Source organism: Kitasatospora phosalacinea (assembly GCF_030268885.1).
Taxonomy (GTDB): Bacteria; Actinomycetota; Actinomycetes; order Streptomycetales; family Streptomycetaceae; genus Kitasatospora; species Kitasatospora phosalacinea_C.
This window is the reverse complement of the sequence record NZ_BSSA01000031.1, coordinates 1-102,056: the sequence shown is the minus strand read 5'-3', so window position 1 is coordinate 102,056 and position 102,056 is coordinate 1. Positions and strand designations below refer to the sequence as shown.

General features: G+C 75.4%; 98 protein-coding genes. 49 read left to right on the top strand and 49 right to left on the bottom strand.

Annotated elements, in window-relative coordinates:
- Positions 1-119: 119 nt before the first annotated feature.
- Together QSK52_RS32110 and QSK52_RS32105 are read right to left on the bottom strand one after the other, a co-directional pair.
- Positions 120-941: a PhzF family phenazine biosynthesis protein gene (locus QSK52_RS32110; RefSeq protein ID WP_285739752.1), complete on the bottom strand. Its 822-nt coding sequence runs from the start codon at positions 939-941 to the stop codon at positions 120-122.
- A gap of 144 nt (positions 942-1,085) precedes the next feature.
- Positions 1,086-2,051: an acetylxylan esterase gene (locus QSK52_RS32105; RefSeq protein ID WP_285739751.1), complete on the bottom strand. Its 966-nt coding sequence runs from the start codon at positions 2,049-2,051 to the stop codon at positions 1,086-1,088.
- Positions 2,052-2,280: 229 nt separating this feature from the next.
- Between QSK52_RS32105 and QSK52_RS32100 the strand changes: the two genes are divergently transcribed.
- The 4 genes from QSK52_RS32100 (at position 2,281) to QSK52_RS32085 (ending at position 6,742) form a co-directional block, all read left to right on the top strand.
- Positions 2,281-3,300, top strand: a complete 1,020-nt coding sequence (locus tag QSK52_RS32100) for a LacI family DNA-binding transcriptional regulator (RefSeq protein ID WP_285739750.1) — start codon at positions 2,281-2,283, stop codon at positions 3,298-3,300.
- A 210-nt stretch (positions 3,301-3,510) separates the two neighbouring features.
- Complete coding sequence (locus QSK52_RS32095; protein ID WP_285739749.1) at positions 3,511-5,106, top strand: cellulase family glycosylhydrolase; 1,596 nt, start codon at positions 3,511-3,513, stop codon at positions 5,104-5,106.
- 150 nt (positions 5,107-5,256) lie between these two features.
- Positions 5,257-5,949: a lysophospholipid acyltransferase family protein gene (locus tag QSK52_RS32090; protein ID WP_285739748.1), complete on the top strand. Its 693-nt coding sequence runs from the start codon at positions 5,257-5,259 to the stop codon at positions 5,947-5,949.
- Positions 5,950-5,998: 49 nt separating this feature from the next.
- Positions 5,999-6,742, top strand: coding sequence for a DUF6585 family protein (locus tag QSK52_RS32085; protein ID WP_285739747.1), 744 nt, complete (start codon positions 5,999-6,001; stop codon positions 6,740-6,742).
- 25 nt (positions 6,743-6,767) lie between these two features.
- Here the strand turns inward: QSK52_RS32085 and QSK52_RS32080 are convergent, their stop codons facing one another.
- Positions 6,768-7,538, bottom strand: a complete 771-nt coding sequence (locus QSK52_RS32080; protein WP_285739746.1) for a polysaccharide deacetylase family protein — start codon at positions 7,536-7,538, stop codon at positions 6,768-6,770.
- 33 nt (positions 7,539-7,571) lie between these two features.
- Positions 7,572-7,937, bottom strand: a complete 366-nt coding sequence (locus QSK52_RS32075; RefSeq protein ID WP_285739745.1) for a hypothetical protein — start codon at positions 7,935-7,937, stop codon at positions 7,572-7,574.
- A 132-nt stretch (positions 7,938-8,069) separates the two neighbouring features.
- Between QSK52_RS32075 and QSK52_RS32070 the strand changes: the two genes are divergently transcribed.
- A complete protein-coding gene (locus tag QSK52_RS32070; protein ID WP_285739744.1) occupies positions 8,070-9,008 on the top strand; it encodes a DUF389 domain-containing protein in 939 nt (312 codons plus the stop codon).
- Positions 9,009-9,280: 272 nt separating this feature from the next.
- Here the strand turns inward: QSK52_RS32070 and QSK52_RS32065 are convergent, their stop codons facing one another.
- The 5 genes from QSK52_RS32065 to QSK52_RS32045 all read right to left on the bottom strand — a co-directional run bounded on the left by QSK52_RS32065 (position 9,281) and on the right by QSK52_RS32045 (position 16,150).
- Positions 9,281-10,387 carry a PucR family transcriptional regulator gene (locus tag QSK52_RS32065; RefSeq protein WP_285739743.1) on the bottom strand — a complete coding sequence of 369 codons (1,107 nt, stop codon included), beginning with the start codon at positions 10,385-10,387 and terminating at the stop codon, positions 9,281-9,283.
- 68 nt (positions 10,388-10,455) lie between these two features.
- The gene (locus QSK52_RS32060; protein ID WP_285739742.1) at positions 10,456-12,153 is read right to left on the bottom strand and encodes an MFS transporter; all 1,698 of its coding nucleotides are present in this window, start codon (positions 12,151-12,153) and stop codon (positions 10,456-10,458) included.
- A 74-nt stretch (positions 12,154-12,227) separates the two neighbouring features.
- Positions 12,228-12,728 carry a flavodoxin family protein gene (locus QSK52_RS32055; protein WP_285739741.1) on the bottom strand — a complete coding sequence of 167 codons (501 nt, stop codon included), beginning with the start codon at positions 12,726-12,728 and terminating at the stop codon, positions 12,228-12,230.
- Between the two features lie 7 nt (positions 12,729-12,735).
- Positions 12,736-13,626: a universal stress protein gene (locus QSK52_RS32050; RefSeq protein WP_285739740.1), complete on the bottom strand. Its 891-nt coding sequence runs from the start codon at positions 13,624-13,626 to the stop codon at positions 12,736-12,738.
- Positions 13,627-13,750: 124 nt separating this feature from the next.
- A complete protein-coding gene (locus tag QSK52_RS32045; protein ID WP_285739739.1) occupies positions 13,751-16,150 on the bottom strand; it encodes a glycoside hydrolase family 65 protein in 2,400 nt (799 codons plus the stop codon).
- A gap of 119 nt (positions 16,151-16,269) precedes the next feature.
- Between QSK52_RS32045 and QSK52_RS32040 the strand changes: the two genes are divergently transcribed.
- From QSK52_RS32040 to QSK52_RS32030, 3 genes are all read left to right on the top strand, one after another.
- A complete protein-coding gene (locus tag QSK52_RS32040) occupies positions 16,270-16,962 on the top strand; it encodes a response regulator (protein ID WP_285739738.1) in 693 nt (230 codons plus the stop codon).
- A 113-nt stretch (positions 16,963-17,075) separates the two neighbouring features.
- On the top strand, positions 17,076-17,381 hold the full coding sequence (locus QSK52_RS32035) for an SHOCT domain-containing protein (protein WP_285739737.1): 306 nt from the start codon (positions 17,076-17,078) through the stop codon (positions 17,379-17,381).
- Complete coding sequence (locus tag QSK52_RS32030; protein ID WP_285739736.1) at positions 17,378-18,355, top strand: Acg family FMN-binding oxidoreductase; 978 nt, start codon at positions 17,378-17,380, stop codon at positions 18,353-18,355. The genes QSK52_RS32035 and QSK52_RS32030 overlap by 4 nt, the downstream gene beginning before the upstream one ends.
- A gap of 24 nt (positions 18,356-18,379) precedes the next feature.
- Here the strand turns inward: QSK52_RS32030 and QSK52_RS32025 are convergent, their stop codons facing one another.
- Entirely contained in the window at positions 18,380-20,098 is a 1,719-nt protein-coding gene (locus tag QSK52_RS32025) for a sensor histidine kinase (RefSeq protein ID WP_285739735.1), read from the bottom strand.
- 190 nt (positions 20,099-20,288) lie between these two features.
- On the opposite strand from QSK52_RS32025, the gene QSK52_RS32020 reads away from it, so the two are divergent.
- Positions 20,289-21,332, top strand: a complete 1,044-nt coding sequence (locus QSK52_RS32020) for a zinc-dependent alcohol dehydrogenase family protein (RefSeq protein WP_285739734.1) — start codon at positions 20,289-20,291, stop codon at positions 21,330-21,332.
- A 23-nt stretch (positions 21,333-21,355) separates the two neighbouring features.
- Positions 21,356-22,033: a helix-turn-helix domain-containing protein gene (locus tag QSK52_RS32015; RefSeq protein WP_285739758.1), complete on the top strand. Its 678-nt coding sequence runs from the start codon at positions 21,356-21,358 to the stop codon at positions 22,031-22,033.
- Between the two features lie 21 nt (positions 22,034-22,054).
- Here QSK52_RS32015 and QSK52_RS32010 read toward each other — a convergent pair whose 3' ends face one another.
- A complete protein-coding gene (locus QSK52_RS32010) occupies positions 22,055-22,915 on the bottom strand; it encodes a universal stress protein (protein ID WP_285739733.1) in 861 nt (286 codons plus the stop codon).
- 217 nt (positions 22,916-23,132) lie between these two features.
- Here QSK52_RS32010 and QSK52_RS32005 point away from each other — a divergent pair, with 217 nt between their 5' ends.
- Both QSK52_RS32005 and QSK52_RS32000 read left to right on the top strand, forming a co-directional pair.
- Positions 23,133-23,549: a universal stress protein gene (locus tag QSK52_RS32005; RefSeq protein ID WP_285739757.1), complete on the top strand. Its 417-nt coding sequence runs from the start codon at positions 23,133-23,135 to the stop codon at positions 23,547-23,549.
- A 43-nt stretch (positions 23,550-23,592) separates the two neighbouring features.
- Positions 23,593-24,267 carry a CBS domain-containing protein gene (locus tag QSK52_RS32000; RefSeq protein WP_285739732.1) on the top strand — a complete coding sequence of 225 codons (675 nt, stop codon included), beginning with the start codon at positions 23,593-23,595 and terminating at the stop codon, positions 24,265-24,267.
- A 78-nt stretch (positions 24,268-24,345) separates the two neighbouring features.
- Here the strand turns inward: QSK52_RS32000 and QSK52_RS31995 are convergent, their stop codons facing one another.
- On the bottom strand, positions 24,346-24,936 hold the full coding sequence (locus QSK52_RS31995; protein WP_285739731.1) for a dihydrofolate reductase family protein: 591 nt from the start codon (positions 24,934-24,936) through the stop codon (positions 24,346-24,348).
- Between the two features lie 51 nt (positions 24,937-24,987).
- Positions 24,988-25,626 (bottom strand): PadR family transcriptional regulator, encoded by a 639-nt coding sequence (locus tag QSK52_RS31990; RefSeq protein ID WP_352230336.1) that lies wholly within the window; start codon positions 25,624-25,626, stop codon positions 24,988-24,990.
- A gap of 111 nt (positions 25,627-25,737) precedes the next feature.
- On the opposite strand from QSK52_RS31990, the gene QSK52_RS31985 reads away from it, so the two are divergent.
- A complete protein-coding gene (locus QSK52_RS31985) occupies positions 25,738-27,117 on the top strand; it encodes an MATE family efflux transporter (RefSeq protein ID WP_285739729.1) in 1,380 nt (459 codons plus the stop codon).
- Positions 27,118-27,151: 34 nt separating this feature from the next.
- Here the strand turns inward: QSK52_RS31985 and QSK52_RS31980 are convergent, their stop codons facing one another.
- From QSK52_RS31980 to QSK52_RS31970, 3 genes are all read right to left on the bottom strand, one after another.
- On the bottom strand, positions 27,152-27,748 hold the full coding sequence (locus QSK52_RS31980) for a TetR/AcrR family transcriptional regulator (protein WP_285739728.1): 597 nt from the start codon (positions 27,746-27,748) through the stop codon (positions 27,152-27,154).
- Entirely contained in the window at positions 27,688-28,455 is a 768-nt protein-coding gene (locus QSK52_RS31975; protein WP_285739727.1) for a ferric reductase-like transmembrane domain-containing protein, read from the bottom strand. The genes QSK52_RS31980 and QSK52_RS31975 overlap by 61 nt, the downstream gene beginning before the upstream one ends.
- Before the next feature lie 105 nt (positions 28,456-28,560).
- Positions 28,561-29,115, bottom strand: coding sequence for an Rv1733c family protein (locus tag QSK52_RS31970; RefSeq protein ID WP_285739726.1), 555 nt, complete (start codon positions 29,113-29,115; stop codon positions 28,561-28,563).
- A 196-nt stretch (positions 29,116-29,311) separates the two neighbouring features.
- Between QSK52_RS31970 and QSK52_RS31965 the strand changes: the two genes are divergently transcribed.
- Complete coding sequence (locus tag QSK52_RS31965; RefSeq protein ID WP_285739725.1) at positions 29,312-30,352, top strand: zinc-binding alcohol dehydrogenase family protein; 1,041 nt, start codon at positions 29,312-29,314, stop codon at positions 30,350-30,352.
- A 66-nt stretch (positions 30,353-30,418) separates the two neighbouring features.
- Here QSK52_RS31965 and QSK52_RS31960 read toward each other — a convergent pair whose 3' ends face one another.
- On the bottom strand, positions 30,419-31,873 hold the full coding sequence (locus tag QSK52_RS31960; protein WP_285739724.1) for an extracellular catalytic domain type 1 short-chain-length polyhydroxyalkanoate depolymerase: 1,455 nt from the start codon (positions 31,871-31,873) through the stop codon (positions 30,419-30,421).
- Positions 31,874-32,182: 309 nt separating this feature from the next.
- Entirely contained in the window at positions 32,183-33,577 is a 1,395-nt protein-coding gene (locus QSK52_RS31955) for an MFS transporter (RefSeq protein WP_285739723.1), read from the bottom strand.
- Between the two features lie 314 nt (positions 33,578-33,891).
- On the opposite strand from QSK52_RS31955, the gene QSK52_RS31950 reads away from it, so the two are divergent.
- The 3 genes from QSK52_RS31950 (at position 33,892) to QSK52_RS31940 (ending at position 38,248) form a co-directional block, all read left to right on the top strand.
- Positions 33,892-34,332, top strand: coding sequence for an Lrp/AsnC family transcriptional regulator (locus QSK52_RS31950; protein WP_285739722.1), 441 nt, complete (start codon positions 33,892-33,894; stop codon positions 34,330-34,332).
- 47 nt (positions 34,333-34,379) lie between these two features.
- On the top strand, positions 34,380-37,454 hold the full coding sequence (locus QSK52_RS31945; protein ID WP_285739721.1) for an aminotransferase class III-fold pyridoxal phosphate-dependent enzyme: 3,075 nt from the start codon (positions 34,380-34,382) through the stop codon (positions 37,452-37,454).
- A 131-nt stretch (positions 37,455-37,585) separates the two neighbouring features.
- A complete protein-coding gene (locus tag QSK52_RS31940) occupies positions 37,586-38,248 on the top strand; it encodes a Type 1 glutamine amidotransferase-like domain-containing protein (protein WP_285739720.1) in 663 nt (220 codons plus the stop codon).
- Positions 38,249-38,307: 59 nt separating this feature from the next.
- Here the strand turns inward: QSK52_RS31940 and QSK52_RS31935 are convergent, their stop codons facing one another.
- Together QSK52_RS31935 and QSK52_RS31930 are read right to left on the bottom strand one after the other, a co-directional pair.
- Complete coding sequence (locus tag QSK52_RS31935) at positions 38,308-38,856, bottom strand: LURP-one-related/scramblase family protein (RefSeq protein ID WP_285739719.1); 549 nt, start codon at positions 38,854-38,856, stop codon at positions 38,308-38,310.
- Positions 38,857-39,144: 288 nt separating this feature from the next.
- Complete coding sequence (locus QSK52_RS31930; RefSeq protein WP_285739718.1) at positions 39,145-39,399, bottom strand: lipopolysaccharide assembly protein LapA domain-containing protein; 255 nt, start codon at positions 39,397-39,399, stop codon at positions 39,145-39,147.
- Positions 39,400-39,565: 166 nt separating this feature from the next.
- On the opposite strand from QSK52_RS31930, the gene QSK52_RS31925 reads away from it, so the two are divergent.
- From QSK52_RS31925 to QSK52_RS31915, 3 genes are all read left to right on the top strand, one after another.
- On the top strand, positions 39,566-40,690 hold the full coding sequence (locus QSK52_RS31925; protein ID WP_435053414.1) for an MFS transporter: 1,125 nt from the start codon (positions 39,566-39,568) through the stop codon (positions 40,688-40,690).
- 84 nt (positions 40,691-40,774) lie between these two features.
- The gene (locus QSK52_RS31920) at positions 40,775-41,344 is read left to right on the top strand and encodes a hypothetical protein (RefSeq protein ID WP_285739716.1); all 570 of its coding nucleotides are present in this window, start codon (positions 40,775-40,777) and stop codon (positions 41,342-41,344) included.
- A 117-nt stretch (positions 41,345-41,461) separates the two neighbouring features.
- A complete protein-coding gene (locus QSK52_RS31915) occupies positions 41,462-42,727 on the top strand; it encodes an alpha/beta hydrolase family protein (RefSeq protein ID WP_285739715.1) in 1,266 nt (421 codons plus the stop codon).
- Positions 42,728-42,850: 123 nt separating this feature from the next.
- On the opposite strand, the gene QSK52_RS31910 is transcribed toward QSK52_RS31915, so the two are convergent.
- Positions 42,851-44,365, bottom strand: a complete 1,515-nt coding sequence (locus QSK52_RS31910) for an FAD-binding oxidoreductase (RefSeq protein ID WP_285739714.1) — start codon at positions 44,363-44,365, stop codon at positions 42,851-42,853.
- A 526-nt stretch (positions 44,366-44,891) separates the two neighbouring features.
- On the opposite strand from QSK52_RS31910, the gene QSK52_RS31905 reads away from it, so the two are divergent.
- Complete coding sequence (locus QSK52_RS31905; RefSeq protein WP_285739713.1) at positions 44,892-45,911, top strand: response regulator; 1,020 nt, start codon at positions 44,892-44,894, stop codon at positions 45,909-45,911.
- Positions 45,912-45,964: 53 nt separating this feature from the next.
- Here QSK52_RS31905 and QSK52_RS31900 read toward each other — a convergent pair whose 3' ends face one another.
- Positions 45,965-46,393 (bottom strand): nuclear transport factor 2 family protein, encoded by a 429-nt coding sequence (locus QSK52_RS31900; RefSeq protein WP_285739712.1) that lies wholly within the window; start codon positions 46,391-46,393, stop codon positions 45,965-45,967.
- A gap of 117 nt (positions 46,394-46,510) precedes the next feature.
- Between QSK52_RS31900 and QSK52_RS31895 the strand changes: the two genes are divergently transcribed.
- Entirely contained in the window at positions 46,511-47,047 is a 537-nt protein-coding gene (locus QSK52_RS31895) for a winged helix-turn-helix transcriptional regulator (protein WP_285739711.1), read from the top strand.
- 85 nt (positions 47,048-47,132) lie between these two features.
- Here the strand turns inward: QSK52_RS31895 and QSK52_RS31890 are convergent, their stop codons facing one another.
- Positions 47,133-49,295, bottom strand: coding sequence for a carbohydrate-binding module family 20 domain-containing protein (locus QSK52_RS31890; protein WP_285739710.1), 2,163 nt, complete (start codon positions 49,293-49,295; stop codon positions 47,133-47,135).
- 310 nt (positions 49,296-49,605) lie between these two features.
- Here QSK52_RS31890 and QSK52_RS31885 point away from each other — a divergent pair, with 310 nt between their 5' ends.
- Positions 49,606-51,933: an excinuclease ABC subunit UvrA gene (locus QSK52_RS31885; protein WP_285739756.1), complete on the top strand. Its 2,328-nt coding sequence runs from the start codon at positions 49,606-49,608 to the stop codon at positions 51,931-51,933.
- 111 nt (positions 51,934-52,044) lie between these two features.
- Complete coding sequence (locus QSK52_RS31880; RefSeq protein WP_285739709.1) at positions 52,045-52,581, top strand: hypothetical protein; 537 nt, start codon at positions 52,045-52,047, stop codon at positions 52,579-52,581.
- A gap of 156 nt (positions 52,582-52,737) precedes the next feature.
- Here QSK52_RS31880 and QSK52_RS31875 read toward each other — a convergent pair whose 3' ends face one another.
- From QSK52_RS31875 to QSK52_RS31860, 4 genes are all read right to left on the bottom strand, one after another.
- Positions 52,738-53,337 (bottom strand): HAD family hydrolase, encoded by a 600-nt coding sequence (locus tag QSK52_RS31875; RefSeq protein ID WP_285739708.1) that lies wholly within the window; start codon positions 53,335-53,337, stop codon positions 52,738-52,740.
- Positions 53,338-53,523: 186 nt separating this feature from the next.
- On the bottom strand, positions 53,524-54,801 hold the full coding sequence (locus QSK52_RS31870; protein ID WP_285739707.1) for an RCC1 domain-containing protein: 1,278 nt from the start codon (positions 54,799-54,801) through the stop codon (positions 53,524-53,526).
- 27 nt (positions 54,802-54,828) lie between these two features.
- Complete coding sequence (locus tag QSK52_RS31865; RefSeq protein WP_285739706.1) at positions 54,829-56,073, bottom strand: RCC1 domain-containing protein; 1,245 nt, start codon at positions 56,071-56,073, stop codon at positions 54,829-54,831.
- Positions 56,074-56,117: 44 nt separating this feature from the next.
- A complete protein-coding gene (locus tag QSK52_RS31860; RefSeq protein WP_285739705.1) occupies positions 56,118-56,354 on the bottom strand; it encodes a hypothetical protein in 237 nt (78 codons plus the stop codon).
- A 349-nt stretch (positions 56,355-56,703) separates the two neighbouring features.
- On the opposite strand from QSK52_RS31860, the gene QSK52_RS31855 reads away from it, so the two are divergent.
- The 3 genes from QSK52_RS31855 to QSK52_RS31845 all read left to right on the top strand — a co-directional run bounded on the left by QSK52_RS31855 (position 56,704) and on the right by QSK52_RS31845 (position 59,968).
- Positions 56,704-57,627: a hypothetical protein gene (locus tag QSK52_RS31855; protein ID WP_285739704.1), complete on the top strand. Its 924-nt coding sequence runs from the start codon at positions 56,704-56,706 to the stop codon at positions 57,625-57,627.
- Positions 57,627-58,982 (top strand): hypothetical protein, encoded by a 1,356-nt coding sequence (locus tag QSK52_RS31850; protein WP_285739703.1) that lies wholly within the window; start codon positions 57,627-57,629, stop codon positions 58,980-58,982. The genes QSK52_RS31855 and QSK52_RS31850 overlap by 1 nt, the downstream gene beginning before the upstream one ends.
- 80 nt (positions 58,983-59,062) lie before the next feature.
- Positions 59,063-59,968: a hypothetical protein gene (locus tag QSK52_RS31845; RefSeq protein WP_285739702.1), complete on the top strand. Its 906-nt coding sequence runs from the start codon at positions 59,063-59,065 to the stop codon at positions 59,966-59,968.
- 12 nt (positions 59,969-59,980) lie between these two features.
- Here the strand turns inward: QSK52_RS31845 and QSK52_RS31840 are convergent, their stop codons facing one another.
- The 5 genes from QSK52_RS31840 to QSK52_RS31820 all read right to left on the bottom strand — a co-directional run bounded on the left by QSK52_RS31840 (position 59,981) and on the right by QSK52_RS31820 (position 64,017).
- Positions 59,981-60,646, bottom strand: coding sequence for a haloacid dehalogenase-like hydrolase (locus tag QSK52_RS31840; protein ID WP_285739701.1), 666 nt, complete (start codon positions 60,644-60,646; stop codon positions 59,981-59,983).
- Positions 60,647-60,811: 165 nt separating this feature from the next.
- Complete coding sequence (locus QSK52_RS31835) at positions 60,812-61,810, bottom strand: hypothetical protein (RefSeq protein ID WP_285739700.1); 999 nt, start codon at positions 61,808-61,810, stop codon at positions 60,812-60,814.
- Entirely contained in the window at positions 61,807-62,748 is a 942-nt protein-coding gene (locus QSK52_RS31830) for a hypothetical protein (RefSeq protein ID WP_285739699.1), read from the bottom strand. The genes QSK52_RS31835 and QSK52_RS31830 overlap by 4 nt, the downstream gene beginning before the upstream one ends.
- A 631-nt stretch (positions 62,749-63,379) precedes the next feature.
- On the bottom strand, positions 63,380-63,631 hold the full coding sequence (locus QSK52_RS31825; RefSeq protein WP_285739698.1) for a hypothetical protein: 252 nt from the start codon (positions 63,629-63,631) through the stop codon (positions 63,380-63,382).
- Positions 63,632-63,642: 11 nt separating this feature from the next.
- Entirely contained in the window at positions 63,643-64,017 is a 375-nt protein-coding gene (locus QSK52_RS31820; protein WP_285739697.1) for a winged helix-turn-helix transcriptional regulator, read from the bottom strand.
- 109 nt (positions 64,018-64,126) lie between these two features.
- Between QSK52_RS31820 and QSK52_RS31815 the strand changes: the two genes are divergently transcribed.
- Positions 64,127-64,786 (top strand): NADPH-dependent F420 reductase, encoded by a 660-nt coding sequence (locus QSK52_RS31815; protein ID WP_285739696.1) that lies wholly within the window; start codon positions 64,127-64,129, stop codon positions 64,784-64,786.
- Between the two features lie 459 nt (positions 64,787-65,245).
- On the opposite strand, the gene QSK52_RS31810 is transcribed toward QSK52_RS31815, so the two are convergent.
- On the bottom strand, positions 65,246-66,169 hold the full coding sequence (locus QSK52_RS31810) for an LLM class flavin-dependent oxidoreductase (RefSeq protein WP_285739695.1): 924 nt from the start codon (positions 66,167-66,169) through the stop codon (positions 65,246-65,248).
- A gap of 392 nt (positions 66,170-66,561) precedes the next feature.
- On the opposite strand from QSK52_RS31810, the gene QSK52_RS31805 reads away from it, so the two are divergent.
- Positions 66,562-67,089: a TetR/AcrR family transcriptional regulator gene (locus tag QSK52_RS31805; protein ID WP_285739694.1), complete on the top strand. Its 528-nt coding sequence runs from the start codon at positions 66,562-66,564 to the stop codon at positions 67,087-67,089.
- Positions 67,090-67,593: 504 nt separating this feature from the next.
- On the opposite strand, the gene QSK52_RS31800 is transcribed toward QSK52_RS31805, so the two are convergent.
- The gene (locus tag QSK52_RS31800) at positions 67,594-68,604 is read right to left on the bottom strand and encodes a TIGR01777 family oxidoreductase (RefSeq protein ID WP_285739693.1); all 1,011 of its coding nucleotides are present in this window, start codon (positions 68,602-68,604) and stop codon (positions 67,594-67,596) included.
- A gap of 156 nt (positions 68,605-68,760) precedes the next feature.
- Here QSK52_RS31800 and QSK52_RS31795 point away from each other — a divergent pair, with 156 nt between their 5' ends.
- The 3 genes from QSK52_RS31795 to dmpI all read left to right on the top strand — a co-directional run bounded on the left by QSK52_RS31795 (position 68,761) and on the right by dmpI (position 70,598).
- Complete coding sequence (locus tag QSK52_RS31795; RefSeq protein WP_285739692.1) at positions 68,761-69,327, top strand: SMI1/KNR4 family protein; 567 nt, start codon at positions 68,761-68,763, stop codon at positions 69,325-69,327.
- Between the two features lie 70 nt (positions 69,328-69,397).
- Positions 69,398-70,303, top strand: coding sequence for a LysR family transcriptional regulator (locus QSK52_RS31790; RefSeq protein WP_285739691.1), 906 nt, complete (start codon positions 69,398-69,400; stop codon positions 70,301-70,303).
- Complete coding sequence (gene dmpI / locus QSK52_RS31785; RefSeq protein WP_352230338.1) at positions 70,290-70,598, top strand: 4-oxalocrotonate tautomerase DmpI; 309 nt, start codon at positions 70,290-70,292, stop codon at positions 70,596-70,598. Before QSK52_RS31790 ends, dmpI begins: the two co-directional genes overlap by 14 nt.
- Here dmpI and QSK52_RS31780 read toward each other — a convergent pair.
- The 4 genes from QSK52_RS31780 to QSK52_RS31765 all read right to left on the bottom strand — a co-directional run bounded on the left by QSK52_RS31780 (position 70,582) and on the right by QSK52_RS31765 (position 73,841).
- Positions 70,582-71,037 (bottom strand): hypothetical protein, encoded by a 456-nt coding sequence (locus tag QSK52_RS31780; RefSeq protein WP_285739690.1) that lies wholly within the window; start codon positions 71,035-71,037, stop codon positions 70,582-70,584. The two genes, dmpI and QSK52_RS31780, sit on opposite strands and share 17 nt — an antisense overlap.
- Positions 71,038-71,060: 23 nt before the next feature.
- On the bottom strand, positions 71,061-71,597 hold the full coding sequence (locus QSK52_RS31775) for an NUDIX hydrolase (RefSeq protein WP_285739689.1): 537 nt from the start codon (positions 71,595-71,597) through the stop codon (positions 71,061-71,063).
- 49 nt (positions 71,598-71,646) lie between these two features.
- Complete coding sequence (locus QSK52_RS31770; protein ID WP_285739688.1) at positions 71,647-72,612, bottom strand: NAD-dependent epimerase/dehydratase family protein; 966 nt, start codon at positions 72,610-72,612, stop codon at positions 71,647-71,649.
- A 149-nt stretch (positions 72,613-72,761) separates the two neighbouring features.
- Complete coding sequence (locus tag QSK52_RS31765; RefSeq protein WP_285739687.1) at positions 72,762-73,841, bottom strand: galactosyltransferase-related protein; 1,080 nt, start codon at positions 73,839-73,841, stop codon at positions 72,762-72,764.
- A 473-nt stretch (positions 73,842-74,314) separates the two neighbouring features.
- Between QSK52_RS31765 and QSK52_RS31760 the strand changes: the two genes are divergently transcribed.
- The 4 genes from QSK52_RS31760 to QSK52_RS31745 all read left to right on the top strand — a co-directional run bounded on the left by QSK52_RS31760 (position 74,315) and on the right by QSK52_RS31745 (position 78,855).
- On the top strand, positions 74,315-75,571 hold the full coding sequence (locus QSK52_RS31760) for an MFS transporter (RefSeq protein ID WP_352230335.1): 1,257 nt from the start codon (positions 74,315-74,317) through the stop codon (positions 75,569-75,571).
- A 100-nt stretch (positions 75,572-75,671) separates the two neighbouring features.
- Positions 75,672-76,766, top strand: coding sequence for a glycosyltransferase (locus tag QSK52_RS31755; protein WP_285739685.1), 1,095 nt, complete (start codon positions 75,672-75,674; stop codon positions 76,764-76,766).
- Positions 76,763-77,551, top strand: coding sequence for an alpha/beta fold hydrolase (locus QSK52_RS31750; protein ID WP_285739684.1), 789 nt, complete (start codon positions 76,763-76,765; stop codon positions 77,549-77,551). The genes QSK52_RS31755 and QSK52_RS31750 overlap by 4 nt, the downstream gene beginning before the upstream one ends.
- A complete protein-coding gene (locus QSK52_RS31745; RefSeq protein WP_285739683.1) occupies positions 77,548-78,855 on the top strand; it encodes a bifunctional UDP-N-acetylglucosamine diphosphorylase/glucosamine-1-phosphate N-acetyltransferase GlmU in 1,308 nt (435 codons plus the stop codon). The genes QSK52_RS31750 and QSK52_RS31745 overlap by 4 nt, the downstream gene beginning before the upstream one ends.
- A 72-nt stretch (positions 78,856-78,927) precedes the next feature.
- Here QSK52_RS31745 and QSK52_RS31740 read toward each other — a convergent pair whose 3' ends face one another.
- Positions 78,928-79,866 (bottom strand): carbohydrate kinase family protein, encoded by a 939-nt coding sequence (locus QSK52_RS31740; RefSeq protein WP_285739682.1) that lies wholly within the window; start codon positions 79,864-79,866, stop codon positions 78,928-78,930.
- 404 nt (positions 79,867-80,270) lie between these two features.
- Between QSK52_RS31740 and QSK52_RS31735 the strand changes: the two genes are divergently transcribed.
- Positions 80,271-82,115, top strand: a complete 1,845-nt coding sequence (locus tag QSK52_RS31735) for a cellulase family glycosylhydrolase (RefSeq protein WP_285739681.1) — start codon at positions 80,271-80,273, stop codon at positions 82,113-82,115.
- 176 nt (positions 82,116-82,291) lie between these two features.
- Here QSK52_RS31735 and QSK52_RS31730 read toward each other — a convergent pair whose 3' ends face one another.
- Positions 82,292-83,140: an SAM-dependent methyltransferase gene (locus tag QSK52_RS31730; protein WP_285739680.1), complete on the bottom strand. Its 849-nt coding sequence runs from the start codon at positions 83,138-83,140 to the stop codon at positions 82,292-82,294.
- A 114-nt stretch (positions 83,141-83,254) separates the two neighbouring features.
- On the opposite strand from QSK52_RS31730, the gene QSK52_RS31725 reads away from it, so the two are divergent.
- Entirely contained in the window at positions 83,255-83,848 is a 594-nt protein-coding gene (locus tag QSK52_RS31725) for a MarR family winged helix-turn-helix transcriptional regulator (RefSeq protein ID WP_285739679.1), read from the top strand.
- Positions 83,845-84,201, top strand: coding sequence for a PRC-barrel domain-containing protein (locus QSK52_RS31720; protein WP_285739678.1), 357 nt, complete (start codon positions 83,845-83,847; stop codon positions 84,199-84,201). Before QSK52_RS31725 ends, QSK52_RS31720 begins: the two co-directional genes overlap by 4 nt.
- Positions 84,202-84,239: 38 nt before the next feature.
- Here QSK52_RS31720 and QSK52_RS31715 read toward each other — a convergent pair whose 3' ends face one another.
- Entirely contained in the window at positions 84,240-84,635 is a 396-nt protein-coding gene (locus QSK52_RS31715; protein ID WP_285739677.1) for an SsgA family sporulation/cell division regulator, read from the bottom strand.
- A 55-nt stretch (positions 84,636-84,690) separates the two neighbouring features.
- Positions 84,691-85,065 (bottom strand): SRPBCC family protein, encoded by a 375-nt coding sequence (locus QSK52_RS31710; RefSeq protein WP_285739676.1) that lies wholly within the window; start codon positions 85,063-85,065, stop codon positions 84,691-84,693.
- A gap of 206 nt (positions 85,066-85,271) precedes the next feature.
- On the opposite strand from QSK52_RS31710, the gene QSK52_RS31705 reads away from it, so the two are divergent.
- The 3 genes from QSK52_RS31705 (at position 85,272) to QSK52_RS31695 (ending at position 87,294) form a co-directional block, all read left to right on the top strand.
- Positions 85,272-86,186, top strand: coding sequence for an RNA polymerase sigma factor SigF (locus QSK52_RS31705; RefSeq protein ID WP_285739675.1), 915 nt, complete (start codon positions 85,272-85,274; stop codon positions 86,184-86,186).
- Positions 86,187-86,336: 150 nt separating this feature from the next.
- Positions 86,337-86,684, top strand: a complete 348-nt coding sequence (locus tag QSK52_RS31700; RefSeq protein ID WP_285739674.1) for an STAS domain-containing protein — start codon at positions 86,337-86,339, stop codon at positions 86,682-86,684.
- A 142-nt stretch (positions 86,685-86,826) separates the two neighbouring features.
- Entirely contained in the window at positions 86,827-87,294 is a 468-nt protein-coding gene (locus QSK52_RS31695; RefSeq protein WP_285739673.1) for an ATP-binding protein, read from the top strand.
- A gap of 146 nt (positions 87,295-87,440) precedes the next feature.
- Here QSK52_RS31695 and QSK52_RS31690 read toward each other — a convergent pair whose 3' ends face one another.
- Together QSK52_RS31690 and QSK52_RS31685 are read right to left on the bottom strand one after the other, a co-directional pair.
- On the bottom strand, positions 87,441-87,743 hold the full coding sequence (locus QSK52_RS31690) for a WhiB family transcriptional regulator (RefSeq protein ID WP_285739672.1): 303 nt from the start codon (positions 87,741-87,743) through the stop codon (positions 87,441-87,443).
- A gap of 658 nt (positions 87,744-88,401) precedes the next feature.
- The gene (locus QSK52_RS31685; RefSeq protein ID WP_285739671.1) at positions 88,402-89,361 is read right to left on the bottom strand and encodes an oxygenase MpaB family protein; all 960 of its coding nucleotides are present in this window, start codon (positions 89,359-89,361) and stop codon (positions 88,402-88,404) included.
- 229 nt (positions 89,362-89,590) lie between these two features.
- On the opposite strand from QSK52_RS31685, the gene QSK52_RS31680 reads away from it, so the two are divergent.
- The 3 genes from QSK52_RS31680 (at position 89,591) to QSK52_RS31670 (ending at position 93,611) form a co-directional block, all read left to right on the top strand.
- Complete coding sequence (locus QSK52_RS31680) at positions 89,591-90,931, top strand: hypothetical protein (protein WP_285739670.1); 1,341 nt, start codon at positions 89,591-89,593, stop codon at positions 90,929-90,931.
- Between the two features lie 98 nt (positions 90,932-91,029).
- A complete protein-coding gene (locus tag QSK52_RS31675; RefSeq protein WP_285739669.1) occupies positions 91,030-92,256 on the top strand; it encodes an AAA family ATPase in 1,227 nt (408 codons plus the stop codon).
- A gap of 110 nt (positions 92,257-92,366) precedes the next feature.
- Complete coding sequence (locus QSK52_RS31670; RefSeq protein WP_285739754.1) at positions 92,367-93,611, top strand: vWA domain-containing protein; 1,245 nt, start codon at positions 92,367-92,369, stop codon at positions 93,609-93,611.
- A gap of 54 nt (positions 93,612-93,665) precedes the next feature.
- Here the strand turns inward: QSK52_RS31670 and QSK52_RS31665 are convergent, their stop codons facing one another.
- The 4 genes from QSK52_RS31665 to QSK52_RS31650 all read right to left on the bottom strand — a co-directional run bounded on the left by QSK52_RS31665 (position 93,666) and on the right by QSK52_RS31650 (position 96,716).
- Positions 93,666-94,529 carry a biotin-dependent carboxyltransferase family protein gene (locus tag QSK52_RS31665; RefSeq protein WP_285739668.1) on the bottom strand — a complete coding sequence of 288 codons (864 nt, stop codon included), beginning with the start codon at positions 94,527-94,529 and terminating at the stop codon, positions 93,666-93,668.
- 110 nt (positions 94,530-94,639) lie between these two features.
- The gene (locus QSK52_RS31660; RefSeq protein WP_435053413.1) at positions 94,640-95,269 is read right to left on the bottom strand and encodes a 5-oxoprolinase subunit B family protein; all 630 of its coding nucleotides are present in this window, start codon (positions 95,267-95,269) and stop codon (positions 94,640-94,642) included.
- Positions 95,270-95,524: 255 nt separating this feature from the next.
- Positions 95,525-96,097 carry a DUF6114 domain-containing protein gene (locus tag QSK52_RS31655; RefSeq protein WP_285739666.1) on the bottom strand — a complete coding sequence of 191 codons (573 nt, stop codon included), beginning with the start codon at positions 96,095-96,097 and terminating at the stop codon, positions 95,525-95,527.
- A complete protein-coding gene (locus QSK52_RS31650; RefSeq protein WP_285739665.1) occupies positions 96,087-96,716 on the bottom strand; it encodes a DUF6230 family protein in 630 nt (209 codons plus the stop codon). The genes QSK52_RS31655 and QSK52_RS31650 overlap by 11 nt, the downstream gene beginning before the upstream one ends.
- Positions 96,717-97,365: 649 nt before the next feature.
- Here QSK52_RS31650 and QSK52_RS31645 point away from each other — a divergent pair.
- Positions 97,366-98,331 (top strand): hypothetical protein, encoded by a 966-nt coding sequence (locus tag QSK52_RS31645; RefSeq protein ID WP_285739664.1) that lies wholly within the window; start codon positions 97,366-97,368, stop codon positions 98,329-98,331.
- 121 nt (positions 98,332-98,452) lie between these two features.
- On the top strand, positions 98,453-99,115 hold the full coding sequence (locus QSK52_RS31640; protein ID WP_285739663.1) for a Tat pathway signal sequence domain protein: 663 nt from the start codon (positions 98,453-98,455) through the stop codon (positions 99,113-99,115).
- A gap of 67 nt (positions 99,116-99,182) precedes the next feature.
- On the opposite strand, the gene QSK52_RS31635 is transcribed toward QSK52_RS31640, so the two are convergent.
- Complete coding sequence (locus QSK52_RS31635) at positions 99,183-99,797, bottom strand: helix-turn-helix domain-containing protein (protein ID WP_435053410.1); 615 nt, start codon at positions 99,795-99,797, stop codon at positions 99,183-99,185.
- 82 nt (positions 99,798-99,879) lie between these two features.
- Between QSK52_RS31635 and QSK52_RS31630 the strand changes: the two genes are divergently transcribed.
- Both QSK52_RS31630 and QSK52_RS31625 read left to right on the top strand, forming a co-directional pair.
- Positions 99,880-101,499 (top strand): SAM-dependent methyltransferase, encoded by a 1,620-nt coding sequence (locus QSK52_RS31630; protein ID WP_285739662.1) that lies wholly within the window; start codon positions 99,880-99,882, stop codon positions 101,497-101,499.
- 130 nt (positions 101,500-101,629) lie between these two features.
- A partial coding sequence (locus QSK52_RS31625) for an electron transfer flavoprotein subunit beta/FixA family protein (protein WP_435053409.1) occupies positions 101,630-102,056 on the top strand: 427 nt, incomplete at its 3' end.

Below are 102,056 nucleotides of genomic sequence, written 5' to 3'. Positions count from 1 at the left end.
GTCCGGCCGCGTGCGTGGTGATGCCCGGCGGGCCGACAAATCCCAAACAGGACAGTCAGAACGTCAGTCAGGCGGAGGGTCAGACCCGCCGGCAACAGCACCACGTCACATCCTCACTGTCAGGCGTGCAGCTCGCCGTCGATGACGGTGACGGCCCGGCCGGTGAGCAGGGTGCGGGGGCCGCGCAGGCGGGTGCGGACGGTGCCGGTGCGCGGGCCGCCCTGACGGCCGGTGAGGTCGTCGCGCCCGAAGCGGGCCGACCAGTACGGGGCGAGGGCGGTGTGGGCGCTGCCGGTGACGGGGTCCTCGTCGATGCCGAGGGCGGGGAAGAAGCAGCGCGAGACGAACTGGTGGGCGCCGTCGGGGTCGTCGGCGGCGGCGGTGGCGATGATCCCGCGGGCGGAGAGCGGGGCGGCGGCCAGCGCGGCGAGGTCGGGGGCGAGGTCGCGGACGGTCCGCTCGTCGGCGAGTTCGACCAGCAGGTCGCCGAGGGCGGCGGAGGTGTCGTGGACGGCGACCGGTTCGGCGCCCAGGGCCGCGGCCAGTGCGGCCGGGGCCGCGACGGGGGTGAGCGTGGAGGTGGGGAAGTCCAGGGTGATCGCGCCGTCCTCCTCGGCCTCGGCGGTCAGGACGCCGCAGCGGGCGGTGAAGCGCACCGGCCCGGTGGCGGCGCCGGTGGTCCGCAGGACGTGCGCGGTGGCCAGGGTGGCGTGCCCGCACATGTCCACCTCGGTACGGGGCGTGAACCAGCGCAGCGCCCAGTCCGCGTCGCCGCCGGGCGGCAGCGGGTGGGCGAAGGCCGTCTCGGAGAGGTTGACCTCGGCGGCGACCCGCTGGAGCCAGGGGTCCGCGGGGAAGCCGCCGCCGTCCAGCAGCACGACCCCGGCCGGGTTGCCGGAGAACGGACGGTCGGTGAAGGCGTCGACGACTCGGATGCGCATCCCCGGAACGTACGGCAGCGGCGCGGGCCCGTCCAGGACCGCACGACCGCAGAACCGCAGAACCTCAGGACCGCAGAACCTCAGGACCGCGCCGGAACAACCGCACCGGAACGGACGGCCCGCCCGCCGCCCGCCCCGGCCGGCTCAGCGCACGGAGGCCGCGAAGGCCAGCGCCACCGCGAAGTGGTGGCTGCCGCCGCCCTCGTGCCCGTTGTAGGGGTAGACGCTGATCTCCTTCGGGCCGCGGTAGTGGTGGTAGGAGGCGAAGACGGTCTCCGGCGGGCAGGTCTCGTCCATCAGCGCGACCGAGTACAGCGCCGGGGCGCTGGCGCGGGCCGCGAAGTTGAGGCCGTCGAAGTAGGCGAGCGTCGCGAAGACGGTCTCCACCTTGTCGCGGTGGACCTTGCAGAACTCGGCGACCTCCTTGTACGGGAAGGCGTCGGTGATCTCGGTGGCGCGGCGTATGTGCTGCAGGAACGGGACGTCCGTGACCACCCCGGCCAGGTCGGGCACCAGGCCCGCGACGGCCAGCGCCAGGCCGCCGCCCTGGCTGCCGCCCACCACCAGGACCTTCTCCGGGTCGATGCCGGGGTGGGTGCGCACGGCGTCGACGGCCCGCACCGCGTCGGTGTAGAGCCTGCGGTAGTAGTACGTGGCCGGGTCGAGGACGCCGCGGGTCATCGACCCGGGGTGGGCCGGGCCCGCGCCGGGCCCGTCGTCGGGGGTGTCGCCGGTGGCCCAGGTGCCGCCCTGCCCGCGGGTGTCCATGACCAGGTGCGCGTAGCCCGCGCTGGCCCACCGCAGGTGGTCGTGCGGCAGCCCGCGGCCGCCGCCGTAGCCGATGTACTCGACGACGGCGGGCAGCGGCCCCTCGGCGCCGCGGGGGCGCACCAGCCAGCCCTTGATCGGCTGTCCGTCGTAGCCGGGGAAGGTGACGTCCTCGACGGTGACGGTGCTGAGGCCGGTCTCGACCGGTGCGGTGTCCAGGCGGGCGGGGACGGCCCTGGCGGTGGCCAGGGTGTCCGCCCAGAAGGCGTCGAAGTCGTCGGGTTCGGTGCGTTCGGGCCGGTGCTTGCGCAGCTCCGGGAGGTCCATGGAGAGGAATGCCATGACCGCCCACAATAGGGCCGTCCGGCGCCCGGGCCAATGCCGGGGCGGACGTCCCGGGAACGCGCTCAACCGCTTAAGCCGCGAAGTGCCCGTGCCGTTCCGGCGGTCGGTCCGGCCGCCCGGGCCCCCGGGAACCGCTCCGCGGGACGGCGATCGGTGGTATTCCTGTCCCGGCAGGGGTTCCGCGAGGACGGCTCCACCCGGGGGACGACGAAGTGACGGCGCAGCGGTGAAACGGGTCACGATCGGGGAGATCGCGGAGCGGGCGGGCGTCTCCACCGGCGCGGTGTCGTACGCGCTCAACGGCCGCCCGGGGGTGTCCGAGGAGACCAGGCGGCGGATCCTGGAGATCGCCGACCGGCTCGGCTGGCGGCCGAGCCTGGCCGCCCGGTCGCTGTCGGGTTCGCGGGCGCACAGCGTGGGCCTGGTGCTGGCCCGCCCGGCGGACACCCTGGGCGTGGAGCCGTTCTTCATGCGGTTCATCGCGGGCCTGGAGCGCGAGCTGTCCGGGCAGCGGACCGGGCTGCTGCTGCAGGTGGTCGAGGACCACGCCGCGGCCGTCGAGGCGATCCGCCTGTGGTGGGCCGAGCGCCGGGTGGACGGCCTGGTGGTCACCGACCTGTACGCGCAGGACGCCCGGCTCCCGGTGATCGCGGAGCTGGGCGTCCCGGCGGTGCTGGCCGGGCGGCCCCGGGGGGACGGCGCGCTGGGCGCCGTCTGGGCCGACGACACCGCGGCGGTGGACTCCTCGGTCGACTACCTGGTGGCGCTGGGGCACCGCCGGATCGCCCGGGTCGCCGGACTGCCCGCCCTCGACCACACCCGGGTCCGGGTGGCGGCCTTCCGCGCGGCGGTGCTCCGGCACGGTCTGGGCGAGCCGCGGGTGGTGGAGACCGACTACACCGCCGAGGAGGGCGCGCGGGCGACCCGGGCCCTGCTGTCCCGGCCCGACCGGCCGACCGCGATCCTGTACGACAACGACGTGATGGCCGTCGCCGCGCTCAACGTCGCCCAGGAGATGGGCATCCCGGTGCCCGGCGAGCTGTCCGTCCTGGCCGGGGACGACTCGCAGCTGTGTGTCCTGGTCCGCCCGGCGCTGACCGCCCTGTCCTGGGACATCCAGGCGTACGGGCTGCACACCGCGCGGGTGCTGCTGGAGCTGATCGACGGCCGCCCCGCGCGCTCGCACCAGGAGCGGACGCCCGTCCTCACCGTCCGCGGCAGCACCGCGGCGGCCCCGGCGGGCTGAGAAACTTTCGGCCCGCCACGCGCCGTTTCCGCTTCTCCGCCCGCCTTCCGTTGACGGTCCGTCAATTCCTGTCCTACGTTCCGGAAAACCGGCCGGGTCACCCCTTTGCGCCGCGCACTTAAGCGCATAAGCACCGCACTGCCCGCCCGGTTCCCCCGTTCCGGCGGAAATTCCCCCACCGGATTCGACGCGCCTTCAGGAGGGTTCTCCATGCGTCGCACGCCCCCCGTCCCCCACCCCGACCCCGACCCCCGCCGCCCCCGCGTTCGCACCCGCACCGCCGCCGGCGCGGCCGCCGCCGGGGCGCTGGCCCTCGCGGCGGCCGCCCTGGTCGCCCCGCCGCAGGCCGCCCAGGCCGCCGAGGTCCACTGCAAGGCGGTGTACACGGTGCAGAACGACTGGGGCAGCGGGTTCCAGGCCACCGTGACCGTCACCAACCTCGGTACGGCGTGGACCAGTTGGACGCTCGGCTTCTCGTACGGCGGCAACCAGTCGCTGTCCTCCGGCTGGAACGGCAGCTGGACGCAGTCCGGCCGGGACGTCACGGTCACCAGCCTGCCCTGGAACGCGGCCGTCCCGTCCGGCGGCAGCGTCGCGCCCGCCGCGACCTTCGGCTACAGCGGCGCCAACGCCGGCCCGACCGCCTTCACGGTCAACGGCGTCCCGTGCGACGGGTCCGGCCCCACCGCCCCGCCGACCAGCCCGCCGCCGACCAGCCAGCCGCCCACCACCCCGCCGCCGACCGACCCGCCGACCACCCCGCCCGCGGGTCCCGCCCCGGCCCTGCACGTCTCCGGCAACCGGCTGGTCACCGCCGCGGGCGCCCCGTACCGCCTGCTGGGCGTCAACCGCTCCAGCGGCGAGTTCGCCTGCGTCCAGGGCAAGGGCGTGTGGGACGGCCCCGCGGACCAGGCCACGGTCGACGCGATGCGCGGCTGGAACGTGCACGCCGTGCGGCTCCCGCTGAACGAGGAGTGCTGGCTGGACACCACCAGCGGCACCCCGGCGGGCGGGACCACCGGCGCCGCGTACCGGAAGGCGGTCAAGGACTACGCCGACCTGCTGGTCGCCAACGGCATCAACGTGGTCCTCGACCTGCACTGGAGCCACGGCCAGTACACCGGCCCCGGCACGGGCTGTCCGGACACCGGCGCGACCTGCCAGAAGCCGATGCCCGACCTGCAGTACGCCCCCACCTTCTGGAAGCAGGTCGCCGAGACCTTCAAGGGGAACGACGCCGTCCTGTTCGACCTGTTCAACGAGCCCTACCCGGACGCCGCCGACAACTGGGCCGACGCCACCGCCGCCTGGACCTGCCTGCGCGACGGCGGCAGCTGCCCCGGCATCGGCTACCCGGTCGCGGGCATGCAGAGCCTGGTCGACGCGGTGCGCGCCACCGGCGCCACCAACGTGGTGATGACCGGCGGCCTGACCTGGACCAACGACCTCAGCCAGTGGCTCGCCTACGCGCCGAAGGACCCCACCGGCAACCTGATGGCCTCGTGGCACTCGTACAGCTGGAACGGCTGCGTCACCGCCTCCTGCTGGGACAGCACGATCGGTGCGGTCGCGGCGAAGGTCCCGGTCCAGGCCGGTGAGATCGGCCAGAAGACCTGCGCCCACGACTACATCGACCAGGTGATGGCCTGGGCCGACGCGCACGGGGTCGGCTACAGCGCCTGGACGTGGAACCCCTGGGGCGGGTGCAGCAGCGGCGGCAACGTGCTGGTCACCGACTGGAACGGCACCCCGACGTCCACCTTCGGCGAGGGCTACCGCGCCCACCTGCTGACCCAGCGGCCGTAGCCGCAGCTCCCCCGGCGGGGTGAGTACCCGGGTTGAGTACCCGGACTCAGGCCGGACGGGGCGGCCCGCCCCCACCATGGACGGGCCGCCCCGCCGCGGACGGCGCCCGCTCCCGTCCCGCGCCCGTCCCGCTCCCGGAGGCCACCAGCCGTGCTGAGCACCGTCGCCCGCACCGTCGTCCCGCTGCTCGGCCGGTTCACCGTGACCGCGGACGAGGGCGCGGTGCTCGCCCCCGGCAGCATCGTCGCGGCCAACCACTCCTCGCTGGTCGACCCGGGCGTGGTGCTCGCCGCGGTCCGCCGCCTCGGTGTCCGGCCGGTCGTCCTGGCCACCGCCGGGCTGTGGCGGATCCCGCTGCTGGGCGGCGCGCTGGCCCGCGAGGGCCACGTCCCCGTGCACCGGGGCACCGCGCAGGCGGCCGAGGCGCTGGAGGCCGCGGCCGAGGCCCTGGCCGCCGGACGGGTCGTGGTGCTCTACCCCGAGGGGCGGCTCCCGCTCCGGCGCGACGCCGCCGACGGCCCGCCCGGCCCCTTCCGCACCGGCCTGGCCCGACTCGCCGCCAGCGGCGCCCCGGTCGTCCCGCTCGGCCAGGTCGGGGCCCGCCGGATCAGCTCCGGCTCCCCCGCCAAGCAGCTCGCGGGCCTGGCCACCGCCCCGCTGCGCCGCCCCGGCGTGCACGTCCACTTCGGTGCGCCGCTGCGGCTCGACGGCGACGTGGCGACCGCCACCGCCCGGGCCCACGCCGCCGTGACGGCCGCCTGGCGCACCGCCGCCGCGCACCTGACCGCGGCCGCCCGACCGGACCGCCCGACCGGGCCGCCTGGACGCCGCCCCCCGAAGTAGGGAAAGCTGCGACATCCAACAGCGTTCCTCTCCAACGGAGTTGAGGCCCATGCCCGACACGGTCCCGGCGGCTCCCCCGCCGCCCTTACCGCCCGCCCTCGCCGAACTCGCCGAGCAGCACGGACTGGGCGCCCTGACCGCGACCTTCAGGCCGCAGAAGTTCGGCGTGCTGATCAAGACCTCGTTCTACGTGACGCTGGCGGTGCTGCTCTTCCTCTTCGTCGTGCCCGCCGTGGTCTTCTACTACGTGTCGCTGCGCCGCACCCCGGACTTCAACCCCCGCCAGGCCGCGAAGCGGCTGCACCTGTTCGAGCACGGCCTGGTGGTCGACGACGAACGCGGCCCCGGCCGGACGGTCGTGCGGTGGGACGAGGCCAGGCTCTACGAGGAGCAGACCCGGAACGTCATCAACGGCGTCCCCGGCCCGGTCATGTACACCTGCGTGCTGCGGACCCCGGGCGCGAGCGCGGTGGTCACCCAGTTCTACCAGCACCCCCGCGTCTGGTCGCAGGCCATGCAGCAGGCCGTCCTGCGGGCCCAGGGCGACCGGGCGCAGCGGGCGTTCCTGGCCGGGGAGGTGCTGGACTTCGGCGAGTTCGACCTCTCCTCCGCGGGCATCGCCCACCGCAAGCAGCTGCTGCCCTGGGACCGGCTGGCCGGGGTCGAACTCCGCGGCGGGGCCGTCCTGCTGCTGCAGGACGGCGAACCGGCGCCCTGGGCCCGCGCCGCGGCCGGGAGCGTCCCGAACCTGCACCTGTTCCTGGCCCTGGTCGAGGCGCACCGCGCCGACTGAACGCCGCCGGGCCCGGCCGGGCCCGTCAGCGGTAGATCGTGCCGGGCTCCGCCGTGCCGGGGGCGAGCAGCTGGCTGACCGTCACGAAGGTGTACCCCTGCCCGTCGAGCGCCTCCAGCACGGCGGGCAGGGCCGGGACGGTGCCGCCGTGCAGCGGGTGCAGCAGGACGATGCCGTCGCGCGCGGCCCCGTCCAGGACCCGCCGGGTGATCAGCGCGGTGTCCTCGGTCGCGTAGTCCTTCGCGGTCACCGTCCACAGCACCTGGGCCAGGCCGAGCTCCCGGGAGATCCCGGAGACCCGGTCGTCGGTGCGCCCCTCCGGCGGGCGCATCAGGGTGGGCCGCCGTCCGGTGAGCTGCTCGATCGCGTCCGCCGTGCGGCCGAGCTCCTCGCGGACCTGCTGGTCGGAGGACTCGGTCAGCCGGGGGTGGTTCCAGGTGTGGTCGCCGATCTCGTGCCCCTCCGCGGCGATCCGCCGCACCAGGTCCGGGTGCAGGTGGAGGTCCCGGCCCTCCAGGAAGAACGTCCCCGCGGCGTGGTGCTGCGCCAGCAGGTCCAGCACCCGCGCGGTCGGCTCGCCCGGGCTGCCGTCGAAGGTCAGCGCGATGCACTTCGCCCGCGCGCAGTCCACCTGCCCCGCCCCGACCGGTCCCTTCCCCCGCTCGCGCGCCTGCGCCGGACCGACAGTCACCATCGCGAAGCTCCGCACCACCACCACCGTGACCAGCGCCGCCACTGCCAGCACCGCCACCCCCAGCAGCGCGTAGAACCGCGGCCGCCGCCTCACCCTTCCCATGCCACGAACCCTACCCGTGCCTTTTCGCCCGATTCACCCGGCTCCCCCGCCGCGCTGCCGGGCCGCCCACTCCCGCATCCGCCGGACCGCCACCGGGTTCTCCGCGGCGGCGGCGTCCAGCACGGTCACCGCACCGTCGCCGAGGTCGACCAGCCGGTGCTCCATGGTGCCGGTGGCGACGATCGACAGCACCGCGAGGAACTCCTCCTGCACCTGGCGGCTCACCCGCTGCTCCCCGAGCTCGACGACGTACGCGTCCTCGGCCGCGGCCAGCGAGCGCACCGCGCCGCTGAGCAGCCGCCCCAGCAGCCGGAACTCGTCGGGGTCCATCCGCGCCCGGAGGGTGTCGAGGTAGAGCCGGACCCGGTCGGCCCGGGTGGGAGCAGCGTCGTCAGCCATCCGGCCATCCTGCCACCCCCGCCGGGACGGGCCTCCGGGGGCCGCAGCCCGCAGGCGGGAGGCCCGGGGCCGCCGGCGGGAGGGGTCGGCCCTAGGGTGGGCGCAGACCGCGCCACCCGCCCGGAGGATCCCGTGCTCCAGCTCCGCCTGATCGTTCCCCCCGACCTGCGTGCGCAGGTCCTGGAGCGGCTCGACGCCCGCGTCGGGGTCGCCCACCTCGCGGTGCTGCCCGGCGGGGCGGTGCGCCCGGCCGGTGACCTGGTGCTGTGCGACGTGGCCCGCGAGGCGGCGGACGAACTGCTGGGCGAGCTGCGCGGGTTGGGGCTGGCCGAGCGCGGGGCCATCAGCGTGGACCAGGTCGGGCTGACCCTCTCCCGGGCGGCCGACCGGGCGGAGCGGGAGGCGCCGGGCGAGGGGGTCGACGCGCTGGTGTGGGAGGAGGTCTCCGAGGTCGTCCAGGAGGAGTCGACGCTCAGCTGGGTCTTCCTCGCGCTGCTGACGGTCGCCACCATGCTCGCCGCCTGCGGCGCCGTGCTGGACAGCGCGGTGCTGATCGTCGGCGCGATGGCCGTGGGCCCCGAGTTCGGGCCGCTCGCCGGGCTGTGCGTCGCCGTCGTGCAGCGCCGGGCCCGAGCGGCGCTGCGCTCCCTGCTCGCCCTGGCGGTCGGCTTCGCCGTGGCGATGGCGCTCACCGTGGGCTTCTCCCTGCTGATGGACGCCCTGGGCCTGTTCAGCGACGCGAAGTTCGCGGCCCTGCGCCCCAACACCTCGTTCATCTGGCAGCCGGACGCGATGTCCTTCGTGGTCGCCTTCCTGGCGGGCATCGCGGGCCTGCTCTCGCTGACCTCCGCCAAGGCGTCCGCGCTGGTCGGCGTGGCGATCTCGGTCACCACCGTCCCCGCCGCGGCCAACGCCGCCGTGGCCGTCGCCTACGGCGAGTACGCCCAGGGCTGGGGGTCGGCCGTGCAGCTGGCCCTCAACCTCTCCGGCATCGTCCTCGCCGGGGTCCTCACCCTGCTGGTCCAGCACGGTGCCTGGCACCTGGTCCGCCGCGGCCCCCGGGAGCGCTGAGCCGGACGCCCCGGCCCCCGCGGGTGCCGACGCCCTCCCCTCTGCGGCACCGGCACCCGCGGACCGGACGGGCCCCCGCCCCCGTTCCCCCCTGGCAGTGCGCGGCGGCCGGGCCCGGCGGCCCGTCCGCTCCCCCGTCGCACTGCGGCGCCGCCCCCGCGGCGCCCGGACGATCGTGGCAGGGGGCGGGGTGCGCGCACATTGCCAGGATCCGGCAGTCTTGACGCCCCGTCGGCGTCGGAATCCCGCAGCGGCGGCGTCCGGGAGGCCGCTCACAGCTCCCGCTGCGGCCAGCCGAGCAGGCGGGCGCCCATCGCGGCGGTCTCCAGGGTGTAGCGGTGCAGCGCGTCGGAGGGGTCGTAGCCGGTCAGCGCCTTGATCCGGTCCATCCGGTAGCCGAGCGTGCGGACGCTCACGCCCAGCCGCCGGGCGGCCTCCGCGTGGACGTAGCCCGCCTCGGCCTGCGCGGCCAGGGTGGCCAGCAGCGGGGCCGCGCCGCCGCGTGCGCCGCCGAGCGGTCCCAGCACGCTGCGCACCAGCTCCGCCATCGCGGCCCGGTCGCGCATCAGCACCGGGAGCACCAGCAGTTCCTCGGCCCGGAGCCGCTCGGCGGGCAGGTCGAGGCGCTGCGCGAAGTCCAGGGCGCCCAGCGCCTCGTCGTAGCTGCGCACCACCCCGCCCGGCCCGGAGTGGCGCCGCCCGGTCGCCACCCGCAGCGCCGCCGGGTAACCGGGGCCGGGACGGAGCGCGAGGGCGGCGAACGCCTCCAGCACCGCGCGCTCGCTGTCGGGGGCGACGCACACCAGCCGGCCGTCCTTGGTCGCCAGCAGGACGTCCCGTTCGCCGAAGCGGCCGACGAGTTCGCGCTCCACCCGGCGGGCCGACGGGTGCGCCTCGTCGTACGGCTGCGCGGCGACCGCGACCGCCACCGCGTGCGAGCGGGCCAGCCGCAGCCCGAAGCGCTCGGCCCGCTCGGCCAGCGCACCCGGGTCGCTGCGCCCGTACAGCAGGTCGTCGATGAACTCCCGCCGGGCCGCCTCCTCCTGGCGGATCGCCAGGCGCTGCGCCCGTTCGTGGCCCTCGCCCAGGGCGGCGACCGCGGCCTCGGCGGCGGTGAGCAGCGCCTCGCCGGTGCGGCGGAGCCCGCCCACCGACCCGGCCGCGGCGACGCCGGGCAGTGACGGCCAGGCCCGGCGGCCGGCGCCGAGGCAGTGCGCGACCAGTTCGCGCAGCCCGTGCCCGGCCTCCGCGGCGCGCTCGCCGAGCGCACGCAGCGACTCCAGTTCGGGGCGGTCCAGGTGGCGGCCGGTCCGGGAGACCTCCGCGAGCAGTTCCAGGTAGCGGGAGCCGAGCGCGGACAGGGCCGCCGGTTCTTCCATCTCACTGCTCCGCTGCCGCACGACCGTTGCCCGGGCGCCCGCCCCGGTCGGCGGACGACCCGCCGATCCTAACGACTCCGCGACGTCCCGCCGTCACCCGCCGCGTCGTCCGCCCCACCGTCTGCCGCGTCGTCCGTCGCGTCGTCCGCCCCACCGTCCGCCGCGTCCGTCCCGGGGCCGGACGGGCGCCGGTCGGCGGGGACGTGACGGGTGAACAGCAGGGCCCCGGCGGTGATCACCGAGCAGGCGAGGATGGCGGACTTCAGGCCCTGGATCTGCGCGTCCCGGTAGTGGTCGACCAGGGTCGCGGCCTCCTGCGGCGGCACCTCGGGGTGGGTGGCGAGGGCGGCGGACACCTGGTCGGCCGGGACGAAGGAGATGCCCGCCTCGACCTGGGTGCCGACCTGCTGGGCGACGGCCGCGCTGACCTTCGGGTCGCTCTCGATCCGGGCGGTGACCGAGGTGGCGAGCGCGCCGATCAGGATCGCGCCGATCAGCGCCGTGCCGAGCGAGGAGCCGAGGTTCTGCGCGGTGTACTGCAGGCCCCCGGCCTCGCTGCGCTCGGAGGTGCGCACGCTGGACTGCACCGTATTGCCGAGCTGCGAGGCGAGCAGGCCCAGTCCGGTGCCGAGCAGGGCCATCGCCCAGCCGAACGAGGCGCCCGCCAGCTCCGGCCGGATCGCGGCGATCAGCCACAGGGTCGCGGCGAGCAGCACCAGCAGCCCGGTCCGGACGACGGTCCGGGGCGAGGCGACGCGCAGCAGCAGCGAGCCGCACATCGAGGTGACGAGCATGGTCACGGAGACCGGGAGCAGCCGCAGCCCGGTCTCGAAGGCGTTCAGGCCCTGGACGACCTGGAGGTAGAGCGGGATGACGAAGAACAGGCCGAGCAGGACGGTGTTCTGGTTGAACAGGGCGATCAGCCCGGCGCGCAGCGGCCGGTTCCCGAACAGGGCGAGCGAGACCAGCGGGGTGGCCCCGCGGCGCTCCCGGCGCCGCTCGTGGGCGCAGAAGGCGTACAGCACGGCGGCGCCGAGGGCGACGACGAACAGCGTGGGCGCGAACCCGAGGACGGTGAACGGCGGGTTGCGCGGCTCGACCCAGCCCCAGGTGCCGCTCTGCAGGACGGCCAGGACCACCAGGGCCAGGCCCGCGGCGGAGAGCACGGCCCCGGGCACGTCGAGCCGGGTCCGGGTGGCGGGCGCCGGCTGCGGCGGGATCCAGCGCATCAGCAGCAGGATCGCCAGGACCAGCACCACCTCGCCCGCGAACACCAGCCGCCAGGTCAGGTAGGTGGTGACCCAGCCGCCGAGCAGCGGCCCCACCGCGATGCCCGCACCGGCCAGACCGCCGACCACCCCGTAGGCGACCGCCCGTTCGCGCCCCCGGTAGGAGCCGGCCACCAGGGCGGCCAGGGCGGGCAGCACCAGGGCCGCGCCCAGGCCCTCGACCACCGACCAGCCGAGGGCGAGCACCCCGACCGTGGGGGCGACGGCGGTCAGGCCGGAGCCGACGCCGTAGACGACCAGGCCGACCACGAAGACCCGGCGGCGGCCGAACATGTCGCCGATCTTGCCACCGGTCAGCATGAAGGCCGCCATCACCAGGGTGTAGAGGGTGATGACGGCCTGGACGGTGGTGACCTCGGTGTCGAAGTCCTCGACGAGCTGGCTGATCGACACGTTCATCACCGAGGCGTCCAGCACCATCAGGAACTGGGCGGTCCCGAGGACGGCCAGCGGTTTCCACGTGCTCGCTCTGTTCATCGCGCTCTCCCGTTCCCCGGCCCCGCCCCGCCCCGCCCCGCCCGGGGCGCCCCGGTGGTCGTCCCGCCACGGTCTCACCGCCGGGCGAGCTGCGCTCCCCAGGCCCGCGCCCGGTCGCTCTCGCCCGCGCGCAACGGTCCTTCGGTCCCCTCGACCAGGAACCCGGCGGGCTCGGCCGCGAGGTCGTAGTGGTGGCGGGTGAGGCGGGCGGCGATGCCGTCGGCTGCCGCACCGGCGTGCTTCACCTCGGCGCGGGTGTCGAACGCGGCGGCCCGGGCGCTCCCGCCGCCGTCCGGCAGGGAGTGGAACCAGGAACGCAGGCCGGGGCCGCCGTGCTCCGGAGCGCCCGACCTGGCGGCCAGGGCGCGGCTGACGCCGGTGGTCATGCCCCGCATGTGGGTGGGGCCGCCGACCACCAGCAGGTCCGCCCCCTCGACCGCGTCGGGCCCGGCCTCGGCGACCGGCAGGCACTGCACGTCGGCGGTCGGTTCGGCCTGCCGGACGCCCTCGGCGATCGCCGCGGCGACCTGCCCGGTGTTGCCGTACACGCTCTCGTGGACGATCACGGCACGCATGCTCCGTTCACCTCTCTCGTTGCAGTGGCTCCTCGGCCCCGGCCCCGGCGGGGACGGTGACCACGGGACAGGGGGCCCGGCGGACCAGGCCGTGCGGGACGGAGCCGAGCCGCATCCCGGTGAGGCCGCCGCGGCCGTGGCGGCCGACCACGACGGCCAGGGCGTGCGCGGAGATCCGGACGAGTTCGTCGACCGGGTCACCGGCGACGACCTCGTGGGTGAGGTCGAGGTCGGGTTCGTCCACGGCGCAGCCCGCGGTGGACTCGAACATCCGGCGCCGGAGCTCCGCCTCGCCCTCCAGCGGTTCGAACGGCCGGACGGGGGTGCGCCGGACCGAGACGGCGCGCAGGGCCGCGCCCCGGCGGGCGGCCAGGTCGGCGGCGAAGCGCCCCGCGGGCCCGCAGGCCGGGGAGCCGTCGACGCCGACCACCACGTAGGGCGGCTGGAGGGTGGTGTGCTCCGGTTCGCGCACCACCACGACCGGGCAGTGCGCCTGGGCGCTGACCGGCACCGTCACGGAGTAGCGGCTCAGCACCTCCGCCAGGCGGCCCAGGCGGCGGGTGCCGAGCACCACCAGCGCGGCCCCTTCGGACTCCGCGCACAGCACCGGGGCCGGGGGCCCGTCGCGCAGGACGGAGCGCGGGCGCAGCCCGGGGTGGCGTTCGGCCACCATGCCCTCGGCCTTCTCCAGCGCCTGGGCCCCGGCCTCGTGCCGGGAGTGCAGGTAGGCGGCGCCGTCGCCGCGCCGGTCGCGGGGCTCGTCGGGGACGGCGTGCACCAGGCGCAGCGGGAGTCCGCGCCGCTCGGCCTCGTCGGCGGCCCAGCCGACGACCACGGGGCTGACCTGCCGGGCGTCGACGCCCAGCACGATCGGGCGGGTTCCGGTGGGCGATGTCATGGCTCCTCCACCGCTGCGGCGGCCGTTGTCCGGTGACGGCCGGATCACTTCCACGGTAGGCAGGACCGGCGGGGCGGGCGAGGGCCGACCGGCCCCACCGGGCGGGACACCGGGCCCGTCCCGGTCAGAGCGCGAAGGTGCGGCTCCCGCCGGGGCCCACCCGGGCGGTGGTGCCGCGCAGGTGCACGGTGACGGGCTCCTGGTGGTCCGGGTCGAGGGCGACGGTCACGTTCTTCCGGTCGACGGCGATCCGCACGCCCCAGTGGCCGCGGTAGCGCAGGTCCATGGTGAGGGAGCCGAGCGCGGAGGGCAGCCGGGGGTCCAGCCACAGGGCGTCCTCGCGCAGTTCCAGGCCGGTGTAGCAGCGCTGCAGCAGGTCGACGGCACCGGCCATCGCCCCGAGGTGGACGCCCTCGCGGGTGGTGCCGCCCTGGGCGTCGTGCAGGTCGGCGGTGAGCGCGTCGCGGAAGTGCCGCCAGGAGGAGCGGCGGTCGCAGCGGGTCAGCACCCAGGCGTGCACGACGGAGCTGAGGGTGGAGCCGTGGACGGTGCGGGGCAGGTAGTAGGAGGCGGTGCGGCGCATCAGTTCGTGGCCGGCGGGGTGGCCGAGGCGGCGCAGCAGGTCGCGCACCTCGCGGGCGGAGAACAGGTACCAGAGCATCAGGGCGTCGGCCTGCTTGGAGACCCGGTAGCGGTTGGCGCTGTCGCCCTCGGCCTCCAGGATCCGGTCGAGGCGGCGCAGGTCGGGGTGGCGGCGGCGGTAGGCGTCCCAGTCGAGTTCGGCGAGGCGCTCGTAGCCGTCGAACTGGCTGATCACCCCGTCGTGGAAGGGCACGTGCAGGTGGCGGCCGATCTCCTGCCAGCGGTCGGGTTCGGCGGCGTCCAGGGCGAGGCGTTCGGCGAGTTCGGCGCGGCGGCGGGCGGGGAGGAGGTCGAGGGCGTCGGCGGCGCGGGCGAGCACCCAGGAGGCGAGCACGTTGGTGTAGGCGTTGTCGTCCAGCCCCGGACGGTCGGCCCAGGGGTAGGCGTCGTGGTACTCGTCCGGCCCGAGCACGCCGCGGATCGACCAGCGCTGCCGGGCGGGCGCGTACTCGGCGGCCGAGGCCCAGTAGCGGGCGGTCTCCACCAGGATCTCGGTGCCCGCCTCGGCGAGGAAGTCCCGGTCGCCGGTGGCCTGGTAGTACTGCCAGACGTTGTAGGCGACGGCGGAGCCGACGTGCCGCTGCAGGTGGCTGTGGTCGGGCAGCCAGCGGCCGGAGAGCGGGTTGAGGTGGACCCGGGCGGACTGCTCCTGGCCGTCGCCCGCGCTCTGCCACGGGTAGCTCGCGCCGCGGAGGCCCTCGGCACGGGCGGCGCGGCGGGCGGCGTCCAGGCGCCGGTGGCGGTAGCGCAGGGCGGCGCGGGCGAGTTCGGGGAAGCGCAGGTCGAGCAGGCGCAGGACGAACAGCTCGTCCCAGAAGACGTGGCCCCGGTAGGCCTCGCCGTGCAGGCCGCGGGCCGGGATGCCGACGTCCAGGTCGGCGGAGTGCTCGGAGCAGGTCTGCAGCAGGTGGAACAGCGAGAGGTGCAGCGGGCCGAGACCGGGGAAGTCGGCGTCGATCCGGCAGCGGCGCCACAACTGTTCCCAGCGCAGGGCGTGTTCGTCCAGCAGGGTGGTGAAGTCGGGTGCGGTGGCGGCCAGTTGACGGGCGGCGTCGAGCGGGTCGCCGGTGGCCGGATCGTGCGAGGTGTGGACGGCGACGGTCTTGTCGAGGGTGACGGGCACCCCGGCGGCGGCGTCCAGCCGGAAGGTGCACCCGGCCAGGCCCGGCCGGGTGTCGCCGTCGGACGCGTCCGCGGCGGGGTGCAGCCGGTGGCGGGCGGCGAGGGCGATGCGGCGGCCCGCGCCGGTGGCCGTCTGCAGCCAGAGCGTGCCGTCCGGTTCGGTGCCCTGGCCCAGCGGGGTCAGGTGGCGGGCGGTCAGCCCGGCGTAGCGGGGCACGCCGCTGTTGGTGACGGTGCCGTCGAGGGCGGAGCGGACCTCCAGCGGGCCGGACCAGTCCTCGGGGGTGAGGACGGTCTCCAGCGCGGCGAGGTGCGGCCGGGCCTGGCTGGCGATCCGGCGCTGGAGCAGCCGGGTGCGCCGGCCCCCGGCGTCGACGCACAGGGCACGGCGGGTGAGGACGCCGCGGCGCAGGTCGAGGTCGAGTTCCTGCTGCTCGGGCGGTCCGGTGAACCACTCGCCGCCCGCGCGGCGGAAGGTGACGGGCAGCCAGTTCGGGCAGTTGACCAGGTCCTCGTGGGCGAACATGCGTCCGCCCACCACGGACCCGGTGCGGTCGTAGCAGCCCGCCAGGTAGGTGCCGGGGTAGTGGACGCCGTCCGCGGCCGCCTCGGGCGCGGCGCCCCGGGTGGCCAGGTAACCGTTGCCGACGGTGCACAGGGCCTCGCGCAGCCCCTCCTCGGCGGGCTCGTACCCGCTCCAGCGCAGGGTCCACGGGTCGGGCTCCGGCCCGTCGCGCCGGGACGGGGGGTGGTGGTCCACGGTCCGTCTCCTGTCGTGCGGCTCCGGGTTCCAGTGTGCGCGCCGCCCCGGTGCCGCGCCGGACGGCCGGGCGGCGGGCAGAATCGGAGGGGACCGATCCGACGTCCCGGGGAGCCCTCATGGACGAGACCGAGCCCGGCGGCGCCGGGCAGCGCGTGACGGTGTTCCTGCTCGACGACCACGAGGTGGTCCGCCGCGGGGTGCGGGACCTGCTGGAGGCCGAGCCGGACATCGAGGTGGTCGGCGAGGCGGGCAGCTGCGCGCAGGCGCTGGCGCGCGTCCCCGCCCTGCGGCCCCGGGTGGCGCTGCTGGACGTGCGGCTGCCGGACGGCGACGGCGTGACGGTGTGCCGGGAGCTGCGGGACCGGATGCCGGAGCTGGCCTGCCTGGTGCTCACCTCCTTCGACGACGACGACGCCCTGCTGGACGCGATCATGGCCGGGGCCGCCGGGTACGTGCTCAAGCAGGTCAAGGGCGCCGACCTGGTCACCGCGGTGCGCACGGTGGCCGCCGGGCAGTCGATGCTCGACCCGGCCACCACCCGCAAGCTGATGGAGAGCCTGCGCCACCACGAGGAGAGCGGTACGGAGGCGGCGCTGGCCCGGCTGACCCCGCGCGAGCGGGAGATCCTGGCGCTGATCGGCGAGGGGAGGACCAACCGGGAGATCGGGCACGAGCTGTACCTGTCGGAGAAGACCGTCAAGAACCACATCTCCCGGCTGCTCGGCAAGCTGGGCGTGGAGCGCCGCCTGCAGGCCGCGGTGCTGGCCGCGCACGCCGAGGACGAGCACCGCCCGGCCCGGGAGCGCTGAACCCGACCGGCACCGCCGACGGGGCCGTCCGGCCCATGCGCGGCGCCGCCGCCCCGGCGCACCGTGGACGGTGAGGGGCGCCGCCCCGGCGCCCACCGGCCCGGGAGGCCGTGATGATGTACTGGGACGACCACGGGATGAACGGCTGGGGCGCCGGCCTGATGCTGTTCACCACCCTGCTGTTCCTCGGCCTGCTGGTCGCCGCGGCGGTGGTGCTGTTCCGCTACGCGGGGCGTGCGACGCAGCAGCGGCCGCCCGAGCAGCAGCGGCCGGGGCCCGAGCAGCGGCCCGGGCCCGAACAGGTGCTCGCCGAGCGCCTGGCCCGCGGCGAGATCGACCCCGAGGAGTACCGCCTGCGCCTGGAGGCGCTGCGCGGGGCGGCGGGGCCGGGGGCGGGCGGGGCGGGGTGGACGCCGTGAGCGCCCCGGTGCTGGACGCCGGCGCCCTGGAGACCCTGGTCTCCGCGGCGGTCGCGGCGCCGTCCGTCCACAACACCCAGCCGTGGCGCTTCCGGCTGGTGCCGGAGACCTCCGTGCTGGAGGTGCGGGCCGCCACCGAGCGCGCCCTGCCGGCCACCGACCCGCGGGGCCGGGCGCTGCACGTCTCGGTGGGGGCGGCGGTGCTCAACCTGCGCACCGCCGCCCGCCATCTCGGCTGGGCCCCCGAGGTGCGGCTGCTGCCCGATCCGGCGGAGCCCGGGCTGCTGGCCGGGGTGCGGCTGGAGGAGCCCGCGCCCTGCCGCCTCCCGGCCGTCGACGCGCTGTACGACGCGATCTGGCGGCGGCACTCGGCCCGCTCGCCGTTCACCGGGCCGCCGGTGCCCGAGGGGGTGCTCGCCGGGTTCGCGGAGGCGGCCCGGGCGGAGGACGCGGAGCTGCTGCTGCCCGACGAGGAGGAGACGGCGCGGCTGCTGCGGCTGACCGCCGAGGCCGAGCGCCGCAACACCGTCGACCCCGCCCAGCGGGCCGAGAGCCGCCGCTGGCTGCAGGGGGCCGAGCCGCGGCCGCTCGGCATCCCGGCCGCCGCGCTGGGCCCGCAGGACGCGGGCGGCCGCCTGCCGGTGCGGGACTTCGGGGCGCTCGCCCCGGAGCGGCACCTCGCGCCGGTGCGCTTCGAGGCGCACCCGCGGATCGCCGTCCTGCTGACCCGCGGGGACGGGCCGGAGGACTGGCTGCGGGCCGGGTTGGCGCTGGAGCACGTGCTGCTGGCGGCGACGGTGCACGGCGTGCGGGCCTCGCTGCTGCACCAGGCGATGGAGTGGCCGTTCCTGCGCTGGGCGGCCCGGGACGTCCGGCGCGGGCCCGCGTTCGTGCAGATGCTGGTCCGCTTCGGCTACGGCCCGGAGGGGGCACCGACCCCGCGGCTGTCGGCCGCCGAGGTGATCGACGGCTGACGGACCGGTGCACCCGCCGGGCGGTCAGTCGCCGGGCAGCGGGACCTGCCAGACCAGTTCGGTGCCGCCGGTGCTGCGGGCCCGCGCCCGGAACTCGCCGCCCAGCGCGGCGGCCCGCTCGGCCAGGTTCGCCAGCCCGCTGCGCCGACCGCCCGCGGGCAGGCCCACGCCGTCGTCGGTCACGGTGACCGTCAGGTGCCCCTCGCCCGTCTCGACCGCCACCTCGACGGCGCTCGCCTTGGCGTGCTTGGCCGCGTTGGACAGCGCCTCCTGGAGGACGGCGGCGACCTCGTCGGCGACCGGCCCGGGCACGCCGACGTCCAGCAGGCCGGTCATCCGCAGGGCGGGGGCGAAGCCGAGCAGCCCGGTGGCCCGTTCGACGGACTCGACCACGGCGGCGCGCAGGCCGTGGGCGGCCGGTCCGGCGTCGCGGGCCCGCAGCCCGAAGATGGTGGCGCGGATGGTCCTGGCGGTCTCGTCGAGTTCGTCGATGGCCCGCAGGACCCGGTCCCGGGCCTGGGGGTGGTCGATGAACCGGGTGGCGCCCTGCAGGGTCATGCCGACCGCGAACAGCCGCTGGATGGCCAGGTCGTGCAGGTCGCGGGCGATCCGGTCGCGTTCCTGGAGCAGGGCGACCTGTTCGGAGTCGCGGCGGCGCTCGGCGAGTTCCATGGCAAGGGCGGCCTGCCCGGCGAAAGCCGTCAGGGGCGTGGACTCGTCCGGTTCGAAGAGCGGCGACCCGGCCTTGCGGGCCAGCATCAGCACGCCGCGCACGCCGAGGTCGGCGGTGCCGATGGGCACCGCGACGGCCGGGCCCAGACCCTCCCAGCGGGGCGGTCCGGCGGTGATCCGCGGGTCGTGCTGGACGTCGGCACTGGTGACCGGGGTGCCGGTGCGGGCGGCCGCGCCCATGAAGGAGCCCTCCAGCGGGAGCACCAGGCCCTGGTGCTCGCGGGCGCCGTGGCCGACCGCGATCCGCACCTCCAGTTCGCCGCTGCCGGGCAGCGGCAGGGCGACCACCGCGAGGTCGGCGCGGGCGATCGCGGCGGCGCGGGCCACCAGCAGGTCCAGCACCTCCTGCTCGGCGCTGCCCGACAGCAGGCTGTTGGTGACGGCGGCCCCGGCCGCGAGCCACTGCTCGCGCAACCGGGCCCGGGCGTACAGCCGGGCGTTCTCGATGGCAACGCCGGCCGCGACGGCGAGCGTCTCCAGCACCGACTCGTCCTCGGCGTCGAACTCCTCCGCGCCGCGCTTCTCGGTGAGGTAGAGGTTGCCGAACACCTTGCCGCGGATCCGGATCGGCACCCCGAGGAAGCTGTTCATCGGCGGGTGGTGCGGCGGGAAGCCGTAGGAGGCGGGGTGGTCGGCGAGCCGGGCGAGCCGCAGCGGCCGCGGGTGGCGGATCAGTTCGCCGAGGAGGCCGTGCCCGGAGGGCAGCGGGCCGATCCGGCGGGCCTGCTCCTCGGTCAGGCCGACCGGGACGAACTGCGACAGTCTGCGGTCCTCTCCGACCACGCCGAGCGCTCCGTACTCGGCGTCGACGAGGGTCACCGCGGCCTCGACGATGTGTCGCAGCACCTGGGTCAGGTCGAGGTCGCGGCCGACCGCCAGGACGGCCTCCAGCAGGCTGTGCACCCGGTCGCGGGTGCCGCGCGCGGCGTCCAGACGGCTCTGCAACTCGTCCAGCAGGTCGTCCAGCTTGAGCTGCGGCAACGGGGTCGGGCTCTCTTCTGCGCTGCCCACCGCGATCCTCCGGGCTCGGTGACGGCGCCTTCCAGCGTAGGCGCGCCGCACCGGGGCCGCCGTCCGGGAAGCACCGTCGGATGGGGCCGGTCGGCCCCGCGGCGGGCCCTGGCAGGCCCATGGCCGCGGCCCGGGCCGCGGGGAGGCTGGAGGTGGGAACGCCCGCGACCGACACGAGGATGTGAGAGCGATGCTGGCACTGACCTACCACGGGCCCGGCCGCCGCACCTGGGGCGAGGTCCCGTTCCCGGTGCTGCGCGACCCGGAGGACGCGGTCGTCCGGGTGGACGCCGTCACCGTCTGCGGCACCGACCTGCACATCCTGAAGGGCGACGTCCCCGAGGTCACCGAGGGCCGGGTGCTGGGCCACGAGGCCGTCGGCACGGTGGTCGAGACCGGCAGCGCGGTGCGCACCGTGGCGACCGGCGACCGGGTCCTGGTGTCGTGCATCTCGGCCTGCGGCCGCTGCGCGTACTGCCGCCGGAGCATGTACGGGCAGTGCACGGGCGGCGGCGGGTGGGTGCTCGGGCACCTGGTCGACGGCACCCAGGCCGAGTACGTGCGGACCCCGTTCGCCGACAACTCGCTGCACCGGCTGCCCGACACCGTCGACGACGAGACCGCGCTGCTGTTCGCCGACATCCTGCCCACCGCCTTCGAGGTCGGGGTGCGCAACGGCCGGGTGGGCCCCGGTGACACGGTGGCGGTGGTCGGCGCCGGACCGATCGGCCTGGCGGCGATCGCCACCGCCCGCCTGTACAGCCCGCGCCGGATCGTCGCCGTCGACCTGGCCGCGAACCGGCTGGAGGCCGCCGAGCGGGCCGGGGCCGACGAGGTGCTGCGCGGCGACGGCGGCACCGAGGGCGCGCTGCGCGTGCTGGGCCCGGACGGGCTGGGCGTCGACGTGGCGATCGAGGCGGTCGGCGTCCCGGACACCTTCGAGCTGTGCACCCGGGTGGTGCGCCCCGGCGGGCGGGTCGCCAACGTCGGGGTGCACGGCAGGCCCGCCGTACTGCACCTGGAGGACCTGTGGATCAAGGACGTCACCGTCACCACCGGCCTGGTCGACACCAGCAGCACGCCGCTGCTGCTCGACCTGCTCGCCGCGAAGCGGCTCGACGCGGCCGGACTGGTCACCCACCGGTTCGGCCTCGGCGAGATGCAGGAGGCGTACGACGTGTTCGCCGACGCCGCCGACACCGGGGCGCTCAAGGTCGCCCTGTTCCGGACCTGACCCAGGAGGTGGGCCCCGTGCTCATGCAGCCGTACACCGACCCGGAGACCGCGGACGCGATCGCCCGCCGGATCGCCGACCGCCGGGCCGTGCTCGGCCTCGGCCCCGGCGCACTGGCCCGCGAGGCCGGCATGTCCCGCCCGTACCTGGAGTTCCTGACCACCGCCGGGCCCGGCTTCGACCCCAACGGCTTCCTGCGGATCGCCGCCGCCCTCGGCCTCACCTACCGCGAGCTCGTCGAGGGCCTCCCCGACCGGCCCCCGGGGCAGGGCTCCCCCGCGCCCCGGCCGGTACTGGTCCGCCTCACCGAGGAGGAGTGCTGGGAGAAGGTCGACGCCCGGGGCGTGGGCCGGATCGCCCTGCCCGGCGACCCGGAACCCGCCGTCTTCCCGGTCAACTACACCGTCGACCGCGGCGCCGTCGTCTACCGCACCCACGAGGGCGGAGCCGCCGCCGCGGCGCCCGGCACCGCGGTGTCCTTCGAGGTCGACCGGATCGACGACCACCGCCACACCGGCTGGAGCGTGCTGATCACCGGGACCGCCGAGCGGATCGAGGACCACGAGACCCTCCAGCGGCTGCTGCGCGACCTGGCCGTCCAGCCCTGGGCGGGCGGGCCGCGCACGCTCTGGATCCGGATCCGGCCGACGTCCGTCAGCGGGCGCCGGATCACCAGCACGCCGTCCGGCGACGAGGGCTGAGCCCGCGCCGGGGCGCGGCGGTCAGTCGTGCGGGACGACGGCGACCGGGGCCGTGCAGTGGTGGACCGCCGCGTGGGCCACCGCGCCGAGGCGGGTGCCCAGGCGGTGCTCGCGGCGGCCGACCACGACCAGGTCGGCCCGGGCGGACGCGGCGACCAGCGCGGGCGCGGCGCCCCCGGTCCTGGTCTCGACCACCGCTTCGACGCCGGGGTGCGCCGCCCGGAGGGGCGCGAGCACCTTGAGCAGTCCGTCCCGGATCTCGGCGCCCCGGAGTTCGACGTCCTCCTGCGGCGGCACCCAGCCCGCCGCGGTCCAGAACGGGACCGCCTCCCAGCCGTGCACCGCCCGCACCCGGCCGCCGCGGCGCTCCGCCTCGGCGAACGCGAACTCCAGCACCGCCGCGGAGGACCCGCCCGCCACCCCGGCGACGACCTCGGGGCGGTCGGCACCGTCGGCGGGGACGGCGGGCGCGCCGTCCCGGACCAGGACCACCGGGGTGGTGCTGCGGGCGGCGACGGCCAGGCCGACGGAGCCCACCAGCAGTCCGGCGAAACCGCCGAGGCCGCGCGAGCCCAGCACCACGAGCCGGTGCTCCGCGGCGCGGGCGAGCAGGGCGTCGACGGGGTCGTCGGCCACCGCCTCGGTGACGACGTCCAGCCCGGGGTGGACGCCGCGCAGCCGCTCGGTGACCTCGTCCAGCTCCCGCAGGGCGCCCTGGTGGGGGGCCGCCGCGGGCCCGTCGCTGCGGGCCGAGCCGAGCCAGGGCCAGGCGTGCACGATCCGCAGCGGCACGCCCCGCAGGGTCGCCTCCGCGGCGGCCCAGCCGACCGCGGCCTCGGAGCGCGCCGATCCGTCGAACCCGGTCACGATGCCGTGCGTCATGGTCGGTCCCTCCCTTCCGGCGGTGACCCGGTGTCCCGCCGCGGTGCCATGGTGCTGCTCCCGGCGGCCGCCCCGGCAGGGCCCGATGGTCCCCCGGGTCGGCCCCAGCGGCCCTACGCCGCCGGGCGCCGCGAGGAGGAGGGTGGGGTCACCACCGGGAACGGACGGGAACCAGGGGAGGCACGCCGTGCGGGAACAGGACGCGGGAGCGCGGAGGATCGTGGTCGGGGTGGACGGGTCCCCGGCCTCCGTGGACGCGCTGCGCTGGGCGGTCGGCCAGGCGCAAGCGGTCGGGGCGGACGTCGAGGCGGTGACCGCCTGGCTGCACCCGTCCGCGCCGGGCTGGAGCGGGCACCCGGACGACGAGGAGTTCGGGGCCGGCATCGCGCGCAAGGTCCTCGACAACGCCGTCGCCGAGGTGTCCGGCTCCGGGCACCCGGTCCGGGTCGCCGCCCGGGTGGTCAAGGGCGGCGCGGTCGCGGCCCTGCTGGCGGCGGCGCGCGGCGCCGACCTGCTGGTCGTCGGCAGCCGCGGACACGGCGGCTTCACCGGGGCGCTGCTGGGCTCGGTCGGCCAGCACTGCGTCCAGCACGCGCCCTGCCCGGTCGTCGTGGTCCGCCACGACGCGCCGTGACCGGCGACCGCGCACGGACAGGAACCAGGAAAGGGGAACGACGATGCGACACCGCAGCGTGGGACAGCTGATGACCCGTCCGGTGGTGAGCGTGCGGCCCGCAACGGGCTTCAAGGAGATCGTCCGGCTGCTGACGGAGCACGACATCACGGCCGTGCCCGTGCTGGACGCCGAGGACCGGCCGGTCGGGATCGTCTCCGAGGCGGACCTGCTGCTCGGCGAGTGCGCCCGGGAGGACCCGTCCGGCCTGCTGCTCGCGCCCCGACTGACGCCCGAGCAGGCCGCCCGCAGCCGGGCCGCCACGGCGGGCGAGCTGATGAGCCGGCCCGCGCTGTGCTGCCGCCCCGAGTGGACGGTCGTCGAGGCCGCCCGCCGGATGCAGCACGCGCACCTCAAGCGCCTGCCCGTCGTCGACGAGGCCGGGCGGCTGATCGGCATCGTCAGCCGGGGCGACCTGCTGCGGGTCTTCCTGCGCCAGGACCGGGCGATCCGCGAGGAGATCCGCCACGAGGTCCTCGACCGGGCGGTGGGCCTGTCCCCGGACGCCCTCGGCGTCACGGTCGAGGACGGCCGGGTCACCCTGACCGGCACGGTGGACCGGCGCAGCCTCGCCGACGTGCTGGAACGCCTGTGCCGCAGCGTGGACGGCGTCGTGGACGTCACCGTGCTGCTCGACCACCGCGAGGACGACACCGTGCGCCCCACCGCGGGCCGCTGAACCGCCGCGGTCGGCGGTGGTCCAGCGGCCCGCAGCCGGGCGTTGCCGGACGGCCCGGTGGCCCGGCTCGCGCCGGTGTCACCGCGTCCAGCGGGTCTCGACGACGCCGCAGGCGTGGGCGGTGGCGGAGGCCGCGCGGTAGGTGCGGGTGGCCAGCCAGGGGCCGAAGACGGTGCGGCCGGTGCCGGCGAAGCCGGGGTTGGTGAAGAGTCGGAGCTCGTCGGGCAGGTCAGCGCGGAGCAGGCCGGAGGCGAGGCCCGCGCCGCCGAAGCAGACCAGGTCGCCGTCGACCGCCGCCTTCGCCCGGGCGACCAGGTCGGGCAGCTCCCCGTTGAGGACGGTGGTGCGCGGCCAGTCGCGCTCCGGCCGTCCTGCGCGGCTCGCCACGAGGACGGGCAGCGAGCCGATGGTGCGGGCGAACTCCCAGTCGGGGTCGCCGGGGTGCTGTTCGGCCGTCCGGGCCCAGTGCGCCAGGTACCCGTCGTCCGCCATGGGGCGGCTCAGCAGCAGTCCGGCGGCCCCGGCGAGCAGCTGGTTGAAGGAGGCGCGCAGGTCCGCGCTCCAGGGCCAGTCGGGCCCCCAGTTCCACTGCTGCCAGGCGGCGCCGGGCACGCTGCTGTCGACGAAACCGTCGATGGAGGTCTGCATCGCCAGGATCAGGCGGCTCATCGGGTGTGGTCCTCTCGTGGTGGGCGGTGCGCGGTCGGCGCCCGCCCGGGGTCACCGGTCCCGGCTGGGCGAACGGTCGGGCGAGCGGTCGGGATCGGGCGAGCGGTCGGGGTGGGCCGACCGGCCGGGGTGGGCCGACCGGCCGGGGTGGGCCGACCGGCCGGGGGCGGCTTCGAGGGCGTCGATGGTGGCGGTGAGCCAGTCGCGTTCGGCCGCGCTGGAGGCGCGGGCGACGAGGAGCATGCCGCGGCGGAACGGGTTGGGTTCGGCCTCGGCGGTGACCGGGGCGCCGTCGGCGTCGTGGAAGAAGCTGCTGGGGGTCTCCAGGAAGTGCAGGCGGCGGCGGAGCACCGCGGCCTGGGCGGCCGGGTCGGGGAGGAGGTCGAGGAAGGCGGCGACGGTGAAGAACCGCATCTGGTCGCTGATCTCGGCGTCGCTCGGCTCGGCGAGGCGCCGGAGCAGTTCGGCGCGGCCGGCGTCGGTGAGTTCGAGGACTTGGCGCGGGGCGGGCCCGGAGCCCGGTTCGGTGCGGCGCAGCAGCAGGCCGGCCTTCTCCAGCCGGGTGAGCGCGGGGTAGAGGGCGCCGTCGCTGACCGGCCGGACGTGCCCGGTGAGGCGCTGGATCTGCGATTTGAGCTGGTAGCCGTGCAGGGGTTGCTGGTGCAGGAAGCCGAGGACGGTGAGGGTCAACAAGCGTGCGGCCTTTCCGTGTTGTGCACCCGGTCGATTGATGCTACCTCTTGTCGTGCTACCTCGATTCGAGGTAGCACGACAAGAGGTAGCGGGTTCGAGGGGGGCGTTGTGCGGGGGAACGGACACCTGCGGCGGCTGGCCGCACTGGCGGGGCCGGTCTACGGCGAGCTGCTGTCCGGCGTGGTCGCGTCGATCATCAGCACGTTCTGGGTGGCCGGGCTGGGCGGCCCGGCGGTCGCGGCCGTCACGCTCGCCGGGTCGGTCGAGAACCTGCTGCTGGGCCTGGTCCTGACGGTCTGTTCCGGAACGAGCCAACTGCTCTCCCACGCGCTCGGGGCCCGCGACGGACACCTGGCCGGACGCACCGCCCGCGCCGCCTGGACGCTGTGCGCCGTGGCGGCCCCGGCCCTGGCCGCCGCGGGGTACCTGCTGCGCGAACCGCTCGCCCGCACGTTCCTCAACGGCCCGGCGGCCGCCCTCGCCGCGGGCTACCTGGCGATCGCCTTCCCCGGGTTCGTCGTCTACTTCGCCCAGCGCGTGGCGGACGACCTCTTCAAGGGCGCGGGCGACACCCGCACCCCGATGCGGATCGCCCTGCTGTCCAACGTGCTGCTGCTCGGGCTCGACCCGCTGCTGATCCGCGGCTGCGGCCCCGTCCCCGGGCTCGGCGTCGAGGGGGCGGCGCTGGCACTGGTCGCCTCCCGCACCGCCGCGCTCGCGGTCACCGCGGTGCTGCGGCGGCGCCACCGGCTGGCCGCCCCGCCCGGCGGCACCGCCCGGACGGCGCGGCGACTGCTCGCCCAGGGGCTGCCGTTCGGCCTCGACTTCACCTCCCGGATGGCGGTCGGAACGGTGCAGCTGGCCCTCGTCGCGGACTTCGGCGTGGCGGCCGTCGCCGGGTACGGCATCGGCTACCGGGTGCTGCTGGTCGTGACGATGGCCTTCTACGCCGTCCGCCAGGCCGCGGCCATCGAGGCGGCCCGCCTGTCGGGCGCCGCCGAGCACGGCCGGCTGCCGGCCCTCGGGCGTGACACCGCGCTGCTCGCCGGGGCGCTGGGCACCGCCGCCGCGCTGCTGTGCGCCGCGCTCGCGGGGCCGGTCACCGCCCTGTTCACCGACGAGCCCGCCGTCGCGGCGCAGGCCGTCGGCTTCCTGCGGCTGTGCGGCCCCTACCTGCTCCCGTACGCCCTGGTCGTCGCGCTGGGCGGGTTCCACCAGGGCAGCGGCCGGGGCCGGGGCGTCGTCGGCGCGACCTTCCTCGGCCTCGGCGTCCAGCTCGGCGCGGCCTTCGCGCTCGCCCGGGCGGTCGGCGTCGAGGGGATCTGGGCCGCCATGGCGCTCGGCGCGCTCGTGCAGCTGCTCCTGCTGCAGCGGCCGGACCTGCGCCGTCGGCGCCCGCGCGCAGCGGCGGCCGACGGGCAGCCGGGCCCGGACGCGCCGGAACACCGGGACGGGCCCCGACCGACCACGGCCCCGGCCCGCCCGTGACCCTCCCCGCACCGCCCTGCCGGGCGGCTCCGCCCTAGGCCCTCTCGTCCGGCGGGGTCAGGCCGTGGTGCAGGAGGGCGAGGGCGCGGTCGGCGACGCGGGTGGGGTCGGCGCCATGTTCGACGGCGGTCATGGCGGCCTGGACGGTGCCGCCGACGAGTTGGGCGGTCAGTTCGGGGGCGTCGACTCCGCCGGTCAGTTCGGCGACCGCGGCCTGGAGGGGGGCGTGGTGCCGGTGGTGGAGTTCGTGGACGCGGGCCAGGCACTCGGGCGGGAGGTCGGCCTGCAGGAGCGCCTTGGCGGGGCGGTGGGCACCCCGGGCGGCGAGCAGGAGTTCGGTGCGGACGAAGGCGTCGAGGCGGGCGGCGGGGTCGTGGACGTCGGCGAGGGCCTCGGCGGTGGCGGTGTCGGCGGCGGTGAACGCCTCCTCGACGACGGCGGCCAGCAGGGCCGCGGCGGAGGGGAAGTACTGGTAGAAGCTGGAGCGGGCGAGCCCGGCGCGGGCGCCGACCGCGGCCGGGGTGACGGCGGCGGCGCCCTGGTCGACGAGGACGTCGACGGCGGCCCGGATCAGCGCGGCGCGTTGCTGGGCACGGTGCTCGGCGACGGTGGCGGCGTTGATCTTCGGCATGCGGCGGGGGTGTACTTGACGGCGTTCGTCAGCAGGTTGGCGACGGCGATCTCCAGCAGCCCGAGGTTGCCCTCCGGGGGGCCGGGTCCAGTGAGGTCTCCGGCCGGAGACGCTCCGACGGAGAACTCGTGCGCGAACGCCAGCCCTGCGGCCGGGTGGACCAGCAGGTGGAGGTGGCACCAGGTCTCGTAGCGCAGTCTGCGGCGCACGGCCCGCGCCGAGAGGGCCCCGACGAGCACGAGCGGGCCGAGGCAGGTGGCGGCGAGCAGCACGTCCGGGGAGTGGAGCAGGACGGTGCCCGCTTCGGCGAGCGGACCCGTCCCCGACTGCCGGGCGTGGCCGAGGACCACCGGCGCGGCGTGCGTCGCGGCGAGGAGCACGGTGTACTCGCCGAGCGCACGGTGCCGGCGGGCCACCACGTCCGACCCGACCCGGTTCTCCAGCCACGGGATCCGCGCCGTCAACGCGACCAGGACCGGGAGGAGGTAGGCGGCCGGCAGGCCGGACAGCCGGCCGGCGGCGGCGAGCGCGTCACCGCTGCCCCGGAGCGCGCCGGGGATGGTGTCCTGCCACCAGGCCGCCGGCACGGCCGGCTCCCCGGCCCAGGCGACCAGGAGGGCCGCGGCGGACCACAGCCGGGCCGCCACGGGCGGGCGCGGGGAGCCGAGGGCTCCGTGGCGGGCCCGGTGCGAAGGGGGTGCGCTCATGGTGGACCCGGGGCTCCCGTCACTGTGCGGGGGTCTTTCCGCCCCGCTGTCCCCGTTCGCGCACAACGGGCCGGTGACACGGGCAGGGCGCTCCGACGGGACACGTCAGCTCGGCTGGCGGCGGGTCCAGCGGGGTTCGACCTGCTGCCACTCCGCGTCCCAGCGGGCGTAGCGGCGGCGGTCGAGGACGTACAGCGCGCCCTTCCAGGTGAGGGTGGCGGCGAGCGGCAGGGCGGTGGCGGTGACCAGGGCGGCGGTCCAGGCCGCCGCGGTGGCCTGGCCCGCGTCGGCGGGCCGGTGGACGACCGTGCCGTTCGCGTCCAGCCAGATCCGCACCGCGGCACCGGCGTGCTGCCCGGAGTCCACCTGGACGGTGGCCCGGTGCGGGGTGCCGTCGGTGGTCCACTCGACCGCGGCCGGGACGGTGGGGGTGTCGAGCCCGGCCGCGACGTCCTCGGTGAGCCGCGCGGTCACCGGGTGGCGGGCCGCGGCCTGGGCCCGGACGATCCGGGCCTGCTCGTGCTGGACGGCCAGGCCGACGGCGAGCGCCGCCGGGAGGCCCGCGACCGCGAGTGCCAGCAGGAGCCGGGACAGCCACCACTGGACGCGGTCGCTGCCCCGCCTGAGCGGGTTCTTCCGTTGCCGCGGATGTGCGCGCACGGCGTCCGCCTCCTCACCGGTCGGCCGATGCTCCCCCTGCTCCCAGCCTCCCGGGAGCGCGGTGGCCGCACATGGTCCGAACGGCCCTTCTCCGCCCGGCGACCGGCCCGACCGCCGCTGCGACGACCGTCCCCGCTCGGCCCCGGGCACGGACGGGAGCACGCTGGTGGGAGGGGCCGGTGGAACGGAGCGCACGATGGACGACGAGGAACCCCCCTTCGCGGAGGACGGCGCCTGGGTGGTGGCCCGCCCGGGCCCGGTGGGTGCGGACGGCGGGCCCGGGCCGCTGGTGCCGGAGCGACGTGCGCCGTCCGCCCCGGGCCCGGGGGAGGTCCTGGTGGAGGTGGAGGCGTGCGGCGTGTGCCGCACCGACCTGCACCTCGCCGAGGGCGACCTCCCGCCGCGGCTGCCGCGCTGCACGCCGGGCCACGAGGTGGTGGGGCGGGTGACGGCGGTCGGGGCGGGGGTGACGGACTTCGCGGTCGGCGACCGGGCCGGGGTGGCCTGGCTCGCGGGGGTGTGCGGACGGTGCCGGTACTGCCGCGGCGGGCGGGAGAACCTGTGCCCGTCCTCCACGTACACCGGCTGGGACCGGCACGGCGGCTACGCACGGTACGTGACCGCCGACGCCCGCTTCGCCTACCTGCTGCCCGAGGGGCCGCCCGCCGAGGAGCTCGCGCCGCTGCTGTGCGCCGGGATCATCGGCTACCGGGCCCTGCAACGGGCCGACCTGCCCGACGGCGGGCTGCTCGGCCTCTACGGCTTCGGCGCCTCCGCGCACCTGACCGCCCAGCTCGCCGCGGCCCGGGGCGCCCGGCTGGCCGTGTTCACCCGGGGTGCGGCCGCCCGCGACCTGGCGCGGGAGCTCGGCGCGGGCTTCGTCGGCGACTCGTACGACCCGCCGCCCGAACCGCTGGACGCCGCGATCCTGTTCGCCCCCGCGGGCGAACTCGTCCCGGTCGCGCTGGCCGCGCTGGACCGCGGCGGGACCCTCGCGGTGGCGGGCATCCACCTCACCGACGTGCCCGCCCTGAACTACCGGCAGCACCTCTTCCAGGAACGGACGCTGCGCAGCGTCACCGCCAACACCCGCGCCGACGGGCGCGCGTTCCTGGCCGAGGCCGCCCGGGTCCGGCCGGTGGTGCGGGTCAACCGCTACCCGATGCGGCGCGCGGACGCGGCGCTCGCGGACCTCGCCGCGGACCGGGTGACCGGCGTCGCGGTCCTCGTCCGGTAGCCGTGGGTCCGGCCCCGCCCCGTCCGAGGGGGGACGGGGCGGGGCCGGGGGCTGCCTGATGAGGGGTCAGCAGCCGCTGTCGGAGATCACGTAGTAGCCGTCCGCGGTCTCCTTGAGGGTGTGGGTGACGAACAGGTTGTACAGGCCCATGTTCTGGTTGGAGCCGTTGGCGTAGGTGTAGCCGCCGCTGGTGTGGGCGCGGCCCGCGGTGACCTGGGCGTAGTTGCTGGCGGTGAAGCACTGCGGGGTGTACGGCGCCGCGGTGGTGGTGGCGGTGACGGCGGCGGACCGCGCGCCGACCGTCCCGGAGGAGTCGACCGCCGCCACCGTGTACGAGTAGCCGGTGCCCGCGCTCAGCCCCGAGTCGGTGTACGAAGTCCCCGCCGCACCACCGACCTTCACCCCGCCCCGGTACACGTCGTACGAGACCGCCCCACCGACCGCCGACCACCCCAGCGTCACGGTCGTGTCGGTGGTGGAGCTGACGGCGAGACCGGTCGGGGCCGGGAGCGCGGTGGTCCCGCCGGAGCCATCGAGGCCCCAGAACGCGGCGGTGTAGTAGCTGGAGCAGATGGTGTCGAGGTAGTACGAGCCGGTGGAGCCGCACTGGCCGGTGCCGGAGCCCGGGTCGACGGCCAGGCCGTGGCCCATGCCGGAGATCGAGTACAGCTGGACGGCGGGCCGGCCGTTGGCGTCGTCGTAGCTGGTCAGCGTGGTGCCGCCGGGGAGGGACCGGGTGCTGGAGGCGGTCTGCGAGAGGCCCCAGGCGTTGGTCCACTGGTCGCGCAGCTCGGTGCCGTTGACGGGGTAGACCGTGTAGTCGGAGCTGCCCTGCCAGATCGCCACCCGCGGGTAGGGGCCGGTGTAGCCGGGGTACGAGTTGCGGACCTTGTCGCCCCACTGCGCGGCCGAGAGGTTCATGCTGCCGTACTGGCAACTGCTGGCGCCGTTCTGGCTGGTGGCGCACTGCGCGGGCAGGCCGGAGGCGATGGAGCCGCCCGCGAAGACGTCCGGGTAGTCGGCGAGCAGGTTGGCGGCCTGGCCGCCGCCCGCGGACAGGCCGGTGACGTAGACCCGGCTGGTGTCGCTGCCGTACTGGGCGACGGCCTTGTCGACCATCTGCTTGATCGAGAGCGCCTCGCCCTTGCCGCGGGTGCTCTGCGCGGGGTCGAACCAGCGGAAGCAGCTGAGCGAGTTGTTGGACGAGCCGGTCTGCGGGTAGACCACCGCGAACTTGTCCTGGTCGGCGAACTGCGCCCAGCCGGAGTGGGCGTGGTAGTCGGAGGCGCTCTGCGAGCAGCCGTGCAGGGCGACCACCAGCGGGCGGCCGGTGGGCAGGCCGTCGGGCGCGTAGGCGTACATCGCGAGGTTGCCGGGGTTGCTGCCGAAGCTGCTGATCTGGGTGAGGCCCGCGGCGGAGGCGGTGGGGGCGCCGACCGTCAGCAGTCCGGCCGCGAGCGCGAGGGCTGCGGTGGCGGCGGGGATCCAGCGCCTGGTGCGGGAGGTGCCGAGCAGAGTCATGGGGGGGCTCCTGGGTGGGGGACGGCATGACCTCGGGCTCCGCCGGGCGGCCCGGACGGGTGGGGACGTCGGGGCCGGTGCGGCGGGCCGTGGCGTGAATCATGCGTCCCCCGGCAGGGCGCGGTAATGGCTGCGGAGTCCACCCCCGGACCGGCCGCCATGTGCGGACGCGCCATGGTCACCGGCCCGGGGGGCACGGCGGGGCAGGGAGGACGGCGGGCAGGGACCCGTCGCACCGGCCCCTGCCCACCGGACGCACCGCCTGACGCACCGCCGGACGAACCGCCGGACGCACCGCCGGACGGCGGGTCACACCCCGCTGGTGGCCCGCTCCTCCCGGGGCTGCTGCTCCAGGTCGGCGAGGTCGCGGCCGCGGGTCTCCCGGGCGCACAGGACGGCGACCAGGGTGACCACGGCGGCGAGGGTGACGTACAGCGAGATCGGGGTGGAGCTGCCGTAGTCCTTCAGCAGTGCGGTGGCGATCAGCGGGGCGGGCGCACCCGCCGCGACGGAGGCGAACTGGGCGCCGATCGAGGCGCCGGAGTAGCGCATCCGGGTCGCGAACATCTCGGAGAAGAACGCGGCCTGCGGGGCGTACATGGCGCTGTGGAAGACCAGGCCGACGGTGATCGCCAGCAGGATCGCCGGGAACGACCTGGTGTCCAGCAGCCCGAAGAAGGCCCACGCCCACACGCCGACGCCCGCCGCCCCGGCCAGGTAGACCGGCTTGCGGCCGACCCTGTCGGAGAGCGCGCCGAACAGCGGGATCAGCGCGAACTGCACGGCGGAGGCGATCAGGACGGCGTTCAGCGCCGTCTGCTTGTCCAGCTTCAGGTGCCCGACGCAGTACGCCAGCACGAAGGTGGTCAGCACGTAGTACGAGATGTTCTCGGCCATCCGGGCGCCCATCGCGACCAGCACCTCGCGCCAGTGGTGGCGCAGCACGGCCAGCAGCGGGGGCTGTTCGGCCTTCTCCCGCTCGGCCCGCTGCTCGGCCTTGCGCGCCTCGGCCCTGGCGAGGGCCTCCTTGAAGACCGGCGACTCGTCGACGGCGAGGCGGATCCACAGGCCGACCATCACCAGCACCGCGGAGAGCAGGAACGGGACGCGCCAGCCCCAGGCGAGGAACTGCTCGTCGCTCTGCACGAAGGTCATCAGGTCGAGCACGCCGACCGCGAGCAGGTTCCCGGCCGGGGCGCCGCCCTGCGGCCAGGACGCCCAGAAGCCGCGGCGCTTCGGGTCGCCGTGCTCGGAGACCAGCAGCACCGCGCCGCCCCACTCGCCGCCGAGGGCGAAGCCCTGCACCAGGCGCAGGAAGGTCAGCAGCAGCGGCGCCGCGACGCCGATGCTGTCGTAGCTCGGGACGCAGCCGATCAGCGCGGTCGCGCCGCCCATCAGCAGCAGGCTCAGCACCAGCAGCTTCTTGCGGCCGATCCGGTCGCCGTAGTGGCCGAACACCAGGGCGCCGAGCGGGCGGGCGGCGAAGCCGATCGCATAGGTGAGGAAGGAGAGCAGGGTGCCGGTCAGCGGGTCGGCCTTGGGGAAGAACACGTGGCCGAAGACCAGGGCGGCCGCCGAGCCGTACAGGAAGTAGTCGTACCACTCGATGGTGGTGCCGATCAGCGAGGCGGCGACGACGCGGCGCAGGGCCGCCGGCCGGGGTGCGGGGGGCGCGCCGTTGCCGGCGGGGGTGGGGCTGGCCATGGGTCACCGTTTCCGGAGGAGTGAGGGATGTCGCCACACCGTAGGAACGGGTAGGGGGCGAGCCTATGTGGGAGGGGTCCACAGTTCCGCGGGCGGGGGTGTGGGTGCCGCCCACGTGCGGGCGACCCGGCGCGCGGTTCGCCCGGCGGACGGCCCGGCGCGGCGACGCGGGCCGAGCTACCGCCGCCGTGACGCTCGATCCGCTCGCCGCTGCACTCGATTCGAGCGTCGAGCGCTTGATTCGAGCGTCCGGGTCGGGCATTGTGCTCCCCACGGCCTTCCGGATTGCCGTTCCGACAGCGAAGAGGTGTGCCATGGACGAGATCGACCGCGCCATCCTGCGGGAGCTGCAGGTGGACGGCCGGATCCCCTACGCCGAGCTGGGCCCGAAGGTGGGCCTGTCACCGTCCGCGGCGCGGCTGCGGCTGCAGCGCCTGGTCGACGCCAAGGAGGTGCAGGTGGTCGGGGTGACCGACCCGATGGCGATGGGCCACCGGGCGATGGCGCTGCTCGGCCTGCACGTCGACGGCGACCCGCGGGCGGTGGCCGACGCGCTCGCCCGGCACGACGAGGTGGTGTACACGGTGCTGACCGCAGGCACCTTCGACCTGTTCGTCGAGGTGGTCTGCGCCCGCCCGGCCGACCTGCTGGACTTCGTCAACGACGTGGTCCGGGCCGTCGAGGGCGTCACCGCCGTGGAGAACTTCCCCTACTTCGCGATCCACACCCACCGCTTCCTCTGGCACACCGACTGAACCGGCCCGCCCTCCGCCCCGCCCCTCTCCACCCGAGGACCCCCGCCATGCCGCACGCCGACCACCGCACCGTCGACTTCTTCGCCCGGGAGGCCCTGCCCGCCCCGCGGACCACCCCGGCCGAGGCCGAGCTCCTCGCCGTCCGGCTCCTGGGGACCGCGGCCCGGGCGGAGGCCCTGGGCAGCCAGCAGGACGCCAACTTCCTGCTGCGGGACGGCGACGGGGCGGCCCTCGCGGTGCTGAAGGTCGCCAACCCGGCGTTCGGCCCGACGGAGGTCGAGGCGCAGGACGCCGCCGCGGACCTGGTCGCCGCCGCCCACCCCGGCCTGCGGGTCGCCACCGTGCTGCGCCGCCCCGACGGCACCCCGCGCCGGGCGGTGGTGGAGTCCGGGAGCGGCCCGGCCGTCGCCCGGCTGCTGCGCCACCTGCCCGGCGGGACGCTGTCCGGGCCCCGCCACCTCTCCCCCCGCACGGTCGCGGCGATGGGCACGGTCGCCGCCCGGGTCAGCACCGCCCTGCGCGACTTCCGGCACCCGGGTCTGGAGCGCGTCCTGCAGTGGGACCTGCGGCACGCGGACCGGGTGGTCGAGCGGCTCGCCGGGCACGTCGCCGAGCCCGAGCGGCGGGCGGCCGTCCTGGCGGCCACCGCCGGGGCGTGGTCGCGCGTCCGGGCGGTGGCCGCGACCCTGCCGGTGCAGGCGGTGCACCTGGACCTGACCGACGACAACCTGGTCCGCCGCCCCGACAGTCCGCTGCCGGTGCCCGACGGGGTCATCGACTTCGGTGACCTGACCGCGAGTTGGGCGGTGAGCGAGCTCGCCGTGACGCTCTCCTCGCTGCTCCACCACGACGGGGTCGAACCGCACCACGTGCTGCCCGCCGTCCGGGCCTTCCACGCGCTGCGGCCGCTGTCCGCCGAGGAGGCGGCGGCGCTGTGGCCGCTGGTCGTGCTGCGCGCGGCCGGGCTGGTGGTGAGCGGACGGCAGCAGGCCGCCGTCGACGCGGACAACGCCTACGCCACCGGCGCGCTGGAGCGCGAGTGGCGGATCTTCGAGCAGGCCACCCGCCTGCCGCTGCCGGTGATGACCCACCTGGTCGCGGACGCCGCGGGGTACGCCGCCCCGCCGACCGCCGCCGCCCCGCCCGCGCACCCCCTGCTGCGCGGCCTCACCCCCGACCGCTTCGCCCTGCTCGACCTGGCCACCGAATCCGACGCGATGGACGGCGGGGCCTGGCTCGGGGCGGGCGCACCGGACACCGACGCGACGGGCACCGACGCACCGGACACCGGGGCACCGGACACCGGGGCACCGGACACCGACGCGACGGGCACCGGGGCGGACACGACGGTCACCGGGGTCGAGCGGCGGGCGGCCGCGGCCGTACTGGCCGGTGGCGCGGCCGTCGCCCGCACCCCGTACGGGCGGGCCCGGCTCTCCCGGACGCCGGTGCTCCGCACCGTCTCCCCCGCCACCGTCGCCACCGGGGTCGACCTGTGGCCGGGCGCGGAGCTGGTGGCGCAGGCGCCCGGCGCCGCCTCGGTGCTGACCGCCGCGCCCGGACTGCTCGAACTCGCCCACGACGGACGGGTGCTGGTGCTGGAGTTCGACGCCGCGACCCGGCCGTCGGTGTCGGCCGGGGCCGGGCTGCACGGCGGCGAGGAACTGGTCCGCCTCCCGGCCGGGTCCCCGGCCCGGCTGGCCCTGCGCGCGGCCGACGGCCCGGCCGTCCCGGCCCTGGTGCGCCCCGAGTACGCGGCCGGCTGGCTGCCGCTGACCGCCGACCCCGCCCCGCTGCTGGGGTTGGACGCGGTCGCCACCGACCGCACCGGGCGGGCCGACCTGCTGGCCCGGCGCGCCGCCGTGTTCGCCACCGTGCAGGAGCACTACTACGCCGAACCGCCCCGGATCGAACGGGGTTGGCGCCACCACCTGGTGTCCACCGACGGCCGCGCCTACCTCGACATCGTCAACAACGTGACCCCGCTGGGCCACGCCCACCCGGGCGTCGAGCGGGCGGTGGCACGGCAGTTGCGGCGGCTGAACACCAACTCGCGCTTCCACTACGCCTCGGTGGTGGAGTTCACCGAGCGCCTGGCCGCGCTGCTGCCCGACCCGCTGGACACCGTCTTCCTGGTCAACTCCGGCTCCGAGGCGGTGGACCTGGGCCTGCGGCTGGCCGTCGGCGCCTCCGGCCGACCGGACGTCGTCGCCGTGCGCGAGGCGTACCACGGCTGGACGTACGCCTCCGACGCGGTCTCCACCTCCCTGCAGGACAACCCGAACGCCCTGGCCACCCGCCCGAGTTGGGTCCACACGGTGGACTCCCCCAACCCGTACCGGGGCCGCCACCGGGGCGCGGACGCGGTCCGCTACGCGCCCGAGGCGGTCGCGGTGGTGGACGCCCTGGCCGCCGCCGGGCGCCCGGCGGGGGCGTTCGTCAGCGAGACGTTCTACGGCAACGCGGGCGGCGTCGCGCTGCCCGACGGCTACCTCGCCCAGGTGTACGCGGCGGTCCGGCGGCACGGCGGGCTGGCCGTCGCCGACGAGGTGCAGGCGGGCTACGGCCGGCTGGGCGAGTGGTTCTGGGGCTTCGAGCAGCAGCGGGTCGTCCCCGACGTGGTCTGCGTGGCCAAGGCGATGGGCAACGGCCACCCGCTCGGCGCCGTGGTCACCACCCGGGAGATCGCCGAACGCTACCGCGACCAGGGCTACTTCTTCTCCTCCACCGGCGGCAGCCCGGTCTCCAGCGCCGTCGGCCTCGCCGTCCTCGACGCCCTGCGCGACGAGGACCTGCAGGGCAACGCGGTGCGGGTCGGCGGCCACCTGAAGCGGCGGCTGCGGGCGCTCGCCGACCGGTACCGGATCGTCGGCGCCGTGCACGGCTCCGGGCTCTACCTCGGCCTCGAACTCGTCCGCGACCGGGCCACCCTGGAGCCCGCCACCGAGGAGACCGCCGAACTCTGCGACCGGATGCTCGACCTCGGCGTGGTCGTCCAGCCCACCGGCGACCACCTCAACGTCCTGAAGATCAAGCCGCCGCTGTGCCTGGACACCGCGGCCGCCGACTTCTTCGCCGACACCCTCGACCTGGCGCTGGCCCAACTCGGCCACGGCGCCTGACTCCTGCGCCCCGCACCGGCTCCCGCGTGCCACACTGGTGCCGGCCCGGCCCGGCTCTGCCCGGTCCTGCCCGGCCCGGTCAGACGCCCCGCCCCGCCCCGCAGGAACGACCACCCCGTACGGGAGGCACCGTGAAACTGCTCCTCACCTCCGCCGGGGTGAAGAACCCCGGCATCCGGCAGGCCCTGGTCGACCTGCTGGGCAAGCCCGTCGAGGAGGCCGACGCCCTGTGCATCCCCACCGCGGGCTACGGGCACCCCATGGGGAGCCCGGCCGGGGCCTGGCGCTTCGTCACCGGGCGTTCCAGCACCCCGATGTGCGAGCTCGGCTGGCGGTCCATGGGCGTCCTGGAGCTCACCGCCCTGCCCAGCATCGGCGCGGAGCGCTGGCTGCCCTGGGTCCGGCAGGCCGACGTGCTGCTCGCCAACGGCGGTGACGCGCTGTACCTGTGCCACTGGATGCGGCAGTCCGGCCTGGCGGAGCTGGTCCCCACCCTGCCCGAGAAGGTCTGGGTGGGGCTCAGCGCCGGCAGCATGGTGATGACGCCCCGCATCGGGGCGGAGTTCGTCGAGTGGCGGTCGCCCACCGGCACCGACGAGACCCTGGGCCTCGTCGACTTCTCCCTCTTCCCGCACCTGGGCCACCCGGCCCTGCCGGAGAACTCCACGGCCGACGCCGAGCGCTGGGCGGCCGCCCTGCCGAACCCGGCCTACGCCATCGACGACGAGACCGCCGTCAAGGTGGTCGACGGAGTGGTCGAGGTCGTCTCCGAGGGCCGCTGGCTCCGGTTCTGAGCGGCCGTTCCGAGTGGCCGTTCCGAGCGGCCGTTCCGGGCAGCCGCCGCCCGGGGGCGTCAGTCGCCGGGGTGCGTCATCGCGTCGATGGCGATCGCGGCGGCGAGCACGGTGGCGTGGTCGGCGTCGGGGCCGACCTCCAGGCCGTAGGTGTCGCGCAGGCGGAACCACTTCTTCGACACCTCGGCGACCTTCCGGCCGTCGCGTTCGATCGTGTACTCGTGGTCGAGCACGTTGCCGTGGACGGCGAGGTCGGGGCCGTCGGCCTGCTCGATGTGCCAGCGGTCGCGGAGCGGGTTGACCAGGGCCTTCTTGACCAGGGCGATCCGCTTGCCGTCGGCGTCCTCGATCTCCATCGTGTCCTTGATCCGCAGCGCCCGGCCCTGGACGGTGGCGACCCGGTGGCCGGAGCGGTCCTCGATGTGGAAGGTCTTGCGCAGGCGCAGCGCCTTGCCGTCGACCTTGTAGACGTGGTCGCCGGAGTCGTCGTCGATCCAGTAGTCGTCGCCGACGGCGAGGACCTTCTGCCTCATCTGGTAGCGGGTGACCCCGTCCCCGTGGTCGAAAGCCCGGTTGGCCTGTCGGCGGGCCCGGCGTTCCTCGAACATCCCGGCGTCCTCTCCTCGCGGTCCGGCGGCGGGCGCCGCCCCGCTGCCGGGTGCGCCGTCCGTGGGCCCTTCGTACCGCCGTCCGGGCGGGGGCGCATCTTTTCCGGGGCGGGCGGGCGGGAGGTGGGCGGGGCGTGCCGGCCGGGATCGCCTTCACGGCGCTCGCCGCGTGCTGGGTGTCGGCGACCCGGCTGCGGGCGGAGCGGGAGCCGGTGGACGTCCGGGCGGGCCGACGGCGGGCCGCGGCGCCGGGGCGGCCGCGGCGGTGCCCGTCGCCGGGTGAGGCGCTCAGCCCCTGGGCCGTCGGCGGGCCAGCAGCCAGCCGAGGGCGACGCCGACCAGCAGGGTGACCAGCAGCACCAGCCACAGCGGCAGCGTGACGGTGGGGATCCACAGCCGGATCTTCACGGAGGCGGTGTTCACGGCGATGAACCAGATCGCCAGCACACCGAGCAGCAGGAACGCGATGGTCCGCATGCGCACGTTGCGGCCGCCGACGGTGACCGAGGCCGGTCGGTCCGCACTGCTCGTCTTGTCAGCCATACGGCCCATTATGTGATGGTTCGCCCGCATCGGCCCGCCGACCTCCGGGCCCCCGTCCGCCCCCGGCGCGCCGCTTCCCCCGCTCCGGCGCACTGCCTACGGTGGGGAGGTGAGCGATCGTCGAAGCGGCGGGTACCTGGGGGCGGCGGCCGCGTTCGCCGTCTGCATGACCGGCACCACGCTGCCCACCCCGCTGTACGGGCTGTACCAGGAGCGGATCGGGTTCTCCGAGCTGATGGTGACGGTGGTGTTCGCCGTCTACGCGCTCGGGGTGATCGGTGTGCTGCTGCTGTTCGGGAACGTCTCGGACGCGGTGGGGCGGCGGCCGGTGCTGCTGATCGGGCTGGTGTGCGGGGCGGCCAGCGCGGTGGCGTTCCTCGCCGAGCAGGGCCTGGCCTGGCTGTTCGCGGGCCGCCTGCTGTCGGGCTTCGCGGCGGGCCTGTTCACCGGCACCGCCACCGCGTACGTCCTGGAGCTGGCCCCGCCCGGGCACAGGGGCCGGGCGGGTTTCGCCGCGACCGCCGCCAACATGGGCGGCCTGGGCTGCGGGCCGCTGCTGGCCGGGCTGCTGGCCCAGTACGCGGCGCGGCCGCTGACCCTGCCGTTCGTCGTCCACCTGGTGCTGCTGGCGCTGTCCTTCGCGGTGGTGCGCGCCCTGCCGGAGAGCGTGCCCGGGGCGCGTCCGCTGCGCACCGCGCGGCCGCGGCGGCCGTCGCTGCCCGCCGAGGTGCGCGGGGTGTTCGTGCCCGCGGCGGTCGCCGCGTTCGCCGGGTTCTCGCTGCTGGGGGTGTTCACCTCGGTGACGCCCGCGTTCCTGGCCGAGGAGGTGGGCGTGCACGACCACGCGGTGGTCGGCCTGGTCGTGGCCTCGGCGTTCTTCGCCTCCACCGGCGGCCAGCTGCTGGTGCCGAAGCTGGGCGCGCGGCGGGCGCTCCCGCTGGGCTGCCTGGTGCTGATCGGCGGCCTGGGCCTGCTCGCCCTCTCGCTGGCCACCGACGCCCTCGCCCCGCTCGTCCTGGCCGCCCTGGTCGGCGGCGCCGGGCAGGGCATGGCGCTGCGCGGCGCGGTCGGCGAGGTCGCGGCGGCCGCGCCCGAGGCCCACCGAGGCGGCGTGCTGTCACTGCTGTTCGTGGTCGCCTACCTGGGCATCTCGATCCCGGTGGTCGGCGTGGGCCTGCTGGACGGCCCGCTCGGCCTGCCGGAGGCGGGCCTGGTCTTCACCGCCTGCATGGCCGTGCTGGCCGCCGTCTCCGGCGCCTTCCTGCTGCGCCGGGCCCGGGCCGGGGGCTGACCGCCCGCCGGTCGTGGACCTTCCCCCGGCCCGCCGTCCCGTGGTAGGTGTGCCGCACCAGCACGCACCCGAAGGAGCGCGACCATGCCGTTGGCCGGCCGGACGACGGACCCGGGTTCCGAGCACCTGTTCATGCTCTGCTGGGGCGTCGCCGCGTTCACGATCGGTTGCTTCCTCGCCTTCAACCTCCGGGGCGTGGTGGACCGGTTCGTCGGCTTCCTGGCGGCCCAACAGGCGCAGTCGGGCCGGACGGCGCCGCCGCGGGGGACCTCCGCCTTCCGGGTGGTCGGAACGGTGTTCGTCCTGATGGGTGGGGGCCTCGCGGTGCTCGGCGCGGCCGGGGTGTTCTCCGTGGACGCCGGATCCCTGTTCACCCGGAACCGGGACCTCGGGGCGCTGACCCTGCTCCTCCCGTTCCTCGGCCTGCTCGCACTGGCCGGGTTCTGGCACCGCCGCGGCCCGCTGCGCGCCGCCTGGGCCACCGGCCGCGCGGTGCTCCGCTTCGCCGCCGCCCTGTACTGCCTCGCCGTCCTCGCCCTGGCCGCCTGCCTCACCCTGGGCCTGTTCACCCTGGGCGCCTTCGTCCTCGCCCTGACCGTGGTCACCGCCGCGATCACCCTGCTCTCCCTGCCCCGGCGGGGCCCCGCCACCTGATCGAGCGTCATACTCCGGTAGCAACCCGCCGATTGGCTCCGCAGTACGACGCGGGCCGCCCGTTCGCCCCCGTACGGTGGGGCCCGTCAACAGGCACCGGACACGAGGGGACTTCCGATGACGGGCAAGCGCGGACGGATCGGGGCGGCTCTGCTGCTCGCGGCACTGGCGGCGACGGCGGCCCTGCCGGCCCCGGCGGCGTCGGCCGAAACCGGCACCCGGCAGGCCACCGCACAACTCCCGCCGCCCAGCGGGCCGTTCGCGATCGGCACGACAGCGCTGCGGATCGCCGACGACTCCCGCCCCGATCCGTGGACGGCCGGGCGGACCCGTGAGCTGATGGTGAGCATCTGGTACCCGGCCGTCCGCTCCGCCGACGGCCCGCGCACCCCGTACATGACGGCGGCCGCCGGGGCCCACTTCGGCGGGCCGGACGGCGTCGGGCTGATCAACTACGCCGTGACGCCCGGCAGCACGGACTGGTCGTCGATCCGCACCCACGCCCGGACGGACGCCCCGGTGCTGCCCGGCGGCCCGCGCCCGGTCGTGCTGTACTCGGCCGGGCTGGGCGACCCGCGCACCTGGGGGACCGCGCTGGTCGAGGACCTGGCCTCCCGCGGGTACGTGGTGGTGACCGTCGACCACACCTACGAGGCGTCCGAAGTCGACTTCCCCGACGGCGGGTTGGCGACCTCGGTGCTGCCCGGCATGCTCGGCGACCCGGACCTCGACATCGGCGCGGTGCTGCGCAGGTCGATGGACGCCCGGGTCGCCGACACCCGCCTCGTCCTGGACCGGCTCGCCTGCCTCGGCGACCGTCCCGGCCTGCCCGCCGGACTCGCCGCCGCGCTCGACCTCGGCCGGATCGGCATGGCCGGGCACTCCGCGGGCGGCTTCACCGCCCTGCAGGCCATGCACGACGACCCGCGGATCGCCGCCGCGATCGACCTCGACGGCCAACTGCACTTCCCCGGCCCCGACGGGCAGAGCGGCGTCTTCCTCCCCAGCGTCGCCGAGGACGGCCTCGACCGCCCCTTCCTCCTGATGGGCACCCGCAGCCCCGACTCCGGCTCCTACCACCGGCAGCCCGGCTGGGACGCCCTGTGGCGGCACAGCACCGGCTGGCACGCCGACGTCACCCTCGAAGGCTCCCGCCACGGCTCCTACACCGACGCCGCCACCCTCCTCCCCCAACTCGCCCGCCAGGGCGCCCTCTCCCCCACCGACCTCCGCTCCGAGGTCGGCGACCTCCCGCCCGCCCGCACCGAAGCCGCCACCCGCGCCTACGTCGCCTCCTTCTTCGACCGCTGGCTGCGCGGCCACGACGACCACCTGCTGGACGGGCCCTCGGCGCGCTTCCCCGAGATGACCTACGAACGCTGACGAACCTTCGGCAGGAGCGCGTGTTCAGGGGCTCGGGGAACGGCGGGTCCGAGCTGCCGGCGGCCGGAGCCCACCGGAGGTCCGTGCTGCTGCGTGCCGTGACAGCACCCGGAGCAACGCCGCTCAGGCCGCCGTCACCGACTGCGGGAAGGCGAACACCCCGTCCGGGTCGTACCGCCGGGCCACCCGCTGCAGCCGCGGCAGGTTCTCGCCGTAGTAGGCGCGCCCCCAGTCCGGCAGCGTCGCGTCGATGTAGTTGACGTACGCGCCGCGGGCGCCGAGCCGGGCGAGGCCGTCGCGGACCTCGTCGACGGTGGCACGGACCCGGTCCTCGGTGGCGGGGGTGGCGCCCGCGTAGACCTGGGCGCTGGCGAGCGAGCCGCGGTGCGGGAAGGCCGTCGCGTCGGGGGCGTACTCGCCGACCGCGCCGCCGAGCGAGTCGAGCAGCAGGTCGACGCCGGTGCGGCCGGTCATCAGCTCGGTGAGCCGGGCCGGGTCGACCGGGCCGGGGCCGAACATCCGGGAGACCGCGACGAACCCGGTGCGGGTGAGCCGCCCGCCCTCCCAGGTGGGGTGGCACTGGGCGACGGTGTCGTTGGCGCACCCGGCCATGAACTTCATCGCGGCCAGGTAGTCCTTGGCGGCGACGGTGCGCCCGGTGGGCGTCGTGCCGGCCAGTCGCACCAGGCGGTCGATCTGCTGGTTCGCGCCGGACGGGTCGCCGACCCAGCAGCCGACGATCCGGCAGGTCGGCGGGTTGCCGCCGGAGACCTGGCAGCTGGCCCACAGCTCGGGCGGCGCGTCGGCGACCCACTGCTGCCAGCCGCCGAGCACCTGGGCGACGGACCCGGCGGGGAACGGCAGGATGAGGACGGTCAGGCCGGGCGCGGGAGGGGTGTCGAAGGTGAAGCGGGTGACCACGCCGAAGTTGCCGCCCCCGCCGCCGCGCAGCGCCCAGTGCAGGCCGTCCTCGTGCTCGGCGTCGGCGGTGCGCACGCAGGAGTCGGCGGTGACGACCTCGGCGGCGTCCAGCCGGTCGCAGGTGAGGCCGTACTTGCGGGCCAGGACGCCGATGCCGCCGCCGAGGGTGAGTCCGCCGATGCCGACGGTCGGGCAGCTCCCGCCGGGCAGCAGCCGTCCGGCCGCGGCCAGGCCCGCGTACACCTCGATCAGCCGGGCGCCCGCGCCGACCTCGGCCCTGCCGTCGGGGCGGACCCGGACGGTGTTCATCGCGCGCAGGTCGATCACCAGGCCGCGGTCGGGGACGCTGTAGCCGAGGTAGCTGTGGCCGCCGCTGCGGGCGGCGATCGGGATGCCGTGGCCGCGGGCCACGTCCAGGCAGGCCCGGACGTCGTCGGCGGTGGCGCACTTGGCGACCGCGCCCGGGAGCTGGCCGTCGTTCAGTTCGTTGAAGCCGAGCCGGGCCGTCCCGTAGCCGGGGTCGGCGGGCAGCACCAGCCGGTCGCCGAGGCGCTGCCGCAGCGCCTGCCAGTCCGGCGGCGCGGCCCGCCAGCCGCGCTGCCGGGGCGGGAACGCCTCCACCGCACCGGGCCCGCCCCGGGCCCGGGCCGGGGACGCACCCGCCATCAACCCCACCCCCACTGCTGTGCCGACGGCCAGGAAACGACGACGGTCCATTGTCACGACGCACCTTTCTCCCCCGCACCGGGCGCACGGAGGCTCTGGGCCGATCGTCACGCCCCGCCCCGCCCGCGCCCGGCTGCGGCCCGCCGGAGTGCGTCCGATGGCGCAGCGCACACCGGCGCGCACCGGACGGCACACCGGACCGCGCACGCCCGCCCCGGCCGTCCTGCTGTTCGATTTCGGGGTCCGCACCGCCCGGCGGCCGCTCCGAAGCTCCCCGTCGCCACGGGCCGCACCCGCGCCCCACCGGCGCTCCACACCGCCCCACCGGCGCTTCACACCGCCCCGGAGAACCCGTGCGCCGCCGAACGCCTCCGAACCGTGACCTGACAGGACGTCAATTGGCGCTCCGGTGTCGTATTGTCGCCGTCTCGGCCGGGCGCGGTCACGGATGACCGCGCACCGTCGCTGCCGTGCGGCCGCGCGCTGCCCGGACGCGGCGGACGGATCGGCGCGGAGCGAGCGGAGGCGGGCAGGTGGAGGTTCGGGTCCTGGTACGGGTGCCGACGGGGTGCGCCTGGTGACGGCCGTCGACGGCCTCCCGCCACTGGGAGCCGAACTCGGCCGGGAGCGACTGGAGTTCGCCGAGGAGCTGCGGGCGCTCTTCCGCCGCCTGGAAACCCCGGCGGACGAGTTCGCCACCCGCTGCGGCCTGGGTCCGGACGCGCTGGCGGGCTACCTCGCGGCCGTGCGCATCCCGCCGTGGGAGTTCGTCGAGGCCCTGCTCGACGCCGTACGGAACGACGCCCTCGAGGCCACCGACCGGGCCGTCCGCGAGCGGCTGCGCCGGTCCCGGATGGCGGCGCTGCGGGTCGCCCGGTCGATCGGCCGGGCGGTGTGCCAGCTGGAGGGCCAACTGCACGCCGCCGAACGGGAGATCGAGCAGGCCGACGAACAGGCCGCCCGGGCCGGACGCGCGCTGGCCGCCCTCACCCCCCGCAGCGAACACCCCGAGCACCCCGAGCACCCCGACCGCGCCGCCCTCGCCGAGCAGGTCGACCGCGCCCGCGAGCAGTCCGCCCGGGCCGGGGCCCGCCACGCCCTGCTGCGGCGCCAACTCGCCCTGGTGGAGCAGCAGCAGGACACCTCCGCGGCGCCGCCGCCACCCACCGGGGCGGAGCCCGGCGACGGGCCGCCGCCCAAGATCCTGCTGGTGGACGACCGTCCGGAGAACCTGACCGTCCTGGAGGCGCTGCTCGGCCCGCACGGGCACCAGCTGGTCCCCGCGACCTCGGGCCCCGAGGCGCTGCGGGCGCTGATGGAGCCCGACGGCTACGCCGCGATCCTGCTCGACGTGCAGATGCCGGGCATGGACGGCTACGAGACCGCCGAGCACATCCGGCGCCGCGCCCGCACCCGCGACATCCCGATCGTCTTCGTCACCGCCATCGGCGGCGACGAGGACCACGCGATGCGCGCGTACGCCGCGGGCGCCGCCGACTTCATCCCGAAGCCCGTCGACCCGTGGGCGGTGCGGGCCAAGGTCGCCTCCTTCGTCGAACTGCACCGCGAGCGCCACGGAGGCCGGGGGCGCCGGTAGCGCCCCGCGGGCCCGGCCGCCGGCGGAGGGCGGCCGTCGGCGGATGACGGCCGTCAGCGGAGGGCGGTCGCCGCGGCCTGGCGGCGGCAGGCCGCGTCCAGCGCCTTGGTGTCCTCCAGCACCTCGTCCGCGGTCATCCGGCCCCAGCGGAGGGTGAGCCACTGGACGGCCTCGTTGCGGTAGGGCGTGCCGTCGGCGAGGGTGGCCGTCACGTCGAGCCGGACGACCACGGTGGTGCGCCAGGGCCAGCCCCGGACGATCACCTCACGGGGGGTCAGGCGCAGCCCGGGGAAGCGCTCGTACAGGGCGCGGAACCACTCGGCGAAGGCGTCGCGACCGACGAACTCGGCACTGACGGGGGTGTCCCCGGCGAAGCGGAAGCGCAGGTCGGGGGCGGCGGTGGCGACGGCGGCCCGGTAGTCGCCGGTGCCGATCCGCCGCCACAGCGCGCGGACCCTGGCACGGGTGATCGCGTGGTACATCACTGCCTCCCGGACGAGAGCGACGGACGCACGGGCGCGCGGGCCCCTCGTCCCCCAAGCTAGCACCTGACTTGCATCGTGCAAGCCACTACGCCCCGCCGCACTACACTGGACGGCGTGGACCGCACCCGCTTCGCCGACATCCCGTGCTCCGTCTCGCGCGCCGCGGGGGCGGTCGCCGACCCGTGGACGCTGCTGGTGCTGCGCGACCTGTTCCTGGGGCTGCGGCGCTTCGAGGAGCTGCGGCAGGACCTCGGCATCGCCACCAACATCCTGTCCGCCCGCCTCGACCACCTGGTCGCCGAGCGCCTGGTCGAGCGCCGCCGCTACAGCGCGCACCCGCCGCGCGACGAGTACCTGCTGACCGACGCCGGACGGGACCTGCACGGCGTCGTCCTGGCGCTGCTCGCCTGGGGCGACCGCCACCGCTCCGACCCGGCCGGCGCCCCGCTCCTCCCCCGCCACACCACCTGCGGGCACCCCGCCCGTCCGGTCGTCGCCTGCGGCCACTGCGGCGGCGAACTGACCGACGGCACCGTCGAGTTCGCCCCGGGCCCGGGCGGCCGCCCGGCCCGCGGCACCGCCGTCGTGGCCGCCCGCCTGGCCGCGGGCCCGCTCCCCGGCCGGGGGCCGAACCCGCCGGACGGGGACTGAACCCGCCGGACGACGGCGAGGCCGCCACCCCCTCCAGTCGGGGTGGCGGCCTCATTCCGTGGGGGTCTCGGGCCCCGGACGGGGGCTACTTCCAGCTGTCGTTGAGGGTGACCGTCCCGGAGGCACCGGTGGTGTAGATGCGGTTGGCGCCGCTCTCCCAGGTGACGTTCCCGGACGCGTCCTTGACGAGGTACTTGTACTCGAAGGCGGTGCTCGCGGGCAGGGTGAGCGAGAGCGTCCAGTTCGGGTACGAGGCCGAGGACATCGGCAGCGCGTTGGCGGGGTTCCAACTGCCGAGCTGGGCGGTGGAGCCGACCAGGTAGACGTTCTGCCCGTAGACGGTGGTCCTGTTCTCGGAGAAGTTCACCGTGACCTGGCCGGTCGCGGTGGCACCGCCCCAACTGTCGTTGAGCGTGCCGCCGTTGGCACCGGAGTTGGCGCTGTGGTTGGCGCCGCTCTCCCAGGTGACGTTCCCGGACGCGTCCTTGACGATGTACTTGTACTCGAAGGCGGTGTTGGCGGGCAGTTGGACGCTGCCGCTCCACACGGGGTAGCCGGCCGGGGAGAGCGCGACGGCCGCGTTCGGGTCCCAGCTGCCGAGCTGCGGCAGGGAGCCGACCAGGTAGACGTTCTGGCCGCTGACGGTGGTCCTGTTCTCGTTGAACGTCTCGGTGACCGTGCCGCCGGGCTTGGTCGAGCTGGCGGACGGCGAAGGGCTGGCGCTGCCGCTCGGGCTGGCGCTGCTGCTGGGGCTGGGGCTCGCGGTGCCGGTGGTGGCGGCGTACAGCGCGACCGCGTCACCCGCGTTGACGGTGACCGTCGCCCTGCCGGAGCCGTCCACGCTCACGGTCGGGCCGGTGCAGTTGGAGCCGCTGAGGTCGCCGTGGATGACGTCGCAGTAGGTGCCGGCGGCCAGGCCGGTGGTGAAGGTCTGGGTGACCGCGGAGCCGCTGTTGTTGATGGCGACCCAGCCCTTGCTGCCGCGGCTGAAGGCGATCGCGTTGTTGCCGTTGTCCCACCAGTTGGCGATGGGCTGGCCCTGGGTGGCGTTGTGCCAGCCGACCATGTTGGAGATGCCCCGGTCGCGGTCGGTGCAGGTCCAGGTGCCGTTGCCGCAGTTGACGTCGGTGACGAAGCCGTTGCCGTCGGCGGGCGGCGAGTCCTCCTTGTTGTTGAACCGGAAGCCGGAGTAGACCTGCGGGGTGCCGTAGCCCCAGGCGAGCTCGAAGACGTGCGCCAGCCTGTACTTGGAGCCGTCGTTGTAGGTGAGCGTGGTCCTGTCGCGCTCCAGGTCGTGGTTGGTCACCATGACGTTGGACTTGTCGCTCGGCTCGAAGCCCCAACTCTGCCCGAAGGTCTTGAGGTTGGCGATGTTGCCGTTGAACTGCTGGGAGAGCTTGGAGGCGTAGGTGAACTCCAGCACGCTGCCGTTGCTCTCGAAGGCGGCGGGCGCCAACTGGCTGCCGCCGCCGGGGAAGATCTCCTGGTAGACGTACGGGCGCCCGCCCCACCGGGTGTCGCTGAGCCGGGAGAGGATGTTCGCCATGTCGGTCTGCGCGATGTGCTTCGCCGTGTCCACCCGGAAGCCGTCGACGCCCGCGCCGATCAGGGAGTTGAGGTAGCCGGCGATCTTGCCGCGGACGTAGTCGCTCTCGGTGCTCAGGTCCTCCAGGTTCAGCGCCTGGCACTCCTGGACCTGGGTGACGTTGTTCCAGTCGGTGACGCTCAGGTCCGCGTTGGGACACGGCGGGGAGCCGTGGAAGTCCGACTTGGAGTAGGGCACCGCCGAGTAGCTGTACGCCGCCGGGTTGAACCCCGAGCCGCCGTAACCGGTGGTGCTGCTCTGGTTGGCGCCGGCCATGTGGTTGATCACCGCGTCGGCGTACACCTTCACGCCGGCGTTGTGACAGGCCGTCACCATGGCCCGGAACTGCGCGTCGGTGCCCATCCGGCTGTTCAGGTTGTACGAGACCGGCTGGTAGACCTCCCACCAGGGGTGCCCCGGCACCGAGATCGACTCCTGCGGCGGGGCCACCTGCACCGCCCCGTAGCCCTTCGGCCCCAGGACGTTCGTGCACTCGGCCGCGACCGAGTTCCAGTTCCACTGGAACAGGTTGGCGATCACGTCGCCGCCGTTGGGGGTGGCGGCGGCCTGCGCGGCGCCCTGCAGGCCGAGCGGCAGCAGCGCGCCCAGTACCAGGGCACCGGCCGCGGCCGCCACGGGCACGGTTCTACGGACAGGGGTCATCAGCGAATCTCCCAAGGTGGTGGGGGACTTGAGGAAGCAACGGGAAGACGATCCACCCCGACCCGCTGCACCGTCAAGACATTGATGCAAGAAATTTCACCTTCTTGCGTTCGGTTGCACACCCGCCGGAAACAAAAATCGGGTAGCCAAACGGGCGAAAAGGTATACACCTCACCGGAGTCCACCCAGCTCATCCCACCGCGATAGAAACAGCTTTCAGCAACTTTCACCCCCCGTGCCGCTCCCCGCCCCGTGCCCGCCCCCGGGTTAGCGTGGCGCGGTGAACCACGGCGAGATCGACGACGACGGCATGGTCCGGGTGCGCGGCGCCCGGGTGCACAACCTGCGGAACGTGACGGTGGCGGTGCCGCGCGGGGCGGTGGTCGCGTTCACCGGCGTCTCCGGCTCCGGCAAGTCCTCGCTGGCCTTCGGCACCCTGTTCGCCCAGGCCCAGCACCGCTACCTGGAGTCGGTCTCGCCCTACGCCCGCCGCCTGCTGCGCCAGGTCGAGGCCCCGCAGGTGGACGCCGTGACCGGCATGCCGCCCGCCGTCGCGCTGGAGCAGCGCCGCTCCGTCCCGTCCGGCCGCTCCACCGTCGGCACCGTCAGCACCACGTCCAACCTGCTGCGGATGCTGCTCTCCCGCTGCGGCACGTACCCGCCCGGCGCGCCGCGGCTGGACTCCGACGCGTTCTCGCCCAACACCCCGGCCGGCGCCTGCCCCGAGTGCCACGGGCAGGGCGTGCTGCACCGGGTGACCGAGCGCTCGCTCGTCCCGGACGACTCGCTCTCCATCCGGCAGGGCGCCGTCGCGTCCTGGCCCGGCGCCTGGCAGGGCAAGAACCTGCGCGACATCCTCGGCGCGCTCGGGCACGACCTGGACCGGCCCTGGCGCGAACTGCCCGCCGCCGAACGGGAGTGGATCCTGTTCACCGAGGAGCAGCCGGTCGTCACCGTCCACCCCGAGCGCGAGCCCGGCCGCGTCCAGCGCCCCTACCGGGGCAAGTACAGCAGTGCCCGGCGCCTGGTCCTGAAGGCCTTCGCCGAGTCCCGCAGCGAGGCGGCCCGCACCCGGGCCGCCGCCTTCCTGGAGCAGTCCACCTGCCCGAACTGCCACGGCCACCGGCTGCGCCCCGAAGCGCTCGCCGTCACCTTCGCCGGGCTGAACGTCACCGGCCTGGCCGCCCTGCCCGCCGAGCGGCTCGCCGCACTGCTGCGCCCGCACACCGCCGGGGACGGCCCGGCCGCCCTGATCACCACCGACCTCGTCGACCGCCTCACCGCCCTGGAGCGCCTCGGCCTCGGCTACCTCTCGCTCGACCGCACCGCCCCCACCCTCTCCACCGGCGAACTCCAACGCCTGCGCCTGGCCACCCAGTTGCGCTCCGGCCTGTTCGGCGTGGTGTACGTCCTGGACGAGCCCTCGGCGGGCCTGCACCCGGCCGACACCGAGGCGCTGCGGCGCGTCCTGACCGAACTGCGCGCCGCCGGGAACTCGGTGTTCGTGGTCGAGCACGACATGGCGGTGGTGCGCGGCGCCGACTGGCTGGTGGACGTCGGCCCGGCCGCGGGCAGCGGCGGCGGCCGCGTCCTGCACAGCGGCCCGGTCGAGGGCCTGCGCACGGTGGACGCCTCCGCGACCCGCCGCTTCCTGTTCGACCCGCCGCCCCCGCCGCCGTCCCGCGGCCGCACCCCCACCGGCGTGCTGCGGCTGCGCGGCGTCACCCGGCACAACCTGCGCGGCCTGGACGTGGAGGTGCCGCTGGGCGTGCTCACCGCCGTCACCGGCGTGTCGGGCGCGGGCAAGTCGACGCTGCTCGCGGCCGTCGCCGACGCCGCCGGGGACCGCCGCGTGGTGCGCTTCGACCAGACCCCGCTGGGCCGCACCCCGCGCTCCAACCTGGCCACCTACACCGGCCTGCTGGACAGCGTCCGCAAGCTCTTCGCCGCCACCGCGGAGGCGAAGGAGCGCGGCTACGGCGCGGGCCGGTTCTCCTTCAACGTCGCCGCCGGACGCTGCCCCACCTGCGAGGGCGCGGGCGCGATCGAGGTCGAGCTGCTGTTCCTGCCCACCGCCTGGAGCCCCTGCCCGGACTGCCACGGCAGCCGCTACGACCCGCAGACGTTGCAGGTGACCTACCGCGGGGCCACCATCGCCGACGTCCTCGCCCTGACCGTCGACGAGGCCGCCGCGTTCCTCGCCGACGCCCCGCCCGCCGCCCGCGTCCTCACCACCCTCCAGCAGGTCGGCCTCGGCTACCTGCGGCTCGGCCAGCCCGCCCCCGAGCTCTCCGGCGGCGAGGCCCAGCGGGTCAAACTCGCCGCCGAGCTCCAGCACGCCCACCGCCGCCACACCCTCTACCTGCTGGACGAGCCCACCACCGGCCTGCACCCCGCCGACAGCGAGGTCCTCACCGCCCAGCTGCACCGCCTGGTCGACGCGGGCGCCACCGTCCTGGTCGCCGAACACGACCTCGACCTGATCGCCGGGGCCGACCACGTCATCGACCTCGGCCCCGGCGGCGGTGACGCGGGCGGCCGCCTCCTCGCCACCGGCACCCCGGCCGCCGTCGCCGCCTCCCCCGACAGCCGCACCGGCCCGTACCTGGCGAAGCGCCTCTCTCCGCAGGGAAGTTGACCGCCCGCGCGCCGACTCACCGACGTCCCGGCCTCGGTCCGCGTTCGAGATCCGGGCCGGGGCGGCGCAGGCAGGCCGAAAACCGGTTGACCTGTGGCGAATGATGAGATCGTGATCTCCAAGGAACGCGCCGTCGGGCTGGTCGAGTCCTTCCTGGCCCGAGAGCTGCCGACGTGGCCGTGGCGGGGGCCCGCCCCCACGCCCGACGTCCACCACGTGCAGGAGAGCACGGTCGGCTGGCTCGTCTTCTGGCGCTCGGCGGACCAGGCCCGCGCCCGTGACGCGCGCGGCAGCTTCGTCGGGGGCCACTACCTGGTGGACCGGCACGACGGGAGCATCCACCACGTGCCCGCCGTCTCGTGGGAGGAGGCGGGCTGGGAGGAGCAGTACCTCCTCCAGGTCAAGGGCATCAGAGCGCCCGATCCACTGGCCTCCGCCGTTCGCGCGCTCGTCCGCTCCGCGGGCGTCGTGGCCGCGATGAGCCACCTGCGCAAACAGGCCCCGCGACTGGGCCTGCAGGAAGCGAGGGTCTACGTCACGACCGTTCGGGACGGCGCCGAACCACCCGAAGAGCTGGCGAACCTCACCCGGGAAGAGCCGAACCGGCCGCTTCCGCCCATCGAAACGCTGGCCGGTCCGGTCCGGTAGGGCTCTGGCCGGTGAGCCGAGGCCCAGGCCCAGGCCCAGGCCGAGCGTACCGCGTACCGGTCACGAGGGACCGCTTGCGGCCCTTGGCCTTCTTGCCCGCGGGGAACTCTTCCCCTCCGCCCGCCCGAAGGGCCGCGGCATCGGGTGCGACCTCGTCTAGCGCCCCCGCACGTCCACCGCCACCATCCCCGCCCGCGCCGCCGCCAGCAGCCCGCTGTCCGCGTCCTCCAGCACCACGCACGCCGCCGGTTCGACGCCCAACTGCCGTGCCGCCAGCAGGAAGAGGTCCGGCGCGGGCTTGCCCTGCCGGACCTCGTCGCGGGTCACCGCGCACGCGAACAGCCCGTCCAGCCCCAGGTGCCGCAGCGTCGCCTCCACCGTCCGGCGCGTCCCGCCGGAGGCGACGGCGAGCGGGAGGCGGCCGGACAGTGCGCGGGCCAGGGCGGTGACCGGGGCGATCTCGGTGACGGCGGCCAGGTGGTCGAGGTAGCGCTCGCTGCACTCGCCCACCAGCCGGTCCACCAACTCGTCGTCCGCGGCGGCCCGTTGCCCGGCCAGTGCAGCCCTGATCGTCTCCGGCGTGGACGTCCCGGTGTATCCCGCGTACCACTCGCGGCTGACCTCCACCCCGTACGGTGCCAGGGTCGCCGCGAGGGCCAGGTGGTGGGCGGGGTGGGTGTCGGCGAGGGTGCCGTCGCAGTCGAAGAGCACGGCCCCGAAAGCGGCGAACGACTCCGGGTCACCCAGAGCGACCATGCTTTCCCTCCAAGCGAGTTGACGGAACGCCAGGACCCAAGTGGTCTACACCTCACCCTTCCTACCGGCGCCCCGCCCTGTCAAGGACGCCCGGAACTCCCCGCCCCGCCCGCACCCCTTGAAGACCGAAGGGCGAAGGGCCCGCGCGAGTGTCGCGGGGGCCCCTGGACGTCCGTTCCTGCGGCCTCAGTTGGCGAGGCTGAAGTCGCCGCCCACCGGGGCGGCGATCTTGTCCACGCCGGTCAGCGCGGTGAGCGTGGTGACGGGGGTGCTGCTCTCGGTGGTGGTGCCGTTGCCGAGCTGGCCGGAGCCGTTGGCGCCCCAGGAGCGGACGGTGTTGTCGCCGAGCAGCACGACGGTGTGCTCGCGGCCGCCCGCGACCAGCTGGACGCCCTTGATGCCGGGCACCGGGACGGGGGTGATCCGGTAGTCGGTGGTGCCGTCGCCGACCTGCCCGGAGGTGTTCTGGCCCCAGGCCTTCAGCTTGTTGTCGCTGTCGGTGACGGCCAGGCTGTGGTTGCAGCCCGCGGCGATCTGCGAGACGCCGCCGAGCCAGATGCCCTGGGTGTCGACGGGCGTGTACCGGTTGATGGTGCTGTTGTCGCCGAGCTGTCCGGTCGCGTTGTAGCCCCAGGCCTTGACCGAGTTGCCGCTGGTGGGCCTGGTGCCGCCGCTGGGCGGGCCGATCAGGGCCAGGTTGTGGTTGCACCCGGCCGCGATCTTGGTGACGCCGCTGAGGCCGCCGACCGGCGCGGGGACGTTGCGGCTGGCCGAAGTGCCGTCGCCGAGCTGCCCGTTGATGTTGTAGCCCCAGGCCCAGACGGTGCCGTCCTCGCGCAGCGCGATGCTGTGGTTGAGGCCCGCGGCGATCGCGACGACCTTGTTGAGGCCCTCGACCCGGACGGGGACGCTGCTGTCGCTGTTGGTGCCGTTGCCAAGCTGCCCGTAGTTGTTGCGGCCCCAGGCGACCACGGTCTGGTCGTCGAGCAGGGCGAGGCTGTGCCAGCCCCCGGCGGCGACGTCGCGGGCGTTGGAGAGGTTGACGACCTGGCCGGGCGCGTTGTGGCTGAAGACGCTGCCGTCGCCGAGCTGCCCCGAGCTGTTGGCGCCCCAGGACATCACGGTGCGGTCCTTGAGCAGCGCCAGCCCGTGCCCGGTGGTGGAGCCGCCGCCACCGGCGGCGATCTTGTCGACCTCGGCGCTGGTCAGGCCGAGCACGGTGGTGGAGGTGGTGCGGAAGTCGGTCCAGGTGCCGTCGCCGAGCTGTCCGGAGCGGTTGTTGCCCCAGGCCTTGAGCCGCTTCTCCTGCGCGTGCGCGGTCCCGGCGGGTACGGCGGCCAGGCTGAGCGCGGTGAACGCGGCCAGGCCGGCGGCGAGGGCGGGCCGCAGCGCGGGGCGCAGCTTGGTGCGCAGGGGGGTGCGCTGCGGGGTGCGGGGGGCGGCGGCGTTCTGGGAGGGCGTCATGGAGGGCCTTTCTCTAGGGGTGGCGGGTCAGCGCGCGAGGCTGAAGTTGCCGTTGCTGGGCGCGGAGACCAGGGAGACGCTGCCGGACTTGGCGAGCACCTGGACGGGGGTGTTGCGCTGGGTGGTGGTGCCGTCGCCGAGCTGGCCCTTGTCGTTGAGGCCCCACGCCTGCACGGTGCCGTCGGCGAGCACGGCCAGGTTGTGCGCGGCGCCGGAGGCGATCGCCTCGATGCCGGTCACCCCGGGCACGGGCACGCTGGTGTTGCGCTGGGTGGTGGTGCCGTCGCCGATCTGCCCCTTGTCGTTGGCGCCCCAGGCGCGCAGCGTGTGGTCCTGGAGCAGGGCGAGGCTGTGGGTGGCCCCGGCGGAGAGCGCGGTGACGTCGGTGAGCTCCTGGACGGGCACGGGGTAGGGCTTGTTGGCGGTCGTGTCGTCGCCGAGCTGGCCCTTGTCGTTGAGGCCCCAGGCGTAGACGTGGCCGTCGGCGAGCAGGGCGAGGGCGTGGTTGGCCCCGGCGGCGATGCCCTTGACGGTGGTCAGGCCGGGGATGCTCATCGCGGTGTTGCGGGTGGCGGGCGCGGGCGCGGGGACGGGCGCGGTGGAGCTGACCGGCACCGGGGTGACGCCGAGCTGGCCCTTGTCGTTGTTGCCCCAGGTCTTGACGGTGCCGTCCTTGAGCAGCGCCATGCTGAAGGCGTCACCGGCGGCGATCGCCTTGACGTCGGAGAGCCCGGCGACGGTGACGGGCAGGTTGGTGTTGACGGTGGTGCCGTCGCCGAGCTGGCCCTTGTCGTTGAGGCCCCACGCCTTGACGGTGCCGTCCTTGAGCAGGGCGAGGGCGTGCGCGCCGCCCGCGGCGACGGCCTCGACGTCGGTCAGTCCGGCGACCAGGCCCGGCACGGCGGCGTCCTCGGTGGCGCTGGTGGTGCCGTTGCCGAGCTGGCCCTTGTCGTTCTTGCCCCAGGCTTCGACGGTGCCGTTGCCGAGCAGCGCGAGCGCGAACCCGGTGACGGTGGTGCCGCTGGTGGTGCCTCCGGCGGCGATGCCGTTGAGCTCGGCTCCGGCCATGCCGACCACGGAGACGGGGGTGAGCCGCTGGGTCTTGGCGCTGCCGTCGCCGAGCTGCCCGTTGGCGTTGTTGCCCCAGGCGCGCAGCCGCAGGTCGTACGCGGACGCGGTGCCGACCGGCAGGACGGTGGTGGACACCAGGGTCAGTCCGGCCACCATCGCGGTCAGGGTGGCGGCGGGCAGCTGGCGCAGCGTGCGGTGCATCGGTGGTTCCTCCATGGACGTGCGGGGCGTGGGGTGACGGGGCCTCAACGGGACGGGGTGCCGGGGGCGGTGCGCTGGACGGGCCCGCCCTGGGCGAGCCGTCCGGGCGGGGGCTGGACGGGGTGGATCTTGTCCACCGGCCGGTGCGCGGCGTGCGGGGCGCCCTGCGGCGCGGGGTGGTCGCCCTGTGCGGCGGCGGCCGGTGGCGCGGCGAGCAGGCAGGCGAGCAGGCAGGGGGCGGCGGCCGCGAGCAGGGCGGCGCTTCGGGCGTGGGGTGTCATCGGTGCCTCGTGGTCAGGTCGGGCGCGGCTCGGCACGGCACGGGTGGCGTGCGGCGGCGGTCCGACTCCGGTCGAAGTCGAAGTCGAAGTCGGAGTCGACGCCGGAGTCGAAGTCGGGAAATGACGATCCGATCGTCGGAATGCCTAACCCTCCGTCACCTGGTTCGTGCGGACACGGACCGCTTTCCATGCCAACGGCGCAGTCGATGCTTCGTTCACCCCCCGTTCGGTCCGCCATCGGTTGCGGTGCGTAGTCGATCCGCCCAGCATGGCCAGGGATCTTGATCGTCGGAAGTCTCGCCCAGCCATCAACCGATCGGCTCCGCAGCCGAGTTCAGGGAGGCACCCGTTGCTCCGGACCTCACCGGCCAGAAGCCTGGCCATCACGCTCAGTAGCGCATGCGCCCTCGCCCTCGCCGCCCCGACCCCGGCGGGCGCGGAGGACACCGCCCCGGCCACGGTGGTGAACGGCACCTTCGCCTCCCCGACCGTCCCGTCCGGGAAGGACTGGGCGTACCTCGACATCGAGGGGTGGGACGGTCCGGGCCTGCTCTCGGCGGGGCGGGCCAACCACCCGCGGGGCTACCAGGCCGCCTTCCTCGCCGACCCCGCCTCGGACAAGCCGCTGAGCACCCTGCTGCGCGACGTCCCGCGGGGCGCCACGGTCACCCTGACCTGGGACGACAACCCGGACACCTGCGCGGGCAGCGACCTCCCCAAGCGCGCCTACACGGTGTCGGTCGCGGGTGACGCCAACCCGCCCGGCAGGTTCACCACCAACGACCCCGTCGGGAAGGCGAACTGGTTCCTCGGCCGGTCCTACTCCTTCACCGCCGCCGAGAACTCCCCCCGGATCACCTTCTCCTTCGACGCGTCCAACGCGAAGCAGAGCTGCCAGCCGTCCATCGCCAACGTGGCCGCCAAGCAGACCGCCCCCACCGGACCGCCACCCGGCGCGGCCGCCGCCGCCGACCCGTGCGCGGGCGACTCGGCCGGCACCCCGGAGTGCAAGGACGTCGGCAAGGCCGAGGACGACATCGCCAAGTGCCCGCCCACCAGCCGCGACTGCCTGAGCGGCGTCGCCGGGGACGGCAAGCAGACCAACGACGGCATCGACCAACAGACCGGCGCCGTGAAGGACTTCAACGACCTCCCGCGCGACGAGAGCCCGGACGCCGCCGCCCAGCACCTCTGCCCGCTGTCGAACGCCCTCACCGACGGCCTCCCGCCCGCGTACATGGTCATCCCGCCGAAGCAATGGGGTCAGTGCTGATGTTCCGTCAACTCCCGTACACCACCGGTTCGGTGCTGCTCGCCGCCGCCCTCGCCCTGACCGCCCCGCCGCCCGCCGCGCACGCCGCCGACACGGTCGACGCGACCGTCCCGAACGGCACCTTCGCCGACCCGGTCGCCCCCGACAACGGCACCCAGGCCGGGCACGCGGGCTGGTCGCCGGACGGCAACGGCGTGGTGTTCGGCAAGGGGCTGGCCCAGCACCCGAGCGGCTACCAGGCGGCCTCGCTGAACTGGAACGGCGCCCCGCTGACCCTGCGCACCCGGCTGTGGGGCGTCAAGCGGGGCTCCACCGTCACCCTCACCTGGGACGACAGCCCCAGCACGTACCGGGGCTGCACCCCGGAGCAGGTCAAGGACGGCCAGACGTACAACGTCTCGCTGGTCACCGACGGGCCCGCGCCCGACCCGCAGGTCACCACCAAGGGCAGCGACACCGTCGGCACCGCCAACTGGACGACGGGGCGCAGCTTCTCGTTCACCGCGACCGAGGACAACCCGATGGTCTCCTTCGACTCGGCGGAGCCCGCCGGGTCGATGTCCTGCGGCCCGCTGATCACCAACGTGCAGGCGAAGCAGACGCCCGCCCCGGTCGACCAGAAGGTCCGCAAGGAGCAGCTGCCGCCCCCGAAGGCGTACCGCGGCAACGACCCGCTGGAGCCGGGCGTGGCGGTGGACGACTGCGAGGGCTCGCCGACCACCTGCACGTTCACCGTCGACAGGCGGTACTCGTACCAGTACTACGGGCAGACCCGGATCGTCGGCGAGGTGTACCTGAACTGCACCCGCAACGCGATCACGGACGACCGCAAGCTGGAGGTCACCGAGCCGCCGTACGACAGCCTCACCCAGTACTACGCGCTCAAGGGCGCGCCGCTGCTGCCCAGCCGCTCCGAACTCGCCAAGAGCCGCCCCAACGTGGCGAGTCAGGTCGAGGCGGGCTTCAGCGTGGCGGGCGGGAACGCGGCGGCGGTGTCCACCAGCAACCCGCTGACCTGGTCGCGGACCACGAACAAGCCGCTGAACCCGGTGATCCAGCCCGGCGAGGTGAGCTGGATCGAGGTGCAGCCCGCCCGCGAACGGGTGGTCGGCTCGTTCACCAACTCCCGCAACAACTACCGGTTGGACGCCACCTTCGACGTCCCGGCGACCTCGCTGCCGGACCGCTACTACCAGCGCACCGGCCCGCTCACCGAGGTCGAACTGCAACGCTGCGGCGCCGCCCGACCGACCGCCGGGACGCCCGACAACACGGCCGGCCCGGACAAGCGCCTGCTCCCGCTGGACACCCCGCCGCAGGGCCTGCCCGCCCGCGCCGTCCCGCTCAATCCCTGATCCCCCCAAGCCGATCGGCCGCCCGGCACGCACGACACCGGGCGGCCGCATTCCCGTTCACCGAGACCCTGGAGCAGCCCGTGCCGCCCATCCGCCTGTTGGCCCTCCCGATCGGGGCCGCCCTGGCCCTCGCCGCCCCGCTCCCCGCCGGAGCCGCGGACACCGACCCGGTGGTGGTGCCGAACGCGACGTTCTCCTCCCCGACCGTTCCGGACGGCCAGTCCTGGGTGAGCGGCGTCGACGGCTGGACCGGGCCGAGCGGTGTCGGCTCCTCCTCGCGGGCGGCCCACCCCAAGGGGTTCCAGGCCGCCACTCTGGGCTGGAACGGCAAGGCGGTCGCCCTCAGCACCCGGCTGCGCGGCGTCCGGGCCGGTGCGACCGTCACCCTGACCTGGGACGACAATCCCGATTCCTGCGTCACCTCCGGCGCCGCCCCGCGCACCTACACGGTGACCGTCGCCGGCCCGGCCAACCCGGTCGGCAACTTCACCACCAAACCCCCCGCCGGGAAGGCCGACTGGTTCATCGGCCGCACCTACTCCTTCACCGCCGCCGAGGACGCCCCCGAGGTCACCTTCACCAACACCGCCACCAGCAACCCCGGTTGCGGCGAGATGATCACCAACCTCACCGCCACCCAGACCCCGCCCCCGGCCGAGCCCCCCACCAACGCGGGCAAGAGCGATCCGTGCGCGGGCGACCAGGCCAACAGCCCGGCCTGCACCACCAACGCGGGCAACAAGGAGAAGATGGACAAGTGCCCGGCCACCAGCCGGGACTGCCTGGACTCGGTCGCGGGCAAGGGCGAGAAGGAGAACGCCGGGATCGACCAGCAGACCCAGGCGCTGGCGGACTTCACCAGCACCCCGCGCGAGCAGGACCCGAACGCGGCGCTCGGCGGCCTCTGCCAGGTCGCGAACCTGCACACCGAGAACCTCGAACCGGGCGACACCGTCCTCGCCCCCGGCACCTGGTGGTACTGCTGAGCCGCCGCCCCCTCAGCCCAGCACGGTGAACTCCGGCCCCAGCGCGGCCCGCACCCGGGCCACGGTGCGCGGCCGGGGTTCGACCAGGAAGCGCCGCTCGGCGGCCCGCAGCAGCGGCAGGTCCACCGAACTGTCGGTGTAGGCGTGGGCGACCGGCACGGCGATGCCCAGCTCGCCCAGCCGGGCGACCTTCTGCACGCCCAGGCAACCGCGCACCGGCCGGTGCGCGAAACGCCCGGGCGCCAGTGCGGCGGCCAGCACCTCGACGTCCCCCAGGCCGAGTTCGCGGCACACGGCGGACGCCAACGGCTCGGCGCAGCCGGTCGCCACCACCACCCGGTCACCGCGCTCGCGGTGCTCGCACAGCCGCTCCAGCACCGGCTCGATCCGCCCCTTCGCCACGTGCTCCACCGCGAACTGCGCTGCCATCTCCGCCAGTTGGGCGGCACTGCGGCCCGCGGTGGCCAGCAGCACGAAGCCGCGCACCGCCCGGCGCCGCCCCGCGGGCAGCAGGAACAGCGGCACCAGCACCACCGCCGCGGCCAGCGAGAGGGCCGCGCGCAGCCGCCCGTCCAGCATCGACCGCCGCAGGAACCCCGCGAAGGAGTCACCCCGGCACAGCGTGCCGTCCAGGTCGAACACCGCCACGCTCGGCCCCGTCACGCTCGGTTCCGCCACCGCGCCCTCCCCCGTCAGCGTCCCCGTACCCACCCGTACCGCAGCGAACCGCCGGGCCCGGTGTGCCGCACGGGTGGTTCCCGTACGATACAGGGCCCGGCGGTTCCGGTCGGGCGGTTCCGGCCGGGCGGCCTCGGCCGGTCGGCCTCGGTCAGTCGGCCTCGGTCAGTCGGTGCGGGCCCACTCCTTCCCGTCCGTCAGCCGGTACCGCGCCAGCGGGCGCTGGTCGGCCGGGTGCGGGGTGCCCTCGTACACGCCGTCCTCGGCTCCGGGCAGGGAGCGTTGGGGGCGCAGCGTCAGGCAGTAGTCCTTGGCGTTGAAGGTCTGGGCGACCACGGTGCTGATGTTGCTGCTGGAGGGGCTGGTCACCACGATGTTCTTGACCGTCGTCCCGGTGCCGTCGACCGACAGCACGCCCACGGTGCGGGTCATCGCGCTGAGCATGCCGAACTGCAGTTCCTCGCCGATGCCGACGGTGAACTTCACCTGCGTGCTCTCGGTGTTGGTGCGCTTCCACTCGTGCGAGTAGGCGGCCTTGAAGGCCATCTGGAAGGCCGCGGTGGCGGTCAGTTTGAGCTGGCCGGAGCCGGTGACGCTGCCGCTGGTCGTGGTGGTGGTGCCGTTGGTGGTGTCGGTGTTGGGGCCCTTGTCCTTGGGCGCGGTGATGTCGGTGTGCGAGTTCTCGGTCTTGCTGGAGCCCGCCGCCGTGCCGGACACGTTGGTGGTGTTGTCGACGGTGCCCTCGACGGTGGCGGAGCCGGAGATCTCACCGGCCAGGTTGTCGGTGGCGCTGGACTCCAGCACCACCGTCCGGAAGACGCTGATCTTCTTGTTGGTGCAGTTGATGACGGTGTTGCCGACCGAGACGACGGCGGCGGTGCGTTCGGCGGTCAGGCCGGGGATGAACCGGAAACCGCACCCGTAGTCGCGGCCGCAGCCGCGCGCGACGGCGGCCGCGTCCGGCAGCGGCCGGTCGCCGTCGAAGGCCTGCGCCACCAGCTCCTCGACGGCCTGCTGCGAGACCGCCTGCGGCGGAGCTTCCTGCGACGGGGCCCCCTGCTGCGGTGCGCCCTGCTGCGGTGCGCCCTCGTCCGCGAACGCCGGGCCGGCCGCCGGGCCGCCCACCAGCAGCAGCGCGGCGGCCAGCGCCGCGCCCCGCCTCACCGCTCGCTCCAGGTGCCCTCGGCGGTGCGCGCGTGCACGGCGTCCGGCACCCGCCCCGGCGGCTCCGGCGCCACCTCCACCAGGCCCGGCTGCGGCAGTGCCCGGCCGGGCGGGCGCAGCGACAGGCACACGTCCGGGCGGGAGAAGGTCTGCGCGACGATGGAGCTGCTGGTGGCGACGGACGGGCTGTCCACCACCACGTTCTTGATGAACCGGCCGGTGTGGTTGACCGACAGGATGCCGACCACCCGGGTGACGGCGTTGATCGCGCCGAACTGGATCTCGTCGTTGGAGGAGACCGTGAACACCACGCGGGTGGTCTCCTTCACGGTGGCCTGCCACTGCTTGGCGTAGGAGGCCTGGAAGGCGAGTTCGAAACTGGCCTTGGCGCCCAGGTGCAGGGCGTTGGAACCGGCCACGGTGCCGGTCGTGTCCGTGGTGTCCTGGAACTTGTCCTGGGTGGTGGGGCCCTTGTCCTTGTTCGGCCCGTACTGGACGGTGCCGTTGGTGGTGCTCGACGACTGACTGCCCTGGGCGGAGGCGGTGACGGTGGTGTCGATGCTGCCGGTGACGGTGGCCTTGCCGGAGATCGAGCCGCTGATGTTGTCGGTGCTGCTGCTGGCCACCGTCAGGGAGCGGTCGATCTCCAGGTCCTCGCCCGTGCAGTTGATCGCCGCGTTGCCGACCGAGGCGACCGCGCTGCCGAACAGCCCGACGATCCGGTCCGTGATCCGGAAGGTGCAGGCGCCGGGCTGGTCGCACTGGGAGGCCACCTCCTCCGGCGAGGCCAGCCGGGTCTCGCCGTCGTACGCCTCGGCCGCGGGCATCGGCGGCAGTTGCGCCGACCCCGCGGGCCCCTCGGGCGTCGCGGCCGCCACCGGCCCGGCCTCCACCGGTCCGGCCGCAGGGGTGCCCTCGGCCGCCGCAGCGGGCGGCACCAGGCCGCCCAGGACGGCCAGCCCGGTCAGCGCGGCCCCGGGGGCCAGGACGGCGCACCGGCTCGCCCACCTGCCCCTCGGCGCCGTTCGCGCCGTTCGCGCCGTCCGTTGCGTGTGCGTCGTTCGTGCCGTGCGCGGGCGTGCGGAACCGACCACGGATGTGCTCCTCACTCGTCGACGACCCCCCGTGCGTACCGAGCCGTCCGAGCGGGCACTGCGCCCGCGGACGGCCCCCGGGCCCATCCTCCGCGAGCTTCGGATCGCAGGCGAACGGTCGGTCGCCGCGGGTGCGCCATTCGATGGGACGTCACCCGGTGGGACGTCAAGGCGCGCCCAGCGGTGGCGGATCGGCGCCGGCACGGGGCTTCCGCAGCGGGAGTCGGCGTCCGGCCGCCACCGGCGCCGGGCCCGCCGGGTGCCCGCGCAGCAGCGGCACGTCCACCCGGTCGCGTCGGCCGCGCCCGGCGCCTGCGCCAACTGCCCGGCGGCGGAGCCGTTTTCCTCCCGGTCCGGCCCGGCCCGCGTCCGCCCCGCACCCGCACTGTCCACGCGCCACCGACGCGCCCGCCCCGGGACCGGAGACTGCTGCCCGTCCCCGACCCGACTCCGGCCCGACTCCGGCCCGGTGCCGTCACCGCTCGGCGCGGCGGCGCCGGTACTCCGCCAGCCATTCGCCGACCTGCTGCTCGTCGTGCAGGTGGGGCCGGCCCGGCCCGTGCCGCAGGTCGATGCCGAAGAGCAGGTTCAACGCCCACAGCGAGGTCTCGTCCCACTCCCGCCCGTCGTCCAGCAACTGCCGACCGGCCCAGCGGTCGACGGCGTCCCGGTCCGCACTGCCGTCCGCGACCGCGGCGAGCCGCCGCTCGATCCCGTCCTCCGTCACGCCCGTTCCCCCTACGCCTGCGCCGGTTCCTCCGCCGCCCCGTCCGCGGCCTCCTGGGCGGCCATCACCTCGTCGCCGTGCGCGAACGCCCACGCCCCGAAGGCGTCGATGGCGGGCAGCAAGGTCCGTCCCAGCGCGGTGAGTTCGTAGGCGACGCCGGGACGCCCGGGCTGCGGCGGGTGGCGTTCGACCAGGCCGTTGTACTGCAGGCGGCGCAGCGTCTCGGTGAGGACCTTGGAGCTGATCCCGCCGATCCGGCCGCGCAGTTCGGCGGGGCGGCACGGCCCGTCGCGCAGGGCCCAGAGCAGCACGGCGTTCCAGGTGTTGGAGAGCAGGTCGAAGGCGAGGCGGGCCCGGCAGTCGGCGAGCAGGCGGTCAGTGGTCACGTACCGAATGGTGCCCGACCGCCTCCCTAGGGTCGAACCCGAAACCGCGACCGAGGTCGACGTCCGGTGTCGGCGTCGGGGCGAAATCCGTTCGAACGGGAGTCAGTTGATGAGGATCGGCATTCTGGGCACCGGCAACATGGCGGACGCGCTGGGCACCCACTGGGCGCGGGCCGGGCACCGGCTCACCATCGGCGGCCGCAACCCGGACAGGGCACGGCAGTTGGCCGAACGCATCGGCCGCGGGGCCCGGTCGGGCGGGCTGCGCACGGCCGTGGCGGACGCCGAAGTGGTGCTCGTCGCCCTGCCGTTCGGCACCGGCGCGGAGGTGGTGCGGACCCTCGCCGAACCGCTCGCGGGACGGACCCTGGTCGACTGCGCCAACCCCGTCGGTCCGGGCTTCCGCCTGCTGACCGGCCACGGGCCGTCCGCCGCCGAGCAGTTGGCGTCCGCCGCACCCGGCGCCCACGTGGTGAAGGCGTTCAACCTGTGCCACGAGGACGTCTGGCGGATGCGGCCGCCGGTCTTCGACGGCCGCCCGCTCGCCGTCCCGCTGTGCGGCGACGACCCCGCCGCCCTGGCGCAGGTCACCACGCTCGTCCGCGACCTGGGCTGCACCCCGCTCTCCGCCGGCGCCCTCGACCGGGCCGGACTGCTGGAGGCCACCGCCGCCCTCTTCATCGGCCTGTGGGTCGGCGGCGGCGCGGACGCCCAGGCCATCGCGCCCCCGCTCGCGTACGCGTCCGGGCCCGGCCCCGCCGCGAACTGACGGACCGTCACCTGCCCTGCCGGGCTGCACCGTCGTCGACCGCCGCACCGCCGGTCGATCGACGACGGCCGGAAGTCGGCCGACGACCGGGGCGCGCACCGGTCCTCCGGAACGGACTCCCGGAGCCGCCCTGGCCCCGCCCACCAGCGGGACCAGGGCGTACGGCGCACCAACGGTCGCCGTCCGCGGCGCACGCGGGCCGCTCCGGAGCCGTCCCGCGGTCGCGCGGCACCCGGTCGCGGCGCCTGCGCGCGTGGGCGTCGACCCGAGCGAGCCGTACGAGCTCCGCGGAGCGGCCTGCTTCGGCGAGCAGCGGCACGTGCCGCAGGCGGCGGTCGTGGGCCCGGTGGTCGGTGGAGCAGCACTCGGCCCGGACGCCGACCAGCGCGACGGCGGTGTCCCGGCCCGCGGTGCGCTCCGCCTCCCCGGGCCTGCTCGAACCACTCCGTGCGGCGGGTGTCACCGTTCCCGCCCCATCGTCTCCGGGCCCAGCTCCGCAGCCAACCGCGCCCAGGCACGCTCGGGCACGCCCGGCCCGTTCGAACCGTCCGGCCCGTCCGGCCCGTCCAGGCTGAGGACGTGCAGGGCGACGTGGTCCGCTCCGGCTTCCCGGTGCTCGCGGATGCGGGCCGCGACCGCCGCCGCGTCGCCGTGCGCCACCAGGGCGTCGACGAGTTCCGGGCCCGGCGGGTCGAGTTGGCGGTGGCCCGATGCGCGCAGCAGCTCGCGCCGGTTCGGCATCGCGGCCGCGGCCAGTCCGGTGGCCGCCCGGCGGGCGGCAGCCGGGTCCGGGGCGTCCGGGGCGAGGACACAGAGCTGGACGACGGCCAGCAGGGCCTCGGGACCGAGCAGGCGGCGGGCCTCCCGGGTGTGCGCGACCGGCAGGCCGAACACCAGCGCGCCGTCGGCGCTCTCCGCCGCCACCTCCAGCACCTCCCGCCCCAGCGCCGACACCAGCCGCGGCACCCGCCCGCCCCCGCGGCCGGGCGGCCCGAACGGCGCCGCATCCAGCCCTTCCAGGTACGCCCGCAGCATCTCGACGGCCGGGCGGTACGCGTGGCCGCGGACCTCCTGCGCCAGGGTCGGGTGGCTCTCCCACAGCGCCGCCAGGAAGCGTCCGGGGAAGGCTTCCTCCAACGTCCGCACCCCGGCCGCCGTCGCCACCGCGTCCCGGGCGTACACATCGGCCATCCCGCAGACCACCGCGATCCGCTCGCCCGCAGCCAGCAGCAGGGCGGCCTGCGCCATCGCCTCCCGGCCTCCCGTCTCCCCGAACCACAGTGCGCCGTAGCCCAGTTGCTCGGCGACGGCGACCGCGCGGCGCAGTTCCGCGACCGGCCACTCGTCCGCCCCGCCCGCCCACACCCCGACCCGTCCGAGCACCGGCAACCCGCTCCGGCCCGACCCACTGCCCGCGTACCCCATGGGGCTCCTCCCCGGTCTGCTCCCCGGACGCCGCCGAACGAAACGGGGCGTCCCCCCACTTGTGGAGCGCCACGATATGGGGGGCCACCCCGGTTGGCAAGCCGCCCGGAAACCCGCTCCTCCCCGCTCCGGCCCGGCCGCCGAACACCGCCGACCGGCGCGCCCCCGACGCAACACGGCACCCCCGTTGGCGGGCGGCTACGATATGGGGGACCACCCCGGTTGGTGAGCCGTCAGGAGTTCCGGTGCCCCCGAGCCGCCCCACCCCCGCCCCGTCGTCCCTGCCGTCCCTGCCGTCGCCCGCACCGCGGCCGATGCGTGCGGATGCCCGCCGGAACTACGAGCGGATCGTGGCGATCGCCGAAGTGCTGGTCGCCGAGCAGGGGGCGGACGTCTCGCTGGAGGAGGTCGCCCGGGTGGCCGGGGTCGGCTCGGCGACGCTGCACCGCCACTTCCCCTCCCGGCAGCTCCTGCTGGAGACGGTGTTCAAGGGACGGGTCGCGGCGCTCTGCGCACAGGCCGACCACCGGGCCGCCGCGCTGCCGCCGGAGACCGCGCTGACCGAGTGGCTGCACGACCTCGGCGCGCACGCGGTGGCCAACCGCGGTCTCGGCGCCTCCCTGCTCCGCAGCGCCCGGGAGGAGACCGGCGGCGATCCGGGCTTCGGCGCCACCTGCCACGCGATGATCGCCGCCGCCGGACAGCGCCTCCTCGACCGCGCCGCGGCCACCGGAGCCGTCCGCTCCGACGTGCCGATCGCCCCGCTCCTCAAGCTGGTCAGCGCAATCGCCACCACCACCGAGGACGACCCGGACGCCACCGCCGAGACCCGCCGCCTGATCACCCTCGCCCTGACCGGCCTCCGCCCCGCCCCCTGACCGGCCGTCGGCCGTCCCGCTTCCCGGCCGTCGCCCGCGACGGAGGTGTCACCGTCGTCGGCCAGGCGCCGGGCAGGCCGGAGCCCCCGCTCCGACCGGGGCGTGGGTGCCGGGGAGGACTGCGCCATCCACGCCGGTGAACGGCACGACGGCCGCATCGGCGACCGCGTCGGGGCCGCCGTCGGCGCAGGGCGCGGTCACGTGCGGAACGCCGGGGATCCCGCCCGACGGGTGACCCGTCCCGGCAGGCGCCCCCCGTACCGCGCCGTCGAATCGCGTGGCGAGACGGCTGGCGCGCGGGGGCGGCCGATCACCGAGGTCCCCGGCGAAGTCGAGCGCGGTCAACCGGTGGCGAGCACGGCGGAGAAAACCACGATCGAACCGGAGCCGGACGTGTCGACCTGGTAGGCGTAGCAGCCCGGCCGGTCGAGCTGTGTGCGGTGGCGGGGAAATCCTGCCGGCGGCCGCGCCGGGCCGAGACGTCGGCGCTGAAACCGGCGTCCGTCAGTCGACCCGCACAGGAGAAGCGGACCTGCGCCCGACCGGGCCCGTCGATGCGTCCGGCCCGGAACGACGTTCCCCCGCGCGGCGGGCGACGAGTTCGCGGACGGCGTCCGCGCAGTGCGGGAAGTCGAAGGCGAAGCCGGCGTCCTGCAGGCGGCCGGGCACCACGCGGCGGCTCTTGAGCAGCAGTTCGGTGTCCGAGCGGAGGACGAGGGCACCGAGTTCGGCCATCCAGCGGGTGGCGGGCAGGCCGATCGGCACGCCGATGGCGCGGCGCAGCTCGCGCATCAACTGCCGGTGCGGCAGCGGGTTGGGCGCGGCCAGGTTGACCGGCCCGGCGAGGTCGTCCCGTTCGACCAGGAAGCGCACCGCCCGGACGAAGTCGTGCTCGTGGATCCAGGAGACATACTGCCGTCCGCCCGCGACCGGCCCGCCCAGGCCGAGCCGGGCCAGCCGGGAGAGCACGTCGAAGACTCCGCCGCGGTCCGGACTGAGGACCATCGCGGCCCGCAGCGCGACCTTCCGGGTGCCGGGCGTGTCGGCCTCGGCCTGGGCGGCCTCCCAGTTCCGGGCGATCCGGACGCTGTACTCCCAGTAGTCCGGGACGCCCGGTTCGGTGCCGCCGATGACGCCGGTCGCCTCGTCGTTCGGGGCGTCGAAGCGGTGCGCGTACACCGTGGCGGTGCTCATCTGCAGCCAGACCCGGGGCGGCCGTTCGGCGGCGGCGACGGCTTCGCCGACCACCCGCGTCGAGTCCACCCGGGAGTCCATCATCTGCTGGAGGTTCTCCGGCGTGTAGCGGCAACTGACCGTCCGCCCGGCCAGGTTGACCACGACGTCGGCGCCGTCCAGTTCCCGGACCCAGGGGCCGAGGGTCCGGCCGTCCCAGGGGACGTGGTGCGGGGCGGTGGGCGTCCGGGTGAGGATCACCACCCGGTGCCCGTCGGCGCGCAGCGCACGCTCCAGCACGGTGCCGACCTGCCCGGTCCCGCCGGGGATCACGTACTTCACGGAAGAGAACGTACATCCAATACTGAACGCGTTCAATTCCCCCGTCGACCCCACCGGCCCTCACCGGCTCCCGCCTCCCCCGCCGCGCCGCCCCACCCGCCCCACCCGCCCCACTCGCCCCACCCGCTGTCCGGGCCGTCTGCTATCCATGGGGCCGTGCACACCGACCAGCCGGACCCGGCCGACCTCGCCCTCCTCCGCGCCGCCTTCAACCCCGCCCCCGACGGCGCGGACGCCCTCGGCTGGGCCGCCGTGCACGCCTTCGAGGCCGAGCACGGCGTCGTGCTGCCCGAGCCGTACCGCACCTTCGTCGCCGAGATCACCGACGGCTCCTACGCCGGTCCGCCCGACCACGGCCTGGTCGGGCTCGCCGAGCTCCCCTCCGACTGGGGCGGCGACCCCGCCGAGCGCGACCTCGCCCGCCCGTTCCCGCTCACCGCGGGCTGGCTCTGGGAGGACGACGAGGAGACCCCCGAGGAGGAGGCGGACGCGCGCGTCGGACGGGTCTACAACGACGGGTCGATCGTGCTCGGCACCGACGGCTGCGGCCTGTACTGGCACCTCGTCGTCACCGGCCCGCACCGCGGCCACGTCTGGTGCGTCACCGACGTCGGCGCCACCCCGTTCGGCGCCGAGTTCGGCCACACCGGCGCCGCCTCCGGTTTCGCGGGCTGGGTCGCCCACTGGCACGCCGGCCGCCCCTGGTTCGACGCCGAGGTCTGACGCCCCGACCCCTCACCCTGGCCACGGCCCGTCAGCGGCGGCGCCGGAGCACCGACCGGAGGAGAACCCCGTGGAACTGCGGCAGTTGCACTGTTTCGTCGCCGTCGCGGAGGAACTGCACTTCGGACGGGCCGCCGAGCGACTGCTGCTCGGCCAGCCCGCCGTGAGCCAGCAGGTGCGGCGACTGGAGCGCGAGTTGAAGGTCGAGCTGTTCGACCGTTCGCCGCGCCACGTGCGCCTGACCCCGGCGGGCGAGCGCTTCCTGCCCGCGGCCCGGAACGTCCTGGCGGCCGAGGACGCGGCCCGCGCGCTGGCCGCCGACCTGGCCGCGCCGACCGTGCTCCGGCTCGGCACCGTCGGCGGGCTCGGGGAGCGGCTGGACGACATCCTGGACACCTACCGCCGCCAAGCCCCGACCGTACGCGTCGAGTTGCACTCCGCGCCCGTCCGGGAACGGCTGGCCCGCCTCTCGGACGGGCGACTTGACGCCGCCTTCGTCCGCGGCGCGCTCCCCGGCGACGACGGACTTCGCTACCTGCCGCTCTGGCAGGACGAGTTGGTGATCGCGCTGCCTGCCGGCCACCCGCTCGCCGACCGGCCCGAGGTCGACCTCGCCGACCTCGCCGCGCTGCCCCTGCTGCTGACCGAGCGGCGCCACCACCCGGCCCTGGTCGACCTGGTGACGGACGCCTGCGCCCGGGCCGGTTTCCGGCCGCTGCCCGGTCCGCCGCACCACACCCTGCAGAACACGCTCGCCGCGATCGGCACCGGCACCCCGATGTGGACGGTGGTGTACGCGGCCAACGCCCGGATGCTGCACGCCCGCCGGATCGCCTTCCGCCCCTGCCGCACCCCGCTGGCCCTGCCGGTGTCGCTCGCCGTCCGACGCTCCGCCCCGCCGCCGCGACTGCTCCTGGAAGCCTGCCGCCGCAGCACCTCCCGAGCGGCCCCGACCGGCGACGATCAGGATTCGTGATCGCTGCGAGAGCGGATCGGGTCTGGGTGCGGACGGCCGGATCGGGTGGACTGGTGTCGGGCCGGAAGGACCGGTCCGACACACGAACACCGACGGACACCGGGAGCCGAGAATGCCGATCGTCACCATCCAGCAGGGCCCGCGCGAGGTCGAGCAGAAGCGCGAGCTGGTCGAGCGGGTCACCGCGGCCTTCGTGGCCGCCCTGGACTGCCCGCCCGAGAGCGTCCTCGTGTGGATCCAGGAGTACCCGGCCGAGAACTGGGGCAAGGCCGGCAAGCTCACCGCCGACCAGTAACCCCCGGCGGAGCAGTCGGCGGAGCAGTCGGCGGAGCAGTCGGCGGCCGCACCCAGGGCGCCCGCCGCTGCCCCGGCTCCAGGTGCTCGCGCCAGTACCGGAAGACCACCCCGGGGACGACCTCCAGGCACCGGGCCGCAACCAGACCGGTCGCCCGGAGCTCCCCGCCGTCGTCGCACTCGAACGCGACCAGCACCCCGGGCGTCCCGCCGACCGCCCGGGCCACCGACTCCTCCTCCGCCTCCGTCGCCGCGCGGAACACCGGGTCGTGGAACGGGTCCGCCGGGCACCGGACGAACAGCGGTCGGTGGAAGCGGAGTTCGAGCCCGTGGTGGTACGTCAGGTCGTGGTCCGCACCCAGCACGAACAGTTCCGCCGTCGAGGTGACGACGTCCCAGTCCCACCAGGACCCCTCCGGCAACTCCGGCACCACCCGCACCCGCCCCGCCCCTCCTCCGCGCGTCAGACGCGCCCGGCCACGCGCCCGGACTCGGACACGGGCTCGGACACGGGCTCGGATACGGGCTCGGGCACGGCGAACCACGCGGCCGAGCGCCGCAGCGCGTGCTCGATCCGCAGCAGACTACGGGGTTCGAGCGGAGGCAGCCGGTCCGGGGCGAACCAGCCGACCTCCAGCGACTCGTCGTCGTTGACCCGGGCCTGCCCGGACAGCGGGCGGCAGCGGAAGCAGATCTCCAGGTACTGGGCCCGGTCGCCGTTGGCGTGGGTGACCGGCGGGGAGACGGTGACGCTGGTGACGGCTTCCGGGAGCACGTGCACGCCGGTCTCCTCCATCACCTCCCGGACGGCGCCGGCGGCGGGTTCCTCGCCGGGGTCGAGGATGCCGCTCAGCACCGACCAGGTGCGGTCCTCGGCCCGCCGGTGCAGCAGCACCCGTCCCCGGTCGTCGACCACCACGGCGTTCACCCCGGGGATCCACAGCAGGTGGTCGGGGCCGACCAGTTCGCGCAGCGTGCGCAGGTGCTCGGGAATGGCCATGCGGGTTCCTCTCGTGCGGTCCGGCCCGTCCGGGGGCCGGGGGCCGGGGTCATCGTGCGGTGGCGGTCGGTTCGGCGTCCCGCCGCGCGGTCAGCAGCAGGCGGCCCCGGTGGGCGGCGGCCAGCCCCTCGGACAGGTCGCGGCCGGGCCCGGCGCCGAAGAGGGCCCGGAAGCGGCCCATGTCGGCGAGGAAGGAGTGGATCTCGTTGGGTCGGGAGGCGACGTGCTCGATCCGTCCGGTGCCGGCGATCTCGATGATCCGCTCGGCGATCTCCCGGACGCAAGTCGCCTGCCCCGAGCCCAGGTTGACCACCTCCGGGAGGCGGTCGGCGGCCAGCACGGTGGCCAGCATCCGGACCATGTCGCCGATGTGGGTGAGGTCCCGGGCCTGCTCCCCGTCGCCCTCGATCCGGCAGACGCCGTCCTCGTGCACCGCGTCCAGGAACGCCGGGACGACGGCGTCCGCGCCCTCGTCGGGCCCGTAGGTGTTGAAGAAGCGGGCCACCCCGATCTCCTTCTCCGGCGCCAGCGAGCGGTACACGTCGGCGAGCATCTCGGTGGCGGCCTTCCCCACCGCGTACGGGGAGCGGGGCCGCAGCCGGTCGTCCTCCCGGTTGTGGCCGACCTGCTGCCCGTAGACCTCGCAGGTGCCGGCCAGCAGCAGTCGGCGGGCGTCCGAGGCGGCGAAGACCGCCAGCACGTGGTGGTCGGTGCCCAGGTTGTGGGTCAGGTTGGCGGGGTCGTGGAACGAGCCGGGGACGCTCTTCAGCGCGGCGAGGTGGACGACCGTGTCCACCCCGCGCAGGTCCTCGGGGGTGAGGTCGCGGACGTCCCGGTGCTCGACCGGGAGGGGGAGCGGCCCGGTCGGCGGCACGCAGAAGTTGTCGACGCCGAAGACCCGGACGCCCTGTTCGGACAGGTGCGCGGCGAGGTTGCGGCCGATGAATCCGGCCGCGCCGGTGATCAGGACGGTGCTCGCGGTCTTCACGGTGCTCGCGGTCTTCACGGTGCTCACGGTGTTCTCCTTCGAAGTGGTCTCGCCGCAGGCCCGCGGAACTGCGGACGTGCGGCCGTACGGACGTGCGGACGTGCGGACGTGCGGAACCGCCCCGGGGCGCGGTGCGCGCCGGGCGGGGGCAACTGCGGAACGCGGGTGCGGGTGCGTCAGCGCTGCCGGGCGGCGGCCATGGTCTGCGCGCGGTCCTCGCGCATGGCGGGCCGCTCGTGCATCAGGTGGACGAGGAAGCCGGGGAGCCGGGTGACCTCGGCGCGGGCGGCGAGCCGGTCGACCAGGTCCCGGTCCTCGCCGCCCCAGCCGACGAACCGTTCGTCGAAGCCGCCGACGGCGTGGAAGGCGGACCGGTCGACCAGTACGCACCCGCCGGGGGGCCGCCGGATCAGGTAGCCGGACCATGGGCCGTCCGGCCCGTCGTCCCGGTCGACCAGTGCGGCCATCCGGTCCGAGGAGCGCTCGTCCAGGCAGAACGCGTCCTGGTACGGGAGCAGCGCTCCGCCCGGCGGCACCGCTGCGGGCGCGGCGGCCAGGAAGTCCGGTTCGAGCACGATGTCGGCGTCCAGCACGCACACCGACTCGCCCGGGGCCCCCGGTCCTCCGGGGAGGACGGCGGTGTTGACGGCGAGCGCCTTGTTGAAGGGACCGCCGTCGGGCACGAACAGGTAGCGGTCCACCCGGGGCTCGAACTCGGTGCGGTGGCGGGGCTCCGTGTCGCTCTCGACCAGGCAGACCGTCAGCTCGACGCCCGGCACCGGGCGCAGGCGGTCGAGGGCGGTCAGGCAGGCCCGCAGGTTCCGCAGCCGGAGCGGCTGGACGCCGGTGCTGCGGAACGGGACCACCACCAGGATCCGGCGGTCGCCCCGGTCGGACGGCGGTCCGCCGGTCGGTCGCGGCGGGCGCAGCCTGGCGTCGGTGGCGTGGAACAGCAGGCGGATCCCGTCGGCCAGTCGGCGGCCGTGGTCGAGGGCCTGCTGCCGGAGTGCGGGCGGCAGGCCGTCGAGGGCCGCGACGAGCGGGTGGAACATCTCGCCGGGGGCCGTCGTCCGGTGGAGGTGGACCGCGGCGGCGCGCAGGTCGGCGTCGGCCTCCGCCAGGCAGGCCAGGGCCCGGCGGGCGGCCTGGTGGTGGGGGCGGCTGGACGACCAGCAGGGGGCGTTGTACGAGCGGGCGTGCGGGTCGTAGGACGCGACGGCCGCGCCTGCGAGAAGGTGAAGGGGGCCGGGCTGCACGGGCGTCTCCAGGGTCGGCACTGGTGGTGTGGGGCCACGAGGGCGGCGCTGGCAAGGCGGCGGAGACGCGAAGCGGTACCGGGCTCGGCCGGGTTCGGCCGGAATCGACGCACCGATCATCAACAGCTCCGGATGGCGGCGTCAAGGCCGCTCGAAAAACCCGCCGATTCCTTTACCGGCTCTGTACGTTTCGGCGTGGGGGGAGATTTTCCGGTGCGGTCCTCCGGGTCGGCGGGGACGCCCGGGGCGGGCGGGGTCGATCTGGGGCGAATCAGCAGGTGGCCCGGTTATGTCCGGAAATTCCCCGGGTGGTTTCGGTGACCGAGGTCACATCCCCGACGGGTTGCCTGCCCTGCTGTTGCGGTCCGCTCTGGTCCAGACCTATAAGTGATCACGGCAATGGCGGCGGAGGTTCGCCCGGCGTTCACTCTCCGTTCAGTTCGTCCTACCTGCTTCGGGGGTGTGTGCGGGGTATGTCCGCTTCGTTAGCTGTAGGTGACATGACAGCCTCTGCACCACTGCGGCGCCAGCGCAGGCTCTTCCTCTCGGTGGCCGCCGACACGGTCGGCGCCGGCGTCTTCATGCCCCTCTCCTTGCTCTTCTTCGTTCGCGTCCAGCATTTCTCGGCGGCCGCCGCGGGCACCACCGTCACGATCGGGTCGATTACCTCTTTCGCGGTCATTCCGATTTGTGGACGAATGATTCAGCTGATCGGACCGAAATCGTGCCTGCTGATCAGCAATGCGCTCACCGCCGTCGGGTACGCCCTGTACGGGGTCGCCGGAACCCTGCCCGCGGTCGTCGGCGCGGCGTTCCTGGTGATGGCCTCCGACCGGCTCTACGGCGCGGCCTGGCCGACCCTGGTCGCCCGGCTCGCCGAACCCGCCGAACTCACCCGCTGGTTCTCCTCGGTGAACGCGCTCAAGACCACCTGCCTGGGCGCCGGAACCCTGGCCGCGACCCTGCTGATGGCGCTGGCCGGCGGGCCGGGGCTCTCCGTCGCGCTGGGCCTGAACAGCGCCAGCTCCGTCCTCGCCGGCCTGCTGCTGCTCGGCGTCGCCGCCCCCTCCGGCCCGCCGCCGGACCGGGCGGCCCGGTCCGGCCTGCGGCGGGCCGTCACCGACCGGCCGTTCCTGTCCCTGGTGGTGTCCCAGACGCTGCTCTCCGCGGCCTGGCTGATCCCCACCGTGGCCTTCCCGCTCTACCTGGTGCAGGGCCTGGGCCAGCCCGCGTACTGGCCCACCGCGGTGGTCGCCGCCCGGTACGCCACCGTCTCGCTGCTCCAGGTCCGGGTGAACCGGCGGCTGGCGGCCTGGGACCGGACCCGGGTCCTGCGGCTGTCGATCGCCGTGGTGGCCGGCGCGATCGCGCTGACCGCCGTGCTCTCCAGCGCGCCCCGGGCCCTGCAGGGGCCGCTCGCCGTGCTGGTCGCGGTGGTGCTGGCGGTGGCGGAGCTGGCCTCCAAACCGACCGCCGCCGCCACCGCGGTGGCCCTCGCCCCCACCGGCGACGAGGGCCCGCACATGGCGCTGTTCCAGCTCACCTGGACGCTGTCGTACGCGGTCGGCCCGGCCGTGGTCGGCGTCGGACTGGACCACCCCGACCGGCTCTGGGCCGCCCTGGGCGCCTGCGTGGCGACGAGCGCACTGGCCCACCGCCTGCGCGCACCACTGCGACGCCCGGCCGCCCCCGCCGACCCCGCTGCCCCCGCCGACCCCGGTACGACCTGACCCCGCACCAGCTGACCGGCACCACCTGACCCGTACGACCTGACCCCGCACCACCTGACCCCGCACCACCCGCACCCACCGGACTTCCGGAAGGAAAACGATGCCCGTCGACTGGCACCACGTGCTCGCCGGAGCGGTCCTGGCCGGGACCGACCCCGTGGCCCGCTCCTACAGTCCCCCGTGCTGGAAGGCGAGCCTGCTGCGCTACGCCCAGGCCCGGACGGTGCTCGACGCGGCCGCCGGGCAGGACCGGCAGCTGCGCCGCCTGCTGGCCGCCGCCGACCGGGGCGACGGCGACCTGCCGCGGCTGTTCGGCCGCCTGGACCGCGCCCTGGTCGAGTTCGCCGCCGCCCGGCCGGAGGCCGCCGCCGAGCTGCACGCGGCGGGGAACCGAATCGGCCGGCTGATCCGGCTGGTGTACCACTCCGCCCTGTCGGGGCCGCCCACCGCCCGGCCCCGTCCCGCTCCCGCGTCCGGCCCGCCGGTGCACGTGGTGATCCCGTTCCGGGGCGGGGACGGCGACCCGCTGCGCCACCGCAACCTGCGGGCCTGCCTGAACGCGCTGGCCTGGCAGTCCCTCCCGAAGGAGCGGTACACCGTCACCCTGGTGGAGAGCGACGACGCGCCCCGGCACCGGGCCGTCTACGGCAGCCTGGTGGACCGCTACGTCTTCCACCGCAACCCCGGCGAGTTCAACAAGGCCGCCGCGGTGAACTGCGGGGCCTCCCGGGGCAGCGACGGCAACCCGCTGCTGTGCCTGCTGGACGCCGACATCGTGCTCGACCCCGGCTTCCTGGCCCGGGCGGCGGCCCGGGCCGAGGCGTCCTGGGCGGCCCTGCCCTACGAGGACGTGTTCTGCCTCGACGCCGACGCCTCCCTGGCCGTCGCCGAACGGTACCGGGACCCGCGCGAGGACCGGCGGCCGGTGCTGCTCTCCGGCTACCTGCTCCGGCGTCCCCCCGGCGGGTGCGTGCTGCTCACCCAGGACCGGTTCGCCGCGGTCGGCGGCTTCGACGAGCGGTTCGTCGGCTGGGGCGGCGAGGACCGGGACCTGGTCAACCGGCTGGAGCGGACCGGCGGCGTGCGGCGCGAGCCCGGCACCCTGGTCCACCTGCTGCACGAGCGCCCGCCGATGCGGGAGGACCACGAGACCATCATGCGCACCGGCCTGGTCCGCACCGTCGTGCCCACGTGAGCGCCGCCCTCCTGCACGCGCGGCCGCTCGACCCCGGCGGGCCGGTCCGCACCGCCCGGCCGCTGCTGGCCCTGCACGGGGTGCGCGGGCACGGGGGCCGGTGGGGCTTCCTCACCGGCCGCACCGGGTACGCCGTCGACCTGCGCGGCCACGGCCGGTCCGTGCACCGGCCGCCGTGGACGCTCGACCAGCACGCCGCGGACGTGGCCGCCACCGCGGCCCGGCTCGCACCGGACGGCTTCGACCTGGTCGGCCTCTCCTTCGGCGGGGCGGTCGCGCTGCAGGTCGCCGCCCGCCTCCCGCACCTGGTGCACCGTCAGGTACTGCTCGACCCGGCCGTCGCGGTCGACCCCGCCCGGGCCCGGGAGCTGGCCCGGGCCGCGCTGGACGCCCCGGTGTTCGCCGACCCGGCCGAGGCCCGGGCGGTCCGGGCCCGGACGTGGCCGCAGGCCCCGGACCGGGTGGTGGACGAGGAGGTCCGCACCCACCTGGCCGCGTCGGCGGACGGCCGCTGGCGGTGGCGCTACCACCCCGGGGCGGTGGCGGCCGCGTTCACCGAGGCGGCGCGGCCGCTGCCCGATCCGCTGCCCGCCGTCCCGACGCTGGTGGTCGCCGCCGCCCGCGGCAGCCTGCTGACGGCGGCGACCCTGCGGGCGGTGCGGGCGCACGGCTACCGGGTCGCGGAGGTCGACGCGGGCCACGGCATGGACATCGAAGCACCGGGCGTCGTCGACGGCCTGGTGGCGCAGTTCCTGGAACGACCCACGGGGAGGCCCACGCCATGACGAGGACACTGATCGCACTGGTCGGCGGCGGAGCCGCCCGGACGCCCGCCGAACCGCCCGCGGCCCTCCACCCCCTCCTGGGGCGGCCGCTGCTGGAGCACGTGCTGCAGGCCGCGCGGCCGCTCGACGCCGACCCGCCCCGGGTGGTCGCCGGCCCCGGGCACCACCGCCTGGTCGCGGAGTTCCTGGACGCGCACGCCCCCTCCGCCGTCCCCGTCCGGCAGCGCGGGCCGCGCGGCGCGGGCCAGGCCGTCGGGGCCGCCCTCGACACGGCCGCCGACGCGGACGGGACGGTGCTGGTGCTGACCGGGGACGTCCCCCTGCTGCGGTCCGGTTCGCTGCTGGAACTGGCCCGGGCGCACGAGGACTCCGGCGCGGCGGCGACCGTCCTCACCGGTGCGGCCCCCGTCGCGCACGCCTTCGACGCGCGGGTGCTGCGGGCGGCGCTCTCCGGGCTCCGCCGCCGGGGCGGGGAGCGGGCGCAGAGCCTGGCGGACCTGGTCGGGGCGGTGCGGACCGCCGGGCACGAGGTCCGCACCCATCCGCTCGCCGATCCGGCCGAGGCGCTCCGCTGCCGCGACCAGGTCCGGCTCGCCGAGGCCCGGGCGGTCCTGCGGGAGCGGATCAACCGGGGCTGGCTGGAGCGCGGCGTGGCGATCATCGAGCCGGCCGCCACCTGGATCGACGCCACGGTGGAACTCACCGCCGGGGTGACCGTCGAGCCCGGGGTGCACCTGCGCGGCCGCACCACCGTCGCGGCCCGCGCCGTCATCGGCCCCGACACCACGCTGGAGGACACCGAGGTCGGGCCGGGCGCCCGGGTGGTGCGGGCGCACGCCGTCGGCGCGCGGATCGGCGCCGGTGCCGACGTCGGCCCGTACGCCTACCTGCGGCCCGGTGCCGACCTCGGGCCGCGGACCAGGGTCGGCGCGTTCGTCGAGGTGAAGGAGTCGGTGCTCGGTGCGGGCACCCAGGTCGCCCACCTCGCCTACGTCGGCAACGCCACCCTCGGGGCCGACGTCAACATCGGCGCCGGCACCACGTTCTCGCTCTACGACGGGGTGGCCAAGCACGCCACGCAGGTCGGCGACGCGGCCTTCATCGGCTGCAACACCAGCCTGGTCGCGCCCGTCCAGGTCGGGGCGGGCGCGTTCGTCGCCGCGGGCAGCGTGGTCACCGAGCGGGTGCCGAGCGGGAGCCTCGCCGTCGGCCGGGCCCGGCAGGTCAACAAGCCCGGCTGGGTGGCGCGCCGCCGCCCCGGCACCGTCTGGGCCGCCGCGGCCGGATCGGCGTCGGCCGACTGACGGCGCCCGGGGCGGGGCTCCGGCGCTCCCGCGGGCTGCGGCGCTCCCGCGGGCTGCGGCGCTCCCGCGGGCTCAGAGGTCGTCCGCCCAGGGCGGGTTGGCGCCGGGCACGGCGACCGTGCGGGCCGCGACGCGGGCGGCGAAGGCGCAGGCGCGTTCCAGGCCGTCGGGGGTGAGGGAGTCGAGGCGGCCACCGAGGTGGTCCTGGACGGCGAGGGAGTGCAGCAGCCCGGCGGTGAAGGAGTCGCCCGCGCCGACGGTGTCGACCACCGGCGTCACGGGCGCGGCGACCCGGACGCGGCGGCCGTCCAGCGAGGCGAGCGCGCCGCGTTCGGCGAGCGTCACGACGACCAGCCGGGCGCCCGCCTCGTGCCAGCGGTCGCAGGCGTCCTCGGGGGTGGCGCCGGGCAGCAGGACCTCCAGGTCGTCCTCGCTCAGGCGCAGCAGGTCGGCCAGTTCGCACCAGCGGTCGAGGCGCTGCCGGTAGGCGTCGGGGGCGACCAGCAGGGTGCGGACGTTGGGGTCGATCGACACGGTGGCGTACGGGCGGGCTTCGGCGAGCAGGCCCTCGATCCGCGGGCCGCCGGGTCCGCGCACCAGGGCGAGCGAGCCGGTGTGCAGGCAGACCGATCCGTCGTGGCGGGCGGCGGCCAGTTCCTCGCGGGTCCACTGCCAGTCGGCGGTGCCCTCGGCGTGGAAGGAGTACGTGGCGCGGCCGTCGCCGTCGAGCGCGGCCAAGGCGAGGGTGCTGGGTTCGGCGGCCGCGACGGTGGCCGTCAGGTCGACGCCGGAGCCGGTCAGGTGGGTGCGGAAGAGCGCGCCGAACGGGTCGGCCGAGATCCGGCCGACGAACCGGGTGGGCGTGCCCAGCCGGGCCAGCGCGACCGCGGTGTTCGCCGGGCCGCCGCCGGGCAGCACCCGCAGCGCGAGTTCGCCCGGCCGGGCCCCGTCGCGTTCGACGAAGGAGTCGGCGACGCACTCCCCGACCACGGTGATCTGCCGACCCGCCATCGCAACCAACCTCTCAACAGCTCTCAACGGCTCTCAACAGGGAGAACGCACATCCGGCGGTCCGGACTCCATCATCGCGGCCCGCCCGTGGTCAACGCGCGGGACGTCGGCCGGGTCACCGCCGCGGTGCTCCTTCCGGCCGATGCCCGGCCGGTGCCCACCCGATGTACGTTTCAGCGCGGCCGGTCGGGCGGCCCCGATCGAGTGGGAGCGCTCCCAGAACTCTTGACGACCCCTCGGACCGTCTGGCTTCATATGGCAGGCCCGCGAGGGCTGCCAGTGGGAGCGCTCCCGAAAGCCTCGCCACACGACCGTCCTGTCCCATCCTCCCCGGCACCACGAACGTCTCGGACCACCCCACCCCCACCGGACGCCCCCCACGCGTCCAGAGAGGAACGAGACCCATGCACCTCCAGCTGCGCCGGCGCCTGACGCGCCGACTGGCGGGCTGCGCGGCGGCCCTGGCCGCCGCACTCGTCACCACCCTGACCGCCCCGGCGGTCCCCGCGGCCCAGGCCGCCACCGGTACGACCACCACCGCCGCGGCCGCCGCCACCGCGGGGGCCGGGTACTGGCACACCAGCGGTCGGCAGATCCTGGACGAGGCCGGGACCCCGGTGCGGATCGCGGGCATCAACTGGTTCGGCTTCGAGACCTCCAACTACGTGCCCCACGGCCTGTGGAGCCGCGACTACAAGTCGATGATCGACCAGATGAAGTCGCTGGGCTACAACACCATCCGGCTGCCGTACAGCGACGACATCTTCAAGGGCACCACCCCGACCAGCATCAACACCTCCAGCGGGATGAACGCCGACCTGGTCGGCCTGAACTCGCTCGGCGTGATGGACAAGCTGGTCAACTACGCGGGCAGCATCGGCATGAAGGTCATCCTGGACCGCCACCGCCCGGACTCCGGCGGGCAGTCGGCGCTCTGGTACACCGCCTCGGTGCCGGAGTCGACCTGGCTGGCGAACCTGAAGACGATCGCCGCCCGGTACGCGGGCAACTCCGCCGTGGTCGGCATCGACCTGCACAACGAGCCGCACGACCCGGCCTGTTGGGGCTGCGGCGACACCTCCACCGACTGGCGGCTGGCCGCCCAGCGCGGCGGCGAGGCGGTGCTGTCGGCCAACTCGAAGCTGCTGATCTTCGTCGAGGGCGTGCAGAGCTTCAACGGCAGCTCGTACTGGTGGGGCGGCAACCTGCAGGGCGCGGGGCAGTACCCGGTCCAACTGAGCGTCCCCAACCGGGTGGTGTACTCCGCGCACGACTACGCCACCAGCGTGGCGCAACAGACCTGGTTCTCCGACCCGAGCTTCCCGTCGAACATGCCGGGCGTGTGGGACAAGAACTGGGGTTACCTGTTCAACCAGAACATCGCCCCGGTGTGGGTCGGCGAGTTCGGCACCACGCTCCAGTCGACCACCGACCAGGCCTGGTTGAAGGCCCTGGTGCAGTACCTGCGGCCGACCGCGACGTACGGGGCGGACTCCTTCCAGTGGACGTTCTGGTCGTGGAACCCCAACTCCGGTGACACCGGCGGCATCCTGAACGACGACTGGACCACGGTCAACACGGTCAAGGACGGCTACCTGGCCTCGGTCAAGGCCCCGGGCTTCGGCTCCTCCGGCGGCACCGGCACCGGCGACGTCCAGGCGCCTTCCGTGCCGGGCGGGTTGACCGTCTCCGGCACCACGGCGAGCAGCGTCTCGCTGTCCTGGACGGCGTCCACCGACAACACCGCGGTCACCGGCTACGACGTGTACCGCAACGGGGCGAAGGTCGGTTCGCCGACCGGAACCTCCTACACCGACAGCGGGTTGAGCGCGGCGACGGCGTACAGCTACACCGTCCGGGCGAAGGACGCGGCGGGCAACGTGTCGGCCGCCTCGGCGGCGGTGACGGCGACCACCGCGACCGGCGGCACCGGCACCGGCTCCGGGTGCTCGGCGACGATCAGCCTGAACGACTGGGGCAGCGGCCTGACCGCGACGGTGACCGTCACCAACACCGGCACCGCGGCCACCAAGGGCTGGCAGGTCTCCTGGACGTGGCCCACCAGCCTGCAGATCAGCGGGGGTTGGGGCGCGAACGTGACCCGCAGCGGGCAGACCGTCACCGCGACGAGCCTGTCCTACAACGGGGCGCTGGCTCCGGCGGCGTCCACCTCGTTCGGCGTCCAGGCGACCCGGACCGACGCCTCGGCGTCGGCGACCGCGACGGCGGTGTGCACCGCGACCTCCTGACCGACCCCGCACCACGTCCTGCACAACACCCGTTCACCGTCGGCCGGTTCTTCCGGTCGGCGGTGAACGTGCTTGTGCGGCAGAGTGGTTCGGACGGTTCGACGGCCTGCGGGAGCGCCCGGCACGACGGCCGGTCCGGCGGCCCGGACCGCCGGACCGGGCGTCGGTGCGGCGGTTCAGGCCGGGCGGTGGGCCTCCAGGAAGCCCGCGCCGTCGAAGCCCCCGACGGGCGGGAGTTCGCGTCCGAGGCTCGCGGCGAAGGCGTCGATCGCGGTGAAGTGGGTCCGCCAGCCGTGCGCGTCCAGCCAGTCGGCGGTGCCGGAGCCGAGGCCGCCGCGCCACAGGGCGGTCATCTCGGTGAGTCCCGCCTCGGCCGGGACCTCGGACAGGTCGCGGCCCTGCTCGGTCAGCAGGCGGCTGCCGGGTGCGGACAGGCCGCCGACGGCGGTGAGGAGCCCGGCGGCCTGGTCCGCGTCGAGGTAGACCAGCAGCCCCTCGGCCAGCCAGTCGGTGGGCCGCGCGGGGTCGAACCCGGCGGCCAGCAGCCGGTCCGTCCAGTCGGGGTCGGCCAGGTCGGCGGGCAGCGCGGTGCGCTCGCAGGCCGCCTCGGCCACCTGCTCGTCGAGGACCCCCTGCTTGAAGTCGAGGACGGCGGGCAGGTCGATCTCGAACAGCCGGGTGCCGGACGGCCAGGCCAGCCGGTGGGCGCGGGTGTCGAGCCCGGCGGCGAGCAGCACGACCTGGCGGGGGCCGAGGGCGAGCAGCCGGTCGTCGTAGAAGCGGGTGCGCATGACGCCCCGGGCGACCAGCAGCCGGGCGAGCGGCCCGGCCGGGCCCGCGGTGGGCAGCGGGGTGCCGGAGGCTTCGATGAACGCCAGGGCGTAGGGGTCGGTGAACAGCGGCTCCGGCCGGCTGCTCTCGTAGGCGCGCACCCGGGCCACCGAGAGCGCGGTGCGGGAGACGGGGCTCAGCTGGGCGGCGCGGTGCGCGCCGGGGTCGGAGCCGGCGGGCTCGTTGGTCGTCATGCCGCCAAACTACATCGCCACAGATACATCTTGGAAGATGCATCCTCGGTGATGCATCTCCGGTGATACATCTTCGCCGATGCAGTGGGCGGGCGGGGCGGTAGCCTGTCCGCCATGGACGGCGTACGGCTTCTGCGACTGGGCAAGCGGCTCACCGAACTCGGCCGGGCGATGGTCACCGACCACGCCTCGGAGACCCTCAGCCCGGGCGAGATCGCGGTGGTCTCCGACGTGTACCAGCACCCCGGCAGCTCGGTGCAGGACATCCGGGTGCGCACCGGCTTCGCCCAGAGCCACGTCTCCACCTCCGTCGCCCGCCTGCGCGAACGCGGCCTGCTGGAGGCCGCCCCCGACCCGGCCGACGGGCGCCGCACCCTGCTGTCCGTCTCGGCGCTCGCCCGCGGCTACGTCCGCGCCCGGGCCGCCCGCCCCGCCGAACCGCTGCTCGCCCGGGCCCTGCCCGACCCCGCGCAGGCCCGGCGGGCCGCCGAGCTGCTCGACGAGCTCTGCGCCCTGCTGCTCCCCGCGCCGACGCCCGCCACGCCTCCCGGCACGCCTCCCACCGCCCCGAGCACCGCTCCGACGCCGTCCGCCCCGCCCCCGGACGTCTGGCCGCCCGTCCGGGAAGCGCGCTCCGCCGCCGTCGGTGAGCATGGAACGGACGGGGACGCACAGGGTCCGAGCCCAGCCCACGGAGGCCGTGAATGATCGAGATCGCCGACATCCGGGAGTGGCGCAACCACGACGTGGTCGACCAGGACGGCAAGAAGATCGGCAGCCTGGAGAACGTCTACGTCGACACCGCCACCGACCTGCCGTCCTTCGCCACCGTCACGGTCGGCATGCTCGGCCGGCACCGCCTGGTGTTCGTGCCGATCGCGGACGCGGTGGCCGGTCCCGGCTACCTGCGGGTGCCGTTCAACCGCAACGACGTGAAGAACGCACCGTCCATCGGCATCGACGACGTGCTCGCCGCCGAGCAGGAGCCCGAGGTCTTCGCGCACTACCACCTCGACTACGCCACCGGCGCGGGCGGCGAACGGCGGCTGGCCCGCCGCTGAACCGCCCCTCGGGCCCGCTCCGCGCGGGCCCGGGCCGCTCAGGCCGACAGCAGCCCGGCCAGCTCGCCCTCCCAGTCGATCCGCTCGGACTCGCTACCCAGCGGCACCAGTTCGAGGGTGACGGCGAGGAAGGCCGCGATCGCGGCGCAGTCCACGGTGAGCACCACCGAGCCGCCGGCGCCGCCGAGCACCAGGCAGAGCAGTCCGTCGTCGACGGGCGCGAAGTGCAGGTCGCCCTCGCCGACCGGCCCGTGCAGCGCGGCGAGCAGCATCTCCCGGGACAGCACCCAGCCCGCCCCGGCGGCGCGCGGGCCGAAGTCGAGGCTGACCGCGTACGGGTCGTCGGGTCGGTAGCGCCAGACGGTCTCGAGGTGGACGGCGGCGCCGTCGGGGGCGAGCAGGTGCAGGGTGATCCGCTCGGTGACGGGGCCCATGGCGGTGCTCCCTTCCGTTTCTCGCGGGCTGCTGGGACGAACGAAGCGGGCCGGCTCAGGCGGCCTGGTGGTGCTGCTGGTGCTCCTCGACCCGCGCCTTGAAGGCGGCGAGGTCGTCGATGACCTTGCGGTCGGTGAAGCCGAGCCCCTCGACCAGGTGGCCCCACAGCCCGTGCGGTTCGGTGTCGAGCTGGAGCATCAGCCGGGTGCTGTGGTCGGTGACGCGGTGGAAGGTGACGACTCCGGAGTGTCCGGGCAGCTCGGGGCCGCCGCTCCAGGCGATCCGGTCGGGCGGCAGCACCTCGGTCGCGGTGGCGCCGCGTCCCGCCCCGCCGCGCATGCACGCGGGCAGCGACTCGGTGTCGGTCCACTCGCGGTAGACCGTGCCGATCGGCGCGTCGATCTCGATGGACTCCTCGATCCGGCCCATGGTGTTCCCTCCTTCGCCGGAGTGCGGCCGCCGGGCGCGGTCCGCGTCGGTGGGCCGCCTGCCCCGCCCGCCGGACCGCATGCACGTCCGATCGGTTCGAAAATCGTCACATTTCCTTCACTCAACCTTCACGGTCGTATCCTGCATGATCGAAGGAACCCCGGGTACCCGGGGACGGACCGGCCGGAGACGAGGAAAGGACTGGCATGCCCGTGCCCACTGATGAACTTCTCCTGAACGCCACCACCGAGGCGCCCTCCGACCAGCTCGGAGCGGCCCGGCCCGCGCCCGCGGGCGCGTCCCTGCTCGACGTTCCGGGCCTCGACCCGGAGGTGCTCGCCGACCCGGCGAACGCCTCGCCGAGCGACGCCCGCGAGATGACCCGGGTGCTGCTGCGGCGGCTGGCGGGCCTGGAGGAGGGCACCCGTGAGTTCAGCTACGTCCGCAACACCCTGATCGAGCTGAACCTGACCCTGGTCCGGTTCGCGATCCGCCGCTTCGGACACAGCAAGGAGCCGTACGAGGACCTGCTGCAGGTCGGCTCGGTCGGCCTGATCAAGGCGATCGACCGGTTCGACCCGAACCTGGGCGTCGAGTTCACCACGTACGCGGTGCCCACCATCGTCGGCGAGATACGGCGCCACTTCCGGGACACCACCTGGTCCGTGCACGTGCCGCGCCGGCTGCAGGAGCTGCGCCTGGACCTGGCGAAGGCGCAGGACGCGCTGGCCCAGACCCTGGACCACGAGCCGACCGTCGCCGACCTCGCCGAGTACCTCTCGCTGACCGAGGAGGAGGTGATCGAGGGGCTGGCCGCCGCGAACGCGCACACCGCCGGCTCCCTCGACCTGACCTCCCCGGGCGAGGGCGACGGGCAGCAGCCCGCCGAGCGGCTGGGCCGGGTGGACGGGCGGTTCGCGCTGGTGGAGAACCTGGTCGCGCTGAAGCCGATGATCGCGCAGCTCCCGGAGCGGGAGCGGCAGATCCTGGCGATGCGGTTCACCGAGGACCTCACCCAGTCGCAGATCGGCGAGCGCCTCGGGCTGTCGCAGATGCACGTGTCCCGGCTGCTGTCGCGGACGCTGGCCAAGCTGCGCACCGGCCTGGTGGCCGAGGACTGACCTCCCGCCAATTCTCGTTGCCGTGACGGCCAGGGCCGTCCGCGCCGACCGCACCGGGCTCCCCGTCTCGACCGCCGGGCCCGTCAATGCGTAAGGTCGAGGGAGATCGGTCGAAGGAACAGGACGAGGATGCCAGCCGAGAACTTGCCCATGGCCCCCCTGGCCGTCGATGTCCGGCGCACACCGTCGCACGCGGCGGTGTGCGTACTGGCGGGCGACCTGGACATCGAAACCCTGGCCCCCGCCCGGGAGGCGCTCGACCTGCTGCTCTCCGAGCGCCCCCCGGTCGTGGTGGTCGACCTCGGACGGGTCGACTTCTGCGACTCGTCCGGGCTGAACCTGCTGCTCCAGACCCGGATGGCCGCCACCGACGCGGGGGTGGCCTTCCACCTGGCGGCGCTCTCCGGGTCGGTCCGGCACCTGCTCGAACTGACCGGCGCGAAGGCCGTGTTCGCCGTCCACGAGACGGTGGAAGCGGCCCTCGCGGCGGACGGGTGAGCCTGTGCGCACATCAACCACCGCGTCACGAACGACCAGGCATCCCCGGCATAATCCGGGGTCTGCCGGGAAACCGACTCGTGAGACCGAGCTGATGAGATGGACCGATGAAACCGCCGCCCAGAGCGAAGGGAACCCGCACGTGACACCGAGCCGGGGGACCCTCGACGGCGACCGTCCCGACGCCGGGGCGGCGCTGCCCCGGGGTGGACAGCGCCGTCGCCTGCGCCTGGCGGGCGTGCCGCGCCCGGTGGCCCGCGCCAGGGCGTTCACCGCGGAGGCGCTGGGCGACTGGTCGTGGTCCACCCCGCCCGACCCCGACCTCCCCGAGGACGTCGTGCTGCTGGTCGCCGAGCTCGTCGGCAACGCCATGCTGCACGCGGGCGGTCCGCTCGAACTCGTCCTGGACGCGACGCCCGACCGGCTGCGGATCGAGGTGTCCGACGCGTCGGAGGTCCTGCCGACGCTGCGCACCCCGCACCTGCCCGGCCTGCCCGGCGGACACGGCCTGTACATCGTGCAGCGCACCGCCGACCGCTGGGGTGCGGACCGGCACAGCCAGGGCAAGTCCATCTGGGCGGAGATCGACGCGACCCGACTGCTCGCCTGAGCCGCAGGAACAGCCGAAACGCGGAAAACGGAGGCGGCCCCCGGAGAACCGGGGGCCGCCTCCGTCGCACACTCGTCCGTCCGCTCGGTCCGTCCGCTCGGTCCGTCCGCTCGGCAGGCGCCTCGGCGGACGTCCCGACGGGCGTCTCAACGTGCGACGCGGGCGCGGTTGCGCCGCCGACGACGCAGCATGCCGCGCCGCTCCTCCTCGGTGCAGCCGCCCCACACGCCGTAGCGTTCACGGGCGGCCAGGGCGTGCATCAGGCAGCGCTCGCGGACGGGGCAGCGGGCGCAGACGGCCTTGGCGGCGCGGTCGCGGTCGTCGTGGGCCTGGCCCCGCTCCCCCGCGGGGTGGAAGAACAGCTGGGAGTCGGCGGCGCGGCAGGCGCCGCTGAGCTGCCACTCCCACTCCTCCTCGTGGGCGCCGGGCAGGTGCGAGATCACGGTCATCTGGTGCTCCTTCCGTCGGACGGTCGGACCATCGGTCCGTCGTACTGGCAGACGAGCTGCTGGGCAGCTGTGCGGATGAACGGATTTCCGTCCGTCTAACCGCGATCCGCCGGGCGAAGCACCCACTGACCGAAGCGCCCACTGACCGGAGCGCCCTCGACCGCGCCGACGGCCGGTCCGCGCGGAAGGTCCCCGGTCAGTCGCCCTCGTCCTCGCTCGTGCCTCCACGACTTCGTCTCGGCCCCGCTGCTCTCCGTCCTGCTGCCCGGGCGGCCCGGGCACCGCCCGACCGCCCGCGGACGCGCCGGTCCGGGTCGGCTGGCGGGTTCGGCGCGGACGGGGCACGGTGGACGGGGGGCTGTCGTGCACCACGTGCACCACGCGAGAGGAGAGGCCATGTCGTCGAAGCGCCGCCGCAAGAAGAAGGCCCGCGCGAGGCGCGGAGCGAACCACGGCCGTCGGCCCCAGTGCTGACGTCCGCACTCCCCGCACCCCACGCTGACCACTGACGACGCCGGAGCGGCCGTCGCCCCCGGAACCCAGCCCGGACGCGACGGCCGCTCCACCACGTCTCCCGCTGCGCCACGTCCGGGCCCGTCGCGTCCCGGGCCCGGCCCGTCGCGTCCCGGCCCGTCGCGTCCGGGCCCGCCGCCCGCGCTCAGCGTCCCGCGGCGTCCCCCGCCGGAACGGCCGGCCTCGCCCGGGCCCGGGCGGTCGCGGCGGCGCGGATCGGGGACAGTCCGCAGGCCCACACCATGGCGGCGCCGAGCAGCCGGGCCAGCGGGCGGTCCCACAGCCGACGGACGGCCCAGGGGCGGCGGATGCCGAGCGCGGAGCGGGCCCAGGCGGGCAGCAGGCCGACCGCCGCGTTGGTGAGGACGCGGACGGCGAGGCGCTCGCGCCCGGTCCGACCGAAGCCGCGCAGCAGCCCGACGGCCTCCAGCGCCTCGGGTCCGGCCCGTAGCGCACCGCGCGCCCCGCTCAGGTAGCGGGCGAGTCCGGCGCGGGAGAGGGGCACGCCGTCGGCGCCCAGGAGTTGGCCGATCTGGGCGACCTCGGCGAGGTAGTCGTCGCACTGCGCCGCGGTCAACCGGTCACCCCCGGCGAAGACCTGGTGTCCCGCCAGGAAGCAGGCCACTTCGGCGGTGTGCACCCAGCACAGCAGGTCGGGGTCGTCGGCCCGGTACGGCCGCCCCTCGGCGTCGCGACCGCGGACGTGACCGTGGATGCGGCGGACGTCGGCGATCGCGGCCTCGGCGGCGGCGGAGGAGCCGAGCGTGGTGGTGGAGACGAACCGGGCGGTGCGGTGCAGTCGGCCGACCGGGTCGGTGCGGTAGTCGGAGTGCTGGGCGACGGCGCGCATCGCCACGGGGTGCAGCGACTGGAGCATCAGCGCGGCGAACCCGCCGACCAGCATCCCGGCCGGGTGCCCGTGCACCCGCCACACCACGCTGTCCGGGCCGAACAGCCCCGGGTCACCGGCCGGGCGGTCGTAGCGCTCCAGGTGCAGGTCGGCGCCGTGCACCGTGGAGTTGATCTCCCGCAGCAGGCGCAGTCGCAGCACCTCGCCGGGCCGCCGCCACCGGGGCCGTCCGCCCGTCGCCCGCCCGTCCGACATCCTCCACCGCCCTTCCGCCACCGGCTCCCTGTCCCTTCCCGTCACCCTACGTCGGGAACCGTCCGGGACCCGTCCGGGGAGCGTCCGAGGAGCGCCCGGGGAGCGCACGGGCAGCGGCGCGCGGGCGGGCGGGACCGGAACGGGGCTGACAGGTCGCCGCTCTGCGGCTACGATCACCGGCGATGACTACTCACGGATTGGAGGTCCCGTCCTTCCGAAGTGCGTGCTGATGTACGACACTTCCCTCCTGGACGAGGACACCCGCAACAGTTTCTGGTCGCGCGTCCGGCGTTTCGCCGTTCCCCCGGCCATGATCGAGACCGCCACCGCCCGCCGTGCGCTGGGCGATTGGGGCGGAGCCTGCGCAGCGGCCGGATGCGATCCGGAGATCGAGCTGCGCGCCGTCACCCGCACGTACGGGTCCGAGCTGACGGGTCGGCTCCGGGCCGACCTGCGGCACCTGGCCCCCGACCTGCTGCGCTGGCACCTGCCGCGGATCGCCCCGGACGGGGTGCTGCGGCCCGGACTGACGCTGTCCCTGGCGCGCTACCCGCGCGACGGGGGCGGGCCGCCGCTGCACCTGGTCGCCCGGACGGCGCCCGGCCACGCCTCGGCGGGCCAGCGGATCGGGCTGGCGCTGTGGGACGCCGCCGTCCGCCCGTCCGCCGGGCGGCCCCGGCCGCGCCCCGACCCGCGCTTCCGCCTCGACCTGCACCGTCACCTCTGGGACGCCCGCCGCGCCCCCGAACTCGCCGACCGCACCGCTGACCTGACGGACGGTCAGGTCGCGGACGCGGCATGGGAGTTCGAGGCCGCCCTGCTCCGGTCGGCGGACGGGCTGCCGGAGGACGCCCCCGTCGTGGTGCGGCTCGCCCACCGGCGGCACCTGCTGCTCGGCGGCGGTCCGACCGCGGCGGCGAGGGCCGGGCGCGGGGTGCGCGGCCTCGCCGTGCTGCCGGACGCCGCCACGTGGACGCCGCCCGACCTGCTGCTGCTCCGTACGGGGCTGCTCGGGCCGGACGCGCTGCACCCGCTGGTGGCCGCCGCGCTCGCCCCCGACCACCGGCCCGCGCATGACCCCGCTCGGCCCGAACGGGCGTACGGGGACGGTCCGTTGACGGTGGAGTGCCGTGGCGTTGCGCACCGGATCGCCGTGGTCGACGGGGTGCTGGTGCCGCTCGACCACGACCCGGAGCAGTTGCGGCGCGAGGAGGCACTGGCGGAGCTCGGCGGGCCCCCGCTGCCGTGCCTGCGGGCGATCGACCGCGCGCACCGGCAGCCGGAGAACCTGGACTCCGTCCGGCAGCGGCTGCTGCACGGCGACCGCGCCGGGGCGCTCGCCGCCGTGCACCGGCTCATCGGCCCGCGGGCCGTGCTGCGCCACGGCCCGCTGGCCGAGGCGCTGGACGCCGACCTGCAGCACCGCCTGGTCCGCAGCCTGTACGCGGCCGGTCTCGGACCGGTCCGCAGCCGCTACGACACCGCTCCCGTCCCCGCGCCGGGTGAACCGCGCCCGAACGGCCGCCCGCACCGCCTCCCTCCGCACAGCCGACGGCGCCGGACGTCCTGACAGGGCCGGCGCCCCGCCGTGCCCCGCCGTGCCCCGCCGTGCCGTGCCCTGCCCTGCCCTGCCCCGCACGCCTCCTCCGACCCCAAAGGTGATCACCCATGCCTTCTTCCGTTTCGCCCTCGCCCCAACTCGCCCTCGCCGACCGCCTCCTGGGTCTACTGAAGGAGTCCGGCACCGAGCCCCGGCAGGACCTCCAGACCGAGGCGCTGACCCTCGCCGTCGCCGCCGACCTGCCGGTCCTGCTGTGGGGCGAGCCCGGCATCGGCAAGACCGCCGCGCTGAACCAGCTCGCCACCGAACTCGACCTGCCGCTCACCACGGTGATCGCCAGCGTCCACGAGCCGTCCGACTTCTCCGGCCTGCCGGTGATCGGTGACGACCCCGCCGTGCAGGGCGTGCCGCTGGCGCCGCCGGACTGGGCGGTGCGGCTGGTCCGGCAGGGCCGCGGGCTGCTGTTCCTCGACGAACTGTCCACCGCGCCACCGGCGGTGCAGGCCGCACTGCTCCGGCTGGTGCTGGAGCGGCGGATCGGTTCGCTGCAACTCCCGCCGGGGGTGAGGATCGTGGCGGCGGCCAACCCGCGCGCCTCGGCCGCCGACGGCTGGGAGCTGAGCCCGCCGCTGGCCAACCGCTTCGTCCACCTGGACTGGGTGCACGACGCCGAGGTGGTGGTGCGCGGCCTGGGCGGCGTGTGGCCGCGCGCCGAACTGCCCCGGCTGGACGCCGAACGGCTGCCCGCCGCGGTCGAGTTCGCCCGCCGAGCGGTGTGCGGGCTGCTCACCGTCCGGCCCGAGCTGACCCACCGGCTGCCGTCCGCCGAGACCCGGCGCGGCAAGGCGTGGCCTTCGCCGCGCAGTTGGGAGATGACCGTGCGGCTGCTCGCGTTCGGTTCGGCGGCCGGCTCCTCCCGCGAGGTGCTGTCGCTGCTGGTGCGCGGCACCGTCGGCGACGGGCCGGGGCTCGAACTCCTGGCCACCGTCGACCGGATGGACCTGCCCGCGCCCGAGGACCTGCTCGCCGACCCGGCCGCCGCCGTCCTGCCCGAGCGCGGCGACCTGCGGCAGACCGTGCTGGACGGGGTGGTGGCCGCCGTCCGTTCCCGTCCGACCCGCGAACGCTGGGACTCCGCCTGGGCGTTGATGGCCCGCGCACTGGAGAGCAGCCCGCCCGACCTGCTGGTGGTGCCGGTGACCACGCTCGCCTCGCTGCGCCAGGACGCCTGGGAGGTACCGGAGTTGGTCCACCGCTTCGCCGGTGCGCTGCAGGTCTCCCGCCGGGCCGAGCGTTCGGCGGCCCGCGTCCCCGCCACCACGGGGCGCCGGTGAACCCCCCGGCGGTGAGTACCCCGGCGGTGAGCACCCCGACCGGAGCGGGCGCAGCCGGAGCGGGCGCAGCCGGAGCGGACGCGGCCGCCACCGCCACCGGCCGGACGGCGCTGCGGCTGGACACCGAGAAGCTGTTCGCGGCCCGGCTGCACGCGGTGCGGGCCCGCCCGTACCTGGCGACGGCGCTGTTCGCGATGCACGTGGTGGAGTCGTCCCGGGTGCCGACCATGGCCGTGGACCGGTACTGGCGGTGCTACGTCTCGCCCGGGTTCGTCGACCGCACCTCCGAGGAGGAGCTGGCCTCGGTCTGGGTGCACGAGGTCTCGCACCTGCTGCGCGACCACGCCCGGCGCGGCGACCGGGCGATGCGCTCACTGGGCCTGGACGGCCCGGCCGACCGGCTGCGGATCAACCTGGCCGCGGACTGCGAGATCAACGACGACGCGTTCGGCGACGGCCTGGTCCGGCCGGTCGACGCGGTCTACCCGAGCACCCTCGGGCTGGCCGAGGGCGGGCTGATGGAGGACTACCTGCGGCAGTTCACCATCGGCACCAAGTACCAGCGCCTGGTCTGGCTGGAGTGCGGCAGCGGCGCCGACGGCCTGGAACGGGAGTGGGAGTCCGGCCCGGGCTGCCCGCACGACCCGGACGCGGACTGCGACTGCCGGTACGGCCTGGCCCCGCACGAGCGCGACCTGGTCCGCTTCCGGGTCGCCCAGGGCATCCTGGCCCGGCCCGGCAGCACCCCCGCGGGCTGGCGGCGCTGGGCCCGGGAGGCCTTCCACCCGCCGCAGCCCTGGCGGGAGCTGCTCGGCGCGGCGGTCCGCTCCGCGGTGGCCGCGGCGGGCGCGGGCACCGACTACAGCTACGGCCGCCCGGCGCGCCGCTCGTCCGCCCTCCCCGGGGTCGTGCTGCCCTCGCTGCGCCGCCGACCGCCCCGGGTGGTGGTGGTCGTCGACACCTCGGGGTCGGTCAGCGACGGCGAGCTGGGCAGCGCACTGCTGGAGACCGCGGCGATCCTGCGCGCGGTGGACGGGCGGCGCGACCTGGTCTCGGTGCTCTCCTGCGACGCCGCCGCCCGGCTGGTCCGGCAGGCCGCCGCCGAGGGCGGGTTGGAGCTGGTCGGCGGTGGCGGCACCGACCTGCGGACCGGTTTCGCCGCGGCCCTGCGCCGCCGTCCCGCCCCGGACGTGGTCGTCGTCCTGACGGACGGCCAGACCCCGTGGCCGAGCAGTCCGCCCCCGTGCCGCACCGTCGTCGGCCTGTTCCCGCGCCCCCGCAGCGTGGACGAGGACGATCCCGACTACCTGCCGGACGCCCCGCCGAGCTGGGCGAAGGTCGTCACCCTGGGTTGACGTGCCGCCGGGGGCGGGGCGGAACCGGGGGCCTCCCCCGGTTCCCTTCCGTCCTCAGCCCGGCCGACCGTCCGGCCGACCCTCCAGCCGGAAGTGCAGCACGTCGCCGGGCCTGGCCTGGGCGGCCGCGTCCAGGTCGGCCCGGCGGACCACCGCGATCACCGGGTACCCGCCGGTGACGGGGTGGTCGGCGAGGAACAGGATCGGCCGCCCGGACGGCGGCACCTGGAGCGCGCCGCCCACCATGCCCTCGGAGGGCAGTTCGCCGCTCCGGGCCCGTTCCAGCACGGGGCCGTCCAGCCGCATGCCGACCCGGTCGCTGTCGGCGGTCACGGTGTACGGCTCGCCGCACAGGGTGCGCAGCGCGGCGGGGGTGAACCAGTCGTCGCGCGGCCCCGGGACCACGTGCAGCACGAGGGGCCCGGTCCGGTCGCGGCGCGGGGCGTGCTCGGCGGCGGGCCAGCCGGTGGCGGCGGTGCCGACGGGCAGCAGCTGTCCGGCCGTCAGCCGTTGCGGTCCGAGTCCGGCGAGGGTGTCGGTGGCGCGGGAGCCCAGCACCGCGGGGACGTCCAGCCCGCCGCGGACGGCCAGGTAGGCGCGCAGGCCGCGGCCGGGCGTGCCGATCCGCAGCCGGGCCCCGGCGGGCACCGCCAGCGGGGTGCGCGGGCCGACCGGGCGACCGTCCACCCAGGCCGGGCAGTCGGCTCCGGCGAGCGCGCAGGTGGCGGCCCGGCGGAACGCCAATTCGACGCCGCCGAGCGGCATTTCGAGCCCCGCGGCGTCCTCCGGGTTGCCCACCAGCCGGTTGGCGAGCCGCAGCGCACCCCGGTCGGCGGCTCCGGAGCGCCCCACCCCGAGCGCGGCCAGCCCGGGGCGTCCCAGGTCCTGCACGGTCGCCCCGTACCCGGCCCGCACCACCAGCAGCGCGGCCCTCCCGGCGTCCGCGCCCCCTCCCGCTCCCGCTCCCGGTACACCGTCTCGCGCCGGTACAGCCTCTCGCGCCGGTGCGGCGTCCTCGACGGGCCCGTTCACGACTCCCCTCCCTGCCCCGCCACGACGAAGCGCACGGCGGTCCCCGGGCGCAGCCGGGTGGGCGGGTCGGCGGCGGCGTCCCACAGCGGGAGGTCGGTGGTGCCGAGCAGTTGCCAGCCGCCGGGCGAGGTGCGGGGGTAGACGCCGGTGTACTCGTCGGCGACGGCGACCGCCCCGGCGGGGACGCGGGTGCGGGGTTCGGCGCGGCGCGGCACCCGCAGGCGCGGGTCGAGTCCGGTGAGGTAGGCGAAGCCGGGGGCGAAGCCGCAGAACGCGACGCGGTAGTGCCCGGCGGTGTGGCGTTCGACGACCTGGCGTTCCGTCAGCCCGGCCAGCCGGGCGACCTCGGCGAGGTCGGGCCCGTCGTAGCGGACGGGGACGACCACGGTCTCGGCGGCGGAGGCCGGTGGCGCCTCGCGCAGCGGGAGCGCGGTGACGGCGGCCCGCAGGCGCTGCCAGTCGGTCGCGGACGGGTCGTAGCGGACCAGGACGGTACGGGCGGCGGGGACGAGTTCGCCGGTGCCCGTGGGCGGGGCGTCGCGCAGGGCGGCGTGCAGCCGCTGGGCCTGTTCGGCGTCCTCGGCCTCGATCAGGACGGCGTCGCTGCCGCACCGCAGTACCCGCACCGCACCCGTCCCGTCCGCCGTGGCCATGCCCGCCGCCGTGTGCCCGCCGTGTGCCCGCTCCCGCGGGTCCGCCGCCGGGCCCGTTGCACCGTCGCGGCCGTTCGCGGGCCGTCGGCTGCCCAAGGTACCAAGAAGTGGCGGGCCGTCACCGGCGTCCGGTGCGGGCCCGGCCGCGGTCCCCGCCCGCTCGGTGTGCGGGGGCCGCGGCCGGGGCGTCCGACGGTGGCCACGCTCCTCCGCCGGGCGCCGCCCCGGTCAGGCCGGGGTCGCTTCGGGTGCCGGTCCGCGCCCCGCGCCGCCGTCCGTCCCGCCGTCCGTCCCGCCGTTCGCCGCGCGGTCCGTGCCGCGGTCCGTGCCGCGTTTCGGTTCCCGGCGCAGCAGGCGGCGGCGTCGGGGTTGGTCGGGGAGCCAGCCGAAGGCGAGGCTGCTGCCGGTCAGGCCGAGCAGCAGGCCGATGAAGAAGCCGCCGAGGTTGGAGGTGACCCAGGTGCCGAGGGTGGCGACGACGGCGACCAGGGAGTAGAAGACCCGTTGGACGGGGTGGAAGATCAGCAGCAGTCCGCAGAGCACCATGAGCGCGGGGACGAGGTAGCCCGCCAGGCCGAGCATGCCGATGCGGATGACCATGCGCATCGGGGCCTTCTCGGTGAACAGGATCTCGCTCCCGGCCAGGACGACCAGCAGGCCGCCCCAGAAGGGCCGGCGTCCGCGCCAGCCCGCGAAGCCGCGCGGGGCGGCGGGTGTGTCGGTGAGGGGCGTCTCGGCGGCGGGCCGGGCGGCCGTGGTGTCGGCCGCCCGGTCCGGTGCCGGTCCGGGTTCAGCAGCCATCGCTGCTGAAGCTGAGGTGCATGTTGGGCAGGCGGAAGGTTCCGGCGGTGGTGGCGTAGTTCTGCTGCCGGAAGTGGTCGACGGTGACGATGTCGCCCTGCTGGCCGAACATGCCGGGCGGGCCGGCCACGCCGCCCTTGTCGAAGGTGCTGGCGTCGCGGCCGACTTCCAGTCCCTTGAACTCGGCGTCGCCGCTCATCAGGTCGGAGTCGGTGGTGAGGTTCTCGGCGGTGACGGGAGTGCCCTTGTCGCCCGCCGTGATCAGCAGGTTGATGCCGCCCAGGTTGACGCTCTGGCAGAGCTTGGTCAGTGACGCCTGCTTGACCACCGTCTGGATCAGGAACAGCTGGCCGCCGGTGTCCCCGGCGTTGGGGCTGTTCTCGATCATGTTGTCGAGGGTGCCGAACTGTTCGAACCCGCTGCCGTCCAGCTTGTCGGCGGTGACCTGGAAGGCCATGCCGGAGATGGCGAACTGGGTGGCGAGGACGTTCTGCGCGGTCAGGGTCACCAGGACGCCCGCGGTGACGCAGGCCGGTATCGCCATCAGTGCGGCGCGGCGCAGCCGGACCCGGCCGCGCCCGGTCGTGGTGGCGGCGGGTTGTTCTGCGGAGGGTGCCATGGACAGCTCCAGAGGGTTCGGGTGGGGGATCCGCGGCTCTTCGTGGGTGCGAGTGCCTGGCGTGGGCCCGGAACGTCAACTGTGGTGCACGGCAGTACAATTGACGATCTTTCTCACAACCGGCGAGCTGACTGGAAGTTACCCCGGGGTACATGGCGGGTCAATACTTCGCGCACCGTCCCGGATTTCCGGAATCCGGGTCAACTCCCGTGACCGATGGGGCACTTGAGACAACCATCTGACCGAACTCCACTCACCTTCCTTCCAACTTCGGTGCACCGCCTTGACGTTGGACCGGAAGGCCGCCTAGAACTTGGCAGGTACCCGGCGGTAACCACGGCATCCCGCCGCACCCACCGGGTCGTTCTCGCTCCGGCCCGGCGCACTTCCCGTACGGGGGCGCCGCGTTCCCGGTACGGCGGGCCGCTCGCGGCGCAACGGTGGCAGTCGTGCGCCCTCGGCCCGGTCGCTCGTGGCGTCGAGCGCCCTGCTCACCGGGCCCACCCCGCTCCACCGCACAGCGACCCGGCCACCCCCGGCCACCGGCTCCTCCCCGCACCGGCCCGTCCGGCCACCGCGGCCCGTTCCGGCACCCCACCCGTCCGGTCGCACCGCCCTGCCCACCCCCTGCCGTCAGGAGTGCCCCGCCATGCGCCCCACCCTGCGCACCAGCCCGCCCACCCCCGCACCCACCGCCCCCGCACCCCGGCGCCGGCTCCGCCGCCTACTGCCGCCCGCCGCCGTCCTCGCCTGCGCCGCGCTGCTGTCCGGCACCGCCCCGGCCTCCGCCGCCACCGCGGCGCCCGGCGCCCCGTACACCGGCATGGGCAACTGTCCGCTCGCCGCGCCCGCCATGCAGAACCCGGAGAACCTCCAGGTGGGCTGCCTGGTGTCGGTGACCAAGGCCGGGAAGTTCACCCTCGGCAGCACCGTGGTGCCGTTCAACTCGCCGATCACGCTGCAGTTCGGCTTCTACTGGGACAAGTCGGCGCCCGAGGTGTCGTTCCCGGACGGCAGCAGCGCCAACCAGTACACCGTGGTGCCGCCGACCGGCGCGCCGCTGCTCAGCGCGCCGATGGTGCAGATCAACATCCCGGGCATCCAGAACTACCTGCCGGGGATCACCAGCGTCTTCGCCCAGGTCGAACTCGCGGGCCCGGTCACCAAGTTCACGCCGCTGGCGACCGGCGAGCCGTACCCGGTGTTCCAGCTGCCGATCAAACTCCACCTGTACAACGCGCTGTTCGGCCTGCACTGCTACGTCGGCTCGGACTCGGCGCCGCTGCTGCTCAAGCCCACCACGGGCACCACCGGCTCCACCCCGCCGATGACCGGCGACCCGGGCACCCTGGACTACGCCCCGGACCCCAACGGGCACAACGCGCTGGCCATTTCGGAGACCGGCGCGTCACTGGTCGACAACACCTTCACGGTGCCCGGCGCCAACGGGTGCGGCGTGCTCGGCTCGCTGAACCAGATCATCAACTGGACCATGGGCCTGCCCGCCGCCGCGGGCAAGGACTCGGTGAGCTTCCAGCAGACCGACGCCTCCTTCGTACTGGACGCCGACATCGCCGACCTCACCGCCGCGTTGAGCGACAGCTCCGCCCACTGACCGACCCCGCTCCCCCACCTGCCCGTGCCGCCCCGTCCCAGCGCGGGGGCGGCACGCGCTCCGGCGAGCGTGCCGGAGCAGCTCCGTCCGATCCCCCACCCACCGGAAGGAACGAACCCTCATGCGCAACCGCACCTTCGCGGGCGTCGCCGCCCTCGCCGCCGCCGGGGCCCTGCTCGCCCTGCCCGCCGCGCCCGCCACCGCGGCCGGGACCACCCCGGTGCTGACCATCGCCGGGACCACCACCCCCGTCGGGGTCGGCGACAGCCTGTCCGCGAACCTGGTGAGCGGCACCCTGGCCACCATGTACAACCCGGGCACCACCACCGGCGTCAAGTGCACCACCTCCACCATCGGCGGCAGCGTGAGCAGCAACCCGCTCGCCACCGGCTCCGCCACCGCGTCCGGCCCGGTCGGCACCCTGACCTTCTCCGGCTGCACCTCCAACGTGGTCGGCGTCACCGGCGTGAACAGCCTGACCATGAGCAACCTGCCCTACACCCTGAGCATCTCCGACTCCGCCGGGTTCCCGGTCACCCTCAGCGGTTCCGTCCAGGCGGTGGTCAGCCTCAAGACCCTGGCCGGGAACGCCCTGTGCACCTACTCCTCCACCGGCGGCGCCCTCAACGGCAACGCCACCAACAGCCCGGCGCAGATCACCATGACCAACCAGGGCTTCACCAAGCTGTCCGGCCCGAGCATCTGCTTCGCCAGCATCAGCTTCTCGGCCGCCTACGGTCCGGTCACCGACACCACCCTCGGCGGCACGGTCTTCGTCAACTGACGCCCCGCCACCGCCCGTTCGGACGCCGCGCCCACCCCCACGGGCGCGGCGTCCCGCCGTCCGGCCGTCAGTCCCCGTCCCTCCCGGCCCTGTCGGCGGTGCGCGCCCGCACGTGCACCCGCTCCCCCTGCGGCCCGAACAGGCTGAGGAACTCCACCGGCAGCCGCCCCGCGTTGGTGAACAGGTGCGGCGTCCGGGTGTCGAACTCCGCCGCCTCGCCCGCCTTCAGCACCACCTCGTGCTCGCCCAGCTTCAGCAGCAGCTCCCCGGAGAGCACGTACAGCCACTCGTGGCCCTCGTGGGTGCGCTGCTCGCAGTTCTCCCGGCTGCCGCCCGCCGGGACGACGATCTTGTACGCCTGCATGCCGCCGAGGCTGCGGGCCAGCGGAAGGTACGTCCAGCCGTGCCGGACGAACGGGCGCAGCCGCACCCGGGGATCGCCGGTCGGCGGGGCGTCGACGAGTTCGTCCAGGGCCACGCCGTGCGCGCGGGCCAGCGGCAGCAGCAGTTCCAGGGTCGGCCGCCGCCCGCCGGACTCCAGCCGGGACAGCGTGCTGACCGAGATGCCGGTCTGCTCGCTCAGCTGCGCCAGCGTGGTGCCGTGCTGCTGGCGGATCGCCCGCAGCCGGGGGCCGACGCCCGTCAGCACCGCCTCGAAGTCCTCGCCCATCGCCTCGCCCATCGTCCTGCTCCTCTCCGCCCCTCCATTTGCCACCTCAGCAACATTGTTTGTCAATCCGGCGAACCCGGCGCACCATCGGAGCATGACCACGACGCACCAGCACCCGCACCCCGACCAGCACCCGCACCCGGTCCGCCACCACGACGTCCTGATCGTCGGCGGCGGCGCCGCCGGGCTCAGCGGCGCCCTGACCCTGGCCCGGGCGCGCCGCTCCGTCCTGGTGGTCGACTCCGGCCGGCCGCGCAACGCGCCCGCCGAGGGCATCCACGGCCTGCTCGGCCGCGAGGGCCTGCCGCCCGCCGAGCTCGTCGCCCTCGGCCGGGCCGAAGTCGCCTCGTACGGCGGCGAGTTCCACGACGCGGAGGTGCTGTCCGTCAGCCGCGAGGCGGAGGGCGGCTTCCGCGCCAAGCTGTCGGACGGCAGCGCCGTGCACGCCCGCCGCCTGCTGCTGACCACCGGCACCACCGACCTGCTGCCCGAGGTGCCCGGTCTGGCCGGGCGCTGGGGGCGCCAGGTGGTGCACTGCCCGTACTGCCACGGCTGGGAGGTCCGCGACCGGAAGATCGCCGTGCTGGCCACCAACCCGGTGGTCGCCGTGCACCAGGCGCTGCTGTGGCGGCAGTGGAGCGGGGACGTCACGCTGCTCGCGCACACCGGCGGGCCGTTCGACGAGCAGCAGCGGCGCGAACTGGCCGCCCGCGGGGTGAGCGTGGTGCCCGGCGAGGTGGTCGCGCTGCTGCCCGAGGACGACGGCGCCGAGCTGACCGGCGTGCGGCTGGCCGACGGCACCGTGGTGGCGTGCGAGGCGCTGGCCGTCGGCACCGAGATGGCCGTGACCGCGCCGTTCCTGGCCGAGCTGGGCCTGGCGGCCACCGACCTGGTCCGCGAGGGCGTCCGCTTCGCCACCCGGCTGGCCACCACCGACCCGACCGGCGCCACCGGCGTCCCCGGCGTGTGGGCGGCGGGCAACCTGACCGACCCGGCCGCGCAGGTCGCGATCGCCGCCGCGGACGGGCTGCGGGCCGCCGCCGCGATCAACGCCGACCTGGTCGCCGAGGAGACCCGCCTCGCCGTCGACGCGGTCGAGTTCTGGGAGAAGCGCTACGGCGAGAGCGAGCAGATCTGGAGCGGCCGCCCGAACGCCTCGCTGACCGTGCAGGCCGCCGGCCTGGAGCCCGGCCGGGCGCTCGACCTGGGCTGCGGCGAGGGCGGGGACGCGCTCTGGCTGGCCGAGCAGGGCTGGCAGGTCACCGCCGTCGACATCTCGCGGGTCGCGCTGGAGCGGGCCGCCGCCCGGGCCGCCGTCGCGGGCCTCGCCGACCGGATCGACTGGCAGCGCGTCGACCTGGCGCACGACTTCCCGTCCGGCGCGTACGACCTGGTCTCGGCGCAGTTCCTCCACTCGCCCGCCGAGTTCCCGCGCGAGCGGGTGCTGCGCCGGGCCGCCGCGGCCGTCGCCCCCGGCGGCACGCTGCTGGTCACCAGCCACGCCGCGCCCCCGGTCAAGCACGACCGCCCGCACCCCGAGATGCACTTCCCCACCCCCGCGGAGATGCTCGCCTCGCTGCGGCTGGACCCGGCGCAGTGGACGGTCGAGCTCGCCGAGGAGCACGCCCGGCACGACCACCCCGGGCACCCCGTCACCGACCCGGACGCCCGCCCGCACCGCGACTCCACCCTGCGCCTGCGCCGGGCCGCCTGAGCCCGGCCACCGGCCCGCGCGCCCTGGGAACTGAGTCCCCTCTCACACCCCCACCAGAGTGGATCTGTGGCACGGAGTGTGGTCTAGTGGGGGAACTCAGTTCCCTCCCGCGTGAAAGGACAAGGTGGCCGTGAGCTTGAGGATCGTTGTCTGTGTGAAGTACGTGCCCGACGCGACCGGTGACCGTCGCTTCGCGGACGATGCCACCACCGACCGGGAGGGCGTGGACGGCCTCCTGTCGGAGCTGGACGAGTACGGCGTCGAGCAGGCGCTGCGGATCGCGGAGGCCAACGAGGGCGCCGAGGTGACGGTGCTGACCGTGGGCCCGGACGACGCGAAGGACGCGCTGCGCAAGGCGCTGTCGATGGGCGCGGACAAGGCCGTGCACGTCAACGACGACGACATCCACGGCACCGACGCGATCGGCACCTCGGCGATCCTGGCGGCGGCGCTGGAGAAGACCGGCTACGACCTGGTGGTGTGCGGCATGGCCTCCACCGACGGCACGATGGGCGTGCTGCCCGCGCTGCTGGCCGAGCGCCTGGGCGTGCCGCAGG

Bases quoted from the DNA above. Each gene is read 5' to 3' on its own strand.
- QSK52_RS31900 (WP_285739712.1), bottom strand. From the start codon at position 46,393: ATGTACCACGCGATCACCCGTGCCAGGGTCCGCGCGCTGTGGCGGCGG.
- QSK52_RS32015 (WP_285739758.1), top strand. From the start codon at position 21,356: ATGCAGCCGTACACCGACCCGGAGACCGCGGACGCGATCGCCCGCCGG.
- QSK52_RS31890 (WP_285739710.1), bottom strand. From the start codon at position 49,295: ATGACCCCTGTCCGTAGAACCGTGCCCGTGGCGGCCGCGGCCGGTGCC.
- QSK52_RS31705 (WP_285739675.1), top strand. From the start codon at position 85,272: ATGCCCGTGCCCACTGATGAACTTCTCCTGAACGCCACCACCGAGGCG.
- QSK52_RS31935 (WP_285739719.1), bottom strand. From the start codon at position 38,856: ATGTTCGAGGAACGCCGGGCCCGCCGACAGGCCAACCGGGCTTTCGAC.
- QSK52_RS31690 (WP_285739672.1), bottom strand. From the start codon at position 87,743: ATGACCGTGATCTCGCACCTGCCCGGCGCCCACGAGGAGGAGTGGGAG.
- QSK52_RS32000 (WP_285739732.1), top strand. From the start codon at position 23,593: ATGCGACACCGCAGCGTGGGACAGCTGATGACCCGTCCGGTGGTGAGC.
- QSK52_RS32065 (WP_285739743.1), bottom strand. From the start codon at position 10,387: ATGGAAGAACCGGCGGCCCTGTCCGCGCTCGGCTCCCGCTACCTGGAA.
- QSK52_RS32050 (WP_285739740.1), bottom strand. From the start codon at position 13,626: ATGACATCGCCCACCGGAACCCGCCCGATCGTGCTGGGCGTCGACGCC.
- QSK52_RS31865 (WP_285739706.1), bottom strand. From the start codon at position 56,073: ATGCACCGCACGCTGCGCCAGCTGCCCGCCGCCACCCTGACCGCGATG.
- QSK52_RS31675 (WP_285739669.1), top strand. From the start codon at position 91,030: ATGCCTTCTTCCGTTTCGCCCTCGCCCCAACTCGCCCTCGCCGACCGC.
- QSK52_RS31815 (WP_285739696.1), top strand. From the start codon at position 64,127: ATGAGGATCGGCATTCTGGGCACCGGCAACATGGCGGACGCGCTGGGC.
- QSK52_RS32085 (WP_285739747.1), top strand. From the start codon at position 5,999: ATGCCCGACACGGTCCCGGCGGCTCCCCCGCCGCCCTTACCGCCCGCC.
- QSK52_RS31995 (WP_285739731.1), bottom strand. From the start codon at position 24,936: ATGAGCCGCCTGATCCTGGCGATGCAGACCTCCATCGACGGTTTCGTC.
- QSK52_RS31860 (WP_285739705.1), bottom strand. From the start codon at position 56,354: ATGACACCCCACGCCCGAAGCGCCGCCCTGCTCGCGGCCGCCGCCCCC.
- QSK52_RS31870 (WP_285739707.1), bottom strand. From the start codon at position 54,801: ATGACGCCCTCCCAGAACGCCGCCGCCCCCCGCACCCCGCAGCGCACC.
- QSK52_RS31980 (WP_285739728.1), bottom strand. From the start codon at position 27,748: ATGCCGAAGATCAACGCCGCCACCGTCGCCGAGCACCGTGCCCAGCAA.
- QSK52_RS31930 (WP_285739718.1), bottom strand. From the start codon at position 39,399: ATGGCTGACAAGACGAGCAGTGCGGACCGACCGGCCTCGGTCACCGTC.
- QSK52_RS31645 (WP_285739664.1), top strand. From the start codon at position 97,366: ATGCGCCCCACCCTGCGCACCAGCCCGCCCACCCCCGCACCCACCGCC.
- QSK52_RS31740 (WP_285739682.1), bottom strand. From the start codon at position 79,866: ATGGCGGGTCGGCAGATCACCGTGGTCGGGGAGTGCGTCGCCGACTCC.
- QSK52_RS32040 (WP_285739738.1), top strand. From the start codon at position 16,270: ATGGACGAGACCGAGCCCGGCGGCGCCGGGCAGCGCGTGACGGTGTTC.
- QSK52_RS31700 (WP_285739674.1), top strand. From the start codon at position 86,337: ATGGCCCCCCTGGCCGTCGATGTCCGGCGCACACCGTCGCACGCGGCG.
- QSK52_RS31885 (WP_285739756.1), top strand. From the start codon at position 49,606: ATGGTCCGGGTGCGCGGCGCCCGGGTGCACAACCTGCGGAACGTGACG.
- QSK52_RS31910 (WP_285739714.1), bottom strand. From the start codon at position 44,365: ATGGACCGTCGTCGTTTCCTGGCCGTCGGCACAGCAGTGGGGGTGGGG.
- QSK52_RS32010 (WP_285739733.1), bottom strand. From the start codon at position 22,915: ATGACGCACGGCATCGTGACCGGGTTCGACGGATCGGCGCGCTCCGAG.
- QSK52_RS31915 (WP_285739715.1), top strand. From the start codon at position 41,462: ATGACGGGCAAGCGCGGACGGATCGGGGCGGCTCTGCTGCTCGCGGCA.
- QSK52_RS31680 (WP_285739670.1), top strand. From the start codon at position 89,591: ATGTACGACACTTCCCTCCTGGACGAGGACACCCGCAACAGTTTCTGG.
- QSK52_RS31730 (WP_285739680.1), bottom strand. From the start codon at position 83,140: ATGACGACCAACGAGCCCGCCGGCTCCGACCCCGGCGCGCACCGCGCC.
- QSK52_RS31650 (WP_285739665.1), bottom strand. From the start codon at position 96,716: ATGGCACCCTCCGCAGAACAACCCGCCGCCACCACGACCGGGCGCGGC.
- QSK52_RS32105 (WP_285739751.1), bottom strand. From the start codon at position 2,051: ATGGCATTCCTCTCCATGGACCTCCCGGAGCTGCGCAAGCACCGGCCC.
- QSK52_RS31945 (WP_285739721.1), top strand. From the start codon at position 34,380: ATGCCGCACGCCGACCACCGCACCGTCGACTTCTTCGCCCGGGAGGCC.
- QSK52_RS31925 (WP_435053414.1), top strand. From the start codon at position 39,566: ATGACCGGCACCACGCTGCCCACCCCGCTGTACGGGCTGTACCAGGAG.
- QSK52_RS31685 (WP_285739671.1), bottom strand. From the start codon at position 89,361: ATGTCGGACGGGCGGGCGACGGGCGGACGGCCCCGGTGGCGGCGGCCC.
- QSK52_RS31920 (WP_285739716.1), top strand. From the start codon at position 40,775: ATGCCGTTGGCCGGCCGGACGACGGACCCGGGTTCCGAGCACCTGTTC.
- QSK52_RS31745 (WP_285739683.1), top strand. From the start codon at position 77,548: ATGACGAGGACACTGATCGCACTGGTCGGCGGCGGAGCCGCCCGGACG.
- QSK52_RS32110 (WP_285739752.1), bottom strand. From the start codon at position 941: ATGCGCATCCGAGTCGTCGACGCCTTCACCGACCGTCCGTTCTCCGGC.
- QSK52_RS31635 (WP_435053410.1), bottom strand. From the start codon at position 99,797: ATGGGCGAGGCGATGGGCGAGGACTTCGAGGCGGTGCTGACGGGCGTC.
- QSK52_RS31965 (WP_285739725.1), top strand. From the start codon at position 29,312: ATGGACGACGAGGAACCCCCCTTCGCGGAGGACGGCGCCTGGGTGGTG.
- QSK52_RS32075 (WP_285739745.1), bottom strand. From the start codon at position 7,937: ATGGCTGACGACGCTGCTCCCACCCGGGCCGACCGGGTCCGGCTCTAC.
- QSK52_RS32060 (WP_285739742.1), bottom strand. From the start codon at position 12,153: ATGAACAGAGCGAGCACGTGGAAACCGCTGGCCGTCCTCGGGACCGCC.
- QSK52_RS31630 (WP_285739662.1), top strand. From the start codon at position 99,880: ATGACCACGACGCACCAGCACCCGCACCCCGACCAGCACCCGCACCCG.
- QSK52_RS31760 (WP_352230335.1), top strand. From the start codon at position 74,315: ATGTCCGCTTCGTTAGCTGTAGGTGACATGACAGCCTCTGCACCACTG.
- QSK52_RS32055 (WP_285739741.1), bottom strand. From the start codon at position 12,728: ATGCGTGCCGTGATCGTCCACGAGAGCGTGTACGGCAACACCGGGCAG.
- QSK52_RS32080 (WP_285739746.1), bottom strand. From the start codon at position 7,538: ATGGGAAGGGTGAGGCGGCGGCCGCGGTTCTACGCGCTGCTGGGGGTG.
- QSK52_RS31715 (WP_285739677.1), bottom strand. From the start codon at position 84,635: ATGGGCCCCGTCACCGAGCGGATCACCCTGCACCTGCTCGCCCCCGAC.
- QSK52_RS31755 (WP_285739685.1), top strand. From the start codon at position 75,672: ATGCCCGTCGACTGGCACCACGTGCTCGCCGGAGCGGTCCTGGCCGGG.
- QSK52_RS31960 (WP_285739724.1), bottom strand. From the start codon at position 31,873: ATGACTCTGCTCGGCACCTCCCGCACCAGGCGCTGGATCCCCGCCGCC.
- QSK52_RS31640 (WP_285739663.1), top strand. From the start codon at position 98,453: ATGCGCAACCGCACCTTCGCGGGCGTCGCCGCCCTCGCCGCCGCCGGG.
- QSK52_RS31775 (WP_285739689.1), bottom strand. From the start codon at position 71,597: ATGGCCATTCCCGAGCACCTGCGCACGCTGCGCGAACTGGTCGGCCCC.
- QSK52_RS31735 (WP_285739681.1), top strand. From the start codon at position 80,271: ATGCACCTCCAGCTGCGCCGGCGCCTGACGCGCCGACTGGCGGGCTGC.
- QSK52_RS31720 (WP_285739678.1), top strand. From the start codon at position 83,845: ATGATCGAGATCGCCGACATCCGGGAGTGGCGCAACCACGACGTGGTC.
- QSK52_RS31710 (WP_285739676.1), bottom strand. From the start codon at position 85,065: ATGGGCCGGATCGAGGAGTCCATCGAGATCGACGCGCCGATCGGCACG.
- QSK52_RS31955 (WP_285739723.1), bottom strand. From the start codon at position 33,577: ATGGCCAGCCCCACCCCCGCCGGCAACGGCGCGCCCCCCGCACCCCGG.
- QSK52_RS31875 (WP_285739708.1), bottom strand. From the start codon at position 53,337: ATGGTCGCTCTGGGTGACCCGGAGTCGTTCGCCGCTTTCGGGGCCGTG.
- QSK52_RS32035 (WP_285739737.1), top strand. From the start codon at position 17,076: ATGATGTACTGGGACGACCACGGGATGAACGGCTGGGGCGCCGGCCTG.
- QSK52_RS31975 (WP_285739727.1), bottom strand. From the start codon at position 28,455: ATGAGCGCACCCCCTTCGCACCGGGCCCGCCACGGAGCCCTCGGCTCC.
- QSK52_RS31950 (WP_285739722.1), top strand. From the start codon at position 33,892: ATGGACGAGATCGACCGCGCCATCCTGCGGGAGCTGCAGGTGGACGGC.
- QSK52_RS31850 (WP_285739703.1), top strand. From the start codon at position 57,627: ATGTTCCGTCAACTCCCGTACACCACCGGTTCGGTGCTGCTCGCCGCC.
- QSK52_RS31655 (WP_285739666.1), bottom strand. From the start codon at position 96,097: ATGGCTGCTGAACCCGGACCGGCACCGGACCGGGCGGCCGACACCACG.
- QSK52_RS32095 (WP_285739749.1), top strand. From the start codon at position 3,511: ATGCGTCGCACGCCCCCCGTCCCCCACCCCGACCCCGACCCCCGCCGC.
- QSK52_RS32020 (WP_285739734.1), top strand. From the start codon at position 20,289: ATGCTGGCACTGACCTACCACGGGCCCGGCCGCCGCACCTGGGGCGAG.
- QSK52_RS31725 (WP_285739679.1), top strand. From the start codon at position 83,255: ATGGACGGCGTACGGCTTCTGCGACTGGGCAAGCGGCTCACCGAACTC.